The organism is Hydrogenophaga sp. (genome assembly GCF_051858985.1).
In the GTDB taxonomy this organism is placed as follows: Bacteria; Pseudomonadota; Gammaproteobacteria; order Burkholderiales; family Burkholderiaceae_C; genus Hydrogenophaga.
In genome coordinates, this window is record NZ_JBHYGM010000001.1 from 1111773 (window position 1) to 1221335 (window position 109563).

The 109563-nt window shown below is 65.1% G+C and carries 116 protein-coding genes and 1 tRNA gene (2 of these 117 running past the window's edge); 54 read left to right on the top strand and 63 right to left on the bottom strand.

Annotated elements, in window-relative coordinates; translation table 11 throughout:
- On the bottom strand, positions 1–334 hold the 5' portion of the coding sequence (locus tag ACTIEY_RS05460; RefSeq protein WP_439518072.1) for a carboxyl transferase domain-containing protein. Its footprint begins 1289 nt before the window's first position; the window shows 334 of its 1623 coding nt (coding positions 1–334); it begins with the start codon at positions 332–334; the stop codon falls past the left edge of the window.
- Positions 335–442: 108 nt separating this feature from the next.
- Between ACTIEY_RS05460 and ACTIEY_RS05465 the strand changes: the two genes are divergently transcribed.
- Entirely contained in the window at positions 443–1549 is a 1107-nt protein-coding gene (locus ACTIEY_RS05465) for an AraC family transcriptional regulator (protein ID WP_439518073.1), read from the top strand.
- Here the strand turns inward: ACTIEY_RS05465 and ACTIEY_RS05470 are convergent.
- The 4 genes from ACTIEY_RS05470 to ACTIEY_RS05485 form a co-directional block, all read right to left on the bottom strand.
- Complete coding sequence (locus ACTIEY_RS05470) at positions 1502–2719, bottom strand: c-type cytochrome (protein WP_439518074.1); 1218 nt, start codon at positions 2717–2719, stop codon at positions 1502–1504. The two genes, ACTIEY_RS05465 and ACTIEY_RS05470, sit on opposite strands and share 48 nt — an antisense overlap.
- 168 nt (positions 2720–2887) lie before the next feature.
- Positions 2888–3544 carry an HAD family hydrolase gene (locus ACTIEY_RS05475; protein ID WP_439518075.1) on the bottom strand — a complete coding sequence of 219 codons (657 nt, stop codon included), beginning with the start codon at positions 3542–3544 and terminating at the stop codon, positions 2888–2890.
- A gap of 8 nt (positions 3545–3552) precedes the next feature.
- Positions 3553–3930, bottom strand: a complete 378-nt coding sequence (locus ACTIEY_RS05480) for a YchJ family protein (protein ID WP_439518076.1) — start codon at positions 3928–3930, stop codon at positions 3553–3555.
- Positions 3927–4352, bottom strand: a complete 426-nt coding sequence (locus ACTIEY_RS05485; protein WP_439518077.1) for a rhodanese-like domain-containing protein — start codon at positions 4350–4352, stop codon at positions 3927–3929. Before ACTIEY_RS05485 ends, ACTIEY_RS05480 begins: the two co-directional genes overlap by 4 nt.
- Positions 4353–4458: 106 nt before the next feature.
- Here ACTIEY_RS05485 and ACTIEY_RS05490 point away from each other — a divergent pair, with 106 nt between their 5' ends.
- On the top strand, positions 4459–5163 hold the full coding sequence (locus tag ACTIEY_RS05490) for a glutathione binding-like protein (protein ID WP_439518078.1): 705 nt from the start codon (positions 4459–4461) through the stop codon (positions 5161–5163).
- 99 nt (positions 5164–5262) lie between these two features.
- On the opposite strand, the gene ACTIEY_RS05495 is transcribed toward ACTIEY_RS05490, so the two are convergent.
- The 9 genes from ACTIEY_RS05495 to ACTIEY_RS05535 all read right to left on the bottom strand — a co-directional run bounded on the left by ACTIEY_RS05495 (position 5263) and on the right by ACTIEY_RS05535 (position 15524).
- Positions 5263–6723 carry a TrkH family potassium uptake protein gene (locus ACTIEY_RS05495; protein ID WP_439518281.1) on the bottom strand — a complete coding sequence of 487 codons (1461 nt, stop codon included), beginning with the start codon at positions 6721–6723 and terminating at the stop codon, positions 5263–5265.
- A gap of 18 nt (positions 6724–6741) precedes the next feature.
- The gene (trkA, locus tag ACTIEY_RS05500; RefSeq protein WP_439518079.1) at positions 6742–8133 is read right to left on the bottom strand and encodes a Trk system potassium transporter TrkA; all 1392 of its coding nucleotides are present in this window, start codon (positions 8131–8133) and stop codon (positions 6742–6744) included.
- Between the two features lie 185 nt (positions 8134–8318).
- Positions 8319–9446 (bottom strand): acyl-CoA dehydrogenase family protein, encoded by a 1128-nt coding sequence (locus tag ACTIEY_RS05505; RefSeq protein WP_439518080.1) that lies wholly within the window; start codon positions 9444–9446, stop codon positions 8319–8321.
- Between the two features lie 19 nt (positions 9447–9465).
- Positions 9466–10653, bottom strand: coding sequence for an acetyl-CoA C-acyltransferase (locus ACTIEY_RS05510; protein WP_439518081.1), 1188 nt, complete (start codon positions 10651–10653; stop codon positions 9466–9468).
- A gap of 32 nt (positions 10654–10685) precedes the next feature.
- The gene (gene aceK / locus ACTIEY_RS05515; RefSeq protein WP_439518082.1) at positions 10686–12473 is read right to left on the bottom strand and encodes a bifunctional isocitrate dehydrogenase kinase/phosphatase; all 1788 of its coding nucleotides are present in this window, start codon (positions 12471–12473) and stop codon (positions 10686–10688) included.
- A 54-nt stretch (positions 12474–12527) separates the two neighbouring features.
- Positions 12528–13187 (bottom strand): carbonate dehydratase, encoded by a 660-nt coding sequence (gene can / locus ACTIEY_RS05520; protein ID WP_439518083.1) that lies wholly within the window; start codon positions 13185–13187, stop codon positions 12528–12530.
- Positions 13188–13200: 13 nt separating this feature from the next.
- Complete coding sequence (locus ACTIEY_RS05525) at positions 13201–14382, bottom strand: isovaleryl-CoA dehydrogenase (protein ID WP_439518084.1); 1182 nt, start codon at positions 14380–14382, stop codon at positions 13201–13203.
- A gap of 35 nt (positions 14383–14417) precedes the next feature.
- Positions 14418–14801: a PaaI family thioesterase gene (locus ACTIEY_RS05530; RefSeq protein WP_439518282.1), complete on the bottom strand. Its 384-nt coding sequence runs from the start codon at positions 14799–14801 to the stop codon at positions 14418–14420.
- A gap of 153 nt (positions 14802–14954) precedes the next feature.
- Entirely contained in the window at positions 14955–15524 is a 570-nt protein-coding gene (locus tag ACTIEY_RS05535) for a TetR/AcrR family transcriptional regulator (RefSeq protein ID WP_439518085.1), read from the bottom strand.
- An 83-nt stretch (positions 15525–15607) separates the two neighbouring features.
- Between ACTIEY_RS05535 and ACTIEY_RS05540 the strand changes: the two genes are divergently transcribed.
- A complete protein-coding gene (locus ACTIEY_RS05540; protein WP_439518086.1) occupies positions 15608–16036 on the top strand; it encodes a VOC family protein in 429 nt (142 codons plus the stop codon).
- A gap of 5 nt (positions 16037–16041) precedes the next feature.
- Here ACTIEY_RS05540 and ACTIEY_RS05545 read toward each other — a convergent pair whose 3' ends face one another.
- On the bottom strand, positions 16042–16410 hold the full coding sequence (locus ACTIEY_RS05545; RefSeq protein WP_439518087.1) for a DUF1304 domain-containing protein: 369 nt from the start codon (positions 16408–16410) through the stop codon (positions 16042–16044).
- Positions 16411–16448: 38 nt separating this feature from the next.
- Positions 16449–16850, bottom strand: a complete 402-nt coding sequence (locus ACTIEY_RS05550) for a MerR family transcriptional regulator (RefSeq protein ID WP_439518088.1) — start codon at positions 16848–16850, stop codon at positions 16449–16451.
- A gap of 128 nt (positions 16851–16978) precedes the next feature.
- Between ACTIEY_RS05550 and ACTIEY_RS05555 the strand changes: the two genes are divergently transcribed.
- Positions 16979–18046, top strand: coding sequence for an MBL fold metallo-hydrolase (locus ACTIEY_RS05555; RefSeq protein WP_439518089.1), 1068 nt, complete (start codon positions 16979–16981; stop codon positions 18044–18046).
- A 9-nt stretch (positions 18047–18055) separates the two neighbouring features.
- On the opposite strand, the gene ACTIEY_RS05560 is transcribed toward ACTIEY_RS05555, so the two are convergent.
- The 9 genes from ACTIEY_RS05560 to ACTIEY_RS05600 form a co-directional block, all read right to left on the bottom strand.
- Positions 18056–18946 (bottom strand): M48 family metallopeptidase, encoded by an 891-nt coding sequence (locus tag ACTIEY_RS05560; protein ID WP_439518090.1) that lies wholly within the window; start codon positions 18944–18946, stop codon positions 18056–18058.
- Between the two features lie 8 nt (positions 18947–18954).
- Positions 18955–19704 (bottom strand): lysophospholipid acyltransferase family protein, encoded by a 750-nt coding sequence (locus ACTIEY_RS05565; protein WP_439518091.1) that lies wholly within the window; start codon positions 19702–19704, stop codon positions 18955–18957.
- 12 nt (positions 19705–19716) lie between these two features.
- Positions 19717–20304: a D-glycero-beta-D-manno-heptose 1,7-bisphosphate 7-phosphatase gene (gene gmhB, locus ACTIEY_RS05570; RefSeq protein ID WP_439518092.1), complete on the bottom strand. Its 588-nt coding sequence runs from the start codon at positions 20302–20304 to the stop codon at positions 19717–19719.
- Between the two features lie 4 nt (positions 20305–20308).
- Positions 20309–22435 (bottom strand): glycine--tRNA ligase subunit beta, encoded by a 2127-nt coding sequence (gene glyS / locus ACTIEY_RS05575; RefSeq protein WP_439518093.1) that lies wholly within the window; start codon positions 22433–22435, stop codon positions 20309–20311.
- A gap of 21 nt (positions 22436–22456) precedes the next feature.
- Positions 22457–23362: a glycine--tRNA ligase subunit alpha gene (gene glyQ, locus ACTIEY_RS05580; RefSeq protein WP_439518094.1), complete on the bottom strand. Its 906-nt coding sequence runs from the start codon at positions 23360–23362 to the stop codon at positions 22457–22459.
- Positions 23363–23463: 101 nt separating this feature from the next.
- A complete protein-coding gene (gene lnt, locus ACTIEY_RS05585; protein WP_439518095.1) occupies positions 23464–25347 on the bottom strand; it encodes an apolipoprotein N-acyltransferase in 1884 nt (627 codons plus the stop codon).
- A 19-nt stretch (positions 25348–25366) separates the two neighbouring features.
- Positions 25367–26233: an HlyC/CorC family transporter gene (locus ACTIEY_RS05590; protein WP_439518096.1), complete on the bottom strand. Its 867-nt coding sequence runs from the start codon at positions 26231–26233 to the stop codon at positions 25367–25369.
- Between the two features lie 94 nt (positions 26234–26327).
- Positions 26328–26978 carry a GNAT family N-acetyltransferase gene (locus ACTIEY_RS05595; RefSeq protein ID WP_439518097.1) on the bottom strand — a complete coding sequence of 217 codons (651 nt, stop codon included), beginning with the start codon at positions 26976–26978 and terminating at the stop codon, positions 26328–26330.
- Positions 26979–27066: 88 nt separating this feature from the next.
- Positions 27067–27540, bottom strand: coding sequence for an Lrp/AsnC family transcriptional regulator (locus ACTIEY_RS05600; RefSeq protein WP_439518098.1), 474 nt, complete (start codon positions 27538–27540; stop codon positions 27067–27069).
- Between the two features lie 119 nt (positions 27541–27659).
- Here ACTIEY_RS05600 and hppD point away from each other — a divergent pair, with 119 nt between their 5' ends.
- Complete coding sequence (gene hppD / locus ACTIEY_RS05605) at positions 27660–28784, top strand: 4-hydroxyphenylpyruvate dioxygenase (RefSeq protein WP_439518099.1); 1125 nt, start codon at positions 27660–27662, stop codon at positions 28782–28784.
- 11 nt (positions 28785–28795) lie between these two features.
- Entirely contained in the window at positions 28796–29650 is an 855-nt protein-coding gene (gene phhA / locus ACTIEY_RS05610) for a phenylalanine 4-monooxygenase (protein ID WP_439518100.1), read from the top strand.
- Here phhA and ACTIEY_RS05615 read toward each other — a convergent pair.
- The gene (locus ACTIEY_RS05615; RefSeq protein ID WP_439518101.1) at positions 29572–30534 is read right to left on the bottom strand and encodes an esterase/lipase family protein; all 963 of its coding nucleotides are present in this window, start codon (positions 30532–30534) and stop codon (positions 29572–29574) included. The genes phhA and ACTIEY_RS05615 overlap by 79 nt on opposite strands.
- A 109-nt stretch (positions 30535–30643) precedes the next feature.
- Between ACTIEY_RS05615 and ACTIEY_RS05620 the strand changes: the two genes are divergently transcribed.
- The 3 genes from ACTIEY_RS05620 (at position 30644) to ACTIEY_RS05630 (ending at position 34162) form a co-directional block, all read left to right on the top strand.
- A complete protein-coding gene (locus ACTIEY_RS05620) occupies positions 30644–31390 on the top strand; it encodes an FFLEELY motif protein (RefSeq protein ID WP_439518102.1) in 747 nt (248 codons plus the stop codon).
- Positions 31391–31501: 111 nt separating this feature from the next.
- Complete coding sequence (locus tag ACTIEY_RS05625) at positions 31502–33202, top strand: AMP-binding protein (RefSeq protein WP_439518103.1); 1701 nt, start codon at positions 31502–31504, stop codon at positions 33200–33202.
- Positions 33203–33220: 18 nt separating this feature from the next.
- Entirely contained in the window at positions 33221–34162 is a 942-nt protein-coding gene (locus ACTIEY_RS05630) for an MBL fold metallo-hydrolase (RefSeq protein WP_439518104.1), read from the top strand.
- A gap of 105 nt (positions 34163–34267) precedes the next feature.
- On the opposite strand, the gene ACTIEY_RS05635 is transcribed toward ACTIEY_RS05630, so the two are convergent.
- The 20 genes from ACTIEY_RS05635 to ACTIEY_RS05730 form a co-directional block, all read right to left on the bottom strand.
- Positions 34268–34344, bottom strand: a tRNA-Met gene (locus ACTIEY_RS05635).
- 17 nt (positions 34345–34361) lie between these two features.
- Positions 34362–34757 carry a 50S ribosomal protein L17 gene (gene rplQ, locus ACTIEY_RS05640; RefSeq protein WP_439518105.1) on the bottom strand — a complete coding sequence of 132 codons (396 nt, stop codon included), beginning with the start codon at positions 34755–34757 and terminating at the stop codon, positions 34362–34364.
- Positions 34758–34829: 72 nt separating this feature from the next.
- Positions 34830–35816 carry a DNA-directed RNA polymerase subunit alpha gene (locus ACTIEY_RS05645; RefSeq protein ID WP_086122381.1) on the bottom strand — a complete coding sequence of 329 codons (987 nt, stop codon included), beginning with the start codon at positions 35814–35816 and terminating at the stop codon, positions 34830–34832.
- A gap of 90 nt (positions 35817–35906) precedes the next feature.
- Positions 35907–36530, bottom strand: a complete 624-nt coding sequence (gene rpsD / locus ACTIEY_RS05650) for a 30S ribosomal protein S4 (protein ID WP_428289079.1) — start codon at positions 36528–36530, stop codon at positions 35907–35909.
- Positions 36531–36681: 151 nt separating this feature from the next.
- Positions 36682–37086 carry a 30S ribosomal protein S11 gene (rpsK, locus tag ACTIEY_RS05655; protein WP_056268973.1) on the bottom strand — a complete coding sequence of 135 codons (405 nt, stop codon included), beginning with the start codon at positions 37084–37086 and terminating at the stop codon, positions 36682–36684.
- An 18-nt stretch (positions 37087–37104) separates the two neighbouring features.
- A complete protein-coding gene (gene rpsM / locus ACTIEY_RS05660; protein WP_086122379.1) occupies positions 37105–37470 on the bottom strand; it encodes a 30S ribosomal protein S13 in 366 nt (121 codons plus the stop codon).
- 23 nt (positions 37471–37493) lie between these two features.
- Complete coding sequence (gene rpmJ / locus ACTIEY_RS05665; protein WP_009514917.1) at positions 37494–37607, bottom strand: 50S ribosomal protein L36; 114 nt, start codon at positions 37605–37607, stop codon at positions 37494–37496.
- Between the two features lie 43 nt (positions 37608–37650).
- Positions 37651–37869 carry a translation initiation factor IF-1 gene (gene infA / locus ACTIEY_RS05670; protein WP_066267877.1) on the bottom strand — a complete coding sequence of 73 codons (219 nt, stop codon included), beginning with the start codon at positions 37867–37869 and terminating at the stop codon, positions 37651–37653.
- A gap of 5 nt (positions 37870–37874) precedes the next feature.
- Positions 37875–39194 carry a preprotein translocase subunit SecY gene (secY, locus tag ACTIEY_RS05675; protein WP_439518106.1) on the bottom strand — a complete coding sequence of 440 codons (1320 nt, stop codon included), beginning with the start codon at positions 39192–39194 and terminating at the stop codon, positions 37875–37877.
- 23 nt (positions 39195–39217) lie between these two features.
- A complete protein-coding gene (gene rplO / locus ACTIEY_RS05680; RefSeq protein ID WP_439518107.1) occupies positions 39218–39652 on the bottom strand; it encodes a 50S ribosomal protein L15 in 435 nt (144 codons plus the stop codon).
- 14 nt (positions 39653–39666) lie between these two features.
- Entirely contained in the window at positions 39667–39849 is a 183-nt protein-coding gene (rpmD, locus tag ACTIEY_RS05685) for a 50S ribosomal protein L30 (protein WP_086122376.1), read from the bottom strand.
- An 11-nt stretch (positions 39850–39860) separates the two neighbouring features.
- Complete coding sequence (rpsE, locus tag ACTIEY_RS05690) at positions 39861–40379, bottom strand: 30S ribosomal protein S5 (protein WP_086122375.1); 519 nt, start codon at positions 40377–40379, stop codon at positions 39861–39863.
- Positions 40380–40397: 18 nt separating this feature from the next.
- A complete protein-coding gene (rplR, locus tag ACTIEY_RS05695) occupies positions 40398–40763 on the bottom strand; it encodes a 50S ribosomal protein L18 (RefSeq protein WP_439518108.1) in 366 nt (121 codons plus the stop codon).
- An 11-nt stretch (positions 40764–40774) separates the two neighbouring features.
- The gene (rplF, locus tag ACTIEY_RS05700; RefSeq protein WP_439518109.1) at positions 40775–41308 is read right to left on the bottom strand and encodes a 50S ribosomal protein L6; all 534 of its coding nucleotides are present in this window, start codon (positions 41306–41308) and stop codon (positions 40775–40777) included.
- A gap of 22 nt (positions 41309–41330) precedes the next feature.
- On the bottom strand, positions 41331–41726 hold the full coding sequence (rpsH, locus tag ACTIEY_RS05705) for a 30S ribosomal protein S8 (RefSeq protein ID WP_439518110.1): 396 nt from the start codon (positions 41724–41726) through the stop codon (positions 41331–41333).
- Positions 41727–41744: 18 nt separating this feature from the next.
- Positions 41745–42050: a 30S ribosomal protein S14 gene (rpsN, locus tag ACTIEY_RS05710; RefSeq protein WP_086122371.1), complete on the bottom strand. Its 306-nt coding sequence runs from the start codon at positions 42048–42050 to the stop codon at positions 41745–41747.
- A gap of 8 nt (positions 42051–42058) precedes the next feature.
- Entirely contained in the window at positions 42059–42598 is a 540-nt protein-coding gene (gene rplE / locus ACTIEY_RS05715; RefSeq protein WP_439518111.1) for a 50S ribosomal protein L5, read from the bottom strand.
- A gap of 2 nt (positions 42599–42600) precedes the next feature.
- Entirely contained in the window at positions 42601–42921 is a 321-nt protein-coding gene (gene rplX / locus ACTIEY_RS05720) for a 50S ribosomal protein L24 (RefSeq protein WP_439518112.1), read from the bottom strand.
- 9 nt (positions 42922–42930) lie between these two features.
- Positions 42931–43299: a 50S ribosomal protein L14 gene (gene rplN / locus ACTIEY_RS05725; protein WP_056268999.1), complete on the bottom strand. Its 369-nt coding sequence runs from the start codon at positions 43297–43299 to the stop codon at positions 42931–42933.
- Between the two features lie 174 nt (positions 43300–43473).
- Entirely contained in the window at positions 43474–45048 is a 1575-nt protein-coding gene (locus tag ACTIEY_RS05730; protein ID WP_439518283.1) for a glycerol-3-phosphate dehydrogenase/oxidase, read from the bottom strand.
- A 129-nt stretch (positions 45049–45177) separates the two neighbouring features.
- Between ACTIEY_RS05730 and ACTIEY_RS05735 the strand changes: the two genes are divergently transcribed.
- The 3 genes from ACTIEY_RS05735 to proC are packed head-to-tail and all read left to right on the top strand — an operon-like array spanning position 45178 to position 48296.
- On the top strand, positions 45178–45942 hold the full coding sequence (locus tag ACTIEY_RS05735; protein WP_439518113.1) for a DeoR/GlpR family DNA-binding transcription regulator: 765 nt from the start codon (positions 45178–45180) through the stop codon (positions 45940–45942).
- A gap of 28 nt (positions 45943–45970) precedes the next feature.
- Positions 45971–47464 carry a glycerol kinase GlpK gene (gene glpK / locus ACTIEY_RS05740; RefSeq protein WP_439518114.1) on the top strand — a complete coding sequence of 498 codons (1494 nt, stop codon included), beginning with the start codon at positions 45971–45973 and terminating at the stop codon, positions 47462–47464.
- A 4-nt stretch (positions 47465–47468) separates the two neighbouring features.
- Positions 47469–48296: a pyrroline-5-carboxylate reductase gene (gene proC / locus ACTIEY_RS05745; RefSeq protein ID WP_439518115.1), complete on the top strand. Its 828-nt coding sequence runs from the start codon at positions 47469–47471 to the stop codon at positions 48294–48296.
- Here the strand turns inward: proC and ubiA are convergent.
- From ubiA to recG, 5 genes are all read right to left on the bottom strand, one after another.
- Entirely contained in the window at positions 48293–49150 is an 858-nt protein-coding gene (gene ubiA, locus ACTIEY_RS05750; protein WP_439518116.1) for a 4-hydroxybenzoate octaprenyltransferase, read from the bottom strand. The genes proC and ubiA overlap by 4 nt on opposite strands.
- Entirely contained in the window at positions 49140–49646 is a 507-nt protein-coding gene (locus tag ACTIEY_RS05755) for a Dps family protein (RefSeq protein ID WP_439518117.1), read from the bottom strand. The genes ubiA and ACTIEY_RS05755 overlap by 11 nt, the downstream gene beginning before the upstream one ends.
- 54 nt (positions 49647–49700) lie before the next feature.
- Positions 49701–50660 carry a hydrogen peroxide-inducible genes activator gene (locus ACTIEY_RS05760; protein WP_439518118.1) on the bottom strand — a complete coding sequence of 320 codons (960 nt, stop codon included), beginning with the start codon at positions 50658–50660 and terminating at the stop codon, positions 49701–49703.
- A gap of 47 nt (positions 50661–50707) precedes the next feature.
- Positions 50708–51118 (bottom strand): hypothetical protein, encoded by a 411-nt coding sequence (locus ACTIEY_RS05765; protein ID WP_439518119.1) that lies wholly within the window; start codon positions 51116–51118, stop codon positions 50708–50710.
- Between the two features lie 127 nt (positions 51119–51245).
- Positions 51246–53417 (bottom strand): ATP-dependent DNA helicase RecG, encoded by a 2172-nt coding sequence (gene recG / locus ACTIEY_RS05770; protein WP_439518120.1) that lies wholly within the window; start codon positions 53415–53417, stop codon positions 51246–51248.
- Positions 53418–53489: 72 nt separating this feature from the next.
- Between recG and queA the strand changes: the two genes are divergently transcribed.
- The 5 genes from queA (at position 53490) to ACTIEY_RS05795 (ending at position 58745) form a co-directional block, all read left to right on the top strand.
- On the top strand, positions 53490–54593 hold the full coding sequence (queA, locus tag ACTIEY_RS05775; protein ID WP_439518121.1) for a tRNA preQ1(34) S-adenosylmethionine ribosyltransferase-isomerase QueA: 1104 nt from the start codon (positions 53490–53492) through the stop codon (positions 54591–54593).
- 8 nt (positions 54594–54601) lie between these two features.
- Entirely contained in the window at positions 54602–55819 is a 1218-nt protein-coding gene (locus ACTIEY_RS05780) for a PQQ-dependent sugar dehydrogenase (protein WP_439518122.1), read from the top strand.
- 25 nt (positions 55820–55844) lie between these two features.
- Positions 55845–57011, top strand: coding sequence for a tRNA guanosine(34) transglycosylase Tgt (gene tgt, locus ACTIEY_RS05785; protein ID WP_439518123.1), 1167 nt, complete (start codon positions 55845–55847; stop codon positions 57009–57011).
- A gap of 69 nt (positions 57012–57080) precedes the next feature.
- Positions 57081–57518 (top strand): inner membrane protein YiaA, encoded by a 438-nt coding sequence (yiaA, locus tag ACTIEY_RS05790; RefSeq protein ID WP_439518124.1) that lies wholly within the window; start codon positions 57081–57083, stop codon positions 57516–57518.
- 36 nt (positions 57519–57554) lie between these two features.
- Positions 57555–58745 carry an MFS transporter gene (locus ACTIEY_RS05795; RefSeq protein WP_439518125.1) on the top strand — a complete coding sequence of 397 codons (1191 nt, stop codon included), beginning with the start codon at positions 57555–57557 and terminating at the stop codon, positions 58743–58745.
- Here the strand turns inward: ACTIEY_RS05795 and ACTIEY_RS05800 are convergent.
- The 3 genes from ACTIEY_RS05800 to ACTIEY_RS05810 all read right to left on the bottom strand — a co-directional run bounded on the left by ACTIEY_RS05800 (position 58742) and on the right by ACTIEY_RS05810 (position 63571).
- The gene (locus ACTIEY_RS05800) at positions 58742–59944 is read right to left on the bottom strand and encodes an osmoprotectant NAGGN system M42 family peptidase (RefSeq protein WP_439518126.1); all 1203 of its coding nucleotides are present in this window, start codon (positions 59942–59944) and stop codon (positions 58742–58744) included. The two genes, ACTIEY_RS05795 and ACTIEY_RS05800, sit on opposite strands and share 4 nt — an antisense overlap.
- Positions 59941–61677 carry an N-acetylglutaminylglutamine synthetase gene (gene ngg, locus ACTIEY_RS05805; protein ID WP_439518127.1) on the bottom strand — a complete coding sequence of 579 codons (1737 nt, stop codon included), beginning with the start codon at positions 61675–61677 and terminating at the stop codon, positions 59941–59943. The genes ACTIEY_RS05800 and ngg overlap by 4 nt, the downstream gene beginning before the upstream one ends.
- 76 nt (positions 61678–61753) lie before the next feature.
- Complete coding sequence (locus tag ACTIEY_RS05810; protein ID WP_439518128.1) at positions 61754–63571, bottom strand: N-acetylglutaminylglutamine amidotransferase; 1818 nt, start codon at positions 63569–63571, stop codon at positions 61754–61756.
- A gap of 284 nt (positions 63572–63855) precedes the next feature.
- Here ACTIEY_RS05810 and ACTIEY_RS05815 point away from each other — a divergent pair, with 284 nt between their 5' ends.
- On the top strand, positions 63856–64521 hold the full coding sequence (locus ACTIEY_RS05815; protein WP_439518129.1) for a DUF1345 domain-containing protein: 666 nt from the start codon (positions 63856–63858) through the stop codon (positions 64519–64521).
- Here ACTIEY_RS05815 and ACTIEY_RS05820 read toward each other — a convergent pair.
- From ACTIEY_RS05820 to ACTIEY_RS05840, 5 genes are all read right to left on the bottom strand, one after another.
- Complete coding sequence (locus ACTIEY_RS05820) at positions 64518–64685, bottom strand: hypothetical protein (protein WP_439518130.1); 168 nt, start codon at positions 64683–64685, stop codon at positions 64518–64520. The genes ACTIEY_RS05815 and ACTIEY_RS05820 overlap by 4 nt on opposite strands.
- A gap of 144 nt (positions 64686–64829) precedes the next feature.
- Complete coding sequence (locus ACTIEY_RS05825; protein WP_439518131.1) at positions 64830–65639, bottom strand: DUF2145 domain-containing protein; 810 nt, start codon at positions 65637–65639, stop codon at positions 64830–64832.
- A 13-nt stretch (positions 65640–65652) separates the two neighbouring features.
- Positions 65653–66096 (bottom strand): hypothetical protein, encoded by a 444-nt coding sequence (locus tag ACTIEY_RS05830; RefSeq protein WP_439518132.1) that lies wholly within the window; start codon positions 66094–66096, stop codon positions 65653–65655.
- A 41-nt stretch (positions 66097–66137) separates the two neighbouring features.
- Positions 66138–66593 carry a YiaA/YiaB family inner membrane protein gene (locus tag ACTIEY_RS05835; RefSeq protein ID WP_439518133.1) on the bottom strand — a complete coding sequence of 152 codons (456 nt, stop codon included), beginning with the start codon at positions 66591–66593 and terminating at the stop codon, positions 66138–66140.
- Between the two features lie 134 nt (positions 66594–66727).
- Positions 66728–68338 carry a gamma-glutamyltransferase family protein gene (locus ACTIEY_RS05840; protein WP_439518134.1) on the bottom strand — a complete coding sequence of 537 codons (1611 nt, stop codon included), beginning with the start codon at positions 68336–68338 and terminating at the stop codon, positions 66728–66730.
- Positions 68339–68463: 125 nt separating this feature from the next.
- Here ACTIEY_RS05840 and pyk point away from each other — a divergent pair, with 125 nt between their 5' ends.
- Complete coding sequence (gene pyk, locus ACTIEY_RS05845) at positions 68464–69906, top strand: pyruvate kinase (protein WP_439518135.1); 1443 nt, start codon at positions 68464–68466, stop codon at positions 69904–69906.
- Here pyk and ACTIEY_RS05850 read toward each other — a convergent pair.
- Positions 69903–70670, bottom strand: coding sequence for a DUF481 domain-containing protein (locus ACTIEY_RS05850; protein ID WP_439518136.1), 768 nt, complete (start codon positions 70668–70670; stop codon positions 69903–69905). The genes pyk and ACTIEY_RS05850 overlap by 4 nt on opposite strands.
- A 167-nt stretch (positions 70671–70837) precedes the next feature.
- On the opposite strand from ACTIEY_RS05850, the gene ACTIEY_RS05855 reads away from it, so the two are divergent.
- Both ACTIEY_RS05855 and fba read left to right on the top strand, forming a co-directional pair.
- Positions 70838–71704 carry an alpha/beta hydrolase gene (locus ACTIEY_RS05855; protein ID WP_439518137.1) on the top strand — a complete coding sequence of 289 codons (867 nt, stop codon included), beginning with the start codon at positions 70838–70840 and terminating at the stop codon, positions 71702–71704.
- Between the two features lie 103 nt (positions 71705–71807).
- Positions 71808–72872 carry a class II fructose-bisphosphate aldolase gene (fba, locus tag ACTIEY_RS05860; protein ID WP_439518138.1) on the top strand — a complete coding sequence of 355 codons (1065 nt, stop codon included), beginning with the start codon at positions 71808–71810 and terminating at the stop codon, positions 72870–72872.
- A gap of 4 nt (positions 72873–72876) precedes the next feature.
- Here fba and ACTIEY_RS05865 read toward each other — a convergent pair whose 3' ends face one another.
- On the bottom strand, positions 72877–73704 hold the full coding sequence (locus ACTIEY_RS05865) for an IclR family transcriptional regulator (protein ID WP_439518139.1): 828 nt from the start codon (positions 73702–73704) through the stop codon (positions 72877–72879).
- Positions 73705–73897: 193 nt separating this feature from the next.
- Between ACTIEY_RS05865 and ACTIEY_RS05870 the strand changes: the two genes are divergently transcribed.
- From ACTIEY_RS05870 to ACTIEY_RS05880, 3 genes are all read left to right on the top strand, one after another.
- On the top strand, positions 73898–75583 hold the full coding sequence (locus ACTIEY_RS05870; RefSeq protein WP_439518140.1) for a long-chain fatty acid--CoA ligase: 1686 nt from the start codon (positions 73898–73900) through the stop codon (positions 75581–75583).
- 56 nt (positions 75584–75639) lie between these two features.
- The gene (locus tag ACTIEY_RS05875) at positions 75640–76641 is read left to right on the top strand and encodes a tripartite tricarboxylate transporter substrate binding protein (RefSeq protein WP_439518141.1); all 1002 of its coding nucleotides are present in this window, start codon (positions 75640–75642) and stop codon (positions 76639–76641) included.
- 107 nt (positions 76642–76748) lie between these two features.
- Positions 76749–77657 carry a phosphoribosylaminoimidazolesuccinocarboxamide synthase gene (locus ACTIEY_RS05880; RefSeq protein WP_439518142.1) on the top strand — a complete coding sequence of 303 codons (909 nt, stop codon included), beginning with the start codon at positions 76749–76751 and terminating at the stop codon, positions 77655–77657.
- Positions 77658–77790: 133 nt separating this feature from the next.
- Here ACTIEY_RS05880 and trxA read toward each other — a convergent pair whose 3' ends face one another.
- Positions 77791–78699, bottom strand: a complete 909-nt coding sequence (gene trxA, locus ACTIEY_RS05885) for a thioredoxin (RefSeq protein ID WP_439518143.1) — start codon at positions 78697–78699, stop codon at positions 77791–77793.
- Between the two features lie 84 nt (positions 78700–78783).
- Between trxA and purE the strand changes: the two genes are divergently transcribed.
- From purE to ACTIEY_RS05900, 3 genes are read left to right on the top strand one after another with little or no spacing between them, the layout of a single operon-like run.
- The gene (purE, locus tag ACTIEY_RS05890) at positions 78784–79275 is read left to right on the top strand and encodes a 5-(carboxyamino)imidazole ribonucleotide mutase (RefSeq protein WP_439518144.1); all 492 of its coding nucleotides are present in this window, start codon (positions 78784–78786) and stop codon (positions 79273–79275) included.
- Positions 79272–80510: a 5-(carboxyamino)imidazole ribonucleotide synthase gene (locus tag ACTIEY_RS05895; protein WP_439518145.1), complete on the top strand. Its 1239-nt coding sequence runs from the start codon at positions 79272–79274 to the stop codon at positions 80508–80510. The genes purE and ACTIEY_RS05895 overlap by 4 nt, the downstream gene beginning before the upstream one ends.
- A gap of 10 nt (positions 80511–80520) precedes the next feature.
- Positions 80521–81528 (top strand): L-threonylcarbamoyladenylate synthase, encoded by a 1008-nt coding sequence (locus ACTIEY_RS05900; protein WP_439518284.1) that lies wholly within the window; start codon positions 80521–80523, stop codon positions 81526–81528.
- Between the two features lie 19 nt (positions 81529–81547).
- Here the strand turns inward: ACTIEY_RS05900 and ACTIEY_RS05905 are convergent, their stop codons facing one another.
- On the bottom strand, positions 81548–81817 hold the full coding sequence (locus ACTIEY_RS05905) for a SemiSWEET transporter (RefSeq protein WP_439518146.1): 270 nt from the start codon (positions 81815–81817) through the stop codon (positions 81548–81550).
- Positions 81818–81884: 67 nt separating this feature from the next.
- On the opposite strand from ACTIEY_RS05905, the gene radA reads away from it, so the two are divergent.
- The 27 genes from radA to ACTIEY_RS06040 form a co-directional block, all read left to right on the top strand.
- Positions 81885–83261 (top strand): DNA repair protein RadA, encoded by a 1377-nt coding sequence (radA, locus tag ACTIEY_RS05910; RefSeq protein ID WP_439518147.1) that lies wholly within the window; start codon positions 81885–81887, stop codon positions 83259–83261.
- Positions 83262–83274: 13 nt separating this feature from the next.
- The gene (locus ACTIEY_RS05915) at positions 83275–83721 is read left to right on the top strand and encodes a glycerate kinase (protein WP_439518148.1); all 447 of its coding nucleotides are present in this window, start codon (positions 83275–83277) and stop codon (positions 83719–83721) included.
- Between the two features lie 53 nt (positions 83722–83774).
- Positions 83775–84725 (top strand): branched-chain amino acid transaminase, encoded by a 951-nt coding sequence (locus ACTIEY_RS05920; protein ID WP_439518149.1) that lies wholly within the window; start codon positions 83775–83777, stop codon positions 84723–84725.
- A gap of 10 nt (positions 84726–84735) precedes the next feature.
- Entirely contained in the window at positions 84736–84945 is a 210-nt protein-coding gene (locus tag ACTIEY_RS05925) for a zinc-finger domain-containing protein (protein ID WP_439518150.1), read from the top strand.
- Between the two features lie 97 nt (positions 84946–85042).
- The gene (gene rfbB, locus ACTIEY_RS05930) at positions 85043–86113 is read left to right on the top strand and encodes a dTDP-glucose 4,6-dehydratase (protein ID WP_439518151.1); all 1071 of its coding nucleotides are present in this window, start codon (positions 85043–85045) and stop codon (positions 86111–86113) included.
- Positions 86110–87006: a dTDP-4-dehydrorhamnose reductase gene (rfbD, locus tag ACTIEY_RS05935; RefSeq protein WP_439518152.1), complete on the top strand. Its 897-nt coding sequence runs from the start codon at positions 86110–86112 to the stop codon at positions 87004–87006. The genes rfbB and rfbD overlap by 4 nt, the downstream gene beginning before the upstream one ends.
- A complete protein-coding gene (rfbA, locus tag ACTIEY_RS05940) occupies positions 87003–87893 on the top strand; it encodes a glucose-1-phosphate thymidylyltransferase RfbA (protein ID WP_439518153.1) in 891 nt (296 codons plus the stop codon). The genes rfbD and rfbA overlap by 4 nt, the downstream gene beginning before the upstream one ends.
- Complete coding sequence (gene rfbC / locus ACTIEY_RS05945) at positions 87890–88438, top strand: dTDP-4-dehydrorhamnose 3,5-epimerase (RefSeq protein WP_439518154.1); 549 nt, start codon at positions 87890–87892, stop codon at positions 88436–88438. Before rfbA ends, rfbC begins: the two co-directional genes overlap by 4 nt.
- Positions 88368–89369 carry a Wzz/FepE/Etk N-terminal domain-containing protein gene (locus ACTIEY_RS05950; RefSeq protein ID WP_439518155.1) on the top strand — a complete coding sequence of 334 codons (1002 nt, stop codon included), beginning with the start codon at positions 88368–88370 and terminating at the stop codon, positions 89367–89369. Before rfbC ends, ACTIEY_RS05950 begins: the two co-directional genes overlap by 71 nt.
- A gap of 59 nt (positions 89370–89428) precedes the next feature.
- Entirely contained in the window at positions 89429–90517 is a 1089-nt protein-coding gene (gene gmd / locus ACTIEY_RS05955; RefSeq protein WP_439518156.1) for a GDP-mannose 4,6-dehydratase, read from the top strand.
- Between the two features lie 6 nt (positions 90518–90523).
- On the top strand, positions 90524–92035 hold the full coding sequence (locus tag ACTIEY_RS05960; protein ID WP_439518157.1) for a lipopolysaccharide biosynthesis protein: 1512 nt from the start codon (positions 90524–90526) through the stop codon (positions 92033–92035).
- 42 nt (positions 92036–92077) lie between these two features.
- Positions 92078–93010, top strand: a complete 933-nt coding sequence (locus tag ACTIEY_RS05965; protein WP_439518158.1) for an FkbM family methyltransferase — start codon at positions 92078–92080, stop codon at positions 93008–93010.
- A gap of 68 nt (positions 93011–93078) precedes the next feature.
- The gene (locus ACTIEY_RS05970; RefSeq protein ID WP_439518159.1) at positions 93079–93876 is read left to right on the top strand and encodes a hypothetical protein; all 798 of its coding nucleotides are present in this window, start codon (positions 93079–93081) and stop codon (positions 93874–93876) included.
- 1 nt (position 93877) lies between these two features.
- On the top strand, positions 93878–95080 hold the full coding sequence (locus ACTIEY_RS05975; RefSeq protein ID WP_439518160.1) for a glycosyltransferase: 1203 nt from the start codon (positions 93878–93880) through the stop codon (positions 95078–95080).
- Entirely contained in the window at positions 95077–96045 is a 969-nt protein-coding gene (locus ACTIEY_RS05980) for a GDP-mannose 4,6-dehydratase (protein ID WP_439518161.1), read from the top strand. The genes ACTIEY_RS05975 and ACTIEY_RS05980 overlap by 4 nt, the downstream gene beginning before the upstream one ends.
- 11 nt (positions 96046–96056) lie before the next feature.
- Complete coding sequence (locus ACTIEY_RS05985; RefSeq protein ID WP_439518162.1) at positions 96057–97292, top strand: class I SAM-dependent methyltransferase; 1236 nt, start codon at positions 96057–96059, stop codon at positions 97290–97292.
- Between the two features lie 39 nt (positions 97293–97331).
- The gene (locus ACTIEY_RS05990; RefSeq protein ID WP_439518163.1) at positions 97332–98117 is read left to right on the top strand and encodes a methyltransferase domain-containing protein; all 786 of its coding nucleotides are present in this window, start codon (positions 97332–97334) and stop codon (positions 98115–98117) included.
- Positions 98118–98143: 26 nt separating this feature from the next.
- Positions 98144–99412 carry a hypothetical protein gene (locus tag ACTIEY_RS05995; RefSeq protein WP_439518164.1) on the top strand — a complete coding sequence of 423 codons (1269 nt, stop codon included), beginning with the start codon at positions 98144–98146 and terminating at the stop codon, positions 99410–99412.
- Entirely contained in the window at positions 99409–100290 is an 882-nt protein-coding gene (locus ACTIEY_RS06000; RefSeq protein ID WP_439518165.1) for a glycosyltransferase, read from the top strand. The genes ACTIEY_RS05995 and ACTIEY_RS06000 overlap by 4 nt, the downstream gene beginning before the upstream one ends.
- Before the next feature lie 10 nt (positions 100291–100300).
- Positions 100301–101125 (top strand): glycosyltransferase family 2 protein, encoded by an 825-nt coding sequence (locus ACTIEY_RS06005; RefSeq protein ID WP_439518166.1) that lies wholly within the window; start codon positions 100301–100303, stop codon positions 101123–101125.
- 47 nt (positions 101126–101172) lie between these two features.
- On the top strand, positions 101173–102303 hold the full coding sequence (locus ACTIEY_RS06010) for an N-acetyl sugar amidotransferase (protein WP_439518167.1): 1131 nt from the start codon (positions 101173–101175) through the stop codon (positions 102301–102303).
- On the top strand, positions 102300–102914 hold the full coding sequence (hisH, locus tag ACTIEY_RS06015; RefSeq protein WP_439518168.1) for an imidazole glycerol phosphate synthase subunit HisH: 615 nt from the start codon (positions 102300–102302) through the stop codon (positions 102912–102914). Before ACTIEY_RS06010 ends, hisH begins: the two co-directional genes overlap by 4 nt.
- A 4-nt stretch (positions 102915–102918) precedes the next feature.
- A complete protein-coding gene (locus tag ACTIEY_RS06020; RefSeq protein WP_439518169.1) occupies positions 102919–103695 on the top strand; it encodes an AglZ/HisF2 family acetamidino modification protein in 777 nt (258 codons plus the stop codon).
- A complete protein-coding gene (locus tag ACTIEY_RS06025) occupies positions 103692–105845 on the top strand; it encodes a bi-domain-containing oxidoreductase (RefSeq protein ID WP_439518170.1) in 2154 nt (717 codons plus the stop codon). The genes ACTIEY_RS06020 and ACTIEY_RS06025 overlap by 4 nt, the downstream gene beginning before the upstream one ends.
- Positions 105846–106023: 178 nt before the next feature.
- Positions 106024–107511 (top strand): heparinase II/III family protein, encoded by a 1488-nt coding sequence (locus ACTIEY_RS06030; protein WP_439518171.1) that lies wholly within the window; start codon positions 106024–106026, stop codon positions 107509–107511.
- A gap of 5 nt (positions 107512–107516) precedes the next feature.
- Positions 107517–108707: a glycosyltransferase family 4 protein gene (locus tag ACTIEY_RS06035; RefSeq protein ID WP_439518285.1), complete on the top strand. Its 1191-nt coding sequence runs from the start codon at positions 107517–107519 to the stop codon at positions 108705–108707.
- Positions 108704–109563 carry the 5' portion of a UDP-glucose 4-epimerase family protein gene (locus tag ACTIEY_RS06040; RefSeq protein ID WP_439518172.1) on the top strand. 94 nt of this gene lie beyond the right edge of the window, so the window shows 860 of its 954 coding nt (coding positions 1–860); its start codon is at positions 108704–108706; its stop codon lies beyond the right edge, outside the window. Before ACTIEY_RS06035 ends, ACTIEY_RS06040 begins: the two co-directional genes overlap by 4 nt.

The following is a 109563-nucleotide window of genomic DNA, read 5'->3' on the forward strand; positions in this document are numbered from 1 at the left end:
AGACGATCATGCAGTCCACACCACTCACGCGGCCGATACCGGTGATGACGCCGGCGCAAGGCGCGCTGTCGGTGCCGTCGCGATCCGGGTACATGTTCAGCGCGGCCAGCGGGCTGAGCTCGAGGAATGGCGTGCCCGGGTCCAGCAGCATCTGCACGCGGTCGCGGGGCAGCAGCTTGCCGCGCTTCGTGTGCTTGGCGCGCGCCGCTTCGCCACCCCCCAGCGTGGCCTTTTCCACCTGCGCCCGAAGGTCGTCGACCACCGCGCGCATGGCCCGGGCATTGGCCTGAAAGTCGGCGGAACGGGCGTTGAGTTGTGTCTCCAGGATCGGCATGGATGGCATCCGTGGTTGTTTTCGGGGATTGTGGAGGATAGACAGCGCGCCCACGCGCCGTGGGCCACGCAGGTTGCAAATCGCGCCAAATCGGTGGAAACTTCGTCGATGTCCGACCCGTCCGAAGCCAGCGCCATCCAGCACGGCCTAGCACTCACGCCAATCGCCCTGGTGAGAGCGATGGTGCAGGCTTATGCCAACCGCGGCCTGGATGCCGGAGGGGCACTGGCGCAGGCACAAATCAGGACATCTGATCTCCATGACCCCGCAGCCCGCATCACCGCCACCCAGATGGAGGTGATTTCCGGGACCGCCATGCGCGAACTCGACGACGAAGCGTTGGGCTGCTTTGACCGCGCCCTGCCCTGGGGCAGCTATGGCCTGCTCGCTCGCGCTTCGCTGTCGGCACCCACACTGGGCATCGCCCTCAAGCGCTGGTGTCGTCACCATGGCCTGCTCGCCAACGATCCGCGACCCGTGCTCGAGACCGAAGGCGACACGACCCGAATCGCTGTGCACCTGAAGCGCGACACGGGTCCGATGACCGAGCTATGCGTGGTGTCCCTGCTGCGCAACATCCACGGCCTGGCGTGCTGGTACGTGGACTCCCGCATCCCGCTGCAGGGCGCGCAGTTCCCTTACCCCGCGCCGCTGCACGTCGATGCCTACGCCCTGCTCTTCGACGGCCCTTCCCGCTTTGACGCCACCCATGCGGCGATCCATTTCGACACGCGTTACCTGGACTTGCCGGTGAGGCGCGACGAAGCGGCCATGACGCAACTGCTGCAGCGCGCACTGCCACTCACCGTGCGCTCGTTCCGGCGCGATCGCCTGCTGGTGCAGCGCGTGCGCCAGGTGCTGGCGACCCAGCCGCTGGACGCGCACAACGCCGACGACCTGGCTGCCTTGCTCAACCTCTCGGCCCGCACGCTGCACCGCCAACTCAAGGAAGAAGGCGCTTCCCTGCAGGCGCTCAAGGACGAGGTGCGCCGCCAGCGCGCCACCGAGCTGCTGCTGCGCACCAAACGCCCCATCAAGCAGGTGGCGCAGGCAGCCGGATTTCAGAACGAGAAGAGCTTCATCCGGGCGTTCAAGGCGTGGATGGGCACCAGCCCCGCGGAGTTCAGGGAGGCCTCGACGGCGCCCCCGCGAGTACCTGGGCTCGGGTCACCGGGACAGGATCCAGGGGACGATGATCTGCAGCTGGTCGTCTGAGATCTGCGGATTGGCGGGCATCGGCGTGGGGCCAAACACCCCTGCACTTCCCTGTCGTATGCGCTGCTCAAGAAGGCCGGGCGCCGGTGGATTTCCCCGGTAGAAGTCCGCAATGGCTGCAAAGGATGGCCCGACTGACCCCGTACCTGTCTGTGCATGACAGACCACGCAATTCGCCCGCTGAAGAATTTCCAGCGGTTCTGTGGCAGGTGGTGGGGGCACCGGCAAAGGATCACAGGACTCATATCGGATGCCATTGGGGTGGAGCTCCGACCATTCCAGCGCGCCCCCACTGGTCAACCGGCACATGACGAGCTTGTGGCCGAAGTTGGCAGACGCATCGTTGTAGATGTGACTGAAGGCGTCTTGCACCGCTTCGCTGGAGATGCCTCGGCAAGTCTGGCCATTCACCGTCCACGTCCACACCTGGGCCGGGCACTTGGGCGCCGGTGGCGGGGCAGTGTCCTGGCACGACGAGGCGGCCTGCTCGATCCAGCGACCATTGGAGCAAGCGAATGCCGCGTTGCCCATGACGTTGTCTTCGCGATCTTCCAGATTCCAGACACTGCCTGACACATTGGCGCGAGCACGCGCAAAACACTGAACACCGGACCCAGTCCAGCTGACGTTTTGCGCAGCACAGGGCGCAGGAGGGGCAGCAGGCGACGTGGTCACCTTGCTCGCGGGCAGGGCGTAGTTCAGTCCCGTCGGAAATCCATCCGCTGCCACGTCGAGACCACCCTCATACAGCCAGGCCCCCTCCAACCGCCAGAGGTCGTTCAAGCTGAATCCATTCACCAGCAGGGAGGGCAGCGCCAGTCTGATGGCGTCACCGATCACCACGGTGTCCGGTGTCAGACCCGGCTGTTGCGCATCGGCGCTGCCCCTGATGTCGAATCGAACCCGATCGACCAGAGTCCCGTCCAGCGTGCTGCTTCCGACCCAGGTCACCGTGTTCTGGGGGTTGTCATTGGTCAACGAGCCCAAGGCATTCGCGGCGCACTGCGGATCAGCAAAGAAGTCGACGCGAAACGTGTATCTGGCGGTGGTGGCCGAATTGGGCAGGACAGTGGATGCCATCCGGGCATACACCATGCCGCCTTGGTCCAGATTGATCTGGGTCCCCAGGGCCTCGCAGGTGCTGACGTAGTGGCCCGCGTACTTGTCCATGGCGCCAGCGCTCTGGCCAGCCTCAGAATCGCCTCCCCCTCCCCCTCAACCGCCCAGCAGCGCACACGCCATCGCTACCACCCCGGTCTTGATTCTTCGTGTCATGTCATCCTCTACGTTTTGTTGCATTTATACACAAAATGCAACGAGGATGGCAGAAAGCCCTGCCTAAGGCGGGTTGAGCCAGAGGCTTTCGAGCTCGCTCATGTGGCTGAACACGCGGTGCAAGTGCATGCCATCGAACGCGCGCCCATGGCCCTCCGGGCAATACCCCCACACCGTGGCACCCGCCGCCAGGCCAGCCTGAGCGCCGGTGGCGGTGTCTTCAATCACCAGGCAGCGCGACGGGTCCACGCCCAGGTGGGCGGCAGCAGCCAGGTACACATCGGGCGCAGGCTTGGAGCGGGGCTGGTCGTGGCCGCTGAAGATGCGCTCGCCAAAGTAGGGCAGCAGGCCGACATGGTCGAGCTGCATCACCACCTTGGGCCGGTCGGCACCGGATGCACAGGCGATGCGGCCTTCAACCCTCGCATGGATGGCGGCCACCGCGTCCACCGCACCCTGAACGGCCTTGAGTTCGGCCAGCAGGCGAACGTTGCGCCGCTCGTAAAACGCGTGCAGCCAGGCCTCGGTGAACGGCTGTCCGGTTTCGGCCTCGATGCGCGCACGCTCGTCACGCACCGCCTTGCCGATGAAGATCTGCATGCACTCGGCCTGCGTGATCGCCCAGCCACTCTCGTTCAAAACCTCGCGCAGCACGCCATTGGTGATGGGTTCGCTGTCGACCAGCACACCGTCGCAATCGAACAATACCGCTTCGAACATGTCTTCCCTCAGTTGAAGATGTCGCCATCCACATAAAACCACTGGCCACTTTCCCATACGAAGCGGCTGCGCTCGTGCAGGCGCTGGCCCCGGCCCTGGCGGCGGGAGCGCGCCACGAACTCGACCTCGGCACGGGTCTCATTGACCACCCTGTGGCGCTTCACCTCCAACGCCAGCCACTTCACGCCCGGCTCCAGTTCCAGGGTGTCGGGCCTGGTGCTCGCGTGCCAGGTCGCCAGCAGGTGCGCCACGTCGCTGCGCACAAACGCGGTGTAGCGCGAGCGCATGAGGCGTTCGGCATCGGGCGTGGGCAGGCCGGTACCCAGGTAGCGGCCACAGCAGGCACCGAATGCGGCGCCGCTGCCGCAAGGGCACACGTCCTTCATCCGCCCTTCTTCGCCTTGCGTTGCTCCAGCGTTTCGGTGGGAGCGTCCTGCTTCAACCATTCGGTGAAGCCACCATCGATGTGGGCCACGTTGTCCATGCCCATCTCGCGCAGCGACTTCGTGGCGAGTGCGCTGCGCCAACCCGCGCCACAGAACAGCACGAATTCCCTGGCCTCGTCGCCGAAGACGGGTTTGAAATACGGCGACGCGGGATCGACCCAGAATTCCAGCATGCCGCGCGGCGCGTGCACTGCACCGGGCGCAGTGCCTTCGCGTTCGAGCTCGCGCACGTCGCGGATGTCCACCAGCTGCAGCGTCGGGTCGCCGGCCTGCAGTCGCTCGCGCACCTGGGCGACGCTGTAAGTGGTGATCTGCGCGGTGGCCTCGTCCACCAGCGCGCGGAATCCTTTGGTGATGGGCATGGGCGGGTCTCCGTAGTAGGCGGATTATCGATGCCCTTGCGCCCAGCCGGGTCTTGGCGAGGCGGGTTCCAATGACGGCCTGTTCCCCTGCATCCAAGGACCCCTGATGAGCTCTCTCGACGGCTTCCCCATCACCCAGAAGTGGCCCGCCACGCACCCCGACCGCCTTCAGCTGTATTCGCTGCCCACGCCCAACGGCGTCAAGGTGTCGATCATGCTGGAGGAGACCGGCCTGCCGTATGAGCCGCATCTGGTGAGCTTCGAGACGAATGACCAGATGTCGCCGGCCTTTCTTTCGCTCAATCCGAACAACAAGATCCCTGCCATCCTGGACCCGGACGGACCCAACGGCCAGCCGCTGGCGCTGTGGGAATCGGGCGCCATTCTGGTGTACCTCGCCGGCAAGACGGGCCAGTTCCTGCCCACCGACGTGGCCGCGCGCTTCGAAACCCTGCAGTGGCTGATGTTCCAGATGGGCGGCGTCGGTCCCATGTTCGGCCAGCTCGGCTTCTTCCACAAATTCGCCGGCAAGGACTTTGAGGACAAGCGACCGCGCGACCGCTACGTCGGCGAGACCAAGAGGTTGCTGGGCGTGCTGAACCAGCGCATGGAAGGCCGCGACTGGCTCATGGGCGACGAGTACACCATTGCCGACATCGCCACCTGGCCGTGGGTGCGCAACCTGGTGGGCTTCTATGGCGCTGGCGAGCTCGTGGGCTTCAAGGACTTCCCGAACCTCGCACGTGTGCTGGAAACATTCGGAGCGCGTCCGGCTGTACAGCGCGGCCTGAACATTCCGCCGCGCGGTTGAAGTGTCTTTTCCAGTGGCGCCGCGGATCTGGCTTTGCCAGACCGCAGGCGCCGCCCCCTGGAGGGGGTGACGCGCTGAAAGCGCGGCGCGGGGGTGGACCTACTTCCTCCAGAAGTGGCCCGTGAATAGAACCAGCACGGCAAGCAGTTCCAACCGGCCCAGCAGCATCGCAAACGTCAGCACCCAGATCTGCACGTTGCTGAGCACGCCGAAGTTGCTCGCTGGCCCCACGTCGCCCAACCCGGGACCGATGTTGTTCACGGTGGCGACCACCGCGGAGAACGCGGTGACGATGTCGAGTCCCGTGAACAGCAACACCATGGTCAGGCCCATGGTCGCGGCGCCGTAGATCAGCATGTAGCCGAGCACGGCGGTCATGACCGAGGCAGGCATGACGCGCCCGCCCAGCGTGACCGGGTTGACCACACGCGGGTGGATGATGCGCACCAGCTCACGCCGCGCCTGCTTGACCAGCAGCACCATGCGCACGAGCTTGATGCCGCCGCCCGTGGACCCTGCGCACGACACGAAGCAACCGAGGAACATGAGCAGCACCGGCGCAAACACCGGCCATTGCGCGTAGTCGACCGACGCATAACCGGTGGTCGTGGCGACCGAGACCACGTGGAAGGCGCTCGTGCGCAAAGCCTCGGGGAAATCGGCCACCACCCCCTCGGCGGCCAGCAGGATCGCCACGGCGACGATGGACACCGTGAGGATGGCGATGTAGGTGCGAATTTCCCGGTCGTTGGTGAGCGGGCGCAGCGTGCGGTGGCGAATGACGATGAAGTACCGCATGAAGCTCACGCCAGCCAGCGTCATGAAGACGGTGGCCACGGCCTCGATGGCGTGCGAATCCCAGTGGCCGAAGCTGGCATCGTGTGAAGAAAATCCGCCCAGGCCCATGGTGGTGCACATGTGCATGAAGGCATCGGGCCAGCTCATGCCTGCCCAGCGGTAGGCGAGCATGCAGGCCACCGAGAACATCACGTAGACGCCCCAAAGGCCACGCGCCGTTTCGGCGATGCGCGGGGTGAACTTGGTGTCCTTCATGGGGCCCGGCGTCTCGGCCCGGTAGAGCTGCACACCGCCCAGGCCCAGCAGCGGCAGCACGGCCACCACCAGCAGCATGATGCCCAGGCCCCCCACGAGTTGCAGGAAACAACGCCAGACATTCACCGACACCGGCAGCGCGTCCAGGCCCGAGAGTGCGGTCGCCCCCGTTGCCGTGAGCGCGCTCATGGCCTCGAAGTACGCCTTGGTCCAGGTGATGTCGGGAACGGTGAACATCAGCGGCGCGGCGGCGAAGGCGGGCAGCAGGGTCCACACCAGGTTCACGAGCAGGAAACCGTCCTTGGCCTGCAGTTCTCGCCGGTACCTGCGCGTGGTCTGCCAGAGGATCAGGCCGCAAGCGGTGGTGAAGCCAAAGCCATAGGCCCACACCAGGGCGTGGTGCTGTTCGTCCAGCGCCCACGCCCATGCCAGCGGCACCAGATACGCAGGCGAGAACGCCAGCACGATGCGCGAGAAAACGGAGAGAACCGGGAGCAGGCTGTGCAGCACGAAAACGACCTGGCGTCAGCCGAAGAAGGTGGCGCCCACCTGGAACAGCTTTTCCACTTCGCGCACGAGGCGCTTGTTCGGAATGAACATGATGATGTGGTCGTCGGCCTCGATCACCGTGTCGTGGTGGGGCATCAGCACTTCGGACTTGCGACCCTCGCCTCGCACGATGGCGCCGATCCGCGCTCCCTTGGGCAGCTTGACTTCTTCCACCTTGCGACCCACGAGCTTGCTGGTCTTCACATCGCCGCGTGCGATGCCCTCGAGCGCTTCGGCCGCCCCGCGACGCAGGCTGTGCACCGCCGCCACGTCGCCACGGCGCAGGTGCGTGAGCAGTTCACCAATGACGGTCTGAGACGGCGAGATGGCGATGTCGATCGTGCTGCCCTGCATCATGTCGGCGTAGGCGCGGCGGTTGATGAGCGACATCACCCGGTTGGCGCCCATGCGCTTGGCCAGCATGGCCGACATGATGTTGTCCTCGTCGTCGCTGGTGAGCGCGAGGAACATGTCCATCTGCCCCACGTTCTCTTCGAGCAAGAGGTCTTCGTCGGCACCGTCGCCCTGCAGGATGAGCATGCCGGAAGGCAACTGGCTGGCCAGGTAGTCGCACCGCTTCTTGTCGCGCTCGATGATCTTGACCTGGCACTGGCCTTCCAGCGTGCGCGCGAGCCGAAGACCGACCCGGCCACCGCCGGCGATCATGATGCGGCGCACCGGCTCGTCGATGTTGTGGATGGCTCCCAGCACGTAGCGGATCTTCTGCGTATCGGCCAGGACGAAGACTTCGTCGCCCGCGAGGATGCGCGTCTGCTTGGTGGCTTCCATCTCCGTGTCGAGCCGGTAGAGCGCGACCACGCGCATTTCGGCTTGAGGGAAACGGTCGCGAAACTCGCCGATGGTGTGCCCCACCAGCGCACCGCCATGGGTGGCGCGAACGGCGATCAGGCTGGCGCGGCCGTCGGCGAACTCCAGCACCTGAAGCGCCTCGGGGTAGCTGATGAGCTGGTGGATGTAGCGGGTGACCGATTCTTCCGGGCAGATGACGTGGTCCACCGCGAAGCCGTTCTTGCCGAGCAGCGCGTCGCCTTCGTTGAATTCCGGCGATCGCAGGCGGGCGATGGTGCTGGGCACATTGAACACATCGTGCGCAATCTTGCACACCACGAGGTTGGCTTCGTCGTTGGCGGCACAGGCAATCACCATGTCGGCATCCTTGGCCCCGGCCTCCTGCAGCACCGAGGGCTGAATGCCGTTGCCGACCACCCCACGTAGATCGATGCGCTCCTCCAGGCTGCGCAACCGGGCCGGATCCATGTCGATCACGGTGATGTCGTTCTGCTCGGAGACCAGGCTCTCTGCGACGCTCTCGCCCACTCTGCCGGCGCCGAGGATGATGATGTTCATGGTCGCGGGATCATACGCGGGGAGTTGAGGTATCCCGTGATTTCTCCACCGCACCTCGCGGGTTCGACGACGCGGTGTGCTCTGCTCCGCGGCTGTCCTCCGGCGGCGAAGCCGCCTCGGGGAACATCCGCGGAGCCGTGCCCCAAGGCCGCCGATGACCGGAACCTCAGGAAAAAATCAGAAGTTCAGGCCAGCGCTCTCTGGATGATGATCTTCTGCACGTCGGAAGTGCCTTCATAGATCTGGCACACCCGCACATCCCGGTAGATGCGCTCCACGGGAAAGTCGTTCACGTACCCATAGCCGCCGTGCACCTGGATCGCTGCCGAACATACCGCTTCGGCCATCTCGCTGGCAAACAGCTTGGCCATGGCGGCCTCCTTCAGGCAGGGCTCACCCGCATCCCGCAGCGCGGCTGCATGGTGCGTGAGCGCGCGCGCAGCCTCGATCTGCGTGGCCATGTCGGCCAACCGGAAGCCCACCGCCTGGTGGTTGAAGATCGGTTGACCGAAACTCTCGCGCTGCTTGGCATAGGTGAGCGCGCACTCCAGTGCACTGCGCGCCATGCCGATGCTCTGCGCCGCGATGCCGATGCGCCCGCCTTCCAGAGCCGAGAGCGCGATCTTGTAGCCCTCGCCCTCGGCGCCAATGAGATTTTCCGCCGGGATGCGACAGTTCTCGAACCGGATCTGCGCAGTGTCGCTGCTGTGCTGGCCCAGTTTCTCTTCCAGCCGCTCCACCACGTAGCCCGGCGTGCTGGTGGGCACCACGAACGCGCTCATGCCCTTCTTGCCAGCGCCCTTGTCCGTCACCGCAATCACGATCGCCAGGTGTCCGTTCTTGCCGCTGGTGATGAACTGTTTGACGCCGTTGAGCACGTATTCATCGCCCCGCTTCGCCGCTGAGGTGCGCAGCGCCGACGCGTCCGAGCCCACGTGCGGCTCGGTGAGGCAGAACACGCCCAGCATCTGGCCGGCGGCCAGCGGGCGCAACCATTGTTCCTGCTGGCGCGGATTCCCATAGCGCATCAGGATCGCATTCACCGGGCAATTCGTGACACTGATGGCGGTGCTGGTGCCGCCGTCACCGGCCGCGATTTCCTCCAGCACCACCGCCAGCGTCACGTAGTCCAGACCGGCGCCACCCAACGCCTCGGGCACGCAGATGCCGTAGGCGCCCAGCTCGGCCAGCCCCTGGTGGACGTCCTTCGGAAAGTGGTGCTCCTTGTCCCATCGCGCGGCGTGCGGCCACAGCTGCTCCTGGGCAAAGGCACGCACCGCGTCGCGGATCATGAGTTGGTCCTGGTTCAGCATGGTGGCGTCCTGCGTCCGGTCAAGCCAGCTCGACGGCCATGGCGGTGGCCTCGCCGCCGCCAATGCACAACGTGGCCACGCCCTTCTTGCCGCCGCGCGCTTTCAGCGCGTGGATCAGCGTGACCAGGATGCGCGCGCCGCTGGCGCCGATGGGGTGGCCCAGTGCACAGGCGCCGCCGTTCACGTTGACCTTTTCGTGCGGAATGTCCAGCTCGGTCATGAGCGCCATGGGCACCACGGCGAAGGCTTCGTTGATTTCCCACAGGTCCACATCCCCCACGCTCCAGCCCGTGTTCTTCAGCAGCTTCTGCGTGGCGCCCACCGGGGCGGTGGCGAACCAGTTGGGTTCCTGCGCGTGGGTGGCATGACCCACGATGCGGGCCAGCGGCTTCGCGCCGAGCTTCTTCGCCGTGGACTCTCGCATGAGCACCAGTGCGGCCGCACCGTCGTTGATCGACGAGCTGGAAGCGGCCGTGATGGTGCCGTCCTTCTTGAAGGCGGGCTTGAGGCTGGTGACCTTGTCAAGCTTGACCTTGCCCGGGCCTTCATCGGTGGACACCACGCGCTCGCCGCTGCGGTCCTTCACCGTCACGGGCGTGATCTCGGCGGCGAATGCGCCGCTCTCGGTGGCGGCCTTGGCGCGCGTGACCGAGGCAATGGCAAAGGCATCCTGCTGTTCGCGGGTGAAGCTGTATTTGGCAGCGCAGTCTTCGCCAAAGGTGCCCATCGATCGGCCGGGCTCGTACGCGTCTTCCAGGCCGTCGAGCATCATGTGGTCGTACACCTTGTCGTGGCCGATGCGGTAGCCGCCGCGGCCCTTCTGCAGCAGGTAGGGCGCATTGGTCATGCTTTCCATGCCACCGGCCACCATCACGGTGGCGCTGCCTGCGGCCAGCATGTCGTGAGCCAGCATGGTCGCTTTCATGCCCGAGCCGCACATCTTGGAGAGCGTGACGGCGCCGGCCGACTTGGGCAAGCCGCCCTTGAAGGCCGCCTGCCGCGCGGGCGCCTGGCCCTGGCCCGCCATCAGGCAGTTGCCAAAGAGCACCTCGTCGACCTGCGCGGGGTCGATTCCTGCGCGCTGCACCGCCGCCTGGATGGCCGCGCCGCCGAGGTCGTGCGCCGACAGGCTGGCGAAATCGCTCTGGAACGAGCCCATGGGGGTGCGCGCGGCACCGACGATGACGATGGGGTCTTGCTGGGACATGAAGCTCTCCTTGAAGGGTGAAGAAAAAGAAATCAGGCGAGCGCGTGGGCGAGGAAGCGCCGGTCGCGTTCGTAGGGGAAGACATCGTGCACATGGCCGGCGGCGATGCGCTCCTTGTGCTGCTGCCAGAAGTCGGCATCGAGCAGGTCGGCGTGGTGCTTCATGAACACCTCGCGCACCATGTCGTTGCCGAGCAGGAAAGGGGCGAAGGTTTCCGGAAACACGTCGTGCCGGCCCACCGGGTACCAGACCTCGCCGGACATCTCGTCTTCTTCATGACGCGGCGCTGGCACGCGGCGGAAATTGCAATCGGTCAGGTATTCGATTTCATCGTAGTCGTAGAACACCACCTTGCCGTGGCGGGTGATGCCGAAGTTCTTCCACAGCATGTCACCAGGAAAGATGTTGCCGGCCACGAGGTCCTTGATGGCGTTGCCGTACTCGATCACCGCGCGCTCGACCTGGGCTTTCGCGCCGGCGTCGAACGCCTCCTGAAGGTAGATGTTCAGCGGGATCATGCGGCGCTCGATGTAGACGTGCTTGAGCACCACCTCGGTGGTACCGTCTCCGTCGCGGTCGCTGATCTCGAGCTGGCTGGGCGCGAATTGCTCGATCTCGGCGATCAGCTCGTCCGTGAAGCGGTCGCGCGGGAATCCCACCTCCGAGAACTCCAGCGTGTCGGCCATGCGACCCACGCGGTCGTGCTGTTTGACCAGCAGGTATTTGCCGCGAATCTGCTCGCGCGAAGTGTCCTTCTGCGGGGGGTAGAAGTCCTTGATCAGCTTGAACACAAAAGGAAAACTTGGCAGATCGAACACCAGCATCACCATGCCCTTGATGCCGGGCGCGATGCGGAACTGGTCGGTGCTGTGGCGCATGTGGAAGAGGAAGTCGCGGTAGAAGAGCGTCTTGCCCTGCTTGGCCAGTCCGAGGGCGTTGTAGAGCTCGGCACGCGGCTTGCGCGGCATCATGCCGCGCAGGAACTGCACATACGCGCTGGGCACTTCCATGTCGACCATGAAGTAGGCACGCGCAAAGCTGAACAGCATGAGCAGGTCGTCTTCGCCGAAGAGCGCGGCGTCGATCACCAGCTTGCCTGCGGTGTTGTGCAGCACGGGCAGCGCGAACGGCACTTCCTGGAAGCCGTTGATGATCTTCCCCACCACGTACGCGCCCTTGTTGCGGTAGAACAGGCTGGAGAGCACCTGGAACTGGAAGTTCGCTCGCAGCCGCGTGTGGTCGAAGTGCGGCAGCATGGCGGCCAGCACCAGGCCTGCGTCCCGCGGCAAGTCTTCGAAAGGCACTCGCAGGTCGAAATCCTGCAGCAGGTGCAGCACCTCCGCCTGCAACGTGTCGGCTGCGGGGTAGTAGCACCGGTACGTGGGGCGCGCGCTGGGCTCTTCGTTCTCGATGTACTCGGTGGAGACGGCCGGACGCACGAAGATGAAATCGTTCTGGAAGTACGCGCGCTGGAGGATCTTGGTGGTGACGGAGTTGAAGAAGGTCTCGGCCAGCTCTGGCTGGTGGTGGTTCACCAGCAGTCCGATGTAGTGCAGCTTGACCTGCTCCCACACGGCCATGGGCTGCTGGTCGGCCTGGAACTCCTTCATGAGGCGCATCAGGCATTCCTTGACCCGCAGGTCGTAGAACTCGATGCGCTCGCGCTGCGCCCGCTGCTGTCCCAGCCAGTCGCGCGTTTCGAAGCGGTGCTTGGCGCGGGCGGACTCGGTGCGGAACAGCCGGTAGTGGCGGTTGAAACCGTCCAGCATCGCCTTGGCGATGCCATAGGCCTGCGGGGCATCCAGGCGTTGGGGAAACATGGTGCGGGGGGCAGGGATGTCCCGCAAGGTTCGAAGCAGAGTGGCGCTGATCGTTCAGCTCTGGCGCACAGCACCCACGCCCGCCACGGCGGCGCGGTACACCGGCTCGATCTGTGCCCTGCCGTCCACCGTCATGTGCATATCGTGCAGCAGACCATCGCGCAGGCCGTACACCCAGCCGTGCAGCGTGAGGGACTGGCCCCGCGCCCAGGCGTCCTGCACCACGGTGGTCTGCGCCACGTTCATCACCTGCTCGATGGCATTGAGCTCGCAGAGCACATCGGCACGGTGCTGTTCGGGCGTGGCCTCGATCAGCGCCGAGTGGCGGTCGCGGACGTCCTTGATGTGTCGCAGCCAGTTGTCGGCCAGGCCCACGCGGACGTCGCGCAGCGCCGCCTGCACACCACCGCAACCGTAGTGCCCCACCACCATGAGGTGCTGCACCTTGAGCATGTCCACCGCGTACTGGATGGTGGACAGGCAGTTGAGGTCGGTGGGGACCACCACGTTGGCCACGTTGCGGTGCACGAACACCTCGCCCGGGTCCAGGCCGGTGATCTGGTTGGCCGGCACGCGGCTGTCGGAGCAGCCGATCCACATGTATTGCGGGCTCTGCTGGGCCAGCAGGTCCGTGAAGAAGGTGGGACGCGCGGCCACCATCTCGGCGGCCCAGTCGCGGTTGCGCTGAAACAGGTTGGTGAGCTGTGAGGTCATGGGGCGATCTTAATCAGCAGGTCTCGGCAAACAACTCCCGTCCGATCAGCATGCGGCGGATCTCGCTGGTGCCGGCGCCGATCTCGTAGAGCTTGGCGTCGCGCCACAGGCGACCCAGCGGGTATTCGTTGATGTAGCCATTGCCACCAAAGATCTGGATGCCGTTGCCCGCCATCTTCGTGGCCTCCTCGGCGCACCACAGGATCACCGACGCGCAGTCCTTGCGCACCTGGCGCACATGCTCGGCACCCAGCAGGTCGAGGTTCTTGGCCACCGTGTAGGCGAACGAGCGGCCGGCCTGCAACACCGTGTACATGTCGGCCACCTTGCCCTGGATGAGCTGGAATTCCCCGATGCTCTGACCGAACTGCTTGCGGTCGTGGATGTAGGGAACGATGTTGTCCATGACGGCCTGCATGATGCCCAGCGGCCCGCCGGTGAGCACGGCGCGCTCGTAATCGAGCCCGCTCATGAGCACCTTGGCGCCGTTGTTGAGGCCGCCCAGGATGTTCTCCACCGGAACTTCCACGTTGTTGAACACCATCTCGCCGGTATGGCTGCCGCGCATGCCCAGCTTGTCGAGCTTTTGCGCGGTGCTGAATCCCTTCATGCCCTTTTCAACGATGAACGCCGTGACGCCGCGCGCGCCCATCTCGGGTTCCGACTTGGCATAGACCACCATGGTGTCGGCATCCGGGCCGTTGGTGATCCACATTTTGCTGCCGTTGAGCAGGTAGTAGCCGCCCTTGTCCTCGGCCTTGAGCTTCATGGAGATCACGTCCGAACCCGCGCCGGGTTCGCTCATCGCCAGCGCGCCCACGTGTTCGCCGGAGATCAGCCGGGGCAGGTACTTCTGGCGTTGCGCATCGCTGCCGTTGCGCTTGATCTGGTTCACGCACAGGTTGCTGTGCGCGCCATAGGACAGCCCCACCGACGCGCTGGCGCGGCTGATTTCCTCCATGGCGATCATGTGGGCCAGGTAGCCCATGCCGGCGCCGCCGTATTCCTCGCCCACGGTGATCCCCAGCACACCGAGGTCGCCCATCTTGCGCCACAGGTCCATGGGGAACTGGTCGTTCGCGTCGATCTCGCCCGCGCGTGGGGCGATCTCGGCCTGGGCGAATTCGCGCACCGCGTCGCGCAGGGCATCGATGTCTTCGCCAAGCTGGAAGTTCAGGCCGGGGAGCTGGTTCATGGGGTCGTCCTCTGGATATGAATGGGATCGCGGGCTCAGCCCTGGATGTGTTCGCGGCCGGTCACGGCCATGAGCGTGCAGCCCATGGTGGCGACCAGCTTTTCTCGGCCTGCGTCGATGGCAAACGCCTGGCCTTCGCAGACCGTGACGGTGCGCCCGGGCTTGATCACGGTTCCGACCATGCGGAAACGTTCACCTTGCGCCGGCGCCAGCAGGTTGATCTTGAACTCGATGGTGAGCACCGCCGCGTCGTCGGCCATCAGGGTGAACCCGGCGTAGCCACAGGCCGAATCGAGCGCCGTGGCCACCATGCCGGCGTGCAGGAAGCCATGTTGCTGGGTCAGCAGCTCGGCCCATGGCAGGGTGATCACCACCTGCCCGGGGCGCACGTCGGCCAGCGTGGCACCCAGCGTCCGCATGGCCGCCTGACGGCCGAAGCTCTCGCGGGTCCGGGCGTCGAAATCGGGGTTGCGGGGTTCGAAAGCGGGTGGGTTCACATCAGCCTCGGTGGTGCAGACAGCCCGCGATTCTACGTTGACGTTTACGTAAACGTCAATTCAGGAAGACAGCCCTCAGGCCACCAGCCTGGACAGCAGCAGGCGCGTGGCCCTGACGTAGGGCGCTGCCGGCTCGCCCCGGGCAATGGCCAGGGCGGCCCGGTCGAACATGGCCGAGAGCAGCACGGCCAGCTCCTGCAGCGGCTGCCCGGCGCCAGGCAGGGCCTGGCGCAGGCCTTCGAGCAGGGCCTGGAAGCCGGCCAGTTCGTTCAGCGCCCTCACCCGCTCGGCGCCGAGCACCGCGGGTGCCTCCAGCAGCAAGAGCCGCGCGCGCCCTTTTTCCGCCATGGCGGCGAAATAGGCCTGGGCGCCGGCCATCAACGCCTCCACCGCATCGGCGTGAACGCGCGATTGCAAGGCGATCTCATCCGCTACCTCCAGCGCCGCCTGCTCGGCCACCGCCTCGAACAACTGCGCCTTGTCGGCAAAGTGGTGGTACAGCGCGCCACGGGTGACGCTGGCGGCCGAGACGATCTGCGGCGTGCCGGTGGCGGCGTAGCCGCGCTCCTCGAAGAGGGCTCTTGCGGCCTGAATCAGGGCGGCCCGGGTGGCTTCGGTGCGTTCTCCCTGTGATCGACGGTTCATGAGGGCCTCTTTAAATACATGCAGTCTGTATGTTATATTTCAATTGCATGCACATTGTATGTATCTTTCTCAAGGAGCCCGACATGAAATCGACGCAGTACTACCCCGTCCTCATGACCGATCGCGTGGCAGACACCGCCCGCTTCTACGAAGACCACTTCCGCTTCTCCCGGCAGTTCGACAGCGACTGGTACATCCACCTGCAGTCCCGTGAAGACGCCTCGGTCAACCTGGCCGTGCTCGACCGCAACCACCCCACCATCCCCGCAGCCAGGCGCGGTCAGCAGGTGAACGGGCTGCTGCTCAACTTCGAGGTGTCCAACGTGGACGCCGAGTACGAACGCGCCGTCGAACAAGGGCTCGACGTGCTGCTGGCCATCCGCGACGAGGACTTCGGTCAGCGCCATTTCATCGTTCAGGACCCCAACGGCGTGATGATCGACGTGATCCAGCCGATCCCGCCGAGCGAGGCGTTCCTGCGCCAGTACGCCGACGGCGCCGCGGCGAGCTGAAGTCGTCAGGCGGCGGCGCGGCTCAGGTAGAGCAGCACCAGGCCCACGGCTGCAGGCAGCGCCTGCACAAAGAGAATCTTGCGGCTGGCGGTGGCCGCGCCGTACAACCCGGCCACCAGCACGCAGGCGAGGAAGAACACCTTGACGCCGAATCCCTCGGGGCCGAGCCACAGGCCCCAGACGAGGCCGGCGGCCAGGAAGCCGTTGTAGAGCCCCTGGTTGGCGGCCAGCACCTTGGTGGCCGCCGCGGAAGCCGGCGTCTGGCCAAAAGCACGCAGGCCGGCGGGCTTGTCCCAGAGGAACATCTCGAGGACCATGAAGTAGACGTGCAGAAGGGCGACGAGACCGATGACGACGCTGGCGACCACGGACATGAGGAATCCTTGTTGAGGCAACACTCGGGCGCCGCAGCTTACGCCTTCTTCTCCACCTTGCCCAGAAGCGCGCGGGCTTCCTTCTCGTGCGTCTTCACCTCGTCGAGGTTGGCCACCAGGTCGGCCATCTGCTCTTCGAGTTCGCGCCGGTGATCGGCCAGCACCGCCAGGAACTTGCGCAGTTGCGGACCGGTGTCGCGCGGGCTGTCGTACATGTCGATGATCTCGCGCGCCTCGGTGAGCGAGAGGCCGAGGCGCTTGGCGCGCAAGGTGAGCTTGAGTCGCGTGCGGTCGCGCGCGGTGTAGACCCGGTTGCGCCCCCCGGGACCTTCGCGCTGGGGCTGGAGCAGCCCCATGTCCTCGTAGAAACGAATGGCGCGGGTGGTCAGGTCGAACTCGCGCGCCAGGTCGCTGATGGTGTAGGTCGGGTTCGTCGCCATGGGTTGGGAATGACCTTGCGTGCGGTGTCGGGTTTCAGACAGTGCGAGACGTGTTCGCTCCGTAGAATGCCTGGAGTCTTTACGTTTACGTCAACGTCACTTGGCGATCTTAACGGAATCCCGTTGCCATGAGCCTGTCCCGCGAGCAGCTTGAAGCCCGGCTGCACTACCCCCTGGGCGACACCCTGCCCGCCTCTGGCCGATCGCTGGAAGTGGCGCCGGGTGTGCGCTGGATCCGCATGGGACTGCCGTTCGCGCTGGACCACATCAACCTCTGGTTGCTTCGCGACGAGATCGATGGCCGTGAGGGCTGGACGGTGGTGGACTGCTGCATTGCCCACGATGCGGCGAAAGCGCAATGGGAAGCCATCTTCGCCAGCGAACTGCAGGGACTGCCGGTGCTGCGCGTGATCGTCACCCACATGCACCCCGACCACATTGGCCTGGCCGACTGGTTGTGTGAGCGATGGAACTGCCGGCTTTGGGTCAGCGCGACCGATTTCGCCATGGCTCGCCTGGGCTCACAAAGCACCAGCGGTTTCGGTGGCGAAGCCGCCGCCGATTTCTTTGCGGCCAACGGCCTCAGCGATGCGGAGAGCCTGGCGAAGATCCGGGGCCGTGCCAGCTACTACCCCAGCCTCGTGCCTTCGGTGCCCAGCGAGTACCGGCGCCTGTACGACGGCCTGCAGGTGCCCATCGGTGGGCGCCGCTGGCGCTGCATCAGCGGCTACGGCCACGCGCCGGAACACATGGCACTGCACTGCGAAGAGCTGGGCGTGATGATCAGCGGCGACATGGTGCTGCCACGCATCTCCACCAACGTGAGCGTGTACGACCAGGAGCCGGAGGCCGATTCCTTGACGCTCTTCCTGGACTCGCTGGAAAAGTACCTGCCGCTGCCCGCCGACACCCTGGTGCTGCCATCGCACGGCAAACCCTTCACCGGCCTGCACGAACGCATCCAGCAGTTGAAGGACCACCACCGCGACCGCCTGGCCGAAGTGATGCAGGCCTGCCATGAGAAACCCTGCAGTGCCGCCGATGTGCTGCCGGTGCTGTTCCCGCGCGCGCTCGACCTGCACCAGACCACCTTCGCCATCGGCGAAGCGGTGGCGCACCTGCACTGGTTGTGGATGGCCGGCGAGCTCAGGCGCGAACGGGACGCTCACGGCGTCTGGCGGTTTGCCGCCGCCTGATGCGACCGATCACTCGTCCAGCGGAACCGCCGCTTCCCTCAATGCGCGCCGCCGCTCGGCGTGATCGGGCAGCACGCTGGCCACCACGTCCCAGAAGCGTGGGCTGTGGTCCATGTGGCGCAGGTGGCTGAGCTCGTGCACCACCACGTAGTCCACCATTTCCATCTTCAGGTGAATGAGCCGCCAGTTCAGGCGGATGCTGCCATCGGCGCTGGCGCTGCCCCACCGCGTGCCCGCGCTGGACAGGCGCAGCTTCGTGTAGCGCACCCCGAGCTGGGGTGCGAAGTGATCGAGCCGCTGCGTGAAAAGCTGCTTCGCCTGGCGCATGAGCCAGGCTTGTGCGGCATCGCGGATCTGGCGCTCATTGGCGTTGTGGGCCAGGCCCAGGCGCAGGGTGGCCATCTGGCCATCGGTGTCGAGCACGGCGCCCACCTGGGTGAACCCATGTGCCGGATCCAGCGCCAGCCGCAGCCGCGCGCCCAGGTAGTCGAACTCGGCGCCGTCGGCCCAGACGATGCGCGCTTGGTCGAGTTCGCTGGCGCGTTCGCGGGCGCTCTGCAGTTTCTCCAGCACCCAGGCCGACTTGTCGTGCAGCAAGGCCTCCACCTCGCCCACGGGCGTCCAGCGCGGCGCACGCACGCTCAGGCCATCGGTGCTGATGGACAGGCCGATCGTGCGGCGCTTGGCGCGCTTGAATTCGTAGCCCACGTCGCACGAGCCCAGGCGCAGCACGCGGTTGGCGCGCGGGTGGTGCCAGGCAGCGGGTTGGAACACCTGCGTCATCGACAGCGCAGGGGGCTCGGGTCTGCGGGGCGCGGGCGCTGGCGCGGCGGCAGCAGGCGCCGCGGCGGGCTCGGGACCGCTGAAGAAATCAAGCGCCAGCTGAACGAAGCGCTGCATGCCTCGCCTCAGGCCGCGTGGTACGCGTCAGGGTCGAGTCGCCGCATCTCGGCTTCGATCCACGCCTCCACCTCGCGCATCAGCTCGTCGGGCTCTCGGCCCTGGCTGGGGATGGGCTTGCCGATGGAGAGCTCGACCACGCCGGGCTTCTTGATGAAGGCCTTGCGCGGCCAGCACTTGGCCGACGTCACTGCAATCGGGATCACCGGGGCGCCGGTTTCCACGGCCAGCCGCGTTCCACCGCTCTTGTACTGACCCTTCTGTCCACGCGGTATGCGCGTGCCCTCGGGAAACATGATGACCCAGGTGCCCTGGTTCAACAGCCGCTGGCCCTGCTCCACCACCTTGTTGAAGGCCTGGGCGCGTTTGCTTCGATCGATGTGGATCATGTCCATGCGGCCCATGGCCCAGCCGAAGAACGGCACATAGAGCAGCTCCTTCTTGAAGACGTATGCCAGCGGATGCGGCATCAGCGTGGGCATGCAGAAGGTTTCCCAGGTGGACTGGTGCTTGAGCAGCAGAATGGCCGGCGCCGTGCTGCCCACGGGCAGGTTCTCGAAGCCGATCACCTCGTTGCGGATGCCCAGCATCAGCTTGCCGCTGTTGACCGCCAGGCGCAGCCAGCCCGCGCACATCCAGTAGATCTGCGTGCTGTTGAGGAACGGTGCGGCCACCAGCACGGCGAGCGCCCAGGGAACGACCGTGATCGCCATGAACAGCGTGTGCAGGATGGCGCGCAGCAGGTTGACCAGGATCATGGGAGAGGTTCTTCAGTTCGTGGTCGGCTGCGCAAGCAGCCAGTCGGCAAAGGCGCCAAGATCTTCATGGGTCATCGTCAAGGGCGGCAGGTTGGGCGCCAGCGCAGCCAGGTCCTGCGCGCCGCCGAGTCCCAGACGCCCGCGCAGATGCTCGGACTTGCCGGTCAGCAGCAGGTGCGTGGGGCAGCCCGCGCGGGCGGCGGCCTCCATGTGGCGGATGGAATTGCCAGCGGCGGGTGCGTTCGCCAGCGGCGCGCCGAAACGTTCGCCGATCTGCTCGAACAGGCCGGGCGCTGGCTTGCGGCAACGGCATGCATCTTCGGGCGCGTGCGGGCAGAAAAACACCGCCTCCACACGCGCCCCCACGGCGGCGAGCTGGCGGTGCATCTTGGCGTGAATGGCGTTGAGCGAGACCATGTCGAACAGGCCACGGCCAATCCCGGACTGGTTGGTCGCCAGCACCACGCGCCACCCTCCCTGGTTCAGCCGTGCCACGGCTTCCAGCGCACCCGGCAGCGCCTCCCACTCGTCCGGCGAGGCGACGTAGTCGTCGCGGCTGCGGTTGAGCGTGCCGTCGCGGTCGAGGATGAGCAGCTTCATGGCATCAGGCCAGACGGGACAGATCGGCCACGCGGTTCATGGCTTCGTGCAGTTGCTTGAGCAAACCCAGGCGGTTGGCCTTGAGCGCGGGATCGTCGGCATTGACCATGACGCCATCGAAGAACGCGTCCACCGGCGCACGCAGCGCGGCCAGCGCCTGCAGCGAGGCGGTGTAGTCGCCCGACTCGAAACTCGCGTTGGCGGCGGGCACCGTGGCCCGCATGGCGGCATACAGGACCTTTTCGGCGGCTTCCACCAGCACGGACTCGTCCACGGTCGCCGCAACGTCGCCTTCGGCCTTCTTCAGGATGTTGCCAATTCGCTTGTTGGCCGCGGCCAGCGAGGGCGCCTCGGGCAGCGCGGCAAAAGCCCGCACCGCGGCCAGCCTGGCGGGGATGGACGACCACTGGCCCAACTGCCGCGCATAGATGGCGGCATCCACCTCAGCCGGGGAAAAGCCCGCATCGCGCAGGTACCCTTTGAGCCGCTCGATGAGGAACTCGTCGAGCTCCACGCTCCGGTCCTGCAACAACCCCGCCGGGAATGCCGCAAAGGCCAGGCGCGTGAGCTGATGGAATTGCAGCGCCAGCTTGCCTTCCATGAGCATGCGCACCACGCCCAGCGCATGCCGCCGCAACGCGAACGGATCCTTGTCGCCGGTCGGCAGATTGCCGATGCCGAACATGCCCACCAGCGTTTCCAGCTTGTCGGCCAGGGCCACCACCACGCCCGTGGCGTTGCGCGGCAACTCGTCGCCCGCGAAACGTGGCTTGTAGTGGTCTTCGATGGCGAAGGCCACTTCTTCCGACAGGCCATCGTGGCGCGCGTAGTAGCCACCCATGACACCTTGCAGTTCAGGGAATTCCCCCACCATGTCGGTGAGCAGATCGGTCTTTGCCAGTTGTGCGGCGGCGTCGGCGCCCTTCGCCAGCACGTCGCCGCCGAGTTGCTGGCCGATGGCGCGTGCGATGGCGCGCACGCGCTCCACGCGCTCGCCCTGCGTGCCCAGCTTGTTGTGATAGACCACCTTCGACAGGCCTTCGACGCGCGAAGCCAGGGTTTTCTTCCGGTCCTGGTCGAAGAAGAACTTCGCATCGGCCAGACGCGGGCGCACGACGCGTTCGTTGCCCCCGATCACAGCGCCCGGATCGTCGGGCGTGATGTTGCTCACCACGAGGAACCGGTGCGTGAGACGGCCTGAGGCCTCGAGCAGCGGAAAGTACTTCTGGTTCGCCTTCATCGTGAGGATGAGGCACTCCTGCGGCACATCGAGGAACTGCTTCTCGAACGCACAGACCAGCACATTGGGCCGCTCGACCAGCGCCGTCACCTCGTCGAGCAAGGCGTCGTCATCGATGGGCCGGCAGCCGCCGCCCACCTTCGCGGCAGCCGCCGCGAGCTGGCGCGCGATCTCGGCCTTGCGCTCGTCGAACGAAGCGATGACGGCACCATCCCTGGACAGCGTGGCGGCATAGGCATCGGCGTCCCGCAGCACCACGGGCGAGACGGCAGCCTCGAACCGGTGGCCGTGCGTGGTGTTGCCTGCCGTGAGCCCCAGCACCTTCACGGGCACCACCGTGCTGCCGTGCAGGGCGACCAGCCCATGCGCGGGTCGCACGAAGTTCACGCTGCTCCAGCCAGGCAGGTCGCAGTCGGTCTCCAGCTGGTAGCTCATGACCTTGGGGATCGGCAGCTTCGCAATCGCCTCGTCGAGCGATTTCTGCAGGCCGGTGGGCAGGTCGACGCCCGCCTGCACGCTGTCGAAGAAGAGCGCCTCCGCCTTGCCGTCTGGCGCTCTCTTGAGGCCTGGCACCGCCGAGGCGTCGGCGCCCAGCGCGCTCAGGCGCTTGATCAGCGCGGGCGTCGGCTGGCCACTGGCGTCCAGGCCCACGCTCACCGGCATCAACTTTTGCGACACGGCCTTGTCGGCGGCGCGCGCGAGCACGCCGCTGACGTGCGCAGCCAGCCGGCGCGGCGACGCAAATGCGGTCACGGCGGCATCGGCCGACGCCAGCCCCTGCGCCTTGAGCTGATCGCCCAGCACGGTGGCAAAGGCATCGCCCAGCTTCTTCAGTGCCTTGGGTGGCAACTCTTCAACGAACAGCTCGACGAGCAGGTTCTGTGCGGTCATTCTTGTACTTTCACGCGGCCTTCAGGCGGCCTTCTTCTCGATCTGTGCCACCCACTCGCGCGGCGCCATGGGGAAGCCCAGGCGCTCGCGGCTTTCGTAATAGCTCTGCGCGACGGCGCGCGCCAGATTGCGGATGCGGCCGATGTAGGCGGCGCGTTCGGTGACGCTGATGGCACCGCGTGCATCCAGCAGGTTGAAACTGTGCGCGCACTTCAGCACCTGCTCGTAGGCCGGCAGCGCGAGTTGCTGTTCCATCAGGTGCTTCGCCTGTTTCTCGTGCGCGCCGAAGGCGGTGAACAGGAAGTCGGCGTCCGAATGCTCGAAGTTGTAGGCCGACTGCTCCTTCTCGTTCTGCAGGTAGACGTCGCCGTAGCTCATGGTCTCCGTCCACTTCAGGTTGTAGACGTTGTCCACGCCCTGCAGGTACATGGCCAGGCGCTCCAGCCCGTAAGTGATCTCGCCGGTGATGGGCCTGCAATCGATGCCGCCCACCTGCTGGAAGTAGGTGAACTGCGTCACTTCCATGCCGTTGAGCCACACCTCCCAGCCCAGGCCCCAGGCACCCAGCGTGGGGTTCTCCCAGTCGTCTTCGACGAAGCGGATGTCGTTCTTCTTCAGGTCGAACCCCAGCGCCTCCAGGCTGCCGAGGTAAAGCTCCAGGATGTTGGACGGCGCGGGCTTGAGCACCACCTGGTATTGGTAATAGTGCTGCAGGCGGTTGGGGTTCTCGCCGTAACGGCCGTCCTTGGGCCGTCGGCTGGGCTGCACGTAGGCGGCCTTCCAGGGTTCGGGTCCGAGCGCGCGCAGGAAGGTGGCGGTGTGGCTGGTGCCAGCGCCGACCTCCATGTCGTATGGCTGCAGCAGCGCGCAGCCCTGGCGGTCCCAATAGGACTGCAGGGTCAGGATGATTTGCTGAAAGGTCAACATTCAAGGAGACCGGGGCGCGGCCCGGCGAGAGGAGTAGGAATTGGGGGAGGCGGACGACCGGCCTATCACGCCGCCCGATCGCGTGATTTTACGGGCCGCGCTCAGCGGCGGCGCGTGCGTCCACCGCGCCGGCCCAGCCCGCGAAACGAGGCGATCACCAGCACCAGCACCAGACAACCGATCCACAGCGGCGACAAGCCCCAGCGCGCCGTCCATTCGGCATAGGGCGTGAGGCCCCGGCGACCCTCCACGGTGGCCTCCAGCCGACCTCGGGTGATTCGCTCCAGGGCATGTGTCACGCGACCCCGGTGGTCGACGACGGCGGTGGCACCGGTGTTGGTGGCCCGCAGCATGGGCCGCCCCAGTTCGATGGCGCGCAGCCGCGAGATCTGAAGGTGCTGGTCGATGGCCACCGTGTCGCCAAACCAGGCGATGTTGCTCAGGTTCACGAGCAGGGTCGGGGCCAGTTGAGGATCGCGGAACGAGGCGGCCAACTCCTCGCCAAACAGATCCTCGTAGCAGATGTTGGGCGCGATGCGCTGGCTCCCCAGCGCCCAGGCCGGTTGCGGCAGTGCGCCGCGGTTGAAATCCCCCAGCGGGATGTTCATGAGGTTGGTGAACCAGCGGAACAGGGGCGGGATGAACTCACCAAATGGCACGAGGTGGTGCTTGTCGTAGGTGTAGATGCCGTTGTCGCTGGCCCTCAGGCGGCCGGCGGCACGTCGGGCCGAATCCGCAGTCAGGCCCCAGGCCGAGTTGGTGTAGCCCGCTTCCAGGCTGCCCAGCGGCAGGCCGACGAGGGCCGCCACGCCCTGGCTTGCGCTGGCCTGATCCGCCAGGCCGTCCAGCAGAGGTTGCCAGAAGGCTGCGCCCAGCTGGTCGGGCAACAGGGGCACCGCGGTCTCCGGAGCCACCACCAGTTGCGGTCCGGTATTGGGGGACGCACGCACGGCGGCCACGGCCTCGGCGATCTGGCGCGGGTACCAGTCCAGCGCCTGCGCGATGCCGGTGCCGGGAACGAATTTCTGATCCTGCGCGATGTTGCCTTGCAGCAGCCACACTCGCATTTCGCCGGTGCTGGCAGTCTGGCGGTGCCCCAGCTCGCGCCAGGTTGAGCCGCCACCGACCAGGCTCACCAGCAGCAGTCCGACGGCGAGGAACAGCAGGAGCGTGCGCGCCAGTCCCCACCACCCATCGGACAAACCCGGGACGATGCGCGCCTGAACCCGGGCGCCGGGCGTCGCCACATGCACGCCCCCGGCCGCGCGGCCCCCGGGCCGGCTCACGGGAGACGCCAGCCACACGCTCAGGCGACGCCACAGACCCGAGATCACCGAGGCCAGCGTGTAGGCCAGCACCGCCGCGATGAAACCCATGCCATACACACCCACCAGGGGCGCCCAGGCGGCCATGAGATCGACCTGGGCGTAACCGCCCGCACCCCAGGGAAAGCCGGTGAACCAGTGGCCGCGTGCGAGCTCGGCCAGGGTCCAGAGGGAGGCGAACATGAGCGCCTGCGCCGTGCGGGAGACCGGCGCCCAGGCGCAGAGGAACCCCACGCCCACCGCGTAGTAGATGGAGAGGAAACCGGCCAGCGCCAGCACCGCCAGCACCGCCAGCCACGCGGGCAGCCCACCGTAGGTGTGCATGGAGACGAACAACCACCAGAACGTGCCGGCCAGCCACACGGTGGAAAACACCCAGCCGCGCCACACCGCCTGTCCCACCCGCGTGGCGAACTGCAGCGCCAGCACCAGCAGCGCCAGCGACACGATCTGCCAGAAACCGTTGGGCTGTCCCGGCACGGCGCCGGGCAATGCCCAGTCTTTCATGGGCCACGCCATGGAAGCCGCCTGCAGGGCCCCACCCAACAGGCAGACCAGCCACCAGAAAAACCCACTGCCCCGGGCACTGCGCCCGGGCGGGCGCCGACTCATCGGGTTGAAACTCGACGGCGTGTGCAGCGATCCGAAGAGGCTTCTCATGGGTCTGGAGGCCTGCGGCTCAGGCCTCGCCCGGCACGGGCGCGACCTTGAACCACTTCACCGCACCGCCCTTGGTGTGCAGCACGACGAAGCGCAGGCCTTCAAGTTCGTGCGTCTCTCCGCGTTTGGGCACGTGCCCCATGGCGTGGGCAATCATGCCGCCGATGGTGTCGAAATCTTCCTCCGGCAGTTTGAGGCCAAAGGATTCGTTGATGCGCTCGATGGGCGTGTCGCCGCTCACGCGCCAGGTGCTGTCGGCCAGCGCGAAGATGTCGCCTTCGTCTTCGGCGACGTCGAATTCATCCTCGATCTCGCCGACGATTTCCTCCAGCACATCTTCAATGGTGATGAGGCCGGCCACACGGCCGAACTCGTCGATCACGATGGCGAGGTGGTTGCGGTTGCCGCGGAATTCGCGCAGCAGGTCGTTCAGGCCCTTGGTCTCGGGCACGAAGGTGGCCGGGCGCAACAGCGCGCGAATGTTCAGCTCGGGCGCACGCTGCAGCTTGAGGAGGTCTTTGGCCAGCAGGATGCCGATGATGTTTTCCCGTTCGCCCTCGAACACCGGGAAGCGCGAGTGCGCGGTGTCGATGACGAGGTGCAGCAGCTCGTCGTAAGGCGCGTCGATGTTCAGCACGTCCATGCGCGGCGTGGCCACCATCACGTCGCCCGCGGTCATGTCGGCGATTCGGATCACGCCTTCGAGCATGACGCGCGATTCGGCGTTGATGATGTCGTTGTCCTCGGCCTCAGCGAGGGTCTCGATCAGCTCGTCCTTGGAGTCGGGCCCCGGGTGGATGAACTCCGCGAGCTTTTGAAGGAAACCGCGTTTGTCGGCATGCCGCAGGCTGCGCTGCGGCCCACTACTGGGAGGGGATTCGGCCACTGAAGGTAGATGGGGGGTTGTAACGGATCGAAAGGATACCCCAAGCAGGTGGCGCGACGCAAAGCGCCGCCGTCCGTCGGTGCCCGGCGGTCGCTCAGCCGCGCACGCGTTCGCGGGCGTCGCGCACGCCCCGCCGGATGTCCTGCAGCACCGAGAGAAAGCCCCAGAACTGCTTGGCCTGAGCCTTGAAGTGGTAGTCGGTGATGGCCACTTGCTGATTGACCATTTCGGTCATGCGCGAATCAAAGTCGGCTGGCGGCAAGCGCAGGTGCGCCTCCGATTCGGAGCCATCGCGCTCGATCACCGCACCCGCGCGACGCGCAATCTTGAGCATCGCCGTGTTCTCCGACAGGGCATGGATGAACAGCATGCTCACGCCCTCGTTGCGCGCGTGCATGACGGCGCGTTCGAACAGGCGGCTGCCGTAGCCCCGGCCTCGAGCGCTCTTGCCTACCGAGACGCCGAACTCGGCGCAACTGGTGTACTTGGGGTCGAGCGAAAAGGCCAGGTGGGCCATGGCAATGAGTTCGAGCTTGCGGTTGAAGATGCCGAAAAGCTCGTCGCGATCGAAGTTCAGCTGCGCCACATAGCGGCGGATCTGCTCGTCGTTGGCCGCGTAGCCAAAGCGCAGGTAGCGGTCGTGCGGCTCCAGGGCAAGCAGGTGCGCCTCGATGCGTTCCACCTGACCCGGGCCGATGGATCGGATGGGCACGACGGGCGTGGAGGTCTTGTCGGGGTTGGCCATGTGGTCAATGTACGGGTTTTCCCTATATCCACAAGGACTCACGCCCCTAATGCAGGGGGAACCCGACGGGCGGGACCCGACGCCGGCATCACACCGGCAAAGCCGTGGTGCTTTTCACGCGGTCCATCACGAAGCTCGTCTTGCAGTCCTGGACGCTGGGGTGTTTGAGCAGGGTGTCCATCATGAAGCGCGAGTACGCCGCCATGTCCGCCACCACCAGTCGCAGCTGGAAGTCCATCTCCCCGGTGAGCGCGGCGCATTCCACCACTTCCGGCCAGCTCAGCACACTCGCACGGAACTGGTCCATGGGACTGCGTTTGGCGCTGCCGGCGTGCTTCTCCAGCCGCACGTTCACGTGGGCGGTGAGTCCCAGCCCCACAGCCTCCGGCCGCACCAGCGCGACGTAGCGGTCGATCACATGCGCCTCTTCCAGCCGGCGCACGCGGCGCAGCACCGCGCTGGGGGACAGCCCCACCGCCTCGGCGATCTGGTCGTAGGTGGCCCGGCCATCGGCCTGCAGGCTGCGAAGAATCTGGCGGTCGAGCTTGTCAAGTGCTTCCATGACGCCAAGTTTGCAGGTTTCCTGCAATCCAGACAAGTGGAGCGCCCCAAAACGCCGGAATCGTGACAGGCTGCGCCGATACAGTGGCGAATTCGCCCCATCAACACCCGGAGACAGCCATGAACAGCGCCTTGCCCACCGCCGCCACCCAGACCGCCGCGACCCCGTGGGAGAACCCGATGGGGACCGACGGTTTCGAATTCATCGAGTACGCCGCGCCCGATCCCGAAGCCATGGGCGCGCTGTTCGAGCGAATGGGCTTCAAGCCCATCGCCAGGCACCGCCACAAGGCCGTGACGCTGTATCGGCAGGGCGAGATCAACTTCATCATCAACGCCGAGCCCGACAGCTTCGCCCAGCGCTTTGCGCGCCTGCACGGACCCAGCGTGTGTGCCATCGCCTTCCGGGTGCAAGACGCCAAGGCGGCGTATGAACGCGCCATCGCGCTCGGCGCCTGGGGCTACGCGCAATCTGCCGGCCCGGGTGAACTGAACATCCCCGCCATCAAGGGCATCGGCGACTCCATCATCTATTTCATCGACCGCTGGCGCGGCAAGAACGGCGCCCAGGAAGGCGACATCGGGAACATCGGGTTCTTCGACGTGGACTTCGAACCCCTGCCCGGCGCCGAACTCAACCCCGCAGGCCACGGCCTCACCTACATCGACCACCTCACGCACAACGTGCACCGTGGCCGCATGGAAGAGTGGGCGGGCTTCTACGAGCGGCTTTTCAACTTCCGCGAGGTGCGCTACTTCGACATCGAAGGCCAGGCCACTGGCGTGAAAAGCAAGGCCATGACCAGCCCCTGCGGCAAGATCCGTATCCCCATCAACGAAGAAGGCAACGAGAAGGCCGGACAGATCCAGGAGTACCTGGACCGCTACCACGGCGAGGGCATCCAGCACATCGCCATGGGCTCGACCAACCTGTATGACACCGTGGACGCGCTCGAACTCAGCGGCGTGAAGCTGCTCAACACCAGCGAAACGTATTACGAACTGCTGCCCCGGCGCATCCCGAACCACGGCGAAGACGTGGAGGCCCTCAAGCAGCGCAACATCCTGGTGGACGGCACGCCCGGCGAACTGCTGCTGCAGATCTTCAGCGAGAACCAGCTCGGCCCGATCTTCTTCGAGTTCATTCAACGCAAGGGCAACCAGGGCTTTGGCGAGGGCAACTTCAAGGCGCTCTTCGAGACCATGGAACTCGACCAGGTGCGCCGCGGCGTGCTGAAGGCCTGAAGGCGCCCGCCATGGCCGTTAAACCGGTTGTCTATGGCGCGAGCGAGCGCCCGCCGCGCGGCGACTACACCCGTGCGCGCGCCGACTACACCTGTCCGCAGAACTGGGCTTCCTACACCGAGGCCGATCACGACACCTACCGCCGGCTGTACGAGCGGCAGACGGCGCTGCTGCCCGGGCTGGCTTGCGACGCCTTCATCGAGGCCCTGCCCTCGCTGGGCGTGCGTGATCGCATCCCGCGCTTCGAGGAAATCAACGAGCGCCTCATGCCCGCCACCGGCTGGGAAATCGTCGCGGTGCCGGGCCTGATCCCGGAGCGACCGTTCTTCGACCTGCTGGCCAATCGCCGCTTCCCGGTCACCGACTGGATCCGCACGCCCGAGGAGTTTGACTACATCGTCGAGCCGGATGTGTTCCACGACCTGTTTGGGCATGTGCCCTTGTTGTTCAATCCGGTGTTCGCCGACTACGTGCAGCGCTACGGCGCCGGTGGGCTCAAGGCGCACGACCTGGGTGCTGGTGAACTGCTCTCGCGGTTGTACTGGTACACGATCGAGTTCGGGCTGATGCGACAGAGCGACGGGCTGCGCGCCTACGGCGCCGGCATCCTGAGTTCGTCAAGCGAACTGAAATACAGCGTGACCAGCCCGCAGCCACAACGCGTCGCGCTGGATTTGCTGCGCTGCATGCGCACGCGCTACAAGATCGATGACTTCCAGGCCACCTACTTCGTCATCGACAGCTTCGAGCAACTGTTCGAAATGACCGCGCCCGACTTCGCGCCGCTCTACGAAGCGGTGCGCTCGCTCGGTGAACTGGCGGCCGACGAAAGCAATTCCAGCGATTCGCTCATCACCCTGGGGTGAAACGCCATGGCCACGTGGGCTGCGCCAGGCAGGAGCCGGTTGTCGGCGCCTGGCAGGGTGGCGGTGGACGCAGGGAACACGATGTTGTCGGCGTTCGAATACCAGCAGACGAAGCGCGCGTAGGTGTCGGTGGGTTTGATCTGTGCCTCACGCGCCTGCAGGGCGAGCAGCCAGTCGCCCCCCAGCCGCATCTGGCGACCATTGGCCACCCGGCTGAAACGCCCCAGCCAGGTGCCTCGGTGCGGGCTGCCGATGGTGACGACGCGATGCACGGGTGTGTGGGGCTCGCTGGCCAGCCACACGCGCGCGGCCAGTCCGCCCATGCTGTGGCAGACCAGCATGGGCGGCGCGCCCGTCAAGGCCTGAGCGCGCGCGACGCCGTCGGAGATCAGCTTCGCATAGTCGTCGATGCTGCCAAACACCGGCTCCAGGTTGACCGACACGTAGGGCACGTCTTGTTCACGAAGGCGTTTCATCCAGGGCAACCAGAGTCCCCGGTTGCAGACGAAGCCGTGGATGAACACCACGGCCGGCGTTCCGGGGGCCATGGGTTCGTCGGTGTCGGGCAAGCTGGCCCAGCGGAACGGCTGGCGCCAGGCGAACACCTGCGGGGCCACGCGAACCTCCTGCCACCAGGCGCCCAGCAGTTCACGCCCATTCGCACGGGGTGCCTCGTCCAGCCGGTTCAGCCAGGCGGCCGCCAGGCCTTCGAGGGCCAGTACCAGCGCGTAGCCACCCAGGATGAGGCAGGCGCCCAGCAAGGCCACCCATGGAGCGCGTGACCACCAGTAGCCCAGCCAGATCACGGCGAACATCAGGGCGGCCACCATCAAACCCTGCTGCAGCCGTGCCAGCGCCGAGCGCGCCCGCACGACCTGCTTCACGCCAGCGGGGACTTGCGGTTTTGAGGGAATGTCCTGCATCACCGCACTATCGCATGTGATGCGTCCATCGAATTAGACTGGGCTTTCCTGAGTCTTTCATGCCATTCCCATGAGCCCGTCCGCCAGTGCCGCCGATCGCATCCGCACCCATCTGGACCGCGTGCAACAGCTTCGCCTGCAAGCCCGGGCGGCCGGCATGGATGCCGCGGTGACCGAGGTGAAGCAACTGCAGGCCCAGCGGTTCCGGGCTACGTACGCCGACCTCATCCGGGATCCCAGGTGCGCCGCGGCCACGCGGTTTTTTCTGGATGAGTTGTATGGCGTGCGTGACTTTGCCCAGCGCGACGCCCAGTTTGGCCGCATCGCCGGTGCGCTGGAGCGCCTGTTTCCCGACGCGGTGGCCCAACTGGCGGTGGATCTCGCCGAGACCCACGCGCTGACCGAGGTGCTGGACCACGAACTGGCACGCCACTGGCTCGCCCACGATGCCGGGACGCCGCCCGCCGTGCGGTACACCCTGAGCTGGCGTCTCGCCAACGACCGGCCCGCGCGCGACCGCCAGCTGGCGGTGGTGCAGCACATGGGTGTGGAGTTGCAGCAACTGACCCGCAAGAAGACATTGCGGATGGGCTTGCGGATGATGCGCAACCCCGCCCGTGCGGCGGGCCTGGAAGCGCTGCAGCATTTCCTGGAGAGCGGCTTTGACGCCTTTGCGTCCCTGGGCGATGCTCGTCAGTTCCTGGACACCATCCGCGAACGGGAATCGGGCTGGATCTCCACCTTGTTCGATGCCCCGCTGGAAGATGCCAGCGAGGCCCTGGCCTCAGAACTCGCCCGGGCCTCCAGGGCAGACTGACCCGGCTGCCCGGTGTGCTTTGCGTGACAGGCCCCTAGGGCTGGCCCGGTTCCCGGGTTCCCTGGGGCTTGCCAGAATGCCGGTTCCCCATCCACGCACTCCACGCCCACCATGAACCGTCACTGGCTCTCCCAATATCCCGAAGGCGTTGCTCACGACGTGGCGCCCGAGCGCTATCGCTCGCTGGCGGCGCTGCTGGAAGAATCGTTCAAACAGCATGCGCGTGAGCCCGTGAGCGTGTGCATGGAACGCTGGATGACCTATGGCGAGCTCGATGAATTCAGCAGCGCGCTGGGCGCCTGGTTGCAGGGCCAAGGCCTGCCTTCCGGCGCGCGGGTGGCGATCATGCTGCCGAACGTGCCCCAGTTCCTGGTGGCCATGGCCGCCGTGGTGCGTGCCGGCTACACGGTGGTCAACGTCAACCCACTGTACACAGCGCGCGAGCTGGAGCACCAGCTCAAGGATTCGGGTGCCCAGGCCATCGTCATCCTGGAGAACTTCGCGCACACCCTGGAGGAGGTCATTGACCGCACCGCGCTTGAGCATGTGGTGATTGCCAGCCTGGGTGACCTGCTCGGCTTCTGGTACGGGCGGTGGCTGACGTTTGCGGTTCGACACCTGGCGAGGATGGTGCCCGCCTACAAGTTGCCGCTGGGAAGTGCCGGCGGATCACGCACCATCGTTTCGTTTCGCCAGGCGCTTGCCGCAGGCGCATCGCGCCACCTCCAGCCCAGCAGCGACACCCTCGATTCGGTGGCTTTCCTCCAGTACACCGGTGGCACCACGGGCCTGTCCAAGGGTGCGGTGCTCACCCACCGCAACGTGATTGCCGCGATCCTGCAGGCCGAGGCGTGGTTCTCTCCGGCGCTGCAGCGGGTGGGTGATCTGCGCCGGGTCAACGGCATCGCCGCCCTGCCGCTGTACCACATCTTCGCACTCACGCTGAGCCTGCTCTGCATCCGTTGGGGCGCTCACATGACGCTGATTCCGAACCCCAGGGACATTCCGAAGTTTGTGGAAACCCTCAAGCGGCGCCCATTCCACCTGCTGCCCGCCGTCAACACCTTGTTCAACGCGCTGCTGCAGAACCCGCAGTTCAGGCAGCTCGATTTTTCTCAACTGGTGATGTCGCAGGCTGGCGGCATGGCCGCCTCCGAAGGCACTGCGCGGCAATGGATGTCCGTGACGGGCTGCGCCATGATCGAAGGCTGGGGCATGAGCGAAACCTGCGCCATCGGCACCAACAACCCGGTGAATGCACGCGAGTTCAGCGGGACCATCGGCCTGCCTTTGCCCGGGATCGACATTGCCATCAAGGACGAAGCGGGCCATAGCCTTGCGCTGGGCGAGACCGGAGAGATCTGCATAAAAGGCCCCAACGTGATGCAGGGCTACTACAACCAGCCGGAGGAGACCGCCAACGCCTTCACATCCGACGGCTTCATGCGCACCGGTGACGTCGGCGTGATGGACGAACGCGGCTACACGCGCATCGTTGACCGAAAGAAAGACATGATCCTGGTGTCGGGCTTCAACGTCTTCCCCAGCGAACTGGAAAACACCATCTCCCTGTGTCCCGGCGTGCTGGAATGCGCGGCCATTGGCGTGGAAGACGACAAGCAGGGCGAAGCGGTGAAGGTCTTTGTGGTCCGTTCGGACCCGAGCCTGCGAGAAGAAGACGTGGCCCGGTTCTGCCAGGAGAACCTCACTGGCTACAAGCGACCACGCCACATCGAGTTTCGGGACGAACTGCCCAAAAGCAACGTCGGCAAGATATTGCGACGCGCGTTGCGCACACCGTCGCCGCATTGAGCGGTCTCCATCAAACCCATGACGACCCCTGTTTCATCTGCGGATCTGGCGCTGGCCGGCATCACCGTGCTGGAGCGCGGCTGGCTTTCCTCGAACAACACGCTCATCCGGGGTGATGGTCCCGCTACCCTGGTGGATTCAGGCTATTCGAGCCATGCCGAACAGACCGTGGCCCTGGTCCATGCCGCACTGCAAGGGCAGACGCTTGATCAATTGCTCAACACGCATCTGCACAGCGACCATTGCGGCGGCAATGCAGCGCTTCAACAGACCCACCTATCGTTGACGACCTGGATACCACCGGGGCGAGCCGACGCGGTGCGCCGTTGGGACGCGGTGGCACTCACTTACGAACCCACGGGCCAGACCTGCCCGCGTTTCACGCACCAGCGCCTGCTGACACCCGGAACCTCGGTGCAGATGGGATCGCTGCCCTGGGAGATTCACGCCGCCAAGGGACACGATCCCCACTCCATCGTGCTTTTCCAACCGCAGCTGCGCGTGCTGATTTCGGCCGATGCGCTGTGGGAAAACGGCTTCGGCATTGTGTTCCCCGAACTCGAAGGCGAATCGGCATTCGACGATGTGGCCGAGACGCTTGACCTGATCGAACACCTGCAGCCCACCACCGTGATTCCCGGCCATGGCGCTGTGTTTCATGACCTGGTGGGTGCGTTGGGCCGTGCGCGCAGCCGCCTGGAGCAGTTCGTCAAGCAACCCGAGAAACACCGTCGCCATGCCCACAAGGTGTTGATCAAGTTCAAGTTGCTCGAATGGCAAAGCATTTCGCTGGACAGGCTGCACGCCTGGGTGATGCAGACCGATTACTTTGCGCGCGGCCTGTCTGCGGAACTCAAGGCGGACGCGGCGGCCAGCAGAGCCTGGCTGGTTGCCTTGCTGGATGAGCTTGAGCGCGTGCAAGCGTTGCGACGCGAGGGCGAGCTGGTGGTGAACCTCTGAGCAATGCGTGGTGGTTTGGTGCAAACGACCAGCCGGTGAACATCGAACAGCCACAAAAAAGCCCACGTTTCCGTGGGCTTCAGTGACAAGCGAGGCTTGTTGTTTTGGTTGCGGAGGCAAGATTTGAACTTGCGACCTTTGGGTTATGAGCCCAACGAGCTACCAGGCTGCTCCACTCCGCGTCAAGCCTTATATTCTATCACGCCTTGTCGGCATCTGCGGCCGGCGCAGCATCTTCTGCGCGGTCCACGAGTTCGACCAGCGCCATCGGCGCGTTGTCGCCAACACGGAAGCCCATCTTCAGGATGCGCGTGTAGCCGCCCGGACGCGCCTTGAAGCGCGGGCCCAGTTCGTTGAACAGCTTGACGACCACATCGCGGTCGCGAAGGCGGTCAAAAGCCAGGCGACGGTTGGCCACGGTGGGCACCTTGGCCAGGGTGATCATGGGCTCGACCACGCGGCGCAGTTCCTTGGCCTTGGGCACCGTGGTCTTGATGACTTCGTGCGTGAGCAGTGAGTTCATCATGTTGCGCAGCATGGCGAGGCGGTGCTCGCTGGTGCGGTTGAGTTTGCGGAGTCCGTGTCCGTGACGCATTTGAGTTTCCTTTTCAGTGTTTTGCCCCCAGCCGTGTCAGGTACTGGGAGTTCGTCAGACAGTTGACTGTCTTCAGTGCTTGTCGAGGCCGGCAGGCGGCCAGTTTTCCAGCTTCATGCCCAAGGTCAAGCCGCGGGACGCGAGCACTTCCTTGATCTCGTTGAGCGACTTGCGACCCAGGTTGGGGGTCTTGAGCAACTCGTTCTCGGTGCGCTGGATCAGGTCACCGATGTAGTAGATGTTCTCGGCCTTGAGGCAGTTCGCCGAACGCACGGTAAGTTCGAGCTCGTCCACGGGACGCAGCAGGATAGGGTCGAACTGCTGCGAACTGCGTTGGGCAGGTGCGTCGAAAGCGGAGAGTTCCACACCTTCGAGTTGCGCAAAAACCGCAAGCTGCTCGACCAGGATCTTGGCCGAGGCACGCACGGCTTCTTCGGGGCCGATCGAGCCATTGGTCTCGATCTCCAGCACCAGCTTGTCGAGATCGGTGCGCTGTTCGACGCGGGCGCTTTCCACGGTATAGCTCACGCGCTTGACGGGCGAGAACGACGCGTCGAGCACGATGCGGCCGATGGAGCGGGCCTGGTCGTCGTTGCGGCGCAGGCTGCCAGGCACATAGCCACGGCCTTTTTCCACCTTGATCTGCATGTCCAGCTTGGCGCCGGCCGACAGTGTGGCGATCACATGGCCGGGATTGACGATCTCGACGTCGTGCGGCGTCTGGATGTCGGCCGCCGTGACCAGACCTTCACCGTCCTTGCGCAGGCTCAACGTGACTTCGTCGCGGTTGTGGAGCTTGAACACCACGCCCTTGAGGTTGAGCAGCATGTTGACGACGTCTTCCTGGACGCCATCGATCGAAGAGTACTCGTGCACCACCCCGGCGATGGTGACTTCGGTCGGCGCGTGGCCGGTCATGGACGACAGCAGGACCCGACGCAGGGCGTTGCCCAGCGTGTGGCCGTAGCCTCGCTCGAAAGGCTCGAGCGTGACTTTGGCGCGGTTGGTCGACACTTGTTCGACGTTGATGGTCTTGGGCTTGAGCAGATTGTTCAGCATTCAAACTTCCTTCAGTACCCTCGGCTCGTTACACCGATAAGGCAGACGGAGCATGGCCCGGACACGCAGGAAGCGTGACCGGGAACGAAATTAACGGGAATACAGTTCGACGATCAGCGATTCGTTCACGTCAGACGCAAACTCATCGCGATCAGGCGACTTCTTGAACACGCCCTCGACCTTGTCGACGGAGACGTCGACCCAGGCGGGGAAGCCAATCTGCTTGGCCAGTTCCAGTGCCTCGATCACGCGGCCCTGCTTCTTCGACTTTTCGCGCACCGCGATCACGTCGCCAGCCTTGACCGAGTAAGAGGGGATGTTCACCGCTTTGCCGTTGACCGTGATGGCCTTGTGCGAAACGATCTGACGGGCTTCGGCGCGGGTGGAGGCAAATCCCATGCGGAAAACCACGTTGTCCAGGCGAGCTTCCAGCAGGAACAGAAGGTTGGCGCCGGTGTTGCCACGGCGGCGATCCGCTTCTGCGAAGTAACGGCGGAACTGGCGCTCCAGCACACCGTAGGTGCGCTTGACCTTCTGCTTCTCGCGCAGCTGGACGCCGAAATCGGAGGTGCGCTGGCCAGAGGTGCGGCCATGCTGGCCGGGCTTGGAGTCGAACTTCGCCTTGTCGCTGATCGAGCGGCGGGCGCTCTTGAGCAACAGGTCGGCGCCTTCACGGCGGGAGAGTTTGGCCTTGGGGCCGAGGTAACGTGCCACGTTGGTTTCCTTGTATCACTGCCGCAACCTGCTGTTGCGGGAGCCACCCTTCAGTTGAAGGTGGCGGTGGGCTTAGCAAAAATGCCACCGCAGGCGACTGCGGTGGCGCTCAGAAAAAAGCTTTCGATTGTACCGCGTCAGCGGTCACGAATCAGATGCGACGACGCTTCTGCGGACGGCAGCCGTTGTGCGGGACCGGGGTGACATCGGAGATCGAGTTGATCCGGATGCCCAAGGCACCCAGTGCACGCACCGAGGATTCGCGACCCGGGCCTGGACCCTTGATCTCAACATCCAGATTCTTGATGCCTTGCTCGATGGCAGCGCGACCCGCCACCTCAGACGCCACCTGGGCGGCAAAGGGCGTTGACTTGCGCGAACCCTTGAAGCCCTGACCGCCCGACGACGCCCACGACAAGGCGTTGCCCTGGCGATCGGTGATGGTGATGATCGTGTTGTTGAACGACGCGTGCACGTGCGCAATGCCGTCGGCAATGTTCTTGCGGACTTTCTTGCGGACGCGAGCGGATGCGCTGGTGGAGGGAGACTTGGCCATGAGGGTCCTTCTTACCGATTACTTCTTCAGCGACTGGGCAGCCTTGCGGGGACCCTTGCGCGTGCGGGCATTGGTCTTGGTGCGCTGACCACGCAGCGGCAGACCACGGCGATGACGGAAACCCCGGTAGCAACCGATGTCCATCAAACGCTTGATGTTCATGGTGGTTTCACGGCGCAGGTCACCCTCGATCGTGAACACACCGACCTGGTCGCGCACTTTTTCAAGCTCCGCGTCGCTCAGGTCCTTGATCTTCTTGGAATAGTCGATGCCACAGGCTTCGCAGATCTTGCGAGCGCGGGTACGGCCAATGCCAAAGATTGCCGTCAAGCCGATTTCAGCGTGCTTGTGCGGCGGAATGTTGATGCCTGCAATACGAGCCATGTTGGGTCCTCTGAACTAACCAATCAGCCTTGACGCTGCTTGTGACGCGGGTCGGTGCAGATGACGCGCACCACACCATGCCGCTTGATGATCTTACAGTTGCGGCACATTTTCTTGACCGAAGCCGAAACTCTCATAGTCTTCTCCTAGATATTCCAAAAACATTCAACAGCTGACCACTCACTTCGAGCGGAACACGATCCGTGCCCGCGTGAGGTCGTAGGGCGTGAGCTCTACCTTGACCTTGTCCCCCGGCAGGATCCGGATGTAGTGCATCCGCATCTTCCCGGAGATGTGCCCCAGAACCACATGACCGTTTTCGAGCTTGACCCTGAAGGTTGCATTGGGGAGGTTTTCAACAACCTCGCCTTGCATCTCGATCACGTCATCCTTGGCCATAAAAACTAATTGCCGAGGGAGGTTTTGAAGTTGGCCTTTTTAAGCAGCGACTCATATTGCTGCGACATCATGTAATTCTGAACCTGGGCCATGAAGTCCATGGTGACCACCACGATGATCAGCAGGGAGGTGCCACCGAAATAGAAGGGCACGTTGTATTCAAGGATCAGGAACTCGGGCAGCAGACAGACAGCGGTGATGTAGATCGCACCGGCCAGTGTCAGCCGCAGAAGGATCTTGTCGATGTAGCGCGCGGTCTGGTCACCAGGACGAATCCCCGGGATGAACGCACCGCTCTTCTTCAGGTTGTCCGCCGTCTCACGGCTGTTGAAGACCAGCGCGGTGTAGAAGAAGCAGAAGAAGATGATGGCCGCTGCGTACAGCGCCACGTAAATCGGTTGTCCGGGTGACAGCGCCGAAGCGATGTCGCGCAGCCAGCGGGTGGAGTCTCCAGTGCTCACCCAGCTCACCACCGTGGTGGGCAGCAGGATGATGCTGGAGGCAAAGATGGGCGGAATCACGCCGGCCATGTTCAGCTTGAGCGGAAGATGCGAGGACTGGCCTCCGTACACCTTGTTGCCAACCTGACGGCGAGCGTAGTTCACCAGAATCTTGCGCTGACCACGCTCGACGAACACCACGAAGTAGGTGACCAGGATCACCAGGGCGATGATGAAGATCGACACCAGGATGTTCATGGCACCCGTGCGCACCAGCTCCAGCAGCCCACCCACCGCGCTCGGCAACCCAGCGGCGATACCCGCGAAGATCAGGATGGAAATGCCGTTGCCCAGACCGCGTTCGGTGATCTGTTCACCCAGCCACATGAGGAACATCGTGCCAGCCACCAGACTCACCACGGCGGTGAGCCGGAAACCCATGCCCGGATCGATGACCAGGCCTGCCTGGCCCTCCAGCGCAAGGGCAATGCCCATGGACTGGAAAATCGCCAGGCCCAGCGTGCCGTAGCGCGTGTACTGGGTGATCTTGCGGCGTCCGGCTTCGCCTTCCTTCTTCAGCTGCTCGAACGTGGGAACCACGTAAGTCATGAGCTGCATGATGATCGAGGCCGAGATGTACGGCATGATCCCCAAGGCAAACACGGTGAAGCGCGACAGCGCGCCACCCGAGAACATGTTGAACAGGCTCAGGATGCCGCCCTGCTGCCCCTGGAACAGACGTTCCAGTTGAGCGGGGTCGATGCCGGGCACCGGGATGTGCGCCCCGATGCGGTAGACCACCAGCGCCAGCAGCAGAAAGACCAGGCGACGACGCAGGTCGCCGAACTTTCCGGTTTTGGCCAGTGACGTCGAACCAGTTGCCACAGATTGCTTTCGTTCGGTCCGGGTCAGGCAGCCAGCGAGCCACCAGCGGCTTCAATGGCCTGCTTGGCACCAGCGGTCGCGCCGATGTCCTTGAGGTTCACCGCACGGGTGATCTCACCGGTCTTGACGACCTTCACGCGCTTGGCCATGTGCGGCACAAGGCCAGCCTGCTTCAGCACGAGCATGTCGACATCGGCCACGTCCAGCCCGTTGAGGGCGCTCAGGGTGACTTCGGCGTTGTACTGCAGCTGCGCGGACTTGAAGCCACGCTTGGGCAGACGGCGCTGCAGCGGCATCTGGCCGCCTTCGAAACCCACCTTGTGGTAGCCGCCCGAACGCGACTTCTGACCCTTGTGACCACGACCGGCCGTCTTGCCGAGGCCGGAACCGATACCACGGCCGACCCGGCGCTTGGCGTGCTTGGAGCCTTCGGAAGGCTTGATGGTGTTGAGTTGCATGTCAGTGCCTCCGATCAGACGATCTTGACCAGGTAGCTGATCTTGTTGATCATGCCGCGCACTGCGGGCGTGTCCTGCAGCTCGCTGATGCTGTTGAGCTTGCGCAGGCCAAGGCCGCGCACGGTGTCGCGGTGCGACTGCTTGGTGCCAATGGGGCTGCGCACCAGTTGGACCTTGACGGTGTTTTGAGTGGTCATGATGGCTCCGTTCAGCCCACGATTTCTTCCACCGACTTGCCGCGCTTGGCGGCCACGTCGGCGGGGGTGGTCGAGTTCTTCAGTGCGTCCAGCGTGGCGCGCACCAGGTTGTAGGGGTTGCTCGAGCCATGGCTCTTGGCCACGACGTCGGTGATGCCCAGCACTTCGAAGACGGCGCGCATCGGGCCGCCAGCAATGATGCCGGTACCCTTGGCAGCCGGCAGCATCATCACGTTCGAAGCGCCGTGCTCGCCATGCACGCTGTGGTGCAGGGAACCGTTCTTGAGCGAGACCTTGATCATGTTGCGGCGGGCTTGCTCCATGGCCTTCTGAACAGCCACCGGCACTTCGCGCGCCTTGCCCTTGCCCATGCCGACGCGGCCGTCGCCATCACCGACCACGGTGAGTGCAGCGAAGCCCAGAATCCGGCCGCCCTTGACCACCTTGGTCACGCGGTTGATCGCGATCATCTTCTCGCGCAGGCCGTCTTCGTTCGCTTCGTTCTTGATGTTTGCCGTAAATTTAGCCATTTTGAGTATTCCGTTTGATCAGAACTGCAGACCGGCTTCGCGGGCCGCGTCTGCCAGGGCTTTCACCCGGCCGTGGTAGGCAAAACCGGAGCGGTCGAAGGCCACCTTCTCGATGCCTGCGGCTTTCGCCTTCTCGGCGATGCGCTTGCCGATGAGGGCGGCTGCGGCGGCATTGCCACCCTTGCCGGCGCCACCGATCTGGGCACGCACTTCGGCTTCGGCCGTGGAGGCAGAAGCCAGCACCTTCGAGCCATCGTCGGAAATGACGTTGGCATAGATGTGCAGGTTGGTGCGGTTCACGGTCAGGCGCACGGCACCTTGCTGTGCAATGCGGATGCGCGTTTGACGCGCGCGGCGCAGACGTTGCTCTTTCTTGGTCAACATGATCCTGATCCTTATTTCTTCTTGGTTTCCTTGATCACGACCTTCTCATCCGCATAGCGGATGCCCTTGCCCTTGTAGGGCTCGGGAGGGCGAACGGCGCGCACCTCGGAAGCGATCTGGCCCACACGCTGACGGTCCGAACCCTTGATCACGATCTCGGTCGGCGTCGGCGTTTCCACCTTGATGCCGGCGGGCATGTCCATCACCACCGGGTGGGAGTAGCCGACCGTGAGGTTGAGCTTGGCGCCCTGTGCCTGGGCCTTGTAGCCCACGCCCAGCAGGGTCAGCTTCTTCTCGAAACCCTTGCTCACGCCATTGACCATGTTGTTCACCAGCTGGCGCATGGTGCCCGACATGGCATTGGCTTCGCGCGATTCGTTGACAGGAACGAAGGTCAGCACGCCGGCCTTGTTCTCCACCTTGACCAGCGCGTTCTGCGCCAGCGCCAGGGCACCCAGGGTGCCCTTGACATTGATCAGGTCGTCCTTGACCGCGACTTCCACCCCATTGGGGACGGTGACCGGCAGTTTTCCAATACGTGACATTAAATTCTCCTCAATGCCCGCATCAGGCGACGTAACACAGGACTTCACCACCGACACCGGTGGCGCGCGCCTTGCGATCGGTCATCACGCCCTGCGGCGTCGTGACGATGGCCACACCCAGACCGTTCTGGACCTGGGGGATGGCATTGCGGCCGCGGTAAACGCGCAGGCCAGGGCGGCTCACGCGCTCGATGCGCTCGATCACGGGACGGCCGGCGTAGTACTTGAGGGCAATCTCGAGCTCGTTCTTGCCGTCGTTGCTCTTGACCTGGAATCCGTCGATATAACCCTCGTCCTTCAGGACCTGGGCAATCGCGGCCTTGACCTTGGAGGCCGGCATCGACACGCTGGCCTTCTCGACCATCTGCGCGTTGCGGATGCGGGTCAACATGTCGGCGATAGGATCACTCATGCTCATTTGTGGTTCTCCTAGGGCTTACCAGCTGGCTTTGGTGATGCCGGGGATTTCACCGGCAAACGCCATTTCACGAACCTTGGCGCGCGCCAGGCCGAAGTGGGCGAAGGTGCCGCGCGGACGACCCGTGATCTCGCAGCGGTTGCGCTGGCGGGTCGGGTTCGAATTGCGGGGCAGCTTCTGCAGACCCAGACGGGCCGCATCGCGCTCTTCGTCGCTCTTCTTCGCGTCGTTGGCGGTCGCCTTCAACTCGGTGTATTTCTTGGCGAACTTGGCCGCGAGCTTTTCGCGCTTGAGTTCACGTTGCAGGAGTGCTTGTTTAGCCACGCGCCACCTCAGTTCTTGAACGGGAAACGGAAACCGGCCAGAAGAGCCTTGCACTCTTCGTCGTTCTTGGCGGTCGTCGTGATGCTGATGTTGAGACCGCGCAAGGCATCCACCTTGTCGTACTCGATCTCAGGGAAAATGATCTGTTCCTTGACGCCAACGTTGTAGTTGCCGCGGCCGTCGAAGGAACGGCCGGAGATGCCACGGAAGTCGCGCACGCGGGGCAGGGCCACGGTGACGAAACGGTCCAGGAATTCGTACATGCGGGCGCCACGCAGCGTCACCATGCAGCCGATGGCCTGCTGTTCGCGGATCTTGAAACCGGCAATGGCCTTGCGGGCCTTGGTGACCACGGGCTTCTGGCCAGCGATCTTGGTCAGGTCGCCCACGGCGTTGTCCATGACCTTCTTGTCGGCCACGGCTTCGCTCACACCCATGTTGAGCGTGATCTTGGTGATGCGCGGCACTTCCATCGTCGACTTGTAGCCGAACTTCTCCATCAGGCTGGGAGCGATGGTGTCGCGGAAAACTTCTTGCAAACGTGCCATGGTCATGCCACCTTGATTTCTTCGCCGCTGGACTTGAAGACGCGCACTTTCTTGCCGTCAGCCAGGAGCTTGATGCCCACGCGATCTGCCTTGCCCGTGGCGCCATTGAAGATGGCAACGTTGGACTGGTGGATGGGCATGGTCTTTTCGATGATGCCGCCGGTCTCGCCCTTGGCGGGGTTCGGCTTGGCGTGCTTCTTGACGAGGTTCACGCCCTCGACCACCACGCGGTCTTCGCTGCTGCGCAGCACAACCTTGCCGCGCTTGCCCTTGTCGCGCCCGGCAATCACGATGACTTCATCGCCACTACGAATCTTGTTCATGATGATTCCTCAGAGAACCTCGGGTGCCAGCGACACGATCTTCATGAACTTCTCGGTGCGCAGTTCGCGCGTGACCGGTCCGAAGATGCGGGTGCCGATGGGCTCCAGCTTGGCGTTGAGCAACACTGCTGCGTTGCCGTCGAATTTGATCAGGGCGCCGTCCTGGCGGCGGATGCCCTTGGCGGTGCGAACCACCACAGCGTTGTAAACCTCGCCTTTTTTGACGCGGCCACGGGGCGCTGCTTCCTTGATGGTGACTTTGATGACGTCACCGACGCTGGCGTAGCGGCGCTTGGAGCCGCCGAGCACCTTGATGCACATCACGGACTTGGCACCCGTGTTGTCGGCAACATCGAGTCGAGATTGCGTTTGGATCATTTGATTTAAGTCCCAACTTGAATCCCTCCAGCCACCACGGCAGGAAGTGATCAGTCTTGGGCCCGTCGTTCGGGACCGGCCCTGGCCTTGCCAGAGATGGCCCCTTTCGGTGGGCAGATAGCTCTCCGCCTTTTCAAGCGAAGCCGCAAATTATGGCACGGTTTGCTCTGGACGTCAAACAGGGGGCAGGTAGCGGTCGCACAACGCCTGGAAACTCGACAGTTCGGGGTCGGTATCGAGCTCCTCGGACAGGATCGCCGCCACCGCCGGGGCCATCCGCGCTGCCTCGCGCGCGTCCAGGAACAGGACGCGCCAGCGGCGCGCGAGAACGTCCTCCACCGTCTGGGCGAATTCCACCCGCGCGGCATGTCGCACCATGGCCTCGGTCAATCCCATGCCCAGCAAATTGCCCACGCCCTGACATTTCTGCACTTCCGCCCATTCAGAGCCGTAGAGGTGCATGCCCGGCGCGGCGTGCAGGGGTGTGGATGGCAGGCCGGTCAGGCCGGCGCCCAGCAAACGATGGGAGGCGCTGAGTCCTCCCGGCTTTCGCGGCAACAACTGGCCGGCAAAGCAGTGTTCCAGGACGTCTTCGGCCATGGCGCGGTAGGTCGTCCATTTGCCCCCGGTCACCGTGACCAGTCCGTTGGAATCGACCACGATGGTGTGCTCGCGGGAGAGCGCCTGCGTGCCTCCATCGGCCGGCCCGGGCGCTGCCACCAGGGGGCGCAGGCCGACCCACAGGCTGCGGATGTCCGCCCGGCTCACCGGTCGGCTGAGCGCCTGGCCGGCTTCGGCCAGGATGAATTCGAGCTCTTCGGCGAAGGCGTCCGGCTCGCGCGGCAGGTCTTTGCGGGGGGTGTCGGTGGTGCCCAGCACGAGTTTGCCGAGCCACGGCACGGCGAACAGCACCCGTCCGTCGCGCGTGCGCGGCACCAGCAGGGCGTGACCACCTGGCATGAAATCCCGGTCCACCACCACGTGCACGCCCTGGCTGGGGCTCACCATGCGCGAAGGCTCGCCGCTGGCGGCCGGTTTGGAGCGGTCGCGCAGCGCATCCACCCACACACCAGTGGCATTGACCACACAACGTGCCCCAAGCGCCAGGCGGGTGCCCGTGCGGCGGTCGGTGACATCCAGCGTGGAGAGTGTTTCCGCGCCTTGGGTCGACCGGCTCACGGCGGTGACTTCGGCGTAGTTCAGCACTTTGGCGCCCGCGGCTTGGGCGCTGCGTGCCAGCGCGAGCGCCAGACGAGCGTCGTCGAACTGGCCGTCCCAGTACTTCACGCCCCCGCGCAATCCCCGGGGATTGACGCCCGGCAAAGCCTGGATGGCCTGGGCACGGTTCAGGAACTCCGTGCGACCCAGGCCTGCCCCGCCGGCGAGCAGGTCGTACAGCTTGAGGCCGAGACCGTAGAACGGCGTTTGCCACCAACGATAGGACGGCATCACGAAAGGCAGCGGCTGCGCCAGATGGGGCGCGATGCGAAGCACCGTGGCCCGCTCGGCCAGCGCCTCGCGCACCAGGGCCAGGTTGCCCTGGGCCAGGTAGCGCACGCCGCCGTGCAGCAGCTTGGTCGATCGCGACGACGTGCCGCCGGCGAAATCGTGCGATTCCAGCAGCACCACCGAGAAGCCGCGCAAGGCCGCGTCCAGCGCCACGCCCAGGCCGGTGGCCCCTCCGCCCACCACGGCCAGGTCCACCAACCCGGGGCGCTTCAACGATTCGATCAACAGGGTGCGGTTCATGAGCATGTTGCTTTTCTTGCGATATTACTCTTTGAATGTTCGTTTTTGATCGTTTTTATTCGGTATTTACCCTGAACGTCAGAACTCTGGTTTCCGTTATGTTCGAGGGCTGTTGCTGTCTGCCGTTCCATGAACCTCAATCCCCGCCACACCGAACTGCTCGACGAAGTCCGCGCCCACGGTCCGCAAAGCATCGAAACCCTTGCCGAGCGCTTCGGCGTGACGCTGCAGACCGTGCGACGCGACGTGCAACGCCTGGCCGAGGCTGGTCTGCTGTCGCGCTTTCACGGTGGCGTGCGGCTGCCTGGCTCCACCACCGAGAACATCGCCTACCGCCAGCGCCAGGCCATGCAGTCGGACGCCAAGGCGCGCATCGCGCGGGCCGTGGCCAGCCGGGTTCCCAACGGCTGTTCGCTGATCATGAACATCGGCACGACCATCGAAGCGGTGGCGCGGGAGTTGCACCAGCACCGCGGCCTGCGCGTCATCACCAACAACCTGCACATCGCCTCGCTGATGAGCACGCACCCGGACTGCGAAGTGATCGTGGCGGGCGGCCAGGTCCGCAGCGCAGACCAGGGCATCGTGGGCGAGGCCACGGTGGACTTCATGCGCCAGTTCAAGGTCGACATCGGCCTGATCGGCATCAGCGGCATCGAAGCCGATGGCACGTTGCGCGACTTCGACTACCGCGAGGTGAAGGTCTCGCGCGCCATCGTCGAACAATCGCGCGAAGTGTGGCTGGCCGCCGACCACAGCAAGTTCAACCGGCCGGCGATGGTCGAACTGGCGCGCCTGGAAGACATCGACGTGCTGTTCACCGACGCGCCGCCCGCCGCCCCCTTCGACGACTTGCTGTCGATGGGCGACGTGGAGTGCGTGGTGGCGCCGTGAATCCTTTTCGCCCCTCTCAAGCATCGACATGACCTACCTGCTCGCCCTGGACCAGGGCACCTCCAGTTCGCGCAGCATCGTGTTCGACCGCGCAGGACGCGTGGTGGCCATGGCCCAGCGCGAGTTCCCGCAGATCTATCCCAAGCCCGGCTGGGTGGAACACGATCCACGTGCCATCTGGCAGACGCAGCTGGAAACGGCCCGAGAAGTCCTGAAGCAGGCGCAGCTGCAGGCGGGACAGATCGCCTCCGTGGGCATCACCAACCAGCGCGAAACCACGCTGCTGTGGAACCGCCAGTCCGGCGAGCCGGTCTGCAACGCCATCGTCTGGCAGGACCGGCGCACCGAGCCGATCTGCGCAAGGCTGCGAGATCAAGGTCACGAAGACACGATCCGGCAGAAGACCGGGCTGCGCATCGACGCCTATTTTTCCGCCACCAAACTCGCCTGGATGCTCGAGCAGGTGCCCGAGGCCCGGGCCCAGGCCGAGCGCGGCGAACTTGCCTTCGGCACCGTGGACACCTGGCTGATGTGGAACCTGACCAGCGGAGAGCGTCACGTCACCGACGTGAGCAACGCGTCGCGAACGATGCTCTTCAACGTGCACAGCCGGCAGTGGGACGACGAACTGCTCGCACTGCTCGGCATCCCCTCCAGCCTGCTGCCCGAAGTGCTGCCGTCAAGCGCGGCGTTTGGCCGCATGAAGCCGGACCGGCTGGGTGCGCCGCTGGAGATTGGCGGTGTGGCTGGCGACCAGCAGAGCGCGCTGTTCGGCCAGGCCTGCTACCAGGCCGGCATGGCCAAGAACACCTATGGCACCGGCTGCTTCCTGCTCATGCACACCGGTGAGCAGTTCCAGACCAGCGAGAACGGCCTGATCACCACCGCCACCGCCCAGGCGGCCGGCACACCGCAGTACGCGCTGGAGGGCAGCGTGTTCATTGGCGGCGCGGTGGTGCAATGGTTGCGCGACGGCTTGCGCGCCATCGAAGCCAGCAGCGAGGTGCAGGCACTGGCGGAAAGCGTGCCCGATGCGGGCGGCGTGGTGCTGGTGCCGGCCTTCACCGGGCTGGGCGCGCCTTACTGGCAACCCGATGCGCGGGGCAGCATCACCGGCATCACGCGCGGCACCACCATGGCGCACATCGCGCGTGCGGCGCTGGAAAGCATCGCCTTCCAGAGTGCGGCCTTGCTGGAAGCCATGAGCCGCGACGCCGTGGCCGCCGGCGGCGTGCCGGTGCGCGAACTGCGGGTGGACGGCGGCGCCTGCGTGAACGACCTGCTCATGCAGTTCCAGGCCGATCTGCTGGGCATCCCGGTGGTGCGGCCCGAGGTGATCGAGACCACCGCGCTGGGCGCAGCGTATCTGGCCGGCCTGCAGGCCGGCATCTACAGCGGTACCGACGAACTCGCCGCGCAGTGGCGCGCCGAGCGAACCTTCCAGCCCGGCATGCCGCGCGATCAGGCGCAGGAGAAGATGGCGCAATGGGAGCGGGCGGTGCGCCAGACCACCCGACAATAGCCCGATGACCACGCCCACCTCACCCACCATCACCTTCATCGGCGGCGGCAACATGGCCAGCGCCATCGTCGGCGGCCTGCTGCGCCAGGGCCATCCGACCGGCGCCGTGCAGGTCGTCGAACCGTTCGACGAGCAACGCGCCCGACTCGCGCAACTGTTTCCCGGCATCGCCCTGCTGCCGGGCAGCAGCGGGCTCCAGAAGGCCTCCGACCTCGTGGTCTGGGCCGTCAAGCCCCAGACGTTCAAGGAAGCGGCGCTGGCGAGCCAGCCGCATCTGGCGGGCGCGCTGCACTTGAGCGTGGCCGCCGGCATCACCAGCGACAGCATCGCCACCTGGCTGCAGACGCAGCGCGTCGTTCGCGCGATGCCGAACACGCCGGCGCTGGTGGGCTTGGGCATGACCGGCCTGTTCGCGCGCGACGGAGCCAGCACCGCAGACCGTGCACTGGTGGAGACGGTGGTGAAGACCACGGGCGAACTGGTGTGGGTGGCCGCCGAGGCCCAGCTCGACGCCGTGACGGCGCTCTCCGGCTCCGGCCCGGCCTACGTGTTCTATTTTCTCGAAGCCATGCGCGACGCCGGCGCGCGCATGGGCCTGCCGCCCGACGTGGCGTACCAGCTCGCCGTGGGTACGTTCGTGGGGGCTGCCACGCTGGCGCAGCGCAGCGACGACCCTCCGCAGACGCTGCGAGAACGCGTCACCTCCAAGGGCGGGACGACCTACGCAGCGCTGAGCTCGATGGCTGCGGCGGGCATCAAGGAGAAGTTTGAAGAAGCGCTGTTCGCTGCGCAGAAACGTGCCGAGGAACTCGGCCGCGAATTCGGCGGCTAGGCCAGCAGCAACCCCAGGACCACGCCCGCGAAGACAGTGAATCCAAGCCAGTGGTTGAGCCGAAATGCCTTGAAGCTGCCTTCGCGCGTGCGATCCTTGATGAGCAAGACGTGCCACGCCACCTGGGCCAGGGCCACCACCAGCATGCCGCACCAGACCCAGCCGTTGACGGGCGTCCAAAGCGCCAGGGTCCAGATCGCCAGGTACAGCAGGTAGAACACCGAGACTGCAGGCACGTCGTACCGGCCCAGTGTGATGGCCGACGTCTTCATGCCGATTCGCAGGTCATCGTCGCGATCGACCATCGCGTACTCGGTGTCGTAGGCCAGCACCCAGAACAGGTTGCCCACCAGCAGAAGCCAGGCCAGCAGTGGCACCTGAGACTGCACGGCCGCAAACGCCATCGGTATGCCGAAGCTGAAGGCCACGCCCAGCACCGCCTGCGGCATGGAAACGAAGCGTTTGGCGTAGGGGTAGATCAGCGTGATGGCCAGCGCCGCGAACGACATCTGGACCGTGAGCGCGTTGGTGGTGAGCACCAGGGCAAAAGCAGCCAGCGCCAGCACCCCGCCGACCACCAGCGCTTCTCGCGGTGAGACCTGGCCGGAGGTCACCGGCCTTTGTGCCGTGCGCTTGACGTGCCGGTCGAACTCGCGGTCGGCCACGTCGTTCACGCAACAGCCTGCACTGCGCATGAGGATGGTGCCGAGCACGAACACCAGCAGCAGGTGCCAGCCCGGGAAGCCGCCGGCCGCCACCCAAAGCGCCGCCAGCGACGGCCAGAGCAGCAGCAACCAGCCCGCCGGGCGGTTCCAGCGGATCAGGTCAAGATAAAGCTCGAACTTAGTCCTCAAGGAGAGAGCGCAGCATCCAGGCGGTCTGCTCGTGCACGGTGAGGCGCTGCGTCAGCAGGTCGGCGGTGGGCTCGTCACCCGCCTTGTCGGCCAGCGGGAACAGGCCGCGCGCGGTGCGCGCCACGGCTTCGTGGCCCTGCACCAGGATGCGCACCATCTCCAGCGCCTTGGGCGGCGTGGTCGGCGCGTCGGGCACCGAGGCCAGCTTGCCGAACTGGGCATACGAACCGGGCGCGGGATGGCCCAGGGAGCGGATGCGCTCGGCGATCGGGTCCACCGCGCCCCACAGTTCGGTGTACTGGGTCATGAACATCGCGTGCAGCGTGTTGAACATGGGGCCGGTCACGTTCCAGTGGAAGTTGTGGGTGGTGAGGTAGAGCGTGTAGGTATCGGCCAGCAATTGCGACAGGCCTTTCGAGATGGCGGCGCGGTCCTTCTCGCCGATGCCGATGTTGATGGCGGGCGCGGCAGGGGTTTTGGCGGGTGATCTGGCCATGGAAAAAGCTCCTGAGAAAAGAGAGTGACGGAAGCTGGAAGTTTACGCAGCGCTTCACGAAAGCCGTTTGACGCCGGGCAATTCGCACGCGTAGATGGCGTTGCGCAATTCGGCGATGGCCTCGTAGCGGGTGAAGCTGCGCCGCCAGGCCAGCACCACGCGGCGGGTGGGCGGATCGCCCTTGAACGGCAGGTAGCGCACATAGGACGAGTCGCCGAAATCTGCGCCGGGCCGGGTCGCGCCGTCGAGCGCGGAAGGCGGCACCGAGAGGCGCGGCACCAGTGTCACGCCCATGCCTGCGGCCACCATGTGCTTGATGGTCTCCAGCGAAGAGCCTTCGAAACTCTTGCGGATGCCTTCGGTGTCGTTGGAGAAGCGCGCGAATTCCGGGCAGACCTCCAGCACGTGGTCCCGGAAGCAGTGGCCCGTGCCCAGCAACAGCATGGTTTCGCGCTTGAGCTCGTCGTTGGTGATGTGCGCCTGTTTCGCCAGCGAGTGGGTGTGCGGCACCGCCGCCAGGAAAGGCTCGTCGTAGAGTGGCGCAATGGCCAGGTTGGTGTCGGGGAACGGCTCGGCCAGGATGGCGCAGTCGATTTCCCCCAGGCGAAGCTGCTCGAGCAGCTTGACGGTGAAGTTCTCCTGCAGCATCAGCGGCATCTGCGGCGTGCGGTCGATGACGTGGCGCACCAGGTCGGGCAACAGGTACGGGCCGATGGTGTAGATCACACCCAGCCGAAGCGGCCCGGCCAGCGGGTCCTTGCCACGCTTGGCGATTTCCTTGATGGCCGCCGCCTGCTCCAGCACCGTCTGGGCCTGGCGCACGATGTCCTCACCCAGTGGCGTCACGCTGATCTCGGTTGCGTTGCGCTCGAAGATCTTGAGTTCCAGCTCTTCTTCCAGTTTCTTGATCGCCACCGACAGCGTGGGCTGCGACACGAAGCAGGCTTCGGCCGCCTTGCCGAAATGCCGCTCGCGCGCCACCGCGACGATGTATTTGAGTTCGGTGAGCGTCATGGGGGGTATTTTGCACCCGCTCCCCGCGCCCACCCAGCGTCAGGCGCTCAACCGGGAGAAGGCCCCCGTGGCGCTTCATGGACGCGTGCAAAGCCACCACGGCCTTCACCACCCGCCACATCGGCCCAGTGAACGCTCTTCTTTGGCGTTTCTCGCAGCCAGGCCTGTGTCGCAAGGCGTGTCGACGCGACCTGACCCGGTTCCACTATCTGGCTGGCCACTTCCGGGTCGTCGGCCATGTACCTGTCGGCCTGTTTCTGCGTCCATCCTACGTACTCTGGCGGCACGCCCATCTCCAGCAGCAATTTCGCCGACCTGGAGAACCCATCCCGCACGCTGGTGAACAAGAGGGCTTGCGCATCGGCGCTGTGACGATCCAGTCGGTCCCTCTGCCGCATGTTCTGGATCTGACGGAACCGGACCTCGTCGCGGGCCAGCGCTGATAGGTTGTCGGGCATGTGTGCTCCTGCAGTTTGCGGGGAAGGCACTTTGCCATGCGGGTCTTCGGCCGCACACGCGCGAACACCAGCGCGCGCGCCAGCGGCATCAGGATCGCATTTCAGAAAACGAAGCGGCGGACGCGGTTCAGGCCTTGAGGAATTCGGCCCTGCCGCCGAGCCAGCGCGCAATGTGCTTTTCGGCCAGGCCCGGGTGCCTCGCCAGCATCTGCGGGGCGGCCTTGCGCGCCCATTCGAGCAGGTGGGTGTCGGTCGCCAGATCCGCAAAGCGCAACAGCGCGGCGCCCGACTGGCGTGCACCAAGAAATTCGCCCGGTCCGCGAATCTCCAGATCGCGGCGGGCGATCTCGAAGCCGTCGCTGGTGTCGACCATGGCCTTGAGGCGCTCGCGCGCGGTCTCGCCCAGACGCCCACCATCGGGCGGCGTGTACAGCAGCACGCAGGCCGAAGCCGCCGCGCCGCGCCCGACGCGCCCGCGCAACTGGTGCAACTGGCTCAGGCCAAAACGCTCGGCGTGTTCGATGACCATCAGGGAAGCGTTCGGCACGTCCACGCCGACCTCGATGACGGTGGTGGACACCAGCACGCCCATCTGGCCATCGGTGAAGAGCGACATCACCGCCTTCTTCTCGGCCACCGGCATGCGCGAATGCAGCAGGCCCACGAGCACGCCGGGCAAGGACTCGCTCAGCTCGGCGTGCGTGGCCGTGGCGTTGGAGAGGTCCAGCGCTTCGCTTTCCTCGATCAGCGGGCACACCCAGTACACCTGCCGGCCCTGCGCCAGCTGGCTTCGGATGCGTTCGATCACCTCGCCTCGCCGGCTGTCGGCCACCACCCTGGTGACGATGGGCGTGCGCCCGGGCGGCAGTTCGTCGATGGTGGAGACATCGAGGTCGGCGTAGTAGCTCATCGCCAGGGTGCGCGGGATCGGGGTGGCCGTCATCATCAGCAGGTGGGGCTCCTGGGCGAGGGCTTCGACAGGCTCAGCCCGAACGGAGGAAGTTTCAGATCGGGCTGAGTCTCTCTCCGTTCGGGTTGAACCTGTCGAAGCCCCGCCCGGCGCCATCTTGCTGCGCAAGGCCAGCCGCTGCGCCACTCCGAACCGGTGCTGCTCGTCGATGATGGCCAGCCCCAGGCGGTGGAACTGCACCTGCTCCTGTATGACGGCGTGCGTGCCCACCACCAGCGCGGCTTCCCCGCTGGCCACCAGGGCGAGCATCTCGCTGCGCTGCTTTTTCTTCTGGCTGCCGGTGAGCCAGGCCACCCGCTTGCCCAAGGGAGCGAGCAAAGGTTCGAGCCAGCCGATGAGCTTGGTGAAGTGCTGCTGCGCCAGGATTTCGGTGGGCGCCATCAGCGCGCACTGCCAGCCGGCGTCGATGGCCACGGCGGCCGAGAGCGCGGCCACCACGGTCTTGCCCGATCCCACGTCGCCTTGCAGCAAGCGGTGCATGGGCACCTGCCGCGCCAGGTCCAGCGCGATCTCCTCCACCACCCGACGTTGCGCGCCGGTCAGGCCGAACGGCAACACCGCCAGCAGTTGCTCGTGCAGGCCACCCACACGTGCTGCCAGCGCAGGCGCACGCAAGTGGGCGCGCTCCTGCCTGGCGGTGTGCTGAGAGAGTTGCTGGGCCAGCAGTTCCTCGGCCTTGAGCCGCTGCCAGGCCGGGTGGCTGCGGTCTTCGAGCGCGTCCAGCGAAACGTCCGGCCCCGGGTGGTGCAGGTAGCGCAGCGATTCGCGCAGGCTCCAGGGGCTTCGCACCACGCGTTGCAGGCCCTCCATCAGTTCGGCCGGCAGCGTCTCGCCCAGGTCGGCGCGGTTCAGGCCACTGGCCACGGCCTTGCGCAAATAGGCCTGTGGCAACTGCGCGCTGGTGGGGTAGACCGGCGTGAGCGCATCGGGCAGTTCGCCACCGGCCGCGTGGAAGGCGGGATGCACCATGGTCCAGCCCAGAAAGCCGCCGCGCAGTTCGCCGCGCACGCGCACGCGTTCGCCCACCGCCAACGTCTTCTGGTGAGCCGGGTAGAAGGTGAAGAAGCGCAGCGTGCAGGTGTCGCTGCCATCGTCGAGCGTCACCAGGAGCTGGCGACGCGGTCGGTGGCTGACCTCGCTGCGCGTGACGGTGCCTTCGATCTGCGCCAGTTGCCCGTCGCGCGCGTCCCGCAGCCGCACGATGCGGGTCTCGTCTTCGTAGCGCAACGGCAGGTGAAGCGCCAGGTCGATGTCACGCTCCAGCCCGAGCTTGCGCAAGGCTTTCTGCGCGGCAGAAAGAGGCTTGCGTTCGGGGGTGGCTTCGGGCATGGGACAATTCTGCCCGGTTCCTCCCCTCATCCCGATCCACTTGGCACGGGCCTCGTACGGCCCTCAAGCAGCATGAACGATTTCCTTACGTCCGCCGCAGCGCGCGAGTTCACCGTGGCGGACTTCGACTTCCAGCTACCTCCCGAGCTGATCGCCCAGCATCCGGCGAACGAGCGCAGCGCGTCCCGACTGCTCGACGGCACCGGTGATCGTCCGGTGGACAGGGTCTTCCGCGAACTGCCCGACCTGCTGGCTGACGGCGACCTGCTGGTGTTCAACGACACGCAGGTGGTCAAGGCCCGGCTGTTCGGCCAGAAGGCCACGGGTGGGCAGCTTGAAATGCTGATCGAGCGCGTGCTGCTGCCTCACGAAGCCACCGACCGCTCGGGCCATGAAGTGGTCGCGCATCTGCGGGTGAGCAAGAAGCCTTTGCCAGGCGGCGTGCTGCACCTGGCGGGGGGACTGGGCGGTGGCGGCTTCGACGCGGTGTACCTGGGGCGCTGGCCGGACGAACAAGGCCAGCTGTTCCGCTTTCGCCTGCAAGCACCGGCCGACGAAACGCCCTACGAACTGATGGCTCGCCATGGCCATGTGCCGCTGCCTCCCTACATCGAACACACCGACGACGCCGACGATGAGCGCCGTTACCAGACCGTGTTTGCGCGCGTGCCGGGTGCGGTGGCCGCGCCCACCGCCGCCCTGCATTTCGACGACACGCTGCTGGCCGCGCTCGATGCACGTGGTGTGCAGCGCGCCAGCGTCACGTTGCACGTGGGCGCCGGCACCTTTGCCCCCATGAAGGTCGAGCGCATCGCCGACCACGTGATGCACCACGAGCGCTACGCCATCCCGCCCGAAACCGTGCAGGCCATCGCCGACTGCCGCACGCGAGGCGGGCGTGTGGTGGCGGTGGGCACCACCACCGTGCGCACGCTGGAGAGCTGGGCCCGCAGCGGCGAGACGAGCGGCGACACCAACATCTTCATCACCCCGGGCTTCGAGTTCCGCGTCGTCGATCGCATGGTCACCAACTTTCACCTGCCGCAGTCGACATTGATGATGCTGGTGAGCGCGTTCGCTGGCTTCGAACACATCCGCGCGCTGTACGCGCACGCCATCGCGCAACGCTACCGCTTTTTCAGCTATGGCGACGCCATGCTGCTGCAGCGCGCCTGAGGTACACCATGCGCCTGGCCGCCCTCGCCCTGTTCACGTTGATGCTCTCAGGCGCCGCGCTGGCGGCAGATCCTCCCTATGCGCCGCAGGCTGCGTGTGCGGGACACGCCGGGGTTGCGCTGAAGGTGCCTGAAGGCTGGTGCGCGGGGCTGGTGGCGGACGCGCGCGACGGCTTGCGCATGCCGCGACGCATCCTCGCCGTGGCACCCGGGCGCTTCTGGATCGTGGACATGGGCAACTGGGAACCGCGCCGCGGCCGCCTGCTGGAACTGCGCACCGACCTCGCGCGCGGCCAGGCCGGGCGCATTCGTGTGCTGGCCTCCGGCCTGGACCGCCCCCACGGTCTCGCGAGAGGTCCGGATGGCCGCATCTACATCGGCGAAGCAGGCGTGGTGTGGCGCACGCCGGTGGGCGAAGCGGTGCAGCGGCAAGACGTGATCACCGACCTGCCCACCGGCGGCTCGCACCCGCTCAAGGAACTGGCGTTCACGCCCGATGGCCGACTGCTCGTGAACCTGGGCTCCGTCACCGACGCCTGCCGGAACGACGACCAGCAACAGCCCCTCCCCTGCCCCGAGCTGAGCGGCCCGCAGCCGCGCGCCGCCGTGTACGTGGCAAGCTTCGGCGGCGCACCTGACTTCCCGCTGCAGAGCTTCAAGCCCATGGCCACGGGCCTGCGCAACTCGCTCGGGCTGGCCAGCACCACGGCGCAGGACGGCACGGTGCGCCTGTGGCAGGCCGAGAATTCCGTGGACTACGCCGATGCCACGCTGCCCGCCGAAGAGCTCAACGAGTTGAAGGAAGGCGCGTTCTACGGCTGGCCGTACTGCGTGAGCGACCCGTCCGGTCGCGCAGTGCCGGCGCGCGGCTACGAAGGTCGCGCGCGCTGCAGCCGCCACTCGGCAGCGCATGCTGCATGGCCGGCCCACGTCGCGCCGCTGCAGTTGCTCACGGCCCCCACAGACTTGACCCACGGGCCCTTTGCCGGCCGCCTGCTGGCGGTGTGGCACGGCTACCGCGCCGGCGGTCACCGCATCGTCGGCTGGCGACTCGACGAACAAGGTCGTCCCGCCGGCCCGCGCGAAGACCTTGTCAGTGGCTGGCACGCGCAGCCGGGCGTGCGCCCGCTGGGCAATCCGGCTGGCGCCACGTTCGACGCCGACGGCCGCCTGTGGGTCGTCGAAGACCGCAACCGCAGCGTGATCGTCATCGCGCCGCAACCCTGAACCTGTCATTCCCAGCGAGACGCCCATGCTCCAGTTCGAATTGCTCAAGACCGAAGGCCACGCGCGCCGCGGCCGCCTCACGCTCAACCACGGCGTGGTGCAGACTCCCATCTTCATGCCCGTGGGCACCTACGGCACCGTCAAGGGCGTGATGCCTGCCAGCCTGGAGGACATGGGCGCGCAGATCATCCTGGGAAACACCTTCCACCTGTGGATGCGCCCCGGCCGCGACGTCATGGCCAGCTTCGGCGGCCTGCATGCCTTTGAACAATGGCACAAGCCCATCCTGACCGACTCGGGCGGCTTCCAGGTGTGGTCGCTGGGCGCCATGCGCAAGATCACCGAAGAAGGCGTGACGTTCGCTTCCCCGGTGAACGGCGACAAGCTCTTCATGTCGCCCGAGGTGAGCATGCAGATCCAGACCGGGCTGAACAGCGACATCGTGATGCAGCTCGACGAGTGCACGCCCTACGAGACCAACGGCCACATCACCACCGAAGCCGATGCGCGCAAGAGCATGGAGATGAGCCTGCGCTGGGCGAAGCGCTCACAGGACGAGTTTGCGCGGCTGGAGAACCCCAATGCGCTGTTCGGCATCGTGCAGGGCGGCATGTTCGAGCACCTGCGCCAGGAATCGCTGGATGCGCTGGTGGCGATGGACTTCCCCGGCTACGCCATCGGCGGCGTGAGTGTGGGCGAGCCCAAGGACCAGATGCTGCAGATCATGGCGCACACGCCGCATCGCCTGCCCGCACACAAACCGCGCTACCTCATGGGCGTGGGCACACCCGAAGACCTGGTGCAGGGCGTGGCCGATGGCGTGGACATGTTCGACTGCGTCATGCCCACGCGCAACGCACGCAACGGCACCCTGTTCACCCGCTTTGGCGATCTCAAGATCCGGAACGCCCGCCACAAGACCGACCACCAGCCGCTCGATGCCACCTGCACCTGCCACGCCTGCGCGGGCAGGAGCGGGGTGAGCTGGGCGGAAGGCGGACGCGACGGATTCAGCCGCGCCTACCTGCACCACCTGGACCGCTGCGGCGAAATGCTCGGCCCGATGCTGTGCACCATCCACAACCTCCACTACTACCTGAACCTCATGCGCGAGGTGCGTGAGGCGCTGGATGCGGGTGATTTCGAGCGCTTCCGCGCCCGATTCAAAGCCGATCGCGCGCGGGGCGTGTAAGCGCACATCCTCCAGTCAATGAGTGCTTTTGTATTACATTTGCGCGTCATTCAATTCCTGGAGGAACCCATGCAAACAACCTATCAAAGACCCACCGGCGCCTTCATCGCCGCTTCCTGGACCGCCCTGCTCGTGGGCGCGCTGGTCTACGTGGCCGGCCTGTGGAACGCCGAGATGCTGCTCAATGAAAAGGGCTACTACTTCATCCTGCTGATGTACGGCCTGTTCGCCGCCGTCTCATTGCAGAAGACGGTGCGCGACAAGCTCGAGAGCATTCCCGTGACCGGCATCTATTACGGCCTTTGCTGGGTGTCGCTGGTGCTGTCCTTGCTGTTGCTCATGGTGGGCCTGTGGAATGCGACGCTGGCCAACAGCGAGAAGGGCTTCTATGCCATGGCGTTCCTGCTGGCGCTCTTCGGTTCCGTGGCGGTGCAGAAGAACATCCGCGACCTGGCCCGCACGAGGTCCGACGAGCCCGCTGCAGAAGAATCCGACGCTGCCCAGTAAGCGCCCCCCGACGCTGCCCGGTAACATGCCGGGCACATGAGCCCCGCCCTGCCCGCCAGCCCGCGGGTTCCCTCCCACATCCTGCCCACCCTGGTTGTTGCCCAGTTGCTGGGCACCTCGCTGTGGTTCGCGGTGAATGCGGTCATGCCGGACCTGCAGCGCGAACTCGGCTGGTCCACCGCCTCGGTGGGCACGCTCACCTCTTCGCTGCAGTTCGGCTTCATCGTCGGCACGCTCGTGTTCGCGCTGCTGGCGCTGGCCGACCGCTTTCCGCCGCGGCTGGTCTTCCTGATCTGTTCGCTCGCGGGTGCTGCCTGCACGGTGGGGGCCTGGTGGACGGTGCGCGATTTCAGCGCGCTGCTGACCTGGCGATTTGCCACCGGCTTCTTCCTGGCGGGCATCTACCCGGTGGGCATGAAGATCGCCGCGCAGTGGTACTCGCGCGGGCTCGGTGGCGCGCTGGGCTTGCTGATCGGGGCGCTGGTGCTGGGCTCGGCCAGCGCACATGCCCTGCGCGCGCTCAGCGGTGCCCTGCCCTGGCCCACGCTCATGCTGGGTGTGGCGGCCCTGGCCGCCACCGGCGGGCTGCTGCTGTACTTCTGCACCACCGACCCGCCCGGCGCGCAACCGCGCGTGACCACGCTGCAGTGGCGCGCGCTGGCCACACTGTGGACCGACGCGCGCGTGCGCAGCTCGGTGCTGGGCTACTTTGGTCACATGTGGGAGCTCTACACCATGTGGGTGATGGTGCCGCTGGTGCTGGCCACGCGGCTGCAGGGCACCACGCTGTCGTGGGCCGCCTTCCTGGTGCTCGGTGCAGGCGTCATCGGTTGCGCTGGAGGCGGCTGGGTGGCACAGCGCTGGGGCAGCGCGCGCGTGGCCGGCAGCCAGCTGGCCGTGAGCGGGGCCTGCTGCCTGGCGGCGCCGCTGCTGATCGACTCTCCAGCGCTGGTGTTTTACGGCTGGCTGGTGCTCTGGGGCATCACCGTCTCGGGCGACTCGCCGCAGTTCTCCACGCTCACCGCGCGAAACGCTCCGCCCCAAGCTGTGGGCAGCGTGCTCACGCTCACCAACAGCATCGGCTTCGCGATCTCCATCGTCAGCATCCTGTTGTTCGTTTCACTGGCCGAGAGTGTTGCACTCGGCGCGCTTCTGCCGTGGCTGGCGATCGGCCCGGCGCTGGGTTTGTGGGCTTTGCGTCCGCTCTGGCGCGAAGAGTCGCGCTAGTTGTCCGGCGACACCGTCCCATCTGCCTCCAGAAACACCTGAGGATCCGGCAGTGACGTGGTGGACACCTGCATTTCCTCGGGTTTGAGCTGTTCAGTGAAGCCTTCGAGCGAGCCCATGGACTTGCGGTCGCGCCGGGCCACGGGGTCCGACATCAGGTAGGCCACGCTGAGCTCGGCCAGTGCCTGCAGCGAATCGCGGTGCGTGCGCTCCTGCGCGTGCGAAGCGTCGGCTCCAAAACCGATGAGCGCGGTGCGGATGTCGTTGCCGGCCTCCACCGCGGCGGCGGAATCGGAGCGGTAGAAGCGGAACACATCGCGCCGGTGCTCGATGCCATGGGCCTTGGCCAGGTCGATCAGCTTGTGCGTGAGGTGGTAGTCGAACGGGCCGGCCATGTCCTGCAGGCAGATGGTGACCGCACGCTCGTCGGTGTTCTGTCCAGGTGCGGCAATGGCGATGTCCAGGCTCACCATTTCGGCGATGTCGCCGTGCAGCGCGGCGGACGACCCTGATCCCACCTCTTCGGTGATGGTGAACAGCGGATGCGCATCCACCGGGAGCGTCACGCCACTGTCCACCAGCGCCTTGCACGCCGCCAGCAACACCGCCACCGCAGCCTTGTCGTCGAGGTACCGGGAGTTGATGTAGCCATCCGGCTGCACCTCGGTCTGCGGATCGAAAGCGATCCAGTCGCCCACGTGGATGCCGGCATCGTCGAGGTCCTTTGCGCTGTGCGCCGGCACGTCGACTCGCACCTCCACGTGGTCCCAGTCGGAGGGCTGGGTGTCGATCTCGCCGCCGAAGGCGTGGCCCGAGGTCTTGAGCGGCAGACAGGTGCCGCGCAGTTGCTGCGTGTCGGTGAACACGGTGAGGCGCGCGCCTTCGGCGAAGCGGGACGACCAACTGCCGATGGGCACGACGCCCAGGCGGCCATTGGGCTTGATCTCGCGCACCATGGCGCCCAGCGTGTCGAGGTGGGCCACGATGGCGCGGGCGGGTCGTGCCTCGCGGCCCTTGAGGGTGGCGCGAATGGCGCCGCGGCGCGTGATCTCGTAGGGAATGGCGATGGCATCGAGCCGGCTCGCGGTGTAGCGCACCACCGCGTCTGTGAGGCCCACGGGGCTCGGTATGGCCAGCAGTTGAAGCAGCGTTTCTTCCAGGAACGCGTAGTCGATCGGAGGCAGCTGTGTCTTCTTCATGTGGGCACCTGTTGGCTGGCGGAACCGGGAAACAGCAGGTCGATGAAACGCTGCGCGGTCGGTTGCGGTTCGTGGTTGGCGAGTCCAGGACGCTCGTTGGCTTCAATCACCACGTAGTCGGGTTGATCGACGGCGGGCACCAGGAAGTCCAGGCCGGTCACGGGAATGTCGAGCACGCGGCTGGCGTGTTCGGCGGCGTTTTTCAGCGTGGGGTGCAGCTGGTCGGTGACGTCGTGGATGGTGCCGCCGGTGTGCAGATTGGCGGTCTTGCGCACCGCCAGCGATTCGCCGAAGGGCAGCACATCGTCGAGCTTGAAGCCCTGCAGGCCGATGCAGCGTTTCGTTTCGCCATCCACGGGGATGCGCGACTCGCCCCCGGTCGCCGCCGCGCGGCGCCGGCTCTGCTTGTCGATCAGTTGCGCAATGGTGGACTGCCCATCGCCCACCACCGTGGCTGGCTTGCGCAGCGCGGCGGCCACCACCTGGTGGTTGATGACGACCACGCGCAGGTCCTGTCCCTCGCAATACTGTTCGAGCAGCACGCGTTCGCCGTACTGGCTCGCGTTCTCGATGGCGGCCTCCACATCGTCCGCATCGGTGAGGTTCACGGCAATGCCTTTCCCCTGCTCGCCGTCCACCGGCTTGACCACGATGGCGCCGTGCTCGCGCAGGAAAGCGGCGTTGTGTTCGGCATCGGCCGCCTGCGCCTGATGTGGCACCTTCAGGCCGGCCTGAGACAACAGGCGGATGGTGACGCGCTTGTCGGCGCAACGGCTCATGGCCACCGCGCTGGTGAGCTCGGAGAGCGATTCGCGGCAGACCACGCTGCGCCCGCCCAGGCTGAGCTTGAAGTAGCCGTTCTCCGCGTCGATCACTTCCACGCGGATCCCGCGCCGCTGGGCTTCGTCCACCAGGATGCGCGCATAGGGATTGAGCCCCTCGGCGTGCGCACCGCCCGTGAACAGCGGCTCGTTGATGGCATTGCGCCGCTTCACCGCGAACACCGGGATGTTCTGGAAGCCGAGCTTGCGGTAGAGGGCAATGGCCGATGCGTTGTCGTGCAGGACCGAGAGGTCCATGAAGGCCCGGCCACGGGCCTGGAAATGCTCTGCCAGGTAGCGCGTGAGGGCTTCCCCGATGCCAGGATGGCTGGCCTGCGGCGACACCGCCAGCGCCCACAGGCTCGCACCCGGCTCGGCATCGCCAAAGGCTTCGGCGTGGTCCAGCCCCATCGCCACGCCGATCACCTCACCGGTGTGGCGGTCTTCGGCCAGCGCATAGATGGTCTGGCGCTCGCTGCGCTGGCCCCAGACGTGCGCCGGATCCACCGGCACCATGCGGCGCGCGCGGTAGATGGCGTTGATGGCGGCCACGTCGGCGCGCGAGCGCAACCTGCGGATGGTGAAGCCGCGGCGCACGGCGCGCTGGGGCGTGTAGTGGTTGAGCCGCAGGCGGAAGGTTTCCGACGGGTCGACGAAGAGTTGCGCGGGCGCGTGGGAAACCACCACGTGCGGCTTGTCGACATAGAACGCGATGTCGCGCTGGCCGGGCTGTTCCTGCAGCAGCGCAGCGGCGATGTCGGCCGGATCGGCAAAGGTGTGCCCCGCGACCAGGCGGCCCCAGCCACACTCGGCCACGACATTGGCGCGGGCCGGCGCCTGGCCACGGCTCTCGGCCTGGGGCGTGCTGGTGCGGCCGAGCCGCAGGGCGCGTTGGGCTTGCTTGCGCATCATGTGATGTTTCCTTTCAACTCAGTTTCCGTAGCGTGTGTCCGAGCCAGAGATACCGAGGAACCGGCTCTGCCGGACCTCAGGTATCGCCCCCCTTCCAGCGGGGAGGCGCCGAAGGCGACGCGGGGGGTAGGTGTTCTTGCAGCCAGAGTTCGAGCAGGCCCAGCTGCCAGAGCTTGGAGCCGCGCAGCGGCGTGAGATGGGCACTGGGGTCGGCCAGCAGGCGATCAACATACGCTGGCTGGAACAGGCCGCGCTCCCGCGCGGCGCGGCTGGCCAGCGCATCGCGCACGCTCTCAAGCACCTGGCCCTTGAGGTGCTTGAGCGCCGGCACGGGAAAGTAGCCCTTGGGCCGGTCGATCACTTCGGAAGGGATCACGGTGCGCGCGGCCTCCTTCAGGATGCCCTTGCCACCACCGTCGAGCTTGTGCCGCGCGGGGATTCGCGCGGCCAGCTCCACCAGTTCGTGGTCCAGGAAAGGCACGCGGGCCTCCAGGCCAAAAGCCATCGTCATGTTGTCCACGCGCTTCACCGGGTCGTCCACCAGCATCACCGTGGTGTCCAGCCGCAGCGCCTGGTCCACCGGGTCGCTGGCGCCCGATGCGGTGAGCCGTTCGGCAACGAAGCGACCGGTGTGGTCCTCGCCGAGCCAGGGCTCCCGCAGCAGTTCGCCCATGTCGGCGTGGTCGCGGTCGCAGAACGCCGCCATGTAGTCGGCCACCGGGTTGCGGCTGCCCTGCAGCCTGGGGTACCAGTGGTAGCCGCCAAACACCTCGTCGGCGCCCTGCCCGCTCTGCACCACCTTGCTGTGGCGCGACACGGCTTCGGAGAGCAGGTAGAAGCCGATGCAGTCGTGGCTGACCATCGGCTCGCTCATGGCGGCGATGGCTTCGGGCAGGCGACGCAGCAGTTCTGCCTCGGGCACGAAGATGCGTTCGTGCGTGGTGCCGAAGCGCTGCGCCACGATGTCGGCGTATTCGAACTCGTTGCCCTTCTCGCCGCCCACGTCTTCAAAGCCCACGTTGTAGGTGCGCAGGTCGCGCACGCCGGCTTCGGCCATGAGGCCCACGATGAGGCTGGAATCCACGCCCCCCGAGAGCAACGCGCCCACCGGCACGTCGGCCACCAGGCGGCGCTTGACCGCCGCGCGAAGCCCTTCGAGCAGCATCTCGCGCCAGTCGTCAAACGAGCGGTTGTCGTCGGCGCCATCGCGTTCGTAGCTGAGCGTCCAGAAACGGTGTTCTTCCGTGCTGCCGTCGGCCTCGATCTGGAGCAGCGTGCCGGGGGCGAGCTTGCGCACACCGCGCAGCAGCGTGTGCGGCGGCGGCACGATGGCGTGCAGGGAGAGGTAGTGGTGCAGGCCGACCGGGTCGATGGCGGTGTCGACGCCGCCGGCGGCCAGCAGCGCCGGCAACGAGGAAGCAAACCGCAAGCCGCCCGGCAGCGGCGCCAGGTACAAGGGCTTGATGCCCAGGCGGTCACGCCCCAGCAGAACGCGCCCGCTGGCCCGGTCCCAGATGGCGAAGGCAAACATGCCATTGAGCCGCTTGACGAAATCGTGGCCCCAGGCGTGGTAGGCCTTGAGCAGCACCTCGGTGTCGCCGGTGGAGAAGAAGCGGTAGCCCTTGGCCTCGAGTTCGTGGCGCAGCTCGGCGTGGTTGTAGACCGCGCCGTTGAACACGATGCCCAGCCCCAGGGCGGGGTCGAACATGGGTTGCTGGGCCGCGTCCGACAGGTCCATGATCTTGAGCCGGCGATGACCGAAGCCAAAGCGATCGCTCACGTTCATGCCCTGGCCGTCCGGGCCGCGCGCGGCCTGCCGGTCGTTCATGCGCGCCAGCGCCTGGGTGTCGACGGGTGCACCGTCGAATCGGATTTCTCCTGCGATTCCACACATGGGTGTTGTGCCCTCCTGCTGGACAGGCCGATCGCCGCTGGAGTGGAAAACGGTTGAGCGCCATACTGACCGGGCGATGCCGGGGCGCGTTCAACAGGGATGGGCGGATCGGCTGGTGCACGACCTGCGGAACGGACACCACAGGGCGTGGCGCCGGGAAACCGGCTGAACGGGTTTCCATCGTTCCGCGGGCCTTGGTTGCACGCGGGTTGAAAGATGTAGCGAGTTGAGGATTATATAGATTTGTGCATTTTGATCAACTTTTAAGTATTGAAATTCATATAATGAAATGGCCGTTTCACCTCACCGCATGGCAGCGGCAGGGCTTGGCGGTGCTGCCCGCGGCACTGGCATGCACGCTCAGCGCGATCTGGCTGCCCGAGCCACCGGCCACCATGTGGCTGGTGGGCTGGATCACCTACTGCGCGACCTACGTCGCGCTGGTCTGGCATCTCGCCGCACGCCTCGATGCCAGCACGACGCAGCAATGGGCGCAGCGGGAGGACCCCGGCGCTCCCATGCTGTTCGTCTTTGTCACCGCCGCGGCCTGCGTCAGCTTGGTGGTGGTGGCCATCAGCGTGAGCAACACGCGCACGCTGCAGGGAGGGGAGCGCGGCCTTCAGCTCGCGCTCATGGCCTTGTCGCTGGCGGGCGCGTGGTTGCTCATCCAGTGTGTGTTCACGTTGCACTACGCCCGCGTGTACTACCGGGATGGCCCAGCGTCGGGTCCGCTGGACCGTGGACTGGCCTTCCCGGACGGCCGGGATCCGGACTACCTGGACCTGCTGTACCACAGCATGGTGGTGGGCATGACCTCTCAGGTGGCCGATGTGTCGGTCCGGAGTCGACCCATGCGGCATCTGGTGCTGGTGCACGCGCTGCTGTCGTTCGCGTTCAATCTGGGCGTGCTCGCCACGGCGGTGAACGTGTTCGCCAGCGCGGGTCATTAGGGCGAGTCGGCTGAAACCAGCACCGCTGCGGTGGCTTCGTTCATGCCTGTGAGCGCGCTGAGGAACCGGCTTTCAGCCTCGTACCAGGGATGGACGATCGCGCTGGCAAGCGCCACCGCGAGGGTGACGGCGTAAGCGGCAATGGCGGTCGAGGGCAGCGACATGGCAGGGCTCCGGCGGGGTTGTCGGGGATCGCTGGGTGCGACCTGATTCCGTTTGAAGCCACTGTAGGCGTCCAGCCGCATCCAGGCGGCAGGACGGCGGTGGAACACCCTGTCGGACTTTTCCTACCGCTGCGGTGCCCGCGTTCACAGCGTCCGTGGCAGCTCCAGGCGCTGGGGTGTCGACGCCATGCCCGACCGGGCGAGCCAGTCGAACACCGAGTCCACGGTGACGGTCTCGATGCGGTCGGAGAACCGCTTCTCGCTGGGGTGATCGTCGAAAGCGATGTGGGCCGAACTCACCCGCGCACCCAGCCGGGTCATCGCACCCAGGCGCAGCGTCGTGGGCCGGTAGCCCTTGAAGCGCAGCCAGGCCTGGGCCTGTTCCCGCGTGGTCACGCCGGTTTCCGCCGCAAGGGCCAGCGTCTCCAGCGCCCACTGGTTGGACTGCTGGTAGCGCGTGCTCCAGGGGTAGCTCACCATGTTGTAGTCGCGCGTGTGCAAAGCCACGCCGCGCGCACGGTCGCTCAGGAGTGCGTGCAAGGGCGCCTGCAACGCGGGTTCGGGCACCGCCCACGCCGCTTCATGGCGCCAGAGATCGTCCAGAAAAAACTCGCCCAGCCCCTGGCGGTACAGCGAACCCACCGATGAACCGCACTGGTTGAGCTTGTGCAGCACGCGCCAGGGGCCCTCGGGCGTCTTGTAGGCCCAGCCCAGGTGCGAGTAGCGCAGTCCGTACTGGCCCAGGTCCTGTCCGGCACGCGCCAGCACCACCACGCGCGCCCCGCTGCGGCGGTGTTCGGCATCCAGCGCGGCCGCGGTGCGTTGCGCCAGGTCCATGCCACGTTCGATGCCCTGGGCGTTCAGGGGCTTGCCTTCGCAGGATCGGCCAGCGTGCGCGGCGGGCGCCACCAGCAGGGCCAGACAGGTGGTCAGGGCGGCCAGCAAGGTTTTCATGTCGTGCGTCCCGTCAGTGCGTGATGCGTTCGTTGTGCAGCAACGCGCGGCCCAGTTCGTTCGGAATGAAGGCGATCACCTCACCCGCTGCGGAGATCAGCACGCCGGTGCCGATCACGCTGACCGTGAGCGCCGCACCCACGCCCACCGAGACGGCCGAGACCCCCCGAGCGCCCACTTCGACACTGGCGCGCGCTCCGTCGGAGACCCGCTCCAGCACATAGACCGTGCCGCGCGCGGTGACCTCCACGGCCTTGACCACGACCACCGCGCCCGCCACCGACAGGGCCACCGGCACCGCGCTGACGGCCGCAGCGGCGGTGGACGCCGTGACCACCACCGAAGCCACGGGCAGGGCCGAAAGGGCCACGGAAGCTTCGCTCTGGGCGCGGGCCGGGCCGCAGGCGAGGCCGAGTGCGAGGCCGGCGGCCAGAGAAAGGGAAAGCCATTGCTTCATGACGAGACTCCTGAATGCTGGAATGGGGGACAAAGGATTGATCACTCGGCGGCAGCGGCAGCGCGTTCCTGCAGGTCCGCCTCGTGGCGGTCGCGCAGCGTCTTGGCCAGCGTGAAGGCCGACGTGACCAGGTAGAGCCAGCTCACCCCCAGGTAGGCGCGGTAGGTGTCGTTGATCTCCATGCGCAGCAGGCCCCAACCGGTCAGGCCCATCGCCACCGCAAAGCCGCCCCAGACCACCATGCGCCACATCGGTGTTTCGGGCACCCCGGCCTGCGCCGCCTGCTGGCTGTCGCGCACGGACTTCGCCAGCACGAACACGGTGGACAGGCAGAACACATAACCCATGACCATGAACGCGCGGTCCAGGTCCTGGCCGGGCAGCCTGGCCAGGCCGGTGGCGCAGAGAAAGACAGCGATGCCAAACGACACCCAGACCTGGAGCTGCCAGGCACGGGTGTCGCGCATCACGATGACGGGGGAACGGTTCGAAGCCATGAATCACCTTGGGTGGTTGTTGAACACGGCGCGATGGTCGGGGTTGGGCGCCCAAAAAGCATCACCAAACCCGACCGGTGTTCAGCCAAGGAGATTCAGGTATCGCTATTCGATACCCAGCCGCGAGAAAAAGGTCAGAAGCCCACGGCCGCGCCGTCGCGTCGCGAATCCGAGGCGGCCACATAGCCTTCGCGCTGGGGATCGCCCGCGCGCCAGATGAACTGGCCGGCGCCGAAATCCTGGTAGTTGTCGTGGATCACCTCGACCACGTGGCCCCGCTCCTGCAGCGCCTGCGCGGTGTTGGGGTCCATCTGCGGCTCGACGTTGATTTCCAGGCCCTGGTTGAAGCGCCAGCGGGGCGCGTCGCAGGCGGCCTGCGGACTCTGACGGTGGTCGAGCATGCGCACCAGCGTCTGCATGTGCCCCTGCGGCTGCATGTTGGCGCCCATCACGCCGAAGGACATGACAGGCTGGCCATCTTTCGTGAGGAAGGCCGGGATGATGGTGTGGAAGGGCCGCTTGCCCGGCGCCACCTGGTTGGGACCCGGCTGGAGCGAGAAGCCGTGGCCCCGGTTCTGCAGGCTGATGCCGAACCCGGGTTCCACGCAGCCGGAGCCGAAGCCCATGTAGTTGCTCTGGATGAAGCTCACCATCATGCCGTCCTCGTCGGCGGCGGTGAGGTAGATGGTGCCGCCCTTGACCGGGTTGCCGGCGCCGAAGTTCTGGGCGCGCTGGCGGTCGATGAGCTTCGCGCGGCTGGCGAGGTAGGCGTCGTCGAGCATCTGCGCGGCGCTCACCTCCATGCTGGAAGCCTCGGCCACGAACCGGTAGGTGTCGGCAAACGCCAGCTTCATGGCCTCGATCTGCAGGTGCTGCGAGTCCGGGCCATCCACCGGGAGACTGGCGAGATCGAATTGCTCAAGAATGCCCAATGCCATGAGCGCGGCGATGCCCTGGCCGCTGGGCGGGATCTCGTGCAACGTGTGGCCGCGGTAATCCTTCTGGATCGGCGTCACCCACTCGGGGCGGTAGCTGGCCAGGTCCTGAGCCGTGAGAGCGCCGCCGTGCTCCTTCATGAAGCGTTCGATGGCTTGCGCAATCTCGCCACCGTACAGCGCAGCGCCGCGCGTCTCGCCAATCAGGCGCAAGCCGCGCGCGGCAGCCTGGAACTGGAACAGCTCGCCCACGCGGGGCGCGCGCCCCCAGGGCAGGAAGGCCTGCGCAAAACCCGGCAGGCCGCCGAGCTCCGGCGTGGCCGCCGCCCACTTCTGCTGCACCACCACCGGCAGCAGGTAGCCGCGCTCGGCGATCTCGATGGCGGGCTCCATGAGGTCGGCAAAGGGCAGTTTGCCGAAACGCTCCGACAACGCCACCCAGGAGGCGACTGCGCCGGGCACCGACACCGAGTCGGGGCCGCGCTTGGGCGGCGCCTTCGCATCGCTGCCGTGCTTGCGCTGGAAGTAGGCCGCCGACCAGGCGGCCGGCGCGGGTCCCGCGGCGTTGAGGCCATGCAGCGCCTTGCCGTCCCACAGGATGGCAAAGGCATCGCTGCCCAGGCCGTTGCTCACCGGCTCGCAGATCGTCATGGCGGCAGCGGCCGCGACGGCCGCATCGACCGCATTGCCGCCTTTCCACAGCATGCGCAGGCCGGCCTGGGCCGCCAGCGGATGCGAGGTGGACACGACGTTGCGTGCGAAAACCGGGATGCGGGTGGTGGGATAGGGGTTGTGGAAGTCGAATTGCATGGCGGCTACTCTATCGCGGTGCCCGGCCCCGGGCGCCGTAACCACCCGGTAACCGGTTTCATGGACAATTGAAATCAAATTACAAGCCGGCGCCGCCGGCCTTTCACTTTCAGGAGACTGACCCGATGCCATCGCCCCTGCGCCGCGCCACCAAGATCGTCGCCACCCTCGGCCCCGCCTCCAGCGATCCCGCCCTTCTCGAAAAAATGATCCGTGCCGGCGTGAACGTGGTGCGTCTGAATTTCTCGCACGGTGTCGCGCAGGACCACATCGACCGCGCCGAACTCGTGCGCGCGGCCGCCCAGCGCGCCGGCCGCGAGGTCGGCATCATGGCCGACCTGCAGGGGCCGAAGATCCGTGTGGGCAAGTTCGCGCAGGGCAAGGTCATGCTCGAACCCGGCCAGCCCTTCGTGCTGGACGCCTCGCGAACCGAGCCCGGCGACATGGAGGGCGTGGGGCTGGACTACAAGGAACTGCCGCGCGACGTCAAGGCGGGCGACATCCTGCTGCTCAACGACGGCCTGATCGTGCTCACGGTGGACAAGGTGGCAGGGCCTGCCGTGCACACCACGGTAAAGATGGGCGGCGAGCTCTCGAACAACAAGGGCATCAACAAGCAGGGCGGCGGCCTCACCGCGCCGGCCCTGACCGCCAAGGACATGGACGACATCAAGACCGCCATGGGCCTGCAGGCCGACTACGTGGCGGTGAGCTTCCCCAAAAGCGCGACCGACATGGAGCTGGCGCGCCAGCTCTGCAACGTGGCCGGTGCGCACCTGAACCACCGGCCGGCGCTGATCGCCAAGATCGAGCGCGCCGAAGCCATTCCCGAACTCGCCAACATCCTCAAGGTGTCCGACGGCATCATGGTCGCGCGCGGCGACCTGGCGGTGGAGGTGGGCAACGCGGCGGTGCCGGGCCTGCAGAAACACATGATCCGCCTGGCCCGCGAGATGGACAAGGTGGTGATCACGGCCACGCAGATGATGGAGTCGATGATCGTCAACCCGGTGCCCACGCGCGCCGAGGTGAGCGACGTGGCCAATGCCGTGCTCGACGGCACCGACGCCGTGATGCTGAGCGCCGAGACCGCCGCCGGCCGCTACCCGCTGGAGACCGTGCTGGAGATGGCCAACATCTGCACCGAAGCCGAGAAGGCGGAATACCGCGAACTCACGGCCGACTTCCAGGGCAAGACCTTCAAGCGCATCGACCAGTCGATCGCCATGGGCGCGCTGTTCACCGCGCACCACCTGGGCGCCAAGGCCATCGTGGCGCTCACCGACTCAGGTTCCACCGCGCTGTGGATGAGCCGGCACAACGTGCGCATGCCGATCTACGCCATGACGCCCAACCTCTCCACCCAAAGGCGGATGACGCTCTACCGCAATGTGCGCCCGCTGCTCATGGACAACAGCATCGACCGCGACTCCGCGCTGATGGACGCCGAGGCGCACCTGAAGAAGCGCGGCATCGTGGAAACCGGGGATGTCTATGCCATCACCGTGGGCGAGCCCATGGGGCAGCCCGGTGGCACGAACACGTTGAAGATCTGCAAGGCGGGTTAGTCGAACCTCAAGGACACCCCGGTCACGAACATGGCGTCGGTCTTCTCCAGTCCGGTGCCAGGGTCGCTGTCGTAGCGGTAGCTCAAGCCTGCGGACAGGTTCAAGGTGGGCGTCATGGCCACCGTCAGGCCGGTGTCGAGCACCGCGCGGTATTTGCCGGAATCGCGCAGGTCCGGCAACAGGGTGAACTTCTGGCGCAGGCTCGTGGTCTCGGTGAGCTTGTGGCTGGATTCTTCAGCCAGCACCAGTTCCAGGCGACCGTAGCGGTCGCGCATGGCGCCGGCGATGTCGGTGGAGTTGATGTAGCGGTCGTAGGTGTAGCCCAGACCGGCCGACACGTCGAAGTAGCCACGTTCCTCGCGCCAGAGGTGGCGACCCACACCGCTGGCCACCGAATACCGCGCATCGATGTTGGCGAGCTGGTCGCGCAGCGTCTCGCCCGAGCCGAAGCCGAACCAGTCGGGCGAGATGTTGCGGTCGTACTGCGTGCGCAGCACGTAGCGGTCGGTGGTAGAGACCCCCGCGTTGCGGGCCTGGTCGGCCCGCGCGTTCCAGATCCACTTGTCGTCATCCGTCTGCCGGGCGGCTTCACCCGAGAGGTTGAGCGAGCGGGCATCGTTGTTGCCCGAGGAGACGTTGGCGCCCGCCGTGAGCAGGTAGCGCCATTGCCCATCGGGCTTGAGCGTGACCTGGGCTTGCGAAAGCGGCGGCGCCATCAGGGCGGCGACGGCGGTGAGCGTCACGAACAACGGACGACGGGACATGGCGATTCCTTTCTTGTTGGTACGGGAGTTCTGGCTTCTTCTCACCCAGAGGGTTCATCGAGCATGCACTCCAGTTCCGCGGGATTTGTGACCAATCGTTTCTTCGCCCGAATCCGGTGCACGATGGCTTGCGTATTCCATTCATGACTTCGCCACCTTCCACCGCCTTGACCACCACACTTTCACGCCGCCGCCGCTGGCTTGGCCTGCTGGGCCTCGCGCCCTTGCTGCAGGCCTGTTCCCCACTGCGCCTGATCAACGCGACGGTGCCTTCGCACACCCACACGGTCAAACGCGACCTGCCCTACGGGCCCGCCGAGCGCCAGCGCGCCGACATCTACCTCCCGGCCCCGGCCGTGACGGGTGCGCCCATGGCGGTGTTCTTCTACGGCGGCAGCTGGAGCAGCGGCTCGCGCGCCGACTACCGCTTCGTCGGCGAAGCCCTGGCCTCGCGCGGCATCGTCACCGTGGTGGCGGACTACCGCCTGAGCCCTGCCGTGCGCTACCCCGTGTTCCTGGAAGACTGTGCGATGGCGGTGCGCTGGGCCGGCGCGCAGGCCACGGCGTTCGGCGCGTCGCGCAGCCGCCTCTTCATCGTGGGGCACAGCGCGGGCGCCTACAACGCGGCCATGCTGGCGCTGGATCCGCGCTGGCTGGGCGGTGAGCCCATCGCCGGTTGGGCCGGCCTGGCCGGTCCCTACGACTTTCTGCCGATCGGCAACCCCGACGTGCAGGTGGCCTTCGAGTGGCCGGGCACCCCCGCCGATTCGCAGCCCCTGTGGCATGCCCGTGCCCACGCGGCACCCACGCGCCGGGCACTGCTGCTGGCCGCCCGCAGCGACACGCTGGTGAACCCTCAGCGCAACACCCTGGCGCTGGCCGAGGCGCTCCGGCGCAAAGGCACGCCGGTGGAGATGGAGCTGCTCGACCGCGTGAGCCACACCACGCTGGTCGGCGCGCTGGCGCCGCCCCTGCGGGGACTCGCGCCCGTGCTGGACCGCCTCAGCGCCTTCCTGCTGCAGCCCACAAGCTGACGCATCGCGTGACATTTGGCGCGGCTGGATCCGGCTGTGCCCTGCCCCCCAAAGTTAAACTCTCGGGTTACACCACGGTTACCAACTGAACTAGGGGATTCACATGGCGCTCGTTTCCATGCGCGAACTGCTCGACCACGCCGCCGCCAATGGCTACGGCATTCCAGCGTTCAACGTCAACAACCTCGAACAGGTGCAGGCCGTCATGGCCGCTGCCGACGAAGTCGGTGCACCCGTGATCCTGCAGGCCAGCGCTGGCGCCCGCAAGTACGCCGGCGAGCCGTTCATCAAGCACCTGATCCAGGCCGCCATGGAGGCCTATCCGCACATTCCCCTGGTGATGCACCAGGACCACGGCACCTCGCCCAAGGTCTGCGAAGGCGCGATCAACCTGGGCTTTGGCTCCGTGATGATGGATGGCTCGCTGATGGAAGACGGCAAGACGCCCGCTTCGTTCGACTACAACACCGAAGTCACCCGCAAGGTGGTGGAGATGGCGCACAAGGTCGGCGTCACGGTGGAAGGCGAACTCGGCTGCCTCGGCAACCTGGAAACCGGTGAAGCGGGCGAGGAAGACGGCATTGGTGCCGAAGGCAAGCTCGACCACAGCCAGATGCTGACCGACCCGGAAGAAGCCGCCCAGTTCGTCAAGGCCACGCAGCTCGACGCGCTGGCGATTGCCATCGGCACCAGCCACGGCGCCTACAAGTTCAGCCGCCCGCCCACGGGTGACATCCTGGCCATCAGCCGCGTGAAGGAAATCCACCAGCGGATTCCCAACACGCACCTGGTGATGCACGGGTCCTCCAGCGTGCCTCCCGAGTTGCTGGCCATCATCAACCAGTACGGCGGCAAGATGAAGGAAACCTACGGCGTGCCGATCAAGGAAATCCAGGAAGCCATCAAGCACGGCGTGCGCAAGATCAACATCGACACCGACATCCGCCTGGCCATGACCGGCGCGGTGCGCAAGTTCCTGGCCGAGAACCCGGACAAGTTCGACGCCCGCGAGTGGCTCAAGCCCGCGCGCGAGGCCGCCAAGGCGGTCTGCAAGCAGCGTTACATCGAGTTCGGCTGCGAAGGCCAGGGCAGCAAGATCAAGGGCGAAAGCCTGCAGGTGGTGGCGGCCAAGTACGCCAAGGGCGAACTCGCCCAGGTCGTGAACTGAGGATTCAATCCTCCCAGGCGGCCGCCTGGATGGCGGCCACGATCTCGCGGCCAGTGCGCACCAGTGCCGGCGCGAAGTCTTCGTGCAGGAGCGCCCCGTGCAGGCGCGAGGCCGGCCCACCCACCGTGAGCGACATCGGTTCGCGCCCGTCCCCCAGGTCCAGGCCCACGCCGATGGCGGCGATCTCGGCCTCCCATTCCGATGCAGACACCGCGTAGCCTCGCTGCGCGCACTCAGCCTGTGCGCGTCTCAGGCCGGCCTCGCGCTCGGGCCAGCGTTCGGGCGATTCGGCCTGCAGGCGGCGCGCCATCAACGACTGCATGCCCTCGGTGGCGGCACACCAGATCGCGCGGCCCATGGCCGTTTCGGCGAACGGCAGGCGCGTGCCCACATCCAGCCCCAGGATGAGCCGCGCCGTGCTGCGGCAATGCGCCACATAGACCACGGATGTGTCGTGGCGCACGCCGAGCGAAATGGCAGCCTGCGTGTGTTCGGCCAGCGTTTCCATGAAGGGCCGCGCAATGCGCCCGACCTGGAAGTTGGACAGCACGCTGAACCCGAGCGCAAGCACCGCCGGACTCAAGGCGTATTCACCGCTGGCGGGCCGATGGCGCAGGTAGCCCAGGCCCGTGAGCGTGAAGGTGAGGCGCGATACGGTGGCCTGCGGCAACCCGGTGCGACGGGCCAGTTCCTGGTGCGCCAGCCACCGGTCGGACGGGCCGAAGCAGCGCAACACCGACAACCCGCGAGCGAGCGCCGTGACGAAGCGTCGGTCGGTCGCCGGATCGGCGTCTGCTTGGAGGTGGGACTGGCTGTGGCGCTGGCGACCCATGAAAAGCTCCGTTTTCTGCACACCGGAATAAAACGCGACGATGCATCGCATCATATTCCGCTTGTCGGAACGGGTGCATCCCAGGCGACAAGCCGGCATGCTCGATTTCCCTGATCGGGATTTACGCCCGGGATGCGGCGCCGTATATTGAATTCACCGCCCCATTCGTTCCGCTGGGCGGAATTCAAATCACATGACGTCCTTGCCCCCGGCCCACTGGCCACCCGGACTGCCGCGTCACCTCACGCTGCCGCAGACGCACGTCTTCCACAACCTTGAGGTCTCGGCCCGGCGCTACCCCGACAAGCCCTTCATCGTCTACTACGACACCGTGCTCACCTACGCGCAGGCCTTGCGCGAGGCCGAACGGCTCGCCGGCCACCTGCAGCAGGTGTGCGGCGTGGTGCCGGGCGACCGCGTGCTGCTGTGCATGCAGAACAGCCCGCAGTGGGCGCTGGCATTTCATGCCGTCCTGCGCGCCGGCGCGGTGGTGGTGCCGGTCAACCCCATGAACCGCGTGGAGGAACTGCGCCACTGCATCGAGGACAGCGGTGCCACCGTCGCCTTCGTGGCGCAGGACCTGCTACCACAGGTGCGCCCGTTGATGGCGCCCCTGGGCGGCCTGCGCCATGCGATCGTCGCCACCTACAGCGACCACCTTCGCGCGCCCACGGACCTGCGCGTGCCCGACTTCGTAACGGCCTCGCGCGAGCCGCTGGAGGAAGACGGCCTCATCGCCTGGGCCGACGCGGTGGCACGCGATCTCGCGCCGGGTCCCTTGTCCACCGGGCCGGACGACCTTTGCGCCATGCCCTACACCTCGGGCACGACCGGCCTGCCCAAGGGCTGCATGCACACGCACCGCAGCGTCATGAGCACGCTGGTGGGTGGCGTGCGCTGGTTCGGCACCTCGCAGGATTCGGTCTGTCTGTCGGTGCTGCCGTTCTTCCACGTCACCGGCCTTTCGGGCAGCCTGAACGGACCGCTCTACGCCGGCGCCACGCTGGTGGTGCTCTCGCGCTGGGATCGCGAGGTCGCCGCCCTTTGCATGCAGCGCTACCGCGTCACGGTCTGGCAGGCGATTTCCACCATGGTGATCGACTTCCTCGGCCATCCGGGCATCGACCAGATCGACCTCTCCAGCCTGGCCTGCATCCGCGGCGGCGGCGCGGCCATGCCGGACGCACTCGCCGCACGGCTCAAGGCACTCACGGGGCTGGACTACATCGAAGGCTACGGCATGTCGGAAACGATGGCCGCCACCCACATCAACCCCATGCATCGGCCCAAGCGCCAGTGCCTCGGCCTGCCAGTGTTCGATGTGGACGCCCGCGTGATCCACCCGGACACGCTGGCCGAACTGCCGGCCGGCGAAACCGGCGAGATCGTGGTGCACGGGCCGCAGCTCATGCAGGGCTACTGGCACAACGCCGACGCCACCAGCGCCGCCTTCATCGACATCGAAGGCCGGCGCTTCCTGCGCACCGGCGATCTCGGCCATGTGGACGAAGAAGGCTATTTCTTCATGACCGACCGCCTCAAGCGCATGATCAACGCCAGCGGCTACAAGGTCTGGCCGGCGGAGGTGGAGGCCCTCATGTACCACCACCCCGCCATCCAGGAAGCCTGCGTCATCGGCGTGCGCGACGCGCGGCGCGGCGAGAGCGTCAAGGCGCTGGTGGTGTTGCGCCCGGAGCAGCGCGGACAGGTCAGCGAACAGGACGTGATCGACTGGGCGCACGGCCACATGGCCGCCTACAAGAGCCCCCGCACCGTGGAATTCGTCGACTCGCTGCCCCGTTCGGGCAGCGGCAAGGTCATGTGGCGCGAACTGCAGGAGCAGCAGGCCGCGCGCGACGCCTTGACCCATCCCCCCTGATCCCTCGCCCCCCGCCACCCTGCCTTACCCACCCCGCCCCTGAAGGAGACAACACCATGAACGAACCCATTTCCCGTCCGCCATCGCAGCGCCGCCGCTCGTTGCTGCTGGCCGCCGCGGCCACCGCCGGTGCCGGCGTGGCCCCTTGGGGCGCCGCCCAGGCACAGGCCTATCCCAGCCGCCCGGTCACGCTCATCATCCCGTGGCCGGCTGGCGGCTCGACCGACCGCCACCTGCGCGCGCTGGCCGAGCTCGCCGGCAAACACCTCGGTCAACCCATCGTGATCGAGAACAAGCCGGGCGCCGGCGGCACCCTCGGCCCCGCCGCGATGGCGCAGACGGCCAAGCCCGACGGCTACACCATCGCCCAGTTCCCGCTGGGCCTGCTGCGCCTGCCCCACATGCAGAAGTCGACCTGGGACCCGCTCACCGACTTCACCTACATCATCGGCGTCTCGGGCTACACCTTCGGTCTCACGGTCAAGTCCGACTCGCCCTACAAGACGTTCAAGGACTACATCGAGGCCGCTCGCAAGCAGCCCGGACAGATCAACTACGGCTCCACCGGCACCGGCAGCAGCCCCCACCTGCTGATGGAAGAACTCGCCGGCAACGCCAAGGTGCAACTGGTGCACGTGCCGTTCAAGGGCAACGCCGACCTGCAGTCGGCCCTTTTGGGCGGCCACGTGATGGCGCAGAGCGATGCCAGCGGCTGGGACAAGTACGTGGACGCCGGCCAGATGCGCCTGCTGGTCACGTTCGGCGAACAGCGCACCCAGCGCTGGCCCGAAGTGCCGACGGCCCAGGAACTGGGCTACGGCGTGGTGTCCACCTCGCCCTATGGCCTGGCCGGCCCCAAGGGCATGGACCCGGCCGTGGTGAAGGCGCTGCACGATGCCTTCAAGAAAGCCATGGACGACCCGAAGCACATCGAAGTCCTGGGCCAGCTCAACCAGGCCATGTGGTACCGCAATGGCGACGACTACCGCAAGTGGGCCGCCGAGACCTTCGTCAAGGACAAGGCGCTGATCGAGCGCCTCGGCCTGGCGGCAAAGTAAGGCGCCGCACACGGGGGCTCCAACTTGCGATAATCCCCCGGAATGGTTCAAAGCCCGTTGGCTGTTCAACGGGCTTTTTTCTTGTGCCGCCTTTTCCCGATCCGATCATGACCTCTGCCCTGCACACCTCGGCCCTGACCTCCCTGCCCCTGCTGGCGCGCGGCAAGGTGCGCGACAACTACGCCGTGGGCGACGACCGCATCCTCATGGTGGCCAGCGACCGCATCAGTGCGTTCGACGTGATCATGGGCGAGCCCATCCCGGGCAAGGGCGAACTGCTCACGAAACTCTCGCTGTTCTGGTTCGACCAGCTCGGCCCCAAGGGTTTGAACCTCTGTCCCATCCACCTCACCGGCGATGCGCCCGAGAGCGTGGTCTCGCCCGACGAAGTGGCGCAGGTCCAGGGCCGTTCGATGCTGGTGCAGCGACTGAAGCCGATTCCTGTGGAAGCCGTGGTGCGCGGCTACCTGGCGGGCAGCGGCTGGAAGGAATACCAGGAGAGCCGCTCGGTGTGCGGCGTGACGCTGCCCGAGGGCCTGCAGAACGCGTCCCAGTTGCCCGAACCCATCTACACCCCGGCGGCCAAGGCGGCCATGGGCGAGCACGACGAAAACATCACCTTCGAGCGCACGGTGGAGATGATCGGCCCCGAGCTGGCCGCGCAGATCCGCGACGTGTCGATTGCGCTCTACAAGGCCGCAGCGGCCATCGCCCTGAAGAAGGGCATCATCATCGCGGACACCAAGTTCGAATTCGGCCTGGACAAGGCCGGCAAGCTGGTTCTGATGGACGAGGTGCTCACCCCCGACAGCTCGCGCTACTGGCCCGCCGAGAGCTATGTGGTGGGCCACAACCCGCCGAGCTACGACAAGCAGTTCCTGCGCGACTGGCTGGAAACGGCCCAAGTGGGCGGCAAGCCTTGGGACAAGACGCCTCCGGCACCGCGCCTGCCGAAAGAGGTGATCGAGAAGACGGCTGCGAAGTACCAGGAAGCGCTGACGCGGTTGATGGGCTGAAGCCCGTAAGTCAGGGCTGAGTCCAATTCCCCGGTGGACTGAGCAAAGACCCGCTCGGGCTGAGCTTGTCGAAGCCCCTCCACGAACCTGTGTGCGTGAGCCCTTCGACGGGCTCAGGGCGAACGGGATGTTTTCAACTCAGGACCACCGAAGACAGCCGGCGCCGGTACGTCGCCACCGTCGGGTCTTCGGGCGGCACCTGGCCCTCGGCCACCTTGGGCTTGGGTGGTTCGATGATGTCGAGGATGGCGATGAAGGTCTTGCGCGCCAGGTCTTCGTTCCAGGCCTTGTCGCGCATCAGGATCTCCAGCAGCTCGTCCATGGCGGGCACCCATTGCCCGAAAGCCATGAGCAGTTGGGCCAGTGCGAAGCGCGATTCGAAGTCGCGCTTGTTGGCGGCCACCGCCGCCTGCAGTTCGGCGGCGCGCGCCTCGGGGTCGTTGATGCTGGCCTGGGCGTCGCGCGCGGTCATCCAGCGCTGCAGGGAATCGAGCCGGCGCACGCCGGCTGCCTTGGCAATGACGGGTGCGAACGCCACCTTGGCGTCGTCGTCCTGACCCAGCTCCAGCAGGAGCTTCACCAGATCGAAGCGCGCATCGTCGTTGTCCGGATCGGTCTGCACGGCCTGCTGCATCTTCTCCAGCGCACCTTCGATGTCGCCTTCAGCCAGCGCGTCCAGCGCTTCGGCTTCCACCTCTTCGGCTTGCACTTCCTCGGCGCTGGGCAGGTGCTTGTCCAGGAACGCCTTGATCTGGCCTTCGGGCAGCGCCCCCATGAAGCCATCGACCGGCTGGCCGTTCATGAGCAGCACGCAGGTGGGGATGCTGCGGATGCCGAAGGCGGCGGCGAGTTGCTGCTCTTCGTCCGAATCGATCTTGACGAGCTTGAATCGGCCAGCGTAGTCGACCTCGAGCTTTTCCAGCAAGGGGCCGATCACCTTGCAGGGTCCGCACCAGGGCGCCCAGAAATCGACCAGCACGGGCGTATGTTGCGAAGCCTGGATGACTTCGGCTTCGAAATTGGCGACGGTGACGTTGATCATGGGAGGAGCCTGCAGAGGAGACCTGGGCGGTGCCGCAGCACGGCCCAAACGTAAAATCGACACTTTACCGGAGAGCGCACCTTCATGAATCCCATCCAAGTGGGCGTGCTCATGGGTTCCAGCAGCGACTGGGACACCATGCAGCACGCCGTGCAGATCCTGCAGGACTTCGGCATCGCGCACGAGGCGCGCGTGGTCTCGGCGCACCGCATGCCCGACGACATGTTCACCTACGCCGAAACCGCTGCATCGAGGGGTCTGAAGGCCATCATCGCCGGTGCGGGCGGCGCCGCGCACCTGCCGGGCATGCTGGCGGCCAAGACGGTGGTGCCGGTGCTGGGCGTGCCTGTGGCCAGCAAGCACCTGAGCGGCGTGGACTCGCTGCACAGCATCGTGCAGATGCCCAAGGGCGTGCCGGTGGCCACGTTCGCCATCGGCGCGGCCGGGGCGGCCAATGCGGCGCTGTTCGCGGTGGCCATGCTGGCGTGTCACGACGCCGCGCTGCGCGAGAAGCTGGAGGCTTTCCGCGCCCAGCAGACCGCCGCCGCGCGCAGCATGAGCCTGCCGCCGACATGAACCTCAAGACCTACCTTCCCGGCGACACCTCGTCCGCCGGCCAGCCCATCACGCTGGGTGTGATGGGTGGCGGCCAGCTCGGGCGCATGTTCGTGCAGGCGGCGCAGGCCATGGGTTACACCACCGCGGTGCTCGACCCCGATCCGGCCAGCCCGGCCGGGCTCATCAGCCACCACCACATCAAGACGCCCTACGCTGACGAAGCCGGCCTGGCGCAACTCGCGCAGCGCTGCGACGCCATCACCACCGAATTCGAGAATGTGCCCGCGCCTGCATTGCTCGCGCTGGCGGCGCAGCGCACGGTGGCCCCCTCGGCCGCCTGCGTGGCGGTGGCTCAGGACCGGGTGAAGGAAAAGGCGCACTTCACGGACTGCGCGGCCATCAGCGGCGTGAGCCCAGCGCCGCATGCGGTGATCACCACCGACGCAATGCTCGCGGCCGTGCCGGCGGATCTGCTCCCCGGCATCCTGAAGACGGCGCGGATGGGCTACGACGGCAAGGGCCAGGCGCGCGTGACCACGCGTGAGGAACTCGCGGCGGCGTGGGACGCCATGGACAAGGTGCCCTGCGTGCTGGAGAAGATGCTCAGGCTGCGCGCGGAATGTTCGGTGATCGTGGCGCGCGGCGCCGATGGCGCTACGGTGAGCTTTCCGGTCCAGAAGAACACGCACCACGATGGCATCCTCGCGCTGACCGAGGTGTTCGAAGGCGCACTCGACCCGGCCCTCGCCCAGCGCGCCCAGGCCAGCACGGTGGCCATTGCCGACCACCTGCGCTACGTGGGTGTGCTCTGCGTGGAGTACTTCGTGGTGGAGAGCGCCACAGGCGCGCTGGACCTCGTCGTCAACGAAATGGCACCCCGCCCGCACAACAGCGGCCACTACACGCAGAACGCCTGCGACATCTCGCAGTTTGAAGCGCAGGTGCGCGCACTCGCCGGCCTGCCCTTGCCCGCGCCGCGCCAGCACAGCCCTGCCATCATGGTCAACCTGCTGGGTGACCTGTGGTTCGAGCCCAATGCCGTGCGCACTCAGCGCACCGAGCGCGCCACGTCACCGCCCTGGGCGCAGGTGCTCGCCCTGCCGGGGACCCACCTGCACCTCTACGGCAAGCTCAATGCGCGCCCGGGGCGCAAGATGGGGCACCTGAACATCACCGCGTCCACCGTGGCGCACGTGCGCGAGACCACCGCGAAGGTGCTCGCGCTGCTCGGCCTGCCGGCGATGGGCGCCTGATCACATGCCGTTGTTGCTGCCCGCTGGCGACGCCCAGGCCATCGATGCCGCGGCGCAGCGCCTGGCCGACGGTTCGCTGGTGGGCATGCCCACCGAAACCGTGTACGGCCTGGCGGCCGACGCCGACAACGCGACCGCGGTGCACCGCATCTTCGAAGCCAAGGGCCGCCCGAGCGACCACCCCTTGATCGTGCACGTGGCCTCCGGCGGGGGTGCCTCTGGCTGGCGCGCCGGCGTCGACCACTATGCACGCGAAGTGCCACCCTTCGCCGCCGCGCTCATGCAGTCGTTCTGGCCCGGGCCGCTCACGCTCATCCTGCCGCGGCGAAGCGAGGTGGCTGCCGTGGCTGCAGGTGGCCAGGATTCGGTGGGCCTTCGATGCCCGAGTCACCCGGTGGCACAGGCGTTGCTGGCCGCGGCCGCCCGGCTCGGCGTGAACGGCGTGGCCGCGCCCAGCGCCAACCGCTTTGGCCGCGTGAGCCCCACGACTGCAGCGCACGTGGCCGAAGAATTCGCCGCACTTTCAGAACAGGATCTGCTGATCCTGGACGGCGGCGCGTGTCCGGTGGGCATCGAGTCGACCATCGTGGACGCCACGCGTGGACACCCCGTGCTGCTGCGCCCGGGCATGATCACCATCGCGCAGCTTGAAACCGCCTGTGGGCAGACCGTGCGATCGCGCGACGACGCCGCGCCCCGCGCATCGGGCACGCTCGAATCACATTACGCGCCCAGCGCCCAGGTGCGGCTGATGGACACCCAGCCATTGCAGGCCGCGCTCGACGTGCTCGGCAGCGACGCCCGGCACATTGCCATCTACGCGCACAGCCCGCTCAAGACGGCCCGTGGCGTGGCCGTGCGACGCATGCCGCTGGACGCCGCGCGGTGCGCCCAGGAACTGTTCGCCGTGCTGCGCGAACTCGACGCCACCGGCGTGCGCCTAATCTGGGTGGAAACGCCACCGGGCGACGCCGCCTGGGACGGCGTGCGCGACCGGCTGCAGCGCGCGGCAGCCTGAAGCCGGGCGCCGGGCGGTCTCAGCGCGCGCTCGCTTTGCGGTAGCGCAGCTTCATCACCAGGATCGACACGGCAAGCGCCAGCGTGATCGCATTGGCCACCACGATCGGCCACGCCGCGAGGCTGAGGCCATACACCAGCCAGAGCGCCACACCCAGCGTGAACACGCTGTACATGCCCAGCGAAATGCCACTCACGTCGCGCGTTCGAAACGTCAACCACGCCTGCGGCACGAAGCTCGCCGTGGTGAGGAAGGCGGCGCAAAAGCCGATGAGTTCATTGCTGGGCATGGCGGGATGATACGGAACGCATGCCGTTGCCGCCGGCATCCACGCACTCGACTATATTGCCCAGCACATGGCCAAAGACAAAACCCAATACACCTGCACCGAGTGCGGTGGCAACAGCCCGAAGTGGCTGGGCAAGTGCCCGCACTGCAACGCCTGGAACACGCTGATCGAGTCGGTGGCGGAATCCACGGCGCCAGCGAAGAACCGCTTTGCCTCGCTCGCGAAAACGGCCGAGGTCACCACACTGGCCGACATCGATGCCACCGACGTGCAGCGCACGCCCACCGGCCACGATGAGCTCGACCGTGTGTTGGGCGGGGGCATCGTGGAAGGCGGGGTGGTCCTGATCGGCGGCGACCCGGGCATCGGCAAATCCACGCTGCTGCTTCAGGCGCTGGATTCGCTGCAGCGCGCGGGCCTGAAAACGCTCTATGTGACCGGGGAGGAAAGCGGCGCCCAGGTCGCCCTGCGTTCTCGCCGACTCGGGCTGGACGGTTCGCAGGTCAGCGTGCTCGCAGAGATCCAGCTGGAAAAGATCCTGTCCACGCTGCAGGCCACGCAGCCGGCGATTGCGGTCATCGACTCGATCCAGACCGTGTATTCCGAGCAGCTCACCTCGGCGCCCGGTTCCGTGGCGCAGGTGCGCGAATGCGCGGCCCATCTGACGCGGGCGGCCAAGGCCAGCGGCACGGCCATCGTGCTGGTCGGTCACGTCACCAAGGAAGGCGCGCTGGCCGGCCCGCGCGTGCTGGAACACATGGTGGACACCGTGCTGTACTTCGAAGGCGATACGCACAGCAGCTTCAGGCTGATCCGCGCGATCAAGAACCGCTTTGGCGCCGTCAACGAGATCGGTGTGTTCGCCATGACCGAAAAGGGGCTCAAGGGCGTGAGCAACCCGAGCGCGATCTTCCTGAGCCAGCACAGCGAGCCGGTGCCTGGCAGTTGCGTGATGGTGACGCTGGAGGGCACACGGCCGATGCTGGTGGAGATCCAGGCGCTGGTGGACAGCGGTGGGCCCTCGCCGCGTCGCCTGAGCGTGGGTCTGGACCGCGACCGACTGGCCATGCTGCTGGCGGTGCTGCACCGCCACGCCGGCGTGGCCTGCATGGACCAGGACGTGTTCGTCAACGCGGTGGGCGGTGTGCGCATCAGCGAGCCGGCGGCCGACCTGGCCGTCATGCTGGCCATCACCTCCAGCCTGCGTGCCCGCGCCCTGCCCAAGGGCTTCATTGCCTTCGGCGAGGTGGGCCTGGCCGGCGAGGTGCGCCCAGCCCCGCGCGGCCAGGAGCGGCTGAAGGAAGCTGCCAAGCTGGGTTTTTCGGTGGCGGTGGTGCCCAAGGCCAACCTGCCCCGCAAGGGCGACAAGGCCTTTGAGGGCCTGACCGTGCACGGGGTGGAGCGGATCGAGGAGGCCATGGAAGTGGCCAGAGGGTTGGGCTGACAAAATGTCGGCCATGCAGAAGCTACAGAAACCCTTCGTGATCCTCGCAGCCGGCGTGCTGCTGTACCTTGCGCACCGCGCCTATGGCTGGCCGGGCCTCGCCGCCGCCGGTGGTGGCCTGATGATGTGGCTGCTGCTGCACGTGACGCGCCTCATGACCGTGCTCAAACGCGCCGCCAACCAGCCCATTGGCCACGTGGGCAGCGCGGTGATGCTCAACGCCAGGCTGAGGCCCGGCCTGACCTTGATGCACGTGACGGCCCAGACGCGTTCGCTGGGGCAGAAGCTGTCCGCGGAAGGGGTAGAGCCGGAGGTGTACCGCTGGACCGACAACGGCGACTCCAGCGTCACCGCCGAGTTCCAGGTCGGCAAGCTGCTGCGCTGGAAGCTGGATCGCCCGGCGCCCGAAGAGTCCCGCGACGGGACTGACGGGTCCAGCGGGCATGGCACGGCGCCGTAAAATCGACGGTTTGGCAGCCCGGACTGCCCCGAAGAACCCAACCAAGGACCCCCATGAGCCCCATCGTTCCCTCGATGTCCGACCGCGACGGCAAGATCTGGATGGACGGCCAGATGGTCGACTGGCGCGACGCCAGGATCCACGTGCTGACCCACACCCTGCACTACGGCTGCGGCGCATTCGAGGGGGTCCGGGCTTACAACGCGGTGGGCGGCACGGCCATTTTCCGCCTGGAGGAGCACACCGAGCGGCTCTTCAACAGCGCCAAGATCCTGCGCATGCAGCTGCCGTTTTCCATGGAAGAAGCCATGGAGGCGCAAAAAGCCGTGGTGCGCGAGAACAAGCTGGAGAGCTGCTACATCCGCCCGCTGACCTGGATCGGCGACAAGAAGCTGGGCGTCTCGCCCAAGGGGAACACCATCCACCTGATGGTGGCCGCCTGGGCCTGGGGCGCCTACCTGGGCGAAGAAGGCCTCAAGCGCGGCATCCGCGTGAAGACCAGCAGCTACACCCGCCACCACGTCAACATCACCATGACGCAGGCCAAGGCGGTGAGCAACTACACCAACAGCATCCTGGCCAACATGGAAGTGACGGACGAAGGCTACGACGAAGCCCTTCTCCTCGATGCCTCTGGATTCGTCAGCGAAGGCGCTGGCGAAAACATCTTTGTGGTGAAGAACGGCGTGATCTACACGCCCGACCTTTCGGCCGGCGCGCTCAACGGCATCACGCGCAACACCGTCTTCCACATCGCCAAGGACCTCGGGCTTGAGATCGTGCAGAAACGCATCACACGGGACGAGGTCTACATCGCCGACGAGGCGTTCTTCACCGGCACGGCCGCCGAAGTCACGCCGATCCGCGAGCTCGACCGCATCGAGCTGGGCAAGGGTGACTACGCAGGCAGCCGCGGTCCCATCACCGAAAAGATCCAGAGCGCGTTCTTCGACATCGTGAACGGTCGCAACCCCAAATACGCCGCCTGGTTGTCCAGGGTCTGAGGAACACGCCATGAGCCAAGCCGCCGCCATCGAACTCAAGGCCACCGACCTCAACAGCCACGGGGGCGTGTTCTGCCCCAGTCCGCTGGCCGACATGAAACTCTGGAACAGCCACCCCAAGGTGTACCTGGACGTGGCCGCGACAGGCCAGGCCAAGTGCCCGTATTGCGGCACGGTGTACCGCCTGGCCGCGGGCGAGGCGGTTTCACCCGGTCACTGAATGTGACACCGCCGCCGGGGAACCGGGCGGCGGAGCGAAGATAATGCGCGGTGGATGCCCCACCGGGCATCCACCCCACGCATTACAGGGATGACTCATGATTCTGGTCACTGGTGGCGCCGGCTTCATCGGCGCCAACTTCGTGCTCGACTGGCTGGCGCTCAATGGCGAGCCCGTCGTCAACCTCGACAAACTCACCTACGCGGGCAACCTGGAGAGCCTCGCCAGCCTGCAGGGAGATGCACGCCACATCTTTGTGCAGGGTGACATCGGCGACAGCGCCCTGGTGGCCGGGCTGCTGGCCACCCACCGGCCGCGCGCGGTGGTCCACTTCGCCGCCGAGAGTCACGTCGACCGCTCCATTCATGGGGCCGAGGACTTCATCCAGACCAACATCGTGGGCACTTTCCGCCTGCTGGAAGCCGTGCGCGGCCACTGGGGAGCGCTGCCCGAGCCCGAGCGCACCGGCTTCCGCTTCCTGCATGTGAGCACCGACGAGGTGTACGGCAGCCTGGCCCCGGACGCGCCCGCTTTCACCGAAACCCACGGCTTCGAGCCCAACAGCCCGTATTCGGCCAGCAAGGCCGCCAGCGACCACCTGGTGCGCGCCTGGCACCACACCCATGGCCTGCCGGTGGTCACCACCAACTGCAGCAACAACTACGGGCCGTACCATTTCCCGGAAAAACTGATCCCGCTGATGATCGTCAACGCCCTGGCGGGCAAGCCCCTGCCGGTGTATGGCGATGGCATGCAGGTGCGCGACTGGCTCTACGTCAAGGACCACTGCAGTGCGATCCGCCGCGTGCTCCAGGACGGCCGCCTGGGTGAAACCTACAACGTGGGCGGGTGGAACGAGCAGCCCAACATCGAAATCGTGCGAATCATCTGCGGCCTGCTCGATGAATTGCGTCCGCGTGCCGATGGCGCCTCGTACGCCCAACAGATCACCTACGTGAAGGACCGCCCCGGCCACGACCGGCGCTACGCCATCGACGCGCGCAAGCTGGAACGCGAACTGGGCTGGAAGCCCGCTGAAACCTTTGCGACCGGCATTCGCAAGACGGTTCAGTGGTACCTGGACCACCCCGAGTGGGTGGAAAACGTGCAGAGCGGGAACTACCGCCAATGGGTGCAGGCGCAGTACGGGACACCGGGCGCTGCATGAGGATCCTGCTGCTCGGCAAGAACGGTCAGGTGGGCTGGGAGCTGCAACGCAGTCTCGCGCCCCTGGGCGAACTGGTGGCGCTGGATCGGCGCGGTGCCGATCTCTCCCGGCCGGAAGAACTGCGCGATGTCGTCCTGCGGACACGCCCCACCGTGGTGGTGAACGCAGGGGCTTACACCGCCGTGGACAAAGCAGAGAGTGAGCGCGAGCTCGCCCAGATCGTCAACGCACTCGCGCCAGGCGCGCTGGCTGAAGCGGCCCGCGATGTCGGGGCCCTGCTGGTGCACTTCTCCACCGATTACGTGTTCGACGGCAGCGGTGATGCTGCCCGCGCCGAGACCGCACCGACCGGCCCTTTGAGCGTCTACGGCCAGACCAAGCTCGAGGGCGAGCAACGCATCCAGGCCCATTGCGAGCGCCACCTCATCCTGCGCACCAGCTGGGTACATGCCGCGCGCGGCGGCAACTTTGCCCGCACGATGCTGCGACTGGCCGGGGAGCGAGACGAACTCAAAGTGATCGATGACCAGATCGGCGCACCCACCGGGGCCGACCTGATTGCCGATGTGACCGCGCATGCGATCCGGGAAGCGTTGCGCGACCCAGCCTGCCAGGGCATTCACCACCTTGCCGCGGCGGGCGAAACCTCGTGGCACGGCTATGCCCGCTTCGTGATCGACACAGCGCGAGAGCTGCAACCCTCGCTCGTGCTGCGCGCGCGCGAGGTGCTGCCCATACCCACCAGCGCCTACCCCACCCCCGCTCGTCGCCCGCTCAACTCCAGGCTGGACACCACGCGCCTTCGCCAGACTTTCGGCCTCACCCTGCCGCCCTGGCAAGCGGGCGTGCGGCGTATGCTTTCTGAAATCCTCGAACCCAAGGCCACACCATGACCCTGCAGCGCAAAGGCATCATCCTCGCCGGCGGTTCCGGCACCCGCCTGCACCCGGCCACGCTGGCCATCAGCAAGCAACTGCTGCCGGTGTACGACAAGCCCATGATCTATTACCCGCTGACCACGCTGATGCTGGCGGGCATCCGGGACGTGCTGGTGATCAGCACGCCGCAGGACACGCCTCGCTTCCAGCAGCTGCTGGGTGATGGCAACGCCTGGGGCATGAACCTGCAGTACGCGGTGCAGCCCACCCCCGACGGCCTCGCGCAAGCGTTCATCATCGGCGCCGACTTCCTGGGCAATCACCCCAGTGCGCTCGTGCTCGGCGACAACATCTACTACGGCCACGACTTCACCACCCTGCTGGCCGACGCAGACCGTCAACCGAGTGGCGCGACCGTGTTTGCCTACCACGTGAACGATCCCGAACGCTATGGCGTGGTGGCCTTCGACGCGCAGGGAAAGGCGCGCAGCATTGAAGAAAAGCCCGTCAAGCCGCAGAGCAACTACGCCGTGACCGGCTTGTACTTCTACGACGACCAGGTGGTCGACATTGCTCGCGCGGTCAAGCCCAGCCCGCGTGGCGAACTTGAAATCACGGCGGTGAACCAGGCCTACCTGGACCGCGGCCAGCTCAGTGTGCAGATCATGCAGCGTGGTTATGCATGGCTCGACACCGGCACGCACGACAGCCTGATGGAAGCCGGCCAGTTCATCGCCACGCTGGAGCATCGTCAGGGCCTGAAGATCGCGTGCCCTGAGGAAATTTCCTGGCGCAATGGGTGGATCGATCGCGCGCAGCTGGAGAAGCTGGCCCAGCCTCTGGCCAAGAACGGCTATGGACAGTACTTGCTGCGCTTGTTGAAAGAGCAGGTGCTGCGATGAAGGTGACTGCTACCTCCATTCCTGATGTGCTGATCATCGAACCGAAAGTGTTCGGCGACGAGCGGGGCTTTTTCTTCGAGAGCTTCAACGAGCGCGCGTTCGAACAGGCCACCGGCCTGAAGCACCGGTTCGTGCAGGACAACCACAGTCGCAGTGCGCGAAACGTCTTGCGCGGCATTCACTTCCAGATCCAGCAACCCCAGGGCAAGCTGGTGCGGGTGGTGCGCGGCGCGGTGTTTGATGTGGCGGTGGACCTGCGCAAGAGTTCGCCCACGTTCGGGCGCTGGGTCGGCATTGAATTGAGCGAGAGCAACCACAGGCAGCTGTGGGTACCACCGGGCTTCGGCCACGGCTTCCTGGTCACCAGCGAGTCGGCGGAGTTTCTCTACAAGACCACCGACTATTACGCACCCGAGCACGAGCGCTGCCTGGCCTGGAACGACCCATCGGTCGGGATCGAGTGGCCGCTGCAGGGTGGCGAGCCGTCGCTTTCCGGCAAGGACCGGCTGGGCGTCGGGCTGGACAAGGCAGAGTTGTTTGAATAGCGGGAAACACGTGGCGTCTGAAGATACGGAAATCCAATTGAAGCAGGAAGCCGCAGAGGCGGATGAAGTGGGCCTGCTCGACCTGCTGGTCATGGTCGCCGAGCACTGGAAGCTGCTGGTCGCCGGCTCCTTGCTGGCGGGCGCATTGGCCGCAGGCCTCGCCCACTTCGCGCCAAAAACCTACATCAGCGAGGCCATCCTGGCGCTGCCCGCATCACCGCCGCCCGGGCAGCGCACCTCGATCATGGGCGGCAAGGTCCAGACCGCCCAGCAGGCTGCCGCCCTGATGGTGGCCCCGAAGGTTCTCGACCCCGTGGTGCAACAGTTCAAGCTGGCAGAAGGTGTTTCGGCAGAGGATGCGCGCAACCGCCTGCAAAACCAGATCAAGGCAGAAGTCGACCTGGACGGGCTGCTGCGCCTGGAAGTGGGCATGCCTTCCCCCACCCAGGCCCAGGCGGTGGCCAACGCCGTCATCGACCAATGGATGGCCAGTACGGTGCCCACCGAGCAGGAGCGTGCGGAGCTGGAGCGAACGCTCAAATTGGCTGAAAGTTCACTGACAGCCACGCAGCAACTGGTGGGCCGGCTGGCGACGGAAAACACTGACAACCTGGCCAGGCCACTCACCCGCGGCGAAGCCGGCGTCTCCATCGTGGCCATCGGGGAACTGCAGTCCCGGTACCTGGAACTCGTGCTCGAAACGTCGCGTCAGCTTCGGGGATACACGCGGACCGTGGTCAAACAGCCGCCAACGCTGCCTTCCGCCCCGAAATCTGCCGACATGGGCTTGATTGCGCTGCTCAGCGCGCTCGCCACTGCCATGGTTCTGCTGCTCTGGATCTTTGTCGCCCAGGCCTGGCAAAGCGCTGCCCGGGATCCCAGGGTCGCGCCGAAGTTGCTGCGCCTTCGATCCGCACTCGGCCTGAAGTAGGCCTTCCGTCGACGGATTCGTCCACGCACGATCCCGACCCAGCACCAGAGGACAAGCACATGAACAACAAAATCGCATTGATCACGGGCGTGACCGGCCAGGACGGCGCCTACCTGGCAGAGTTCCTGCTGAACAAGGGCTACATCGTGCACGGCATCAAACGCCGGGCTTCCATGTTCAACACGGCCCGCATCGATCACCTCTACCGGGATCCGCACGAGCCTGGAGTGCGCTTCTTCCTGCACCATGGCGACCTGACGGACTCCAGCAGCCTCATTCGCATCATCCAGCAGGTTCAGCCCGACGAGATCTACAACCTCGCCGCCCAGAGCCACGTGGCTGTCTCTTTCGAGGAGCCGGAGTACACCGCCAACTCAGACGCCCTGGGCGCCCTGCGCGTGCTCGAAGCGATCCGCATCCTCGGCATGGAGAAGAAGACCCGCTTCTACCAGGCCTCCACGTCCGAGCTTTACGGCCTGGTTCAGGAAACGCCGCAAAAGGAAACCACGCCCTTCTATCCCCGCTCTCCCTACGCGGTGGCCAAGCTCTATGCGTACTGGATCACCGTGAACTACCGGGAGGCCTACGGCATGTACGCTTGCAACGGCATCCTGTTCAACCACGAATCGCCCGTTCGCGGCGAGAACTTCGTGACGCGCAAGATCACGCGTGCGCTGGCACGCATCAAACTCGGATTGCAGGATCACCTTTACCTGGGCAATCTGAACGCGTTGCGCGACTGGGGCCATGCAAAGGATTACGTCGAGATGCAGTGGCTCATGCTGCAGCAGACGCAGGCCGAGGACTTTGTCATTGCCACAGGGGTTCAGTACAGCGTGCGGGACTTCGTGAATGAAGCCGCAGGCGAGCTGGGCATCAAGATGCGCTGGGAGGGCAGCGGCATCGAGGAAAAGGGCTATGACGAACAGGGCAACTGCCGGGTTTCCGTCGATCCTCGCTACTTTCGTCCCACCGAGGTGGAAACGCTGCTGGGTGATGCGTCCAAGGCCCGGGACAAGCTGGGCTGGTCGCCCCGGATCTCGTTCCGGGAACTGGTCAGCGAAATGGTCCGCGAAGACCTTAAATCAGCGGAGAGAGACGAACTCGTCAAGCGCCATGGGTATGCGGCCAATGACTACCATGAGTGAGCGCGGATGAATCTTCGACGCAACCTGCTGGCGGGGCTGGCCAATTCAGGCTGGTCTGCGTTGGTGGGCTTTGCGGTCGTGCCGTTCTATCTCAAGTACCTCGGCATGGAAGCCTATGGGCTGATCGGGTTCTTCATGACTGCGCAAGTGATGTTCCAACTGCTGGACATGGGCATGGCCCCCACCATGAATCGCGAGGTCGCGCGGTGCTCGGCATCCGGTCAACTGCGGGATGCCGGCAAGCTGCTGCACACGCTGGCCGTCATCTACTGGTGCGTGGCCATCGCCATCGGGATAGTGGTTATTCTGCTGGCGCCTGTCATTGCAACCCAGTGGTTGAAGTCGAAGGACCTGCCGAGCCAGACCGTGGTGAACGCGCTGATGCTGATGGGCCTGGTGGTGGCCTCCCGGTGGCCCATTGGCCTGTACCAGGGTGCGCTGATCGGCGCACAGCGAATGACCATATCCAGCGCAGTGAACATGTCCATGGTCACCCTGGGCAGCGTGGGCGCAGTGCTGATCCTGGCCCTGGTGTCGCCAACCATTGAAGCATTTTTTGCCTGGCAGGCGTTCGTGGGGTTGGTCTACGCCGTGACACTGAGGAAAGTCACGTGGTGGGTGATTGGAACGTCGGATGCGAACCGGTTCGACACGGCGGAACTCAAGCGCATATGGCGTTTCACCGCAGGCATGAGTGCCATCGGGTTGACGGGCCTCGTGTTCAGCCAGCTCGATAAGGTCATCCTGAGCAAAGTGCTCGCCCTCGAAGACTTTGGGCAGTACATGCTCGCGTCCGTCGTGGTGAGCGGGCTGTACATCCTGATCACACCCGTGTTCAACCTCATCTATCCCCGCTTCTCGGCTTCGGTCGCCAAGGGTGATCTCGGGGAATTGACGAAGTTGTACCGCCTCGGCACCCGGCTGCTGGCCTCCATCCTTTTCCCGGCGGCCATGCTGCTCGCGGTGTTCGCAAAGGATATCGTTTACGTCTGGACCGGCAACCTCCAGGTCGCGACCAGCACGGCACCCGTGATTGCATTGCTGGCTTCAGGGTCGGCACTCCATGGCGTCATGCATTTTCCGTACGCCTTGCAGCTCGCTTATGGCGCAACGCGCCTGTCATTGACAATCTATCTGGCGCTGATCGTTGTGATGCTCCCCTTGCTGGCCTTCCTGCCGCTGAAGTTCGGCACCGTGGGCGGCGGTGCAGCCTGGTTGGCGGTGTTGATCTTTTACATGTTGTTCGGGACTTGGTATATGCACAGACGCCTCTTGCCTGGACAAGCTACAAGTTGGCTGACGCGCGACGTGGGCATTCCTTTGCTCATCTCCATTGGTGCAGGACTCCTCCTCCAATTTGAGATTCTTGACAATAACGACCCATGGCCTCTCAAGCTCGGCACTGGACTCTTTTTGTCGCTGCTCCTCCCCGCCCTTTCCATAATTACGTCCGGAGAATTGCGCCGTCTGATTATCTTGAGACCGCATGGCAAATCAACAGACAAACTACGTCTTTGACAATGCCGCTTCATGCGGCGTCGAACTAAACCACTCAAGCAAATGAACATCCTGCCAAGAAAATTAAAAGATCGCCTGAAGCAATACGACTGGATACTCTCGCTGTACCTGAAGGTGCACCACCATATCCATCGTTTCAAGGACTGGTGGGGCACGAAAGTGTGGAAAAAGACAACGCTTGTCACAACCCCCTTGGGGTTCAAGCTCGTTGCAGGGATTCATCCGGCGTACAAGCAAATGCGTGAAGGGATCTTCGAAATCGAGGAAACCAAAATTATCAAACGCATGTTGCAAGAGGTAGAAGCCTTTGTAGACGTGGGGGCCAACCTTGGCTATTACACATGCCGCGCTTCACAACAAGGCAAGCCCGCAATCGCCTTCGAGCCGCAACAACAGAACCTTCGCTGCCTCATGCAGAACCTGACGGTGAACGGCTATGAAAACAATGTCGAGGTGTTCCCGCTGGCTTTAAGTGAACGTCCGGGCCTTCTCACACTGTATGGAGCGAGCGGCCCCTCCGCGTCCTTGATAAAAGGCTGGGCAGGCTATTCGTCAAAGCATAGCCAACAAATACCCGTCTCAACGCTCGACACTATTCTCGGAACTCGCTTCGAAAGCCTCCAGATCTTTATTAAGATCGATGTAGAAGGCGCCGAATATCAAGTGCTTCGAGGTGCCACTCAGGTCATGAATCAAAGAATTAAGCCAGTCTGGTTGTTGGAAGTGAGCCTTCAGGAGTTTCACCCAGACGGCACAAACCCCGATTATCAAAAGATCTTTGATCTATTTTTTGAATCAGGCTATGTTGCCTACACGGCAACCAACCCCCCGAGTCGGGTGGATCGAAAATCCGTAGCTGATTGGGTCGGAAGGAATGTGAGCAACTTGCAGACTTACAACTACGTTTTTCTCGACCCCAGCATGGCTCCACGGTTGGAGGAGCTTCACCAGTCGATCATTGGTCTCACTCACTGATATCAGGAAGGTTTGCTGTGTTTAACAAGATAAAGAATTATTTTCTCGATAGTCGAGACCGTCAACGTATGGCAATTTCCCTCACCAAGGGTGCAGCCATGATGGCGGCACGCGTTGTCGACCTTGAGCGACCATCGACATGGGAGTTTTCCGGATTCAGTCAAAACGGCGAAGACGGCATCCTTGATGTGCTGAGTAAACAACTCAAACAGAGGAACCGTTATTTCATCGAAATTGGCGCCTCTGATGGCATGCAGAACAACTCTTCATGGCTTGTAGTAGCGGAACAATACGACGGGTTAATGATCGAAGGTGACCCCCGACTCGCGGCAAGAGGTGATCGGTTGATTACGCCATATTCTATTGGCGTCAACTATCTCAACATGTTTGTAGACTCCGAAAACATCACCGCACTCAAAGAATTATCCAGATACGCGGAGCCTGACATCTTCTCTTTGGACATCGACGGCGTCGACTACTACATCGCGAAGCAGCTGATGAGTGTTGGCTTCCGCCCTAAAATATTTGTCGTTGAATACAATTCCGTTTATGGAGCGAACAAGAGCCTTACCGTACCGTACAGAAAGAATTTTTCGTTCACGGATGCACATCCATCACGGCTTTACTATGGCGTATCAATTGCTGCGTGGAAGAAATTCTTTCACGCTTTAGGGTACAAGTTTGTCACAGTCGACACCAAAGGTGTGAATGCCTTTTTCGTGGATCCGAGTAGCTTTTCTGCAGAGTTCATCGATCGCATTGATGGCATGGATTACGCCGAGAACCAATTTCAGTATCGAAAGTTCAAGACACCGAGCGACCAACAATTCAGGCTGATACAAGATCAGCAGTTCGTCGAAATCTAAGATGAGGCTGTTGATTGTCATGGAGAGATACCCTCTGCCCATGCGGGCGGGCGGCGCGATCGTGGGTTTCAATACAATCAAGGAATTGGCGCGTCGACATGTCATCGATTTGTTGTCCTTAAAACCAGAAGCGGGAGGTCAAGAGCTGGATGCTGTGGTCAGCGACGTGCAATTGGTCACCGCTGAGCCCGCTGATTCACCAGCGCTTGCCGGTCGAATTCTGTCTAAGCTCCTGTTTTTGATCTCCCCCCTTAAATATCAACGTCTTGACATTAATCTCCGTTCTGCCATCGTAGACCGCTGCCACCGTGTCAAATATGACGGCATTGTGCTTTTTGAGTTGGCAGCCGTGAAACACTTTCCGCAGCAACTGCTGCATCGGCTGGCAGTCAATATCGAAGATCCTCAATCTTTGAGGATTTTACGGATGTCCGACCTGCCTATCTGGCCGTGGCACATCCGATTGAAGCTCCGTATCGTCGCCGCAATGACACGCCGATATGAGCGGGCCGTAGTGCCTTTGCTCGGCCAAGTCTTTCTACTTTCTAAAAGTGACATACGTGATTTCGCGCAGCTGGGGGGCTATACAAATCTGGCGCATGTAGCCTACGGCGTTATCCAAAAGGACAAGTCCGAGATCCGGTCATATGAAAACCGAAAGAAAATGATTGTGTACAGCGGAAACATGTTCCATCCACCGAATGTGGACGGCGCACTGCATTTTCTCAATGCAGTATTTCCACACATTCTCAAGCTGGAGCCTGAGGCGAGGTTTTGCATTGTGGGCGCGGACCCTGACCCTCGGATCTTTGTGGCCGCCCAGAAGTATGGTTCTAGCGTGGAAATCACCGGCCGCGTCGAAAATCTTGAAAGTTATCTTGCGACTGCGGTCGTGAGCGTCTGCCCTGTGAGACTGGAAATTGGTGTCCAGACCAAGGTGCTGGAATCGCTGTCGTTGGGCACCCCCGTGGTCACAACACACGCTGGTAACCGAGGAATCGAGGCCACTTCAGGAATTCATCTCCATGCGGTGGATGACGCGGAGAAGTTTGCTGCCAAGGTATGCGAGTTGATTCGCGGGGAAAACTGGGCGTCCCTTTCGGAAAATGGATGGCGATTCGTTGCCGACCATTTTTCATGGGGTAAAAGTGCGGCTCAACTCGAGGACCACCTGCGAGTTCTTGCTGCAAAAGGTGCGGCGTGAATGCAGCCTTGATCACTGGGGCCAGCGGGCAGGATGGCTCCTACCTCGCGGAGCAACTCACGGCCAAGGGCTATCGGGTGGTGGGTGGTGTGCGCGATGTTGCACGGGCTCGGGATGCACTGCCGTCCTATCTGCGCGATGTCGTCGAACTGATCGTCTGGGACATGAGCGATCTTTCTTCGCTTCAGCGCGTCATCGCCACCACGAAGCCGACCGAGATCTACAACTTCGCTGCCTATGCCAGCGGCGCTGCGATGTTCGATGATCCCCTCGGGATGGCCGACATCAACGGAGTTGCAGTGACCAGAATTCTCGAAGCTATTCGGGCAGTCGACACCAAGATCAAACTGTGCCAGGCGTCCAGTCGGGAGATCTTTGGAGAAGCGCTGGCGAGTCCTCAGACTGAATCAACGCCCCCCAATCCCCGAAGCCCCTATGGCGCGGCCAAGCTCTACGCCGATTCCATGATCCGAATCTACCGGCGCAGATACGGCATGTACGCCTGCTCAGCCATCCTCTTCAACCACGAAAGTCCGAGGCGCGGCGTCGACTTCGTGACGCGCAAAATCTCTCGTGAAGCTGCTCGAATCAAGCTGGGATTGGCGCAGGAACTGCACCTGGGGAATCTGGACACGCAGCGGGACTGGGGGTTTGCAGGTGACTATGTCCATGCCATGTGGCTGATGATGCAACAGGACAAGGCCGACGACTACGTGATCGCAACCGGTGAGGCCCACACCGTGCGCGAATTTTGCGAAGTGGCGTTTGCGCATCTCGGTCTGAACTATCGCGATCACGTAAGAGAAGATGCCGCCTCCTTCAGACCTTCTGAACCAGTGCCGCTGGTGGGGTGCTCCGCGAAGGCACGCCAAGACTTGGGCTGGGAGCCCAAAGTAAGTTTTCGAGAGCTGGCCCACATGATGGTGGACGCCGACCTGCGCGACTTGCGTGCGTCGACTAACTGATTGGAATGAACATGACCTACAAGAAAATCGAAAAGTGCCGAATCTGCGGCAATTCTCAACTCGAACGTGTGCTGGACCTGGGTGAACAGATGCTCACGGGTGTCTTCCCGCGCGAGAAGGGAGCAGACATCACCACCGGACCTTTGCACCTCGTCAAGTGCACGGGCGACGGCGATGTGTGCGGGCTGCTTCAGATGGAGCACTCGTACGACCTGGGCGAGATGTACGGCGAAAACTATGGTTACCGCTCGGGCCTCAACGCCAGCATGGTCGCGCACCTGCACAACAAGGTGAAACGCATCCTGGGTCTGGTGGAACTGCGCGATGGCGATCTGGTGATCGACATCGGCAGCAACGACAGCACCACGCTGCAGGCGTATCCCTCCCAGGGCCTTTCGCTGGTGGGCGTGGATCCGACCGGCGTCAAATTTCACTCCTACTACCCGCCGCACATCCAGCTTATTCCCGATTTCTTCTCATCCAAACTGGTTGAGGCGCGCTTCCCGGGGAAAAAGGCGAAGGTGGTCACATCGTTCTCCATGTTCTACGACCTGGAAGACCCCATGGGATTCATGCAGCAGGTCTTTGATGTGCTGGCCGACGATGGTGTGTGGGTGTTCGAGCAGAGCTACATGCCCACCATGCTGGACACCAATTCCTACGACACGGTGTGCCATGAGCACCTGGAGTTCTATGCGCTGCGCCAGATCAAGTGGATGGCCGACCGCGTGGGCTTCAAGATCGTCGACGTCGAGTTCAACGATGTGAACGGGGGCAGTTTTTCGATCACCGTGTCCAAGGCACACGGCGATCAGCCGGTGTTGCCTGCGGTGCAGGCGATTCTGGATGACGAGCGCGCCCGGGGCCTGGACACCTTGCAACCGTTCCGCGAGTTTTCCGATCGTGTGGAGGCTTCCCGCAGGGAACTGCTGGCCTTTCTGGCCGAGGCGAAAGCGAAGGGCAAGCGCGTCGCCGTGCTCGGCGCATCGACCAAGGGCAATGTGCTGTTGCAGTACTGCAAGCTCACCACGTCCGACGTGGAATGCGTGGGCGAGGTGAACGCGGAAAAATTCGGCTGCTTCACTCCCGGCACCTGGCTCCCCATCGTCAACGAGAACGACCTCCTGGCCAACGAGCCGGACTACCTCCTCGTCCTGCCTTGGCATTTCAGAAAGTTCTTCCTGGCGAACCGGAAATGGAAAACTGCCAAGCTGGTGTTCCCGCTGCCGAGGCTGGACGTGGTCTGACCCAGCGCTCAACTGCACATCGCCATACCGAGATCCGCCATGTCCATCCGATCATTGCGCCAGACGGTCAAAAGACATCTGCCGCAGCCCATCAAAAGCATGCTCGTCGCGTACAAATACCGAGGCGTGCAATTGCCGCAGGCCGAGCAGTACCGTGCGCACCTCCAGGACAAGGTCGGACTCGAGATCGGCGGGCCCAGCACGCTGTTTGCCACGGAGCTGCCCATTTACCAGGTCGTCCAGGGTCTGGATGGCGTCAACTTTTCCGCCAGCACCATTTGGGAGGGTGACTTGAAGGCGGGCAACACCTTTCGCTTTCATGGCTGGAAAAAGGGGCGCCAGTTCGTGGCCGACGCCACCGACCTCTCGCGCATTGACTCGGCTTCGTACGACTTCCTGCTTTCATCGAACTGCCTGGAGCACGTGGCCAATCCGCTCAAGGCCATGAAAGAGTGGGTGCGCGTGGTGAAGGACGGTGGTCATCTGCTGCTGGTTCTCCCCAACAAGGCCTCCAACTTTGATCGCCGCAGGCCCGTGACTGAATTCCAGCACCTCCTGGATGACTACCTCGGCGACATCGGTGAAGACGACCTGACGCACCTCGAAGAAATTCTCCAGCTTCACGATCTCTCGATGGATCCCCCGGCTGGAGATCACGAAGCCTTTCGACGGCGGAGCATGGACAACGTCAACAACCGAACGCTTCACCACCATGTGTTTGATCGCGAACTCATTGGTCGGATCTTTGAGCACGCCGGTTTGGAGATGGTGGTTCAGCAGGAAACGCTGACCGACCACATCGCGTTCGGCGTGAAGCGGAGCTGAGCTCGGCTACCCGCGCAAACACCAGCATGGCCATTTCTTCACTCACCCGCTTCTCCATGGTGATTCTGATGATGATGATCTTCATCATTCCTCAGTCGTTCTTCTGGGTGAAGCTGCCGTTCCTGGGCGTGGTGCTGGTCTGGATGCTGGTGGAGGGAACGCGGGATCGCTGGAAGATCCGGTCGGGGGCGTTCTTGCCCTACTACCTGATCTTCTGCTTCCTTTCCGTGGCGTGGTGCATCGTTGGCCTGGCGAGGGTGAATCCCGAGATCGCCATCGTGGAAGCGCTGCGGGTGTACGTGGTCTACATGGCGATCTTCTGTGTGCTGGCGCTCTACGTCTCCAATTTGGACTACCAGGCACATGCAGACCGTGTCGTCATCGCAGGTGCCTTCGGCATAGGCCTGGTGGCCCTGTACGCCTTGCTGGATCACATCTTGCAGCTCGGCTGGCTTCCCCAGTGGATCAAAGACGACATGTACCTTCAGGTGGGCTTGCACCGCGGCTACGTGCAGATGAACAACGTCAACATCGGCATGCTGACGTTCATCGTTCCTTATCTGCTGAGCCGGGTGTTGCTCGGTGAACGCGATGAGCGTCGCAAGTGGTTGTTCCTGGGCCTGGCGGTCGCGGTGACATCTGCCGTGCTGGCCTCGCGCCGGGTCGTGCTGGTGCTGGTGGTCATCACGCCGTTGCTGGCCTTCGCGCTCACCGTGCTGGCGGGCCACGCCCGGCAACGCCACTTGCGGCGTTTCGTCAAGTTCTACACCATCCCGCTGGTGATTGCAGGTGCCGGAAGCGCGCTGGTGATCTATGGCGGATTCGATTTCCTGGATGGATTTGCGGCGCGCGTGGCGGGCGCTTTCACCACCGACGCAGACGCCCCCCGGCCGCAGCAGCACATCGCCTTGATGGCCGCCTTCGCCGACAACTACTTCTGGGGTTCGGGTTTCGGTGGCCTCACGTCGGTGGTCCGTTCGGACGAGCGGCCCTGGACTTTCGAGCTCACCTATTCGCGGCTGTTGTTCAATGCGGGCCTCCTGGGCATGGGCAGCTTGCTGCTGTTCTTCTGCACCTATCTGTACCTCACGCTGCGAAAGATACGCCGCAGTGCCCACGCGTCCATCCCGGTGTCGCTGCTGACGGGGTTTCTCGCTGTGCTGATCGCCGCGGCGTCGAACCCCTACCTGTCTTCCTTCGACTTCCTGTTCGCACTGTCGATCGTTCCGCTCATCCTGAACAGCAGAGACCAGCCCCGACCAGCGCGCGCGACGGTGAAAGGAGCTCTGCAGTGACCGCGCCCCGAAAGGTGGCGGCCGTCGTCACGACCTTCCAGGGCGGCGGATCCCTCCGGCTTCACCTGGAGCGAATCGTCGAACAGGTCGAGGTGGTGGTCATCGTGGACGATTCCGGCGATCCATCAAGAGAAGCCGCCATCGATTTCACAGGGTTGGAGAAGGCCATCTTCCTGCGCAACGAGGCCAACCTGGGCATCGCCGCTGCTTTGAACCGGGGCATTGCGCAAGCGGGCGCCATGGGCTGCGACTGGATCATCACGCTGGACGACGACACGCTGGTCTCCAGGACCTACCTGGACGACGTGTTCCAATTTGTCCAGACAGGCGCCCAGCCCAGAGCAGGGCTCATCGCCTGCTCGCGCGAGGGCAGCGAGCCGTCCGCCATGGACGACGCCTCCGGCTACAAGATCAAACGCACGCTGATCACGTCGGGCTGCGTGTTTGAATTCCGCACCTTCCAGGAGATCGGCGGCTTCGACGAAGGCTTGTTCATTGACCTCGTGGATTTCGACTTCTGCACCCGGCTGAGACAATCTGGCCGATCGTTGGTCCTGCTGAACAAGCCGGGCATGGCGCATCGGGTGGGAAGCGCGCGCACAGTCCGCCTGGTGGGATTGGCCATCGTGGTCTACCACCACGCGCCGTTCCGGCTGTACTACCAGATGCGCAATGTGTTTCTTTTTGCCAGAAAGCACCTGGCCTTTGACCCGGTGCTCAGTCTGTATCTGCTGCTCGACGCGTTGCGGCTACCGCTCAAGGCACTGTTCTTCGAGCAACAGAAGCGCGCCCGGTTCTTCTACCTGGGCACCGGTCTGCTGGACGGGCTGCGGGGCCGCGGTGGACGCCTGACTCGCCGGTTTGCCGAGTCTTCCTGAAGATGCCACCATGAAAATCGGATACGTCTGCACCAACTACAACAACAGCGAATACACCGCCAAGGCGGTGCGCACGCTGAAGGCGGGTGCGGGTCACGAGTACGCCATCGCGGTGGTGGACAACAACTCCAACCCGACAAGCGTGCGGCAGTTGAAAGAACTGGCGGTGGAGTTTCCCGACATCCACTTGATCCTCAACGCCGACAACGTGGGCTATTTCCGCGGGCTGAACATCGGCATCCGGCATGTGCGGGAGCAGCATCCCTCGGTGGAATGGATGGTGGTGGGCAACAACGACCTCGAGTTTCCGGTGGATTTCGCCGACAGGCTCTCTGAACACGCCCCGCGCCTGCGCGAACACGCCGTGGTGTCGCCCGATGTCGTGACCGTCGAGGGTGAGCACCAGAACCCGCACGTCATCAGCGGCATCAGCCCGCTGCGGGAGCTCACCTATGATCTCTATTACGCCAACTACTACCTGGGTCTGGCCATCCTGAAGCTGGCCAAGCTCATGCCTTCGCTCTCGGAGCGAAGCGACGAAGAAGAATGGCAGACCGCCAGGCCGATCTACCAGGGTCATGGCTCGTGCTACCTTCTGGGGCCGCGCTTTTTCGAGCAGTTCACGGAACTGTGGGCGCCCACGTTCATGATGTCGGAGGAGTACTTCCTCAGCAAGCAACTCAGCGATGTGGGACAGCGTGTCTATTACGAACCTGCGCTACAGGTCGTGCACCACTGGCATGGCTCGCTGGAGAATCTGCCCAGCAAAAAGCGGTGGAGCATGGCCCGCGATGCGCATCGGGAATACCGCAAGCATGTCGGGATATTCCGCTGATGCCCCACCCTTTTCAAACCCAATGACGATGCCATGAGGGCAAACGAATGAGAGCTTTTCAAGTCTGCAGCCGCTGTGTCATGGATACCAGCGACAGCCAGATCGTGTTCGACCAGAACGGCGTCTGCGACCATTGCCTCACCTATGAGCGCGACGTCAAGCCGAACTGGCACACCGACGAACGTGGGCACCAGGAGCTGCAGGCGCTGGTGGCGCAGATCAAGGCGCAGGGCAAGGGCAAGGAGTTCGATTGCATCATCGGCCTGAGCGGCGGCATCGACAGCTCCTACCTCACCCATGTGGCCACTGAGTACGGTCTGCGTCCGCTCGTCTTCCACGTGGATGCCGGCTGGAATTCGCAGGTGGCTGTGAACAACATCGAGAAGCTCGTCGACAAGCTGGGCCTGGATCTCTATACCGAGGTGATCGACTGGGAGGAAATGCGCGACCTTCAGCTCGCCTACTTCAAGTCGGGTGTGCCGCACATCGATTCCCCGCAGGACCACGCGTTCTTCGCCACGATGTACAAGTTTGCCGAGCAGCACGACGTGAAGTACATCCTGACGGGTGCCAACTTCTCCACCGAATGCATCCGCAATCCGATCGAGTGGATGTATTACCAGTCCGATGCGATCCAGCTCAAAGACATCCACCGCCAGTTCGGCACCCGCCCGCTGGTCAACTACCCCACCACGTCGATCCTGCGACACAAGATCTGGCTGCCGTACGTCAAGGGCATCAAGGTGGTCAGGCCCCTGAACTGCGTGCCTTACGACAAGGCGCATGCGATGCAGTTGCTGGCCGATGTGTATGGCTGGCAGCCGTACCCCCAGAAACATTTCGAATCGCGCTTCACCCGGTTCTATGAAGGTTTCTGGCTGCCGCGCAAATTCGGCTACGACACGCGCAAGGTGCAGTTTTCCAGCCTGATCGTGACCGGGCAGATGACGCGCGAAGAAGCGCTGAAGCTCCTGGAACAGCCCGCCCTGGACGACGCCACCGTGCGGCAGGAGTTCGAGTACGTGGCGACCAAGCTGGGCATCACGGTCGAGGAACTGCAGGGCTACTTCGACGCGCCGAACAAGACCTACCGCGACTACCGGTCGCAGCAGAGCATCTACAACTTTGGCGCGCGTGTCATGAAGGTGCTCGGGCTGGAGCGGGGAGGCAAACGTTGATTGCCATCGTCGACTACGGGCTGGGCAATGTGCAGGCCATTGCCAACATCTACAAGCGGCTGGAACTCCCCTGCACACTCGCCCGCCAGGCCAGCGACCTTGCTCCTGCGACACACATCGTGCTGCCCGGCGTCGGCGCATTCGACTGGGCCATGGCCCGGCTCGAACAGTCGGGCATGCGCGAGGCACTCGACGACGCCGTGCTGCAGCAGAAGAAGCCAGTGCTGGGCATCTGCGTTGGCATGCAGATGCTCGCGCGCCGAAGCGACGAGGGCACGGCTGCGGGCCTGGGCTGGATCCATGCCGAAGTCAAACGCCTCGATGCCGGGCCGGCAGACAACCCGCGGCAACTGCCCCACATGGGCTGGAACGACGTCAATCCGCTGAGCAGGGAAGGCCTGTTTGCGGGCTTTGACGACACGCCCCGGTTCTATTTCCTGCACTCCTACTACTTTGCGCCGAATTCCCCTGCAGACCGCCTTGCCGAGTCGGACTATGGAACCTCGTTCGCCTGTGCCGTGCGCCACGGTCACGTCCATGGGGTTCAGTTCCACCCGGAGAAGAGCCACGCCTGGGGCATCCAGCTGCTGAAGAATTTCGCCAACCTTTGACGCCATGCTCAGACCGCGCATCATCCCCTGCCTCCTGGTCCACAAGGGCGGCCTCGTCAAGACGGTGGGCTTCGACCAACCCAAATACGTGGGCGATCCGCTCAATGCCGTTCGCATCTTCAACGAGAAGGAAGTTGACGAACTGGTGGTGCTCGACATCGACGCCACCCGGGAAGGGCGTGAGCCCGACTACAAGCTGATTGCCAGCCTGGCCGCCGAATGCCGCATGCCGTTGGCCTACGGCGGCGGCGTGAAGAGCGTCGAGCAGTTCGAGCGGCTCGTAAGCCTGGGTGTGGAGAAGGTGTCGATCGGCGCGGCCGCGGCGCTCACGCCAGACCTGATCGCCGAGGCCGCCAGCCGCGTGGGCAGCCAGAGCGTGGTGGTCGTCATCGACGTGAAGACGATCAAGAACCAGCCTCAGGCCTGGACCCACAACGCAACGCGGCCGGTGGCCACCAGCCCGCTCGATCTGGCGCGCCTGGCGCAGGCCAGAGGGGCCGGCGAAATCGTGCTCAACGACATCGATCGCGACGGTCGCATGACCGGCTACAACCTTGACCTTCTTCGTCAATTGCGTGCGGCGGTGTCGTTGCCCATCACGTGCCTGGGCGGTGCGGGCTCGCTGGCGGACATGGCGGGGCTGATCAGCGAGTTCGGCGTCATCGGTGCGGCCGCGGGCAGCCTGTTTGTCTTCAAGGGCAAGTACCGGGCGGTGTTGATCAATTACCCGTCCCGCGTGGACAAGGACGCCCTGGTGGCCGCCGCAAGGAAGAACGCATGAAGCAGGTGCTGCAAGACCTGTCCAACGGACAGACCAGCGTGGTTGAGGCGCCCACGCCCCGCCCGGGCCGTGGGCAACTGCTGTTGCAGACCACGCGCACCCTGGTCTCGGCCGGCACCGAACGCATGCTGGTGGATTTCGGCCGGGCCTCGTACCTCGACAAGGCGCGACAGCAGCCCGAGAAGGTGAAGCAGGTGCTCGACAAGGTGCGGACCGACGGACTGCTGACCACGGTGGAGGCCGTGCGTTCGAAGCTCGGGCAACCGATCCCGCTGGGCTATTGCCATGTGGGCGTGGTGCACGCGCTGGGCGCAGGCGTCGACGGCTTCCAGGTGGGCGACCGGGTGGTGTCCAACGGTCCGCACGCAGACATGGCGGTGGTGCCGAGGAACCTGTGCGCCCGCATTCCCGACGGCGTGAGCGATGACCAGGCTGCGTTCGTCGTTCTCTCCAGCATCGGCCTGCAGGGCATCCGCCTGGCGCAACCAACGCTGGGTGAATCGGTGGCGGTGATCGGCGCGGGTCTCATCGGCCTCATGACGATCCAGCTGCTCGTGGCCCAGGGCTGCCGCGTGCTCGCCATTGATCTGGACGACAGCAAGCTCGCCCTCGCGCGCGGCTTCGGCGCCGAGACCTGCAACGCCGGGGCAGGGGAAGACCCCATCGCGGCGGGCATGGCCTTCAGCCGCGGACAGGGCATCGACGCCGTGCTCATCACGGCCTCCACCTCGTCGAACGACCCGGTGACGCAGGCCGCGCGCATGAGCCGAAAGCGGGGACGCATCGTGCTGGTCGGGGTGACGGGGCTGGAACTCAACCGCGCGGATTTCTACAACAAGGAACTCAGCTTCCAGGTCAGCTGCTCCTATGGCCCGGGACGGTACGACCCGGTGTACGAACAACAAGGGCACGACTACCCCCTGCCCTTCGTCCGCTGGACCGAGCAGCGCAACTTCGACGCCGTGCTCGACCTCATGGCCAGCGGCAAGCTGCAGGTCGAGCCCTTGATCTCTCACCGGTTTGCGTTTGAAGACGCGCCGGCAGCCTACGCGGCGCTCACCCACGACCGGACCGTGCTGGGCATGTTGCTGGACTATGCGTCGGACCCCGCCACACGCCTGCAAACCCGCATTCAGGTGGCGCAGCCGCCCGCCGCCCCGCGGGACGGTGCACCCGTCGTGGGTTTCATCGGCGCAGGCAACTACGGCGCCCGCGTGCTGATACCCGCCTTCGTGGCGGCCCATGCCCGCTTGCACACCATCTGCTCGTCTGGTGGCGTCAGCGCCGTGGTGCATGGGCGCAAGTCCGGCTTCGAGGTTGCGTCCACCGACGTGCAGGCCATGCTGGACAACCCCGAGATCAACGTCGTCGTGATCGCCTCGCGCCACGACAGCCATGCGTCTCTGGTCACGCGGGCATTGCAGGCCGGCAAGTCGGTGTTCGTCGAAAAGCCGTTGTGCCTGACCCTGTCCGAACTCGACGGCATCGAAGACGCGCTTCAGGCTCGACCAGACCCCGGGCGCAGCGTCTTGATGGTGGGGTTCAACCGCCGTTTCTCGCCACACGTGGTGAAACTCAAATCGCTGCTGGACACCGTGCACGAGCCCAAGTCGTTCGTGGTCACCGTCAATGCCGGGCGCATCCCCGCCGAACACTGGACGCAGGATCTGGAGGTCGGCGGCGGTCGCCTGATTGGTGAAGCCTGCCACTTCATCGACCTGCTCCGATTCCTGGCCGGACACCCGATTGCAGCCATCCGCGCCACCGGCATGGGCGTTCGCGCCGGCAAGGCGATCACCCGCGACACGTTCACCCTGACGCTGGAGTTCGAAGACGGTTCGCTGGGCAGCATCAACTACCTGGCGAACGGCTCGGCGGCCTACCCCAAGGAACGCATCGAGGCCTTTGCGGCAGGCCGCGTCCTGCAGATCGACAACTTTCGATCCCTCAAGGGCTACGGCTGGCCGGGCTTCGGCACCCTGAGGAGCTGGCGCCAGGACAAGGGCCAGAACGGCTGCGTGGCGAGTTTCCTGGCTTCGTGGCGCGAAGGGCAGGCACCGATCCCGCAGGACCAGATCCTGGAAGTGGCCCGCAGGACCATCGAGGCGGCCGGGCAGATGCAGGCCGGCGGGGATGCGCGCACGGTCTGACATGTCGTCCTTTCAGAAAGTCCGCCGCTACTGGGAAACCTTGCGCCATCTGCGATCGCCGCAGATATGGGGTCGCCTTGCCCATCGCTGGCACACGCCGCGCCCGCCATCGCCAGCACCCGCACCGCCACGCGCGCCGGCAGGCGACTGGGCGGCCCCCGCCCGGCGCAAGCCCAGCATGACCCAGCCAGGGTGTTTCGTCTTCCTGAACCGCGCCGGCGACCTGGAGCAGATCGGCTGGGACGGACCCGGGGAGGAGAAGCTCTGGCGATACAACCAGCACTACTTCGACGACCTCAATGCCCTGGAGGCAGATTCGCGGCTGGACTGGCACCGAGACATCGTGGCGAGCTGGATCGCGCAGAACCCACCGGGTACCGGCACGGGCTGGGAGTCGTATCCCACGTCGCTGCGCATCGTGAACTGGATCAAATGGTCGCTCCGGCACCGTGAGCCAGACCCCGTGTTCCTCGACAGCCTGGCCCTGCAGGTTCGCTGGCTCGCGCGTCGGCTGGAGACGCACCTGCTGGGCAACCACCTCTTCGTGAATGCCAAGGCACTGGTGTTTGCGGGCGCCTATTTCTCTGGTGACGAGGCCGCTGCCTGGCGGCGCACTGGCTTTGACATCCTACGTGGCGAAATTCCCGAACAGATCCTGTCGGACGGGGGCCAGTTCGAACGGTCGCCGATGTACCACGCCCTGGCCTATGAAGACATGCTCGATCTGCGCAACCTGCGCCAGTGCTTCACGCACGATGCAGGCTGGCCCGAAAGCGCAGGCTGCGACCTGGGCCAGGAGCGCCTGGAGCGGATGGGCACCTGGCTCCACACCATGAGCCACCCCAGTGGCGAACTGGGCCTCTTCAACGACACCGCCGCAGACATCGCTCCTTCGGTGCAGGAGCTCGATGCGTATGCACAGCGCCTCGGCTTGCCACCCACCCCAGCTCCCGAGGCCACGCACCTGGAAGTCAGTGGCTACATCCGTCTGCAACAGGGCGAAGCAGTGGTGTTGTTCGACGCCGCGCCGGTGGGCCCGGACTACTTGCCCGCGCATGCGCATGCGGACACCCTGAGCCTGGAACTGTCGCTGGGCCTCACGCGCGTCATCGTCAATTCCGGGACCTCAGTCTACGCCGAAGGCCGGGAAAGATCGCGCCAGCGATCCACCGCTGCCCACAGCACGGTGGTGATCGACGGGCACGATTCAAGCGAAGTCTGGGGCAGCTTCAGGGTGGCCAGGCGCGCACGTCCGCACGACGTGCGTGTGAAGTTCGAACGGGACAAGCAGCATGCGTCTGCGCGCCACGATGGGTACCGCCGACTGCCCGGCAGGCCCGTGCATGCGCGAAGCCTGAGCTTGCAGCGCAACGGTCTCCTGGTCGAGGACGCGATCGAAGGCAACTTCGAGCACGCGCAATCGCGCTTTCATTTCCACCCAGGGGTGTCGGTCGAAGTCGATGCCGACGGCCGGCGTGGCGCGTGCCACCTGCCCGATGGCAGCGCCATCACCTGGCATGCAGAAGGCAGTCGGGCGGCGCGCGTGGAAGCATCGACATGGCATCCCGCTTTCGGGGTGGTGATGGCCAACAGTTGCCTGGTGCTGGATTGGGGAACGCGCCGATGCGCGTTTCAGGTGCACTGGAACGACGCGATCGCCGGGTGACCACCATGCACGTGCTGTTGTTGAGCTTTTACTTTCCACCTGATCTGTCCGCGGGTTCCTTCCGCATGGAAGCGCTGGTGACTGCCCTGCAGGAGCGGCTCGGCCCGGATTCGCGGATCACGGTGATCACCACCCGTCCGAATCGCTACGGCAGCTTCGAGGCACTGGCGCCGGCGAAGCAGATCCAGGGTGGCCTGACGGTCCACCGCATCGACCTGCCGCCGCACCAGAGCGGAATGCGCGACCAGGCGCGCGCGTTCGCCACCTTTGCCTGGGAAGCCCGGCGGCTGGTGAAGCTCGAACGCCCGGACGCCGTGGTGGCCACCACCTCGCGACTGATGACCGGCGTGCTGGGGGCCTGGGCAGCGCGCAACAGGCGGGCGCCGCTGTACCTGGACATCCGCGACATTTTTGTCGACACCATCGGCGACGTGCTGCCGCGCCGTGCCACGTGGCTCCTCAAGCCGCTGTTCTCGGCCGTGGAGCAATGGGCGGTGCGCTCCGCGACGCGGGTCAACCTCGTCTCGCCCGGCTTCCTGCCTTATTTCCAGCCACGGTACCCTGAGCGAAGTTTCTCCGTGCTGAGCAACGGCGTCGACGACGCCTTTCTCGAGAATCGCCCTGTGCCGCACGCGCAGGAGCACAAGGCAACCGGCCCGGTGCATGTGCTCTACGCCGGCAACCTGGGCGAAGGGCAGGGCCTCCATCACATCCTTCCTGCGCTGGCCCGGCAACTGGGTGATGAGGTGCGGTTCACCGTAGTCGGCGATGGAGGAAGGCGCGTTCAACTTCAAGAGGCGCTGGCTGCCCTGCCTCGGCCAACCGTGACGATGCTCGCGCCGGTGAAACGCGCGGAGCTGATCACGCTCTACGACCAGGCCGACGTGCTGTTCGTCCACCTCAACGACCTGCCCGCCTTCGAAAAGGTGCTCCCTTCGAAACTGTTCGAGTACGCCGCCACCGGCAAGCCCATCTGGGCCGGCCTGGCGGGTTTTCCGGCGCAGTTCACCCAACGGGAAATCGAGAATGCAGCCGTGTTCAACCCCTGCGATGCGGCAGGTGCCGTGGCCGCTTTTCGCACGCTGCGCCTGCAAACCTGCGACCGCAGCGATTTCGTGGACAAATACCGGCGCACCCACATCATGAACCGCATGGCCGACGACATTGCCCGCATCGGCGCGGGGAGCCCCGCGTGAGCACCCGCCGCATCCTGCTGACCGGAGGCACAGGATGGGTGGGCGGCGCGCTCGCAAAGGCGCTGCGCGAACGCCACCCCGACACCGTGTCGGCCGTCCGTGTGGCGCCGGGCCAGCCCGATTCACAGACCGTGGTGATGGGCTCGATCGATGGATCGCTCGTCTGGCCTGAGACCCTCGACAGCCGTGAGGTGGTGGTGCACCTCGCGGCACGTGTCCATGTGATGAAGGAAACTGCCTCCGATCCCCTGCAGGCATTCCGCACCGTCAACACCGAAGGTACCCTGCAACTGGCGCGCCTGGCCGCGAAGGCTGGTGTGCGCCGCTTCGTGTTCGTCAGCTCGATCAAGGTCAACGGCGAGTCCACGCTGCCTGGTGCACCGTTTGGTCCCATCCCGGCGGATCCTCCGATGGATCCTTATGGCCGCTCCAAGTGGGAAGCGGAGCAGGGGTTGCGCCAACTCGCCGCAGCGACCGGCATGGAAGTCGTCATCGTCCGCCCGCCCTTGGTGTACGGCCCCGGCGTCAAGGCCAACTTCCGCAGCCTGATGAAAGCCGTGTGCCGCGGCATCCCCCTGCCGCTGGGGTGCGTCACCGCGAATCGACGCAGCTTGGTGGCGCTGGACAACCTCGTGGACCTGCTCATCACCTGTGTGGAACACCCGGCCGCTGCCAACGGGACGTTTCTCGTGAGCGATGGTGAAGACCTCTCGACGGCCGCGTTGTTGCAGCGCCTGGGCAGCGCTGCGGGTCGACCGGCCCGGCTGCTCCCCGTGCCCACGGGGTTGATCGAGGCGGGCGCGGCCTTGCTGGGCCAACGCGACGTGGCCCAGCGCCTGCTGGGCAGCCTGCAGGT

What these genes read in the sequence shown, in the direction of transcription:
- ACTIEY_RS05600 (WP_439518098.1), bottom strand. Translation starts at nt 27,540, where the DNA reads ATGGAAGCACTTGACAAGCTCGACCGCCAGATTCTTCGCAGCCTGCAG.
- ACTIEY_RS05560 (WP_439518090.1), bottom strand. Translation starts at nt 18,946, where the DNA reads ATGCAGCGCTTCGTTCAGCTGGCGCTTGATTTCTTCAGCGGTCCCGAG.
- ACTIEY_RS05830 (WP_439518132.1), bottom strand. Translation starts at nt 66,096, where the DNA reads ATGAAGCAATGGCTTTCCCTTTCTCTGGCCGCCGGCCTCGCACTCGGC.
- rplF (WP_439518109.1), bottom strand. Translation starts at nt 41,308, where the DNA reads ATGTCACGTATTGGAAAACTGCCGGTCACCGTCCCCAATGGGGTGGAA.
- ACTIEY_RS05810 (WP_439518128.1), bottom strand. Translation starts at nt 63,571, where the DNA reads ATGTGTGGAATCGCAGGAGAAATCCGATTCGACGGTGCACCCGTCGAC.
- ACTIEY_RS05525 (WP_439518084.1), bottom strand. Translation starts at nt 14,382, where the DNA reads ATGAACCAGCTCCCCGGCCTGAACTTCCAGCTTGGCGAAGACATCGAT.
- ACTIEY_RS05545 (WP_439518087.1), bottom strand. Translation starts at nt 16,410, where the DNA reads ATGTCCGTGGTCGCCAGCGTCGTCATCGGTCTCGTCGCCCTTCTGCAC.
- fba (WP_439518138.1), top strand. Translation starts at nt 71,808, where the DNA reads ATGGCGCTCGTTTCCATGCGCGAACTGCTCGACCACGCCGCCGCCAAT.
- rpsE (WP_086122375.1), bottom strand. Translation starts at nt 40,379, where the DNA reads ATGGCTAAATTTACGGCAAACATCAAGAACGAAGCGAACGAAGACGGC.
- ngg (WP_439518127.1), bottom strand. Translation starts at nt 61,677, where the DNA reads ATGATGCGCAAGCAAGCCCAACGCGCCCTGCGGCTCGGCCGCACCAGC.
- ACTIEY_RS05915 (WP_439518148.1), top strand. Translation starts at nt 83,275, where the DNA reads ATGCAGAAGCTACAGAAACCCTTCGTGATCCTCGCAGCCGGCGTGCTG.
- rpmD (WP_086122376.1), bottom strand. Translation starts at nt 39,849, where the DNA reads ATGACCACTCAAAACACCGTCAAGGTCCAACTGGTGCGCAGCCCCATT.
- infA (WP_066267877.1), bottom strand. Translation starts at nt 37,869, where the DNA reads ATGGCCAAGGATGACGTGATCGAGATGCAAGGCGAGGTTGTTGAAAAC.
- ACTIEY_RS05535 (WP_439518085.1), bottom strand. Translation starts at nt 15,524, where the DNA reads ATGAACCGTCGATCACAGGGAGAACGCACCGAAGCCACCCGGGCCGCC.
- ACTIEY_RS05555 (WP_439518089.1), top strand. Translation starts at nt 16,979, where the DNA reads ATGAGCCTGTCCCGCGAGCAGCTTGAAGCCCGGCTGCACTACCCCCTG.
- ACTIEY_RS05880 (WP_439518142.1), top strand. Translation starts at nt 76,749, where the DNA reads ATGACCTCTGCCCTGCACACCTCGGCCCTGACCTCCCTGCCCCTGCTG.
- rplE (WP_439518111.1), bottom strand. Translation starts at nt 42,598, where the DNA reads ATGGCACGTTTGCAAGAAGTTTTCCGCGACACCATCGCTCCCAGCCTG.
- trxA (WP_439518143.1), bottom strand. Translation starts at nt 78,699, where the DNA reads ATGATCAACGTCACCGTCGCCAATTTCGAAGCCGAAGTCATCCAGGCT.
- ACTIEY_RS05730 (WP_439518283.1), bottom strand. Translation starts at nt 45,048, where the DNA reads ATGAACCGCACCCTGTTGATCGAATCGTTGAAGCGCCCCGGGTTGGTG.
- radA (WP_439518147.1), top strand. Translation starts at nt 81,885, where the DNA reads ATGGCCAAAGACAAAACCCAATACACCTGCACCGAGTGCGGTGGCAAC.
- ACTIEY_RS05965 (WP_439518158.1), top strand. Translation starts at nt 92,078, where the DNA reads ATGAACATCCTGCCAAGAAAATTAAAAGATCGCCTGAAGCAATACGAC.
- rplR (WP_439518108.1), bottom strand. Translation starts at nt 40,763, where the DNA reads ATGTTGACCAAGAAAGAGCAACGTCTGCGCCGCGCGCGTCAAACGCGC.
- ACTIEY_RS05595 (WP_439518097.1), bottom strand. Translation starts at nt 26,978, where the DNA reads ATGGCCAACCCCGACAAGACCTCCACGCCCGTCGTGCCCATCCGATCC.
- phhA (WP_439518100.1), top strand. Translation starts at nt 28,796, where the DNA reads ATGGCCGTTAAACCGGTTGTCTATGGCGCGAGCGAGCGCCCGCCGCGC.
- ACTIEY_RS05540 (WP_439518086.1), top strand. Translation starts at nt 15,608, where the DNA reads ATGAAATCGACGCAGTACTACCCCGTCCTCATGACCGATCGCGTGGCA.
- rplX (WP_439518112.1), bottom strand. Translation starts at nt 42,921, where the DNA reads ATGAACAAGATTCGTAGTGGCGATGAAGTCATCGTGATTGCCGGGCGC.
- ACTIEY_RS05815 (WP_439518129.1), top strand. Translation starts at nt 63,856, where the DNA reads ATGAAATGGCCGTTTCACCTCACCGCATGGCAGCGGCAGGGCTTGGCG.
- glyS (WP_439518093.1), bottom strand. Translation starts at nt 22,435, where the DNA reads ATGACCGCACAGAACCTGCTCGTCGAGCTGTTCGTTGAAGAGTTGCCA.
- ACTIEY_RS05975 (WP_439518160.1), top strand. Translation starts at nt 93,878, where the DNA reads ATGAGGCTGTTGATTGTCATGGAGAGATACCCTCTGCCCATGCGGGCG.
- can (WP_439518083.1), bottom strand. Translation starts at nt 13,187, where the DNA reads ATGACCTCACAGCTCACCAACCTGTTTCAGCGCAACCGCGACTGGGCC.
- ACTIEY_RS05960 (WP_439518157.1), top strand. Translation starts at nt 90,524, where the DNA reads ATGAATCTTCGACGCAACCTGCTGGCGGGGCTGGCCAATTCAGGCTGG.
- rfbD (WP_439518152.1), top strand. Translation starts at nt 86,110, where the DNA reads ATGAGGATCCTGCTGCTCGGCAAGAACGGTCAGGTGGGCTGGGAGCTG.
- ACTIEY_RS05895 (WP_439518145.1), top strand. Translation starts at nt 79,272, where the DNA reads ATGAACCTCAAGACCTACCTTCCCGGCGACACCTCGTCCGCCGGCCAG.
- gmhB (WP_439518092.1), bottom strand. Translation starts at nt 20,304, where the DNA reads ATGAAGCTGCTCATCCTCGACCGCGACGGCACGCTCAACCGCAGCCGC.
- recG (WP_439518120.1), bottom strand. Translation starts at nt 53,417, where the DNA reads ATGCCCGAAGCCACCCCCGAACGCAAGCCTCTTTCTGCCGCGCAGAAA.
- ACTIEY_RS05645 (WP_086122381.1), bottom strand. Translation starts at nt 35,816, where the DNA reads ATGCTGAACAATCTGCTCAAGCCCAAGACCATCAACGTCGAACAAGTG.
- queA (WP_439518121.1), top strand. Translation starts at nt 53,490, where the DNA reads ATGAACGATTTCCTTACGTCCGCCGCAGCGCGCGAGTTCACCGTGGCG.
- gmd (WP_439518156.1), top strand. Translation starts at nt 89,429, where the DNA reads ATGAACAACAAAATCGCATTGATCACGGGCGTGACCGGCCAGGACGGC.
- rplN (WP_056268999.1), bottom strand. Translation starts at nt 43,299, where the DNA reads ATGATCCAAACGCAATCTCGACTCGATGTTGCCGACAACACGGGTGCC.
- rpsK (WP_056268973.1), bottom strand. Translation starts at nt 37,086, where the DNA reads ATGGCCAAGTCTCCCTCCACCAGCGCATCCGCTCGCGTCCGCAAGAAA.
- hppD (WP_439518099.1), top strand. Translation starts at nt 27,660, where the DNA reads ATGAACAGCGCCTTGCCCACCGCCGCCACCCAGACCGCCGCGACCCCG.
- ACTIEY_RS05470 (WP_439518074.1), bottom strand. Translation starts at nt 2,719, where the DNA reads ATGGACAAGTACGCGGGCCACTACGTCAGCACCTGCGAGGCCCTGGGG.
- ACTIEY_RS06020 (WP_439518169.1), top strand. Translation starts at nt 102,919, where the DNA reads ATGCTCAGACCGCGCATCATCCCCTGCCTCCTGGTCCACAAGGGCGGC.
- ACTIEY_RS05905 (WP_439518146.1), bottom strand. Translation starts at nt 81,817, where the DNA reads ATGCCCAGCAATGAACTCATCGGCTTTTGCGCCGCCTTCCTCACCACG.
- rplO (WP_439518107.1), bottom strand. Translation starts at nt 39,652, where the DNA reads ATGCAACTCAACACCATCAAGCCTTCCGAAGGCTCCAAGCACGCCAAG.
- lnt (WP_439518095.1), bottom strand. Translation starts at nt 25,347, where the DNA reads ATGAGAAGCCTCTTCGGATCGCTGCACACGCCGTCGAGTTTCAACCCG.
- ACTIEY_RS05485 (WP_439518077.1), bottom strand. Translation starts at nt 4,352, where the DNA reads ATGCCCATCACCAAAGGATTCCGCGCGCTGGTGGACGAGGCCACCGCG.
- pyk (WP_439518135.1), top strand. Translation starts at nt 68,464, where the DNA reads ATGCCATCGCCCCTGCGCCGCGCCACCAAGATCGTCGCCACCCTCGGC.
- rplQ (WP_439518105.1), bottom strand. Translation starts at nt 34,757, where the DNA reads ATGCGTCACGGACACGGACTCCGCAAACTCAACCGCACCAGCGAGCAC.
- ACTIEY_RS05620 (WP_439518102.1), top strand. Translation starts at nt 30,644, where the DNA reads ATGAGCCCGTCCGCCAGTGCCGCCGATCGCATCCGCACCCATCTGGAC.
- purE (WP_439518144.1), top strand. Translation starts at nt 78,784, where the DNA reads ATGAATCCCATCCAAGTGGGCGTGCTCATGGGTTCCAGCAGCGACTGG.
- ACTIEY_RS05490 (WP_439518078.1), top strand. Translation starts at nt 4,459, where the DNA reads ATGAGCTCTCTCGACGGCTTCCCCATCACCCAGAAGTGGCCCGCCACG.
- rfbB (WP_439518151.1), top strand. Translation starts at nt 85,043, where the DNA reads ATGATTCTGGTCACTGGTGGCGCCGGCTTCATCGGCGCCAACTTCGTG.
- ACTIEY_RS05970 (WP_439518159.1), top strand. Translation starts at nt 93,079, where the DNA reads ATGGCAATTTCCCTCACCAAGGGTGCAGCCATGATGGCGGCACGCGTT.
- ACTIEY_RS06025 (WP_439518170.1), top strand. Translation starts at nt 103,692, where the DNA reads ATGAAGCAGGTGCTGCAAGACCTGTCCAACGGACAGACCAGCGTGGTT.
- ACTIEY_RS05625 (WP_439518103.1), top strand. Translation starts at nt 31,502, where the DNA reads ATGAACCGTCACTGGCTCTCCCAATATCCCGAAGGCGTTGCTCACGAC.
- ACTIEY_RS05735 (WP_439518113.1), top strand. Translation starts at nt 45,178, where the DNA reads ATGAACCTCAATCCCCGCCACACCGAACTGCTCGACGAAGTCCGCGCC.
- ACTIEY_RS05875 (WP_439518141.1), top strand. Translation starts at nt 75,640, where the DNA reads ATGAACGAACCCATTTCCCGTCCGCCATCGCAGCGCCGCCGCTCGTTG.
- ACTIEY_RS05780 (WP_439518122.1), top strand. Translation starts at nt 54,602, where the DNA reads ATGCGCCTGGCCGCCCTCGCCCTGTTCACGTTGATGCTCTCAGGCGCC.
- ACTIEY_RS05835 (WP_439518133.1), bottom strand. Translation starts at nt 66,593, where the DNA reads ATGGCTTCGAACCGTTCCCCCGTCATCGTGATGCGCGACACCCGTGCC.
- proC (WP_439518115.1), top strand. Translation starts at nt 47,469, where the DNA reads ATGACCACGCCCACCTCACCCACCATCACCTTCATCGGCGGCGGCAAC.
- ACTIEY_RS05850 (WP_439518136.1), bottom strand. Translation starts at nt 70,670, where the DNA reads ATGTCCCGTCGTCCGTTGTTCGTGACGCTCACCGCCGTCGCCGCCCTG.
- rfbA (WP_439518153.1), top strand. Translation starts at nt 87,003, where the DNA reads ATGACCCTGCAGCGCAAAGGCATCATCCTCGCCGGCGGTTCCGGCACC.
- ACTIEY_RS05755 (WP_439518117.1), bottom strand. Translation starts at nt 49,646, where the DNA reads ATGGCCAGATCACCCGCCAAAACCCCTGCCGCGCCCGCCATCAACATC.
- ACTIEY_RS05870 (WP_439518140.1), top strand. Translation starts at nt 73,898, where the DNA reads ATGACGTCCTTGCCCCCGGCCCACTGGCCACCCGGACTGCCGCGTCAC.
- ACTIEY_RS05925 (WP_439518150.1), top strand. Translation starts at nt 84,736, where the DNA reads ATGAGCCAAGCCGCCGCCATCGAACTCAAGGCCACCGACCTCAACAGC.
- ACTIEY_RS05550 (WP_439518088.1), bottom strand. Translation starts at nt 16,850, where the DNA reads ATGGCGACGAACCCGACCTACACCATCAGCGACCTGGCGCGCGAGTTC.
- ACTIEY_RS05760 (WP_439518118.1), bottom strand. Translation starts at nt 50,660, where the DNA reads ATGACGCTCACCGAACTCAAATACATCGTCGCGGTGGCGCGCGAGCGG.
- ACTIEY_RS05530 (WP_439518282.1), bottom strand. Translation starts at nt 14,801, where the DNA reads ATGCGGACGCTGGGTGCCACGCTGGCCGACGTGCGCCCCGGGCAGGTG.
- ACTIEY_RS05505 (WP_439518080.1), bottom strand. Translation starts at nt 9,446, where the DNA reads ATGCTGAACCAGGACCAACTCATGATCCGCGACGCGGTGCGTGCCTTT.
- ACTIEY_RS05865 (WP_439518139.1), bottom strand. Translation starts at nt 73,704, where the DNA reads ATGGGTCGCCAGCGCCACAGCCAGTCCCACCTCCAAGCAGACGCCGAT.
- ACTIEY_RS05985 (WP_439518162.1), top strand. Translation starts at nt 96,057, where the DNA reads ATGACCTACAAGAAAATCGAAAAGTGCCGAATCTGCGGCAATTCTCAA.
- rfbC (WP_439518154.1), top strand. Translation starts at nt 87,890, where the DNA reads ATGAAGGTGACTGCTACCTCCATTCCTGATGTGCTGATCATCGAACCG.
- rpsH (WP_439518110.1), bottom strand. Translation starts at nt 41,726, where the DNA reads ATGAGCATGAGTGATCCTATCGCCGACATGTTGACCCGCATCCGCAAC.
- ACTIEY_RS06035 (WP_439518285.1), top strand. Translation starts at nt 107,517, where the DNA reads ATGCACGTGCTGTTGTTGAGCTTTTACTTTCCACCTGATCTGTCCGCG.
- ACTIEY_RS05510 (WP_439518081.1), bottom strand. Translation starts at nt 10,653, where the DNA reads ATGTCCCAGCAAGACCCCATCGTCATCGTCGGTGCCGCGCGCACCCCC.
- trkA (WP_439518079.1), bottom strand. Translation starts at nt 8,133, where the DNA reads ATGAACATCATCATCCTCGGCGCCGGCAGAGTGGGCGAGAGCGTCGCA.
- ACTIEY_RS05565 (WP_439518091.1), bottom strand. Translation starts at nt 19,704, where the DNA reads ATGATCCTGGTCAACCTGCTGCGCGCCATCCTGCACACGCTGTTCATG.
- ACTIEY_RS06005 (WP_439518166.1), top strand. Translation starts at nt 100,301, where the DNA reads ATGAAAATCGGATACGTCTGCACCAACTACAACAACAGCGAATACACC.
- ACTIEY_RS05820 (WP_439518130.1), bottom strand. Translation starts at nt 64,685, where the DNA reads ATGTCGCTGCCCTCGACCGCCATTGCCGCTTACGCCGTCACCCTCGCG.
- tgt (WP_439518123.1), top strand. Translation starts at nt 55,845, where the DNA reads ATGCTCCAGTTCGAATTGCTCAAGACCGAAGGCCACGCGCGCCGCGGC.
- ACTIEY_RS05475 (WP_439518075.1), bottom strand. Translation starts at nt 3,544, where the DNA reads ATGTTCGAAGCGGTATTGTTCGATTGCGACGGTGTGCTGGTCGACAGC.
- ACTIEY_RS06010 (WP_439518167.1), top strand. Translation starts at nt 101,173, where the DNA reads ATGAGAGCTTTTCAAGTCTGCAGCCGCTGTGTCATGGATACCAGCGAC.
- ACTIEY_RS05800 (WP_439518126.1), bottom strand. Translation starts at nt 59,944, where the DNA reads ATGAAGAAGACACAGCTGCCTCCGATCGACTACGCGTTCCTGGAAGAA.
- ACTIEY_RS05480 (WP_439518076.1), bottom strand. Translation starts at nt 3,930, where the DNA reads ATGAAGGACGTGTGCCCTTGCGGCAGCGGCGCCGCATTCGGTGCCTGC.
- ACTIEY_RS05825 (WP_439518131.1), bottom strand. Translation starts at nt 65,639, where the DNA reads ATGAAAACCTTGCTGGCCGCCCTGACCACCTGTCTGGCCCTGCTGGTG.
- aceK (WP_439518082.1), bottom strand. Translation starts at nt 12,473, where the DNA reads ATGTTTCCCCAACGCCTGGATGCCCCGCAGGCCTATGGCATCGCCAAG.
- rpmJ (WP_009514917.1), bottom strand. Translation starts at nt 37,607, where the DNA reads ATGAGAGTTTCGGCTTCGGTCAAGAAAATGTGCCGCAACTGTAAGATC.
- rpsM (WP_086122379.1), bottom strand. Translation starts at nt 37,470, where the DNA reads ATGGCTCGTATTGCAGGCATCAACATTCCGCCGCACAAGCACGCTGAA.
- ACTIEY_RS05765 (WP_439518119.1), bottom strand. Translation starts at nt 51,118, where the DNA reads ATGCCCGACAACCTATCAGCGCTGGCCCGCGACGAGGTCCGGTTCCGT.
- ACTIEY_RS06030 (WP_439518171.1), top strand. Translation starts at nt 106,024, where the DNA reads ATGACCCAGCCAGGGTGTTTCGTCTTCCTGAACCGCGCCGGCGACCTG.
- ACTIEY_RS05795 (WP_439518125.1), top strand. Translation starts at nt 57,555, where the DNA reads ATGAGCCCCGCCCTGCCCGCCAGCCCGCGGGTTCCCTCCCACATCCTG.
- yiaA (WP_439518124.1), top strand. Translation starts at nt 57,081, where the DNA reads ATGCAAACAACCTATCAAAGACCCACCGGCGCCTTCATCGCCGCTTCC.
- glpK (WP_439518114.1), top strand. Translation starts at nt 45,971, where the DNA reads ATGACCTACCTGCTCGCCCTGGACCAGGGCACCTCCAGTTCGCGCAGC.
- ACTIEY_RS05465 (WP_439518073.1), top strand. Translation starts at nt 443, where the DNA reads ATGTCCGACCCGTCCGAAGCCAGCGCCATCCAGCACGGCCTAGCACTC.
- ACTIEY_RS05995 (WP_439518164.1), top strand. Translation starts at nt 98,144, where the DNA reads ATGGCCATTTCTTCACTCACCCGCTTCTCCATGGTGATTCTGATGATG.
- glyQ (WP_439518094.1), bottom strand. Translation starts at nt 23,362, where the DNA reads ATGTTGACCTTTCAGCAAATCATCCTGACCCTGCAGTCCTATTGGGAC.
- ACTIEY_RS05920 (WP_439518149.1), top strand. Translation starts at nt 83,775, where the DNA reads ATGAGCCCCATCGTTCCCTCGATGTCCGACCGCGACGGCAAGATCTGG.
- ACTIEY_RS05630 (WP_439518104.1), top strand. Translation starts at nt 33,221, where the DNA reads ATGACGACCCCTGTTTCATCTGCGGATCTGGCGCTGGCCGGCATCACC.
- ACTIEY_RS05990 (WP_439518163.1), top strand. Translation starts at nt 97,332, where the DNA reads ATGTCCATCCGATCATTGCGCCAGACGGTCAAAAGACATCTGCCGCAG.
- ACTIEY_RS05840 (WP_439518134.1), bottom strand. Translation starts at nt 68,338, where the DNA reads ATGCAATTCGACTTCCACAACCCCTATCCCACCACCCGCATCCCGGTT.